The organism is Streptomyces sp. NPDC048337 (genome assembly GCF_043201175.1).
Classification (GTDB): domain Bacteria; phylum Actinomycetota; class Actinomycetes; order Streptomycetales; family Streptomycetaceae; genus Streptomyces.
In genome coordinates this window covers 1-85,993 of the sequence record NZ_JBICYR010000027.1, presented here as the reverse complement: position 1 = coordinate 85,993, position 85,993 = coordinate 1, and the positions used below count along the sequence as shown (strand labels likewise).

Sequence of the window (85,993 nt, the reverse complement as noted above, 5' to 3'; positions counted from 1 at the left end):
GAGCCCATATCTACACCCACTCCGCCGCGCGCTTTCCCTTACCCCAAAACACAACCCCCCCCCGCCCCCCCCGAACCCGGGCGGGGGGGGGTGGGGGGGGGGGGGGGGCCCGCCCCCCCCCCACCGCCGTCACCCGGGGATCACCCGGCCGTTTCGGCCTTCCTCGGCGGGATCTCCGGGACCGCCAGGAACGGCAGCCGCAGCGCGCCGAAGGCCTCCTTCGGGACGGCCGGACGGGCCGGTTCCACCGCCGCGACGCGTACGTAGGCCGCGCCCTGCTCCGGCCGCGGGTCCTGCTCGCCCCGGTTGGGCCAGTACGACATCGCCCGCTCCGCCTGCGCCGTGATCGTCAGCGACGGGTTGACCCCGAGGTTCGCGGAGACGGCCGCGCCGTCCACCACCGAGATGCCCGGGTACCCGTAGAGCCGGTGGTACGGGTCCACCACGCCCTCCTCGGGCGAGGCGCCGATCGGGCAGCCGCCGAGGAAGTGCGCCGTCAGCGGGGTGCCCATCAGCTCGCCGATGTTGCTGCCCGGGAAGCCGTTGATCTCCTCGGCCAGCAGGGTCGCGGCCTGCGTGGCCTCGGCGATCTGCACCGGATTGGGGGCGCCGTGGCCCTGCCGGGCGGTGAGCAGTCCCTTCCCGATGCCGCCGGGCTTGCGGTAGGTGGTCAGCGAGTTGTCCAGCGACTGCATGACCAGGCCGATGATGGTCCGCTCCGACCAGCGCCGGTTGGAGAGGGAGCGCAGCAGCTGGACCGGGTGCCTGGCGGTGCGGGCGAACCAGGCGCGGACCCGGTGCCTGTCGTAGGGCACCTGGAGGACGGTCATGAACCCCATGGCGTTGGAGCCCTTGCCGTAGCGGACCGGCTCTATGTGGGTGTCGGCGTTGGGGTGCACCGAGGAGGTGATCGCCACGCCCCGGGTGAAGTCCGCCCGCCGCTCCTTGCCGTGCCGCTTGCGGTAGCGGCGGTCGTCGGTCTGCGCGCCGACCAGGCCCTCCGAGTTGGTCCGGGTCAGGTCGCCGAGCCGGTCCGAAATGCGCGGGAGCTCGCCGCGGTCCTTCATCGTGTGCAGCAGGGTCTGGGTGCCGTACGTGCCCGCCGCGACGACCACGTACCGGGCGCGCAGCACCTTCGCCCGGCCCGTGCGCCGGCCGTCGGTGGGAACGGTGCGGACCCGGTAGCCGCCCTCGGGGTGCTCGGACAGGGCGGTGACCGTGGTCATGGGGTGGATGACGGCGCCCGCGCGCTCGGCGAGGTGCAGGTAGTTCTCGTTCAGGGTGTTCTTCGCGCCGTGCCGGCAGCCGGTCATGCACTCGCCGCATTCGGTGCAGGCCTTGCGGGCGGGGCCGGCGCCGCCGAAGTAGGGGTCGGCGACCTCGTCCCCGGGCCGGACCTTCGACTGTCCTTCGGCGTCGTCGCCGTCGCCGAAGAAGACGCCGACCGGGGCCATGTGGAAGGAGTCCCCGACGCCCATCTTCTCGGCGGCCGCCTTGAGGTGGACGTCGGAGGGGGTCATCGTCGGGTTCAGCCGCACCCCCAGCATCCGCTTGGCCTGGTCGTAGTACGGGGCGAGTTCGTCCCGCCAGTCGGTGATGGACGCCCACTGCCGGTCCTCGAAGAAGGCCGTGGGCGGCACGTAGAGGGTGTTGGCGTAGTTGAGCGAGCCTCCGCCCACGCCGGCGCCCGCGAGCACCATCACGTTGCCGAGCAGGTGGATCCGCTGGATCCCGTACAGCCCGAGGGCGGGCGCCCACAGGTAGTTGCGCAGGTCCCAGCTGTTCTTCGGCAGGTTCGCGCGGGTGAAGCGGCGCCCTGCCTCCAGGACGCCGACCCGGTAGCCCTTCTCGGTCAGCCGCAGCGCCGAGACCGACCCGCCGAAGCCCGATCCGATGACGAGGACGTCGTAGTCGTACGACTCAGACTCAGACACGGTGCTGCCCCTTAGCGGAGTCGGGTTTAGCGGAATCGGAGTGACTTCATGACCTTGAGGCTGCGGGTCATGAACGCCGCGTACTTCTCGTCGTCCATGCCCAGCGAGGGCGCCATCGGGAGCAGCCTCTGGTGGGCGACGGTCTGGGCCTCGGTGTACTTGAGGATGCCCTCGGAGCCGTGGCGCCGGCCGAGGCCGGAGTCCTTCATGCCGCCCATGGGGGCCTGGGCGCTGCCGTAGGCGGGGGCGTAGCCCTCGTTGATGTTGACGGTACCGGTGCGCAGGCGGGCGGCGACGGCGTGGCCGCGGCGGGAGTCCTTGGTCCAGACGCTGGAGTTCAGGCCGTAGGCGGTGGCGTTGGCCTCGGCGATGGCCTGGTCCTCGTCGGTGAAGCGGTAGACGGAGACGACCGGGCCGAAGGTCTCCTCGCCGCACACCGCCATGGGTGCCTCGACCCCGTCGAGGATGGTGGGCTCGTAGAAGAGCGGGCCGATGTCGGGGCGGGCGGTGCCGCCGGCGACGAGGGTGGCGCCCTTGGCGACGGCCTCGTCCACGTGCCGCTGTACGGTCTCCAGCTGGCGCTCACCGACGAGCGAGCCCATGTCGGCGCCATAGGCGAGGGAGGCGCCGAGCCGCATCGCCTTCGTGCGGGCGGCGAACCGCTCGACGAACGCGTCGGCGATCGAGGCGTGGACGTAGAGCCGCTCGATGGAGATGCACAGCTGGCCGGCGGAGGAGAAGCAGGCGCGGACGGCGCCCGCGGCGGCCTTCTCGATGTCGGCGTCGTGCAGGACGAGCATGGCGTTCTTGCCGCCGAGTTCGAGGGAGACGCCGACGAGGCGGTCGGCCGCGCCCCGTGCGACCTCGCGGCCGGTACGGGTGGAGCCGGTGAAGGAGACGTAGTCGGCGTGCCGGACCACCTCGGGGCCGACGACGGGGCCCTCGCCGAGGACGATCTGGAAGACCTCGGCGGGCAGCCCGGCCTCGATCAGCAGGTCGCGCGCCCACAGGGCGGTCAGCGCGGTCTCCGTGTCCGGCTTCATGACCAGCGCGTTGCCGGACACGAAGGCGGGCAGGGCGTCGCCGACCGACAGCTCCAGCGGGTAGTTCCAGGGGGCGATCTGGCCGACGACCCCGCGCGGCTGGCGCAGTTCGGTGACCTTGGTGAGGGTGGGCATGGCCCCCGTGTGGCCCTTGGGGCGCAGGTAGGAGGGGGCCTTGCGGCCGTAGTGGCGGGCGGCGACGGCGACCGCCTGGACCTCCTCGTGGGCGTGCAGGCGGGCCTTGCCGGTCTCCAGCTGGATCAGGTCGAGGACCTCGGCCTGCCGGGCCAGGACCAGGTCGTGGAAGCGCAGCAGCACCGCCGCCCGCTTGCGTACGGGGACGGCGGCCCAGGCGGGCTGCGCGGCGCGGGCCCGCTCGAAGGCGGTCGCCACGTCCTCGGGGGTGGCCTCGGGCAGGTCCGCCAGCTTGTCCCCGGTGAAGGGGGTGTGGTTGGCGGTGCGGCCGGAGCCGATCACGCCGCGGGTGAGTCGGGCGACCAGGTCGGGGGTCACGACGTCGGCGGCGGTCCGGGCGCCGGCCGGGGCCGGGGCGACCGGGTTGGTGGGCTGCGGTGCGGTCCGGGGGGCGGCGGGGGCCTGCGAGTCCGTCATGGCGGTGAGCGTATTGCGCCCGCGGGCCTTTGGGTACCCGTGGGTAACCGGATTTTGCCATTTCCGCCAGTGATTGCTGGCGGGATGACGGGATCAGGACTTCGGGGCGGGCGGCTCCCAGCCGCTGAGGACCGTGTCGAACTGCTGCTGGGTGGTGTGCCAGTCGGCGGCGGGGCTCGACATGTAGATCGCGTACTCGGTGCCGTCAGGGGCGATGTACATCTGCTCTCTCGCCCGGCGCGGCCCGGGGTGGTTCTGCTTCTCGGTCCACGTGAAATCCCACAGCGCGGCCCGGACGGTGTCCCGGAAGGTGTTCTGGTTCAGCAGCTGCTTCTTGTAGTCCGTCCGCTTCTGCACCTGCTTCTCCAGGTCGGTCAGGTGCGCGTACGGGGTGTCGTAGTCCGGCGTGGGGTCGACCGCGATCCGGATCAAGTGCTTTCCGTTGTCCGGGGTGTAGTCGATCTGGTCGCCGTTCATCTGGCGCGTCCAGCCGTCCGGGACGAACAGGGTGAAGCCGGTGGGGTCGGTGACCTCGGTCCAGCCCGCGGGCGCCGCGGACTCCCCGTCGTCCTCGCCGGACTTCGTGTCGGGGGCGCTCGTGTTCTTGTCGGAGCCGCCGCCCTCGCCTCCCTCGTCCGAGGTCAGCTTGATCACGCCGAAGACACCGCCGCCGCCGATCAGCGCCGCCACCAGGGCGATGACCGCGGCACGTCTGATCCAGCCGTTCGCCTTGGCGGGGGCCGGTAGCGGCACAACGGTCTCCGGGGACTCCGGCAGCGCGGCCGTCTGCGCGGTCTCCGTCGTCGGGGCCGGTTCCCCGGCGGCCTCCTGCGCCGAGTCGAGTTCCTCGGGGGTGACCGCGCGCGTCGGTACGTACGCCTGCGCCGCCTTCGGCTCCCGGCCCTCCATCGCCTCCAGCAGCATCCGCTCGGCCTCCTCGGCCGAGGGCCGCTCCGCCGGATCCTTGCGCAGCAGGGCGGTGATGACCGGCCCCAGCGCCCCGGACTGCTTCAGGGCCGGCGGCTCGTCGTTGACCACCGCCTGGAGGCTGGAGATCGGCGAGGTGCGGCGGAACGGCGAACGCGCCTCGACCGCCGTGTAGAGGGTGGCGCCCAGCGACCACAGGTCGGAGGCCGTGCCGGGGGTCCCGCCGGTGACCCGCTCCGGGGCCAGGTAGTCGATGGAGCCGACGATCTCGCCGGTGCGCGTGATGGACGAGTCGCCCTCGATCGCGGCGATCCCGAAGTCCGTCAGGAGCACCCGGCCGTCCTTGGCGAGCAGCACGTTGCCCGGCTTCACGTCCCGGTGCAGTACGCCGACCGCGTGCGCGGCGCGCAGCGCGCCCAGCACGTGCAGCCCGATCCTGGCCGCCTCACGGGGCTCGATCCGGCCGGCCGCCTTGGCCGCTTCCGCGAGGGACGGACCGTCGATGTACTCCATGACGATCCACGGCCGGTCGTCGTGCTCCAGCACGTCGTGGACGGTGACGACCGCCGGATGCTGGATCCGGGCCGCGGCCCGGGCCTCCTTCTGGGTCCGGGCGTGCATGACGTCCCGGTCGGCCTGGGCCACGTAGAGACCCGCCGTCAGTTCCTTGACGGCGACGGTCCTGTGGAGCAGCTCGTCATGCGCGCGCCACACCTTGCCCATGCCGCCCCGGCCGATCGGCTCGACGAGCCGGTACCGGCCCGCCAGCACGGCGCCCCCACCTGTCTGCTGTTCCACGAAACCCCGCCGCTCTCTGCACTTCAGGCCAGATTACGGAGCGCACGGGTGCTGTCGGAACCGCGCGGCCGCGAATGGCCCGCACTGTGACGCAATCGCCGTACTGATCAGTCGTCAGCCGCCCGACTTGTAACTGGCCGTGGCCTTCTCGAAGACCTCGGTGACCTTGCCCTGCTCATCCTCGGGCCCCGTCACCATGACGACGTGGTAGCTGCCCCCGAGCGCGACGACGAAGTTGCGGGCGAAGACGTTGCGGCCGGTGCCGTCGATCCACGTGTACCGGCCGGTGGCGCGCAGCTGCTGGCCCACCTTGGTGGTCTTGATGTCGCCGACCGTGGACCAGGTGGAAGTCCGGTACGGCGTCAGCTCCGGCTCCTTGTCCTTCTGGTAGGCCGCCGGGTCCGGGTTGCCCTGGACCTTGTCCCGGCCGGGGACGACGGTCAGGACGAACTGGCCGTCGGTGTAGCGGACCTGACCGGCCTCGTTGATCCCGCGGCGCTCCCAGCCGTCGGGCACGGCGATCTCGAAGTGCTCCGGGTCCTGCTGGGTGGTGTAACCGGGCGGGGCGGACGCGGCGGGGGCGGTCGTCTGCGGCGCCGGGTTGGACTCGGGGGTCCCGGTCCCGGACGGCGCCCGGGAGGGGCTCGGACCCGGCTTCGGCGACTGCGATTGCGACGGCGACTTGGCACTGCTGCCGGCGGGGGTGTTCTTCGACTCCGCCTCCGGGGTGCCGGAACGGGGCATGAACAGCAGCGCGTACGCCACCGCTCCGGAGAGCAGCACCAGGATGCCGACGAGCAGGGTCCGGCCGAGGGCGCGGGGCTTGCGGGGGGCGGCCGGGTTGCGGTGCCGCCCGTGCAGGTCGCCGCGCCGGCGCACGACGGGCAGCCGCGCGGGGTCGGGCTCCGGCAGCGGGGCCGCCTCCGGCTCGGGGGCGGACCGCACGAGCGAACGCAGCCAGCCGCGGAGCTCCTCGAAGTCGGGGCGCTCGGTCGGGTCCTGACGCAGCAGCGACTCCACGACGGGGCGCAGCGCACCGCACTCCTCCGCGAACGCGGGGGGTTCGGCGCACACCGTCTCGACGAGCTCGGCGACGCTGTCCTCGGGGTACGGGGCGTGCCCCTGCACGGCGCGGTACAGCAGCGCGCCGAGCGCCCAGAGGTCGGTGGCGGGCCCGATGGGAGCCGCCAGCTGCCAGGGCCCGGACAAGCTGCGGGCCTGCTCGGGAGCCCAGCGCTCGGTGACGGCCCCGACCACGGCCATCCGCGTCTGCCGCGCCCGCTCGGCCCCCAACCCGCTGGGCTGCACCGGCGCGTACCGTGCGGCCACGGCCGGCACCTCGTCGGCCTGCCGATACCCCTGCGGCAAGGCCAACTGCGCCGGCAGCGCAGGCCGCCCGCTGCCCTCCGCCGGCTGCCCCGGGCCTCCCGGCGTCAGTGCCGCCGGGGCCGGATGTGCGCCGGGGTGCCCCCGCAGGGCGCCGAACGCTGTTCCGCTCTCACTGTCCGCCCCCTGGCCACGTTCGGCGCCCGAGGAGGTACCCCGGCGCGCGCCCGGCCCCGGACTGCCCGCGGGCCGCGGCTCCAACTCGGGCCAAGGACCTGGCTGCGGCTGCGCCGTGGCCCCGGGCGGGTCCGCCGGGGCTGGCTGTTCCGGGTCGGAGAGGTCCGGGCGGCGCGGGGTGGCCCCGTGCCAGGGGACGGGGTCGCCGGTCTCCGGGTTGCCGTACGGGTACGAGTACCCCTGAGGCAGGGTCGACCCCGCGGGCCGCGGCGGCTCCGGCACCACGATGGGGTCGGACCCGGACTTGCGCTGCTCGGTGACCTTGGCGGCGGCCGCCCGGGCCCCGGCCCGGTACGCGGCGATGGCCCCGGCCCGCGCGGCCGCCTTGAGGTCGGGCCGCTCCTCCGGCCGCCCGGGGGTGATGTGGTCGTTGTACCGCGGCCCGGTGTCGTACCCCGGAGCCACCAACGGCGCGTAAGCGGGCCCGCCGTCATCCCCGGCGCGGGACCCGTCAGAGCCGAACACCCCCGAACCCGCCCCGGACGCGCCCGGATCCCCTCCGAGGGCACCGGCCTCCACAGGCGCAGCGGCCGCGCCGCTCCACTCCGCCGAACCCCGCGCAGGGGGAACGGCCGGGCCCGCCGCAGGCGAACCGGCAGGGGAGGAGCCCCAGCCCCCGTCCCCGCCGGAGGCGTCCCGCCCCGGCAGGGGGTCGTAGCCGCACAGGGCCTCCTCCGCCGCGCCGGCCGCGAGGCCGGTCAGCACGACGCGCCCGTCCTCGCACACCAGCACCGTCCGCACCGTGATGTTCCGGTGCGTCCACCCGTGCGCATGCAGCACCCGCAGCGCGGTCAGCACGTCCGAGGCCACTTCCGCAGCCCGGTACGGGCTCAACGGCTCATCCGCGATCAGCGCCGCCAGCGGCCTCGCCGGGACCAGTTCGCTCACTATCCACAGCGACCCGTCCTCGGCGAACACGTCGAAGACCTGGTCCAGCCGCGGATGGTCGGGGACGGCGGCCGCCGCCTGCGCCGCCTCGATGGCGCGCCGTACGGCCGGCAGGTCCGCCGGGTCGCGCCGCCCCGCCGACGGAACGGCCCGCGAGCCGTCGACCAGCTCCGCGTCCACGACCTCCGGCAACGGCACCTGCCGTACCAGGACTTCCTGCCCGCTCCGCGTGTCGAAGGCGCGGGTCTCGATCAGCTCGTACTCGTCCGTCGGCGGCAGCGGCAGGCGGTACCGGTGGGCCAGGATCCGGCCCGCGTACTCCTCCACATCGCCTCCCCCGAGTACTGGGGGCACCCCCGTGGCCCCGCTGACACGATACGTCGCCGGGGCCGCCCGCGTCCCGGGGTCAGCCGAGCGGCTGGAAGGTCTCGAAGGCGGTGTTACGCATCTGCGTGCACTCGGCGCCGTCCCACTGGTCGGCGGCGCAACTGATCATGATCGCGTAGCCGTGCGTCGCGTCCATCTTGAAGCCGCGGTTGAGCACCCGGACCCGGAGGCTGTCGTGGTCGCGCTCGAACTGCCAGTCGGCGACGGTGGGGTAGTTCCGGTAGCTCGCCAGCTCGATGCTGATCAGCTTGTAGTTCGTACTGCTGGCCGCCGTACCGGGGTGGGATTCGAGCCAGGCCTTGCGGGCGTCGTCCTTCGGGCTGTTGTTGTAGTCGACCTGTATTCGGGGGAAGCCGCCGTCGCGGCTGTATATGCCGCCCGAGTTCTTCCCGGCTATCCCCGTCTTGTGGAAGCCCTCGGGCATCGCCATCGAGAAGTGGAATCCAGGGTCCGTCACCAACGCGTATCCCGCGGGGAGTCCGCTGCCCGAGCCACCGGGCGCAGCGCCCTGCCCCTGGCTCGCGTTGCCGCCGCCACTGGCGTTGGACGGCGTCTGTCCCTGACCGCCGCCCGGCTCACTCGCCTTCGGGGAGGACTGCGGCGAGGCCGGCGCGTTGCCCGCCTGACCACCGCCCGGGGACTTGCTCGCGGAGACGCCCGGGGTGGGCTTGCCGCCGTTCTTGCCCTCGTTCTTGCGTCCGTTGGCGTCGTCGCCGCTGATGGCCCAGGCGATCAGCGAACCGACCGTCGCCAGCACGACGACCACGGCGGCTATCGCCAGCGCGATGGTGCGGCGCGGCATGACATCGGTGAGCGGCGCCGCCACCGGGGCCGACTTGGCCTTGGGCTCGGCGGCCGGCGCGGCCGGCGCCTCCGCCGCGGAGGCGGTCTGCGTGGCGGCGGCTCCCGCCGCCGCCTTGCGGGCCGACTTCAGTGCGGCGCGGGCGCGTTCGCGCTGCTCGCGCTCCCGCCGCTCGCGTTCCTTCTTCGCCGCCTTCTCGGCGGCCTTTTCCGCGGCGGCCTTCTCCGCGGCCGCCTTGGCGTCGGCGAGCGAGATCTGCCGGGTCTCCTCGGCGGCCGGGGCCGGCTCGGGCGCCGCGACGGGCTCGGGCGCGTTCAGGACGGCGGTGAGCATCGCCCGAGCCCGCTCGTCGTCGAGCCGGTGGGCCGGGTCCTTGGCGAGCAGGCCGTAGATGACCTCGGTCAGCGGACCGGCGTTCTTGGGCGGGTCCACCGGCTCGGTCATCACGGCGGTGAGGGTGGCGAGCGCGGAGCCCTTGTCGTACGGGGGCACGCCCTCGACGGCGGCGTAGAGCAGACCGCCGAGCGACCACATGTCGGCGGGCGGGCCGGGCTTGTAACCGCGGGCGCGCTCGGGCGAGATGTAGGAAGGCGCGCCGACGAGCATGCCGGTGGAGGTGACGGAGGGGTCGCCCTCGACCTGGGCGATGCCGAAGTCGGTGAGGACGACGCGGCCGCTGGCGGCGATGAGCACGTTGGACGGCTTGACGTCCCGGTGCAGGATGCCCTGGCCGTGCGCGGCGCGCAGCACGTCGAGCACCGCGAGGCCGACCTCGGCGGCGCGGTGCGGGGTGAGGGGGCCGTTCTCCCGTATGAACTCGGCGAGCGAGGGCCCCTCGATGAGCTCCATGACGATCCAAGGCCGGCCGTCCTCGTCGACCACGTCATAGACGGTGACGGCACCCCCGCTCCGGATCCGGGCAATGGCCTTGGCCTCGCGCAAGGTACGCGTAATGAGCCGCCGCTTCTCGTCCTCATCGACCCCGGTGCTGAACCGGAGCTCCTTGACGGCGACGGTCCGCCCCAGCGTCTCGTCCTGAGCCCGCCAGACGGTCCCCATCCCGCCCTTGCCGAGCACGGCCCCCAGCCGATACCGCCCGGCGAGCAACCGCCCCTGGTCCTTGGCCGGCTCGCCCTTGTCCGGCTTGGCAGCCGCAGCCTCAGCCCCAGCCGTGCCCTTGGCCGCCTTCGGCTTCTCGGCCGCGGCAGCGTCCGGCTCCGCATCCACGGGTTCGACCTTGCCCGACTCCGCGGACTCCGCCTCACCCTTGACCAGGCTCGGCTTGGTGGCAGCAGGCTCGGGCTCCGGCGCAGCCCCGGCCGCCTTCGCGGGCGCGGCACCACCCTTGACCGGATCCGGCTCAGCGGCCGCAAGCGCGGGCTCCGCGGGCGCAGCCGCGGGCTTGGCCGGCTCCGGCTGCTCGGCGGCAGCCCCCGCCTCGGCGGTATCCGGCTCCGCAGCCGCGGGCATGGGCACGGGCACGGGCTCCACACCGTCTTGCTGCGCCGCAGGCGTCTCCGGCTTAGACATGCGTCCCCTCTGCGATCGTGCCTCTGCTCCGCCCGCCCCAGCGGCCGAGCTGCCCGGCGGCCGAGCTGCCCGGCGGCCGGGGTCCGCGGTAACCCGCCCCGGCAGAACCTTCATTGTCCCTCACTCCGCAACGGACGGGCGCCCCGGGTCCGCGGTTCCCCCTTCCGCATCCCGGAGTTACAACGGAACGATGTCGGGCGCCCCCAGCCGCGCCGCGTCCGCCGTCTGGTCGTCCGGCTGACGCTGCGATTCCCGCTCCGCCTGCACCCGCTTCTCGTAGTGCTCCACCTCCTTCTCGATCTGCTGCTTGTCCCAGCCCAGCACCGGCGCCATCAACTCCGCGCACTCCCGCGCCGACCGCGTCCCCCGGTCGAAGGTCTCGATCGAGATCCGCGTCCGCCGCGTCAGCACGTCGTCCAGGTGCCGCGCCCCCTCGTGCGAGGCGGCGTACACGATCTCCGCCCGCAGATAGTCCTCCGCCCCCGCCACCGGCTCGCCCAGCCCCGGATCGGCGGCGACCAGGTCCAGCAGTTCCTCCGTCAGCGACCCGTACCGGTTCAACAGGTGCTCCACCCGCACCACATGAAGCCCCGTCCGGGCGGCGATCCGGGCCCGCCCGTTCCACAGCGCCCGGTACCCCTCGGCCCCCACCAGCGGCACGTCCTCCGTCACGCACTGCGCCACCCGCTGGTCCAGCCCGTGCACCGCCTCGTCGACCGCGTCCTTCGCCATGACCCGGTACGTCGTGTACTTGCCGCCCGCGACCACCACCAGCCCCGGCACCGGGTGCGCCACCGTGTGCTCGCGCGACAGCTTGCTCGTCGCGTCCGACTCCCCTGCCAGCAGCGGCCGCAGGCCCGCGTACACGCCCTGGACGTCGTCCCGCGTCAGCGGCACCGCCAGCACCGAGTTCACGTGCTCCAGCAGGTAGTCGATGTCCGCGCTCGACGCCGCCGGGTGCGCCTTGTCCAGGTCCCAGTCGGTGTCCGTGGTCCCCACGATCCAGTGCCGCCCCCACGGGATGACGAACAGCACCGACTTCTCGGTCCGCAGGATCAGCCCGGTGCTCGAATGGATCCGGTCCTTCGGCACGACCAGGTGGATGCCCTTGGACGCCCGTACGTGGAACTGCCCGCGCTCCCCGATCAGGGCCTGCGTGTCGTCCGTCCACACCCCCGTCGCGTTCACGACCTGCTTCGCGCGGATCTCGTACTCGCCGCCACCCTCGACGTCCTGCACCCGCGCGCCGACCACCCGTTCGCCCTCGCGCAGAAAGCCGACGACCCTCGCCCGGTTGGCGCAATGCGCCCCGTACGCCGCGGCCGTCCGCACCAGCGTGGCCACGTACCGCGCGTCGTCCATCTGGGCGTCGTAGTACTGCAGGGCTCCGACCAGCGCGTCCTTGCGCAGCGCCGGCGCCACCCGCAGCGCGCGCTTGCGCGACAGGTGCCGGTGCACCGGCAGGCCCCGCCCGTGCCCGCTGGAGACCGACATCGCGTCGTACAGCGCGACGCCCGAGCCCGCATACAGCCGCTCCCAGCCCTTGTGCTGCAAGGGGTACAGGAACGGCACCGGCTTCACCAGGTGCGGGGCGAGGCGCTCCAGGAGCAGCCCGCGCTCCTTCAGCGCCTCCCGTACGAGGGCGAAGTCGAGCATCTCCAGGTACCTGAGCCCGCCGTGGATGAGCTTGCTCGACCGGCTCGACGTGCCGGACGCCCAGTCGCGCGCCTCCACCAGTCCCGTCGACAGGCCTCTGGTCACCGCGTCGAGGGCGGTGCCCGCGCCGACCACGCCCGCGCCCACCACCAGCAGGTCCAATTCCCGCTCGGCCATCCGGGCGAGGGCCTCGGCGCGCTGCGCCGGCCCCAGTGTCGCTGTCCTCACGGCTGCCTCCCGTTGATGCGGGTGATCCCGCTCACATGCCCCGTTTTCATGATTCTGACCGCCCGCACCCTCATCAGCCACCGCCTGTGGACAACACACGGGTGGCCACCACTCCAGAATGCGACATATCTGTCATATATACGCCTAACCTGACATTGCGCCAGCTCCTGTCGGGCTCCCCTGTCCACAGGCCTTGCGCGCGCATCCCCCTCATGTCAGGGAAGGGACGGCACCCCCATGCCCGCAGACCTCGCCGTCATCGGACTCGGCCATCTCGGCCTCCCCCTCGCCCAGGCGGCCGTCGCCGCCGGGATCGAGACGGTCGGCTACGACAGCGGTCCGGTCACGGACTCCACCCTCACCGCCGCCGAGATCCGCCGCATGTCGGCGGCCGGCTTCCGGGTCACCACCAACCCCGCCGAGCTCGGCCGGGTCCGCACCGCCGTCATCTGCGCCCCCACCCAGCTCGGCGCCGATCGCGCGCTCGACCTCTCCGCCGTCGGCGGGGCCGGCCGCGCGCTCGCCGCCCGCCTGCGCCCCCACACCACGGTGATCCTCGAATCCGCCGCCCACCCGGGCGTCACCGAGGACTACCTCCGCCCGATCCTGGAAGAGGGCTCCGGACTCCGTGCGGGCCGGGACTTCCACCTGGCCTACTCCCCCAGCCGCCTCGACCCCGGCAACCGCACGCACGGCATCTCCAACACCCCCAAGGTGATCGGCGGCCTCACCCCCGCCTGCACGGAGTCCGCCCACGCCTTCTACGCCCGCCTCACCGAGAAGGTGGTCCGCGCCCGCGGCCTGCGCGAGGCCGAGACCGTCCAGCTCCTCGAAACGAACTACCGGCACGTCAACATCGCCCTCATGAACGAGATGGCGGTCCTCTGCCACGACCTCGGCGTCGACCTCTGGGACGTCATCCGCTGCGCCGAAACCAAGCCGTACGGGTTCCAGGCCTTCCGCCCCGGCCCGGGCGTCGGCGGCCACGGCGTCCCCCTCGACCCGAACTACCTCCCCCACACCACCCGCACCCCCGGCCACCCCCTGCGCATGGTGGGCCTCGCGCAGGAGATCAACAACCGGATGCCGCAGTACGTCATCCAGCGCTCCGCCACCCTCCTGAACGAGCACGGAAAGTCCGCCCGCGGCGCCCGCGTCCTGCTCCTGGGTGTCACCTACAAGCCCGACCTCGCCGACCAGGAGGGCTCCCCGGCCCGCGAGATCGCCAGCCGCCTCCTCGACCTGGGCGCACTGATCAGCTACCACGACCCGTACATCGCGGGCTGGCGCGTACGCGACCAACCGGTCCCCCGTGCCGAATCGTTGTACGAGGCCGCCGCCAACGCCGATCTGACGATCCTGCTCCAGCACCACCGCACGTACGACCTCCAAGGACTCGCGGTCAAGGCCCAGTTGCTCCTCGACACCCGCGGCGCCAGCCCGGCGGGCGCGGCCCACCGCCTCTGACGGCGCCCCTCACCCCGGCTCACCACCGAAAATTCCCCCTCACGGATGTCGTGGCCGACTGCTAGCCTGCGGCGTCACTTATCTCGCACTTATGACCTACGGGCAGACGTGCGCCCGAATCCCTGGGGGGGATTTCCCATGAGCCAGAGCCAGAACTTCCAGCCGCCCGCGCCCGACTCCTTCACCGAGGCCCCCGCCCCGGCCCCGGCCGCCTCCGGCAACATCGGCCTCGGCATCGTCGCGGCCGTCGTCGCCGCCCTGGTCATCGGCGCCATCTACGGCGCGATCATCGGCGCGACCAAGTACGAGATCGGCTACGCCGCCATCGCCGTGGGCGCCGTGATCGGCCTCGCCGCGGGCAAGATCGGCGGCCGCAACCCCCTCCTGCCGGTCATCAGCGTCCTGCTCGCCCTTGCCGCCGTCCTCGGCGGCCAGATGTTCGGCATGGCCATGATCACCGCCGACGAGGCCGGCGTCTCCACCACGGACGTGCTGAACCTCGGCATCTCCCTGCTGTTCGACGGCTGGAAGGAGAACGCCGACCCCATGACGTTCCTCTTCTTCGCGGTCGGCGGCTACGCGGCCTTCCAGACGGCCCGCAAGACCGCGGCCTGAGCGCGTTCTCGCCCGCTTCACACGCCGGAGGGCCGGCACCCCACTCGGGGTGCCGGCCCTCCGGCATACGTACGGAACGGATCAGCGGCTGTGCTGCGAGTCCGCGACCGTGACCTCGACCCGCTGGAACTCCTTGAGCTCGCTGTAGCCGGTCGTGGCCATCGAGCGGCGCAGCGCGCCGAAGAGGTTCATCGAGCCGTCCGGGGTGTGCGACGGGCCGGTCAGGATCTCCTCGGTCGTGCCGACCGTGCCGAGGTTGACCTTCTTGCCGCGCGGCACGTCCTCGTGGACGGCCTCCATGCCCCAGTGGTTGCCCTTGCCCGGCGCGTCGGTGGCGCGCGCCAGCGGGGAGCCCATCATCACGGCGTCGGCGCCGCAGGCCACGGCCTTCGGGATGTCGCCGGACCAGCCCACGCCGCCGTCGGCGATGACGTGCACGTAGCGGCCGCCGGACTCGTCCATGTAGTCGCGGCGGGCCGCGGCCACGTCCGCGACGGCGGTCGCCATCGGGACCTGGATGCCGAGCACGTTGCGGGTGGTGTGCGCGGCGCCGCCGCCGAAGCCGACCAGCACGCCCGCCGCGCCAGTGCGCATCAGGTGCAGGGCCGCCGTGTAGGTGGCGCAGCCGCCGACGATGACGGGGACGTCGAGCTCGTAGATGAACTGCTTCAGGTTCAGCGGCTCGGCGGCGCCGGAGACGTGCTCCGCCGACACCGTGGTGCCGCGGATGACGAAGATGTCCACGCCCGCCTCGACGACGGCCTTGGAGAACTCGGCGGTGCGCTGCGGGGAGAGCGCGGCGGCGGTGACGACGCCCGAGTCGCGCACCTCCTTGATCCGCTGCCGGATCAGGTCCGCCTGGATCGGCGCGGAGTAGATCTCCTGGAGGCGGCGGGTGGCCGCGGCCTCGTCCAGCTCCGTGATCTCGTCGAGCAGCGGCTGCGGGTCCTCGTAGCGGGTCCACAGGCCTTCGAGGTTCAGCACGCCGAGGCCGCCGAGCTCGCCGATGCGGATCGCGGTCTGCGGAGAGACGACCGAGTCCATGGGGGCGGCCAGGAAGGGGAGCTCGAAGCGGTACGCGTCGATCTGCCAGGCGATCGAGACCTCCTTCGGGTCCCGGGTACGCCGGCTCGGGACGATGGCGATGTCGTCGAACGCGTACGCCCTGCGGCCGCGCTTGCCGCGCCCGATCTCGATCTCAGTCACGTGTGGTGGCCTTTCCTCTGGGTCTGCCCGTCCAGTATCCCCGAACCCCGGGGGCCCGCGTTCCGGTGACCGCTGTACGGACGCACGCCCGGGCACGGCGAAGGGGCGGACCCGTTTCCCCCGGGTCCGCCCCTTCGGCCGGTCACTCCTGTACGAGCACCTGCGTGAAGTCGACGACGTGGACGACCAGCACGAGCAGCAGGCCGTCGCTGACGAGGTACTCGATGCCGATGTTCGGCGTCAGAGCCAGCGAGCGCGTCGCCTCGTCGCCCGAAATCGCTATCGAGATCTTCGGGCGGGGATCCTGCGCGAGCACGGCGAGGCCGCGCTCCAGCAGCGCACGGCGCTCGGGCGGCAGCCCGTCGCGGATGCGCGCCGCCTCTTCGCTGAACTTCACGGCGTAAAGCATCGGAACCCCCTCAGCCTGGTCGGCCGATCGTACCGTCAGCCCTTACGGGAGTAGTTCGGTGCTTCGACGGTCATCTGGATGTCGTGCGGGTGGCTCTCCTTGAGGCCCGCCGAGGTGATCCGGACGAAGCGGCCCCGCTCCTGCAGCTCGGGAACGGTGCGGCCGCCGACGTAGAACATCGACTGGCGCAGGCCCCCGACGAGCTGGTGCACGACCGCCGAGAGCGGGCCGCGGTACGGCACCTGGCCCTCGATGCCCTCGGGGATGAGCTTGTCGTCGCCGCCCACGCCCTCCTGGAAGTAGCGGTCCTTGGAGAAGGACTTGCGGTCGCCGCGGGACTGCATCGCGCCGAGCGAGCCCATGCCGCGGTACGACTTGAACTGCTTGCCGTTGATGAAGAGCAGCTCGCCCGGGGACTCCTCGCAGCCCGCGAGCAGCGAGCCGAGCATCACCGTGTCGGCGCCCGCGACCAGGGCCTTCGCGATGTCGCCGGAGTACTGCAGGCCGCCGTCGCCGATGACCGGGACGCCCGCGGCCTTGGCGGCGAGCGAGGCCTCGTAGATCGCGGTGACCTGCGGGACGCCGATGCCGGCGACGACGCGGGTGGTGCAGATGGAGCCGGGGCCGACGCCGACCTTGATGCCGTCGCAGCCGGCGTCGATCAGCGCCTGCGCGCCGTCGCGGGTCGCGACGTTGCCGCCGATGACGTCGACGGAGGAGTTCGACTTGATCTTGGCGACCATGTCGCCGACCAGACGGGAGTGGCCGTGGGCGGTGTCGACGACGATGAAGTCGGCGCCCGCCTCGATCAGGGCCTGGGCGCGCTCGTACGCGTCGCCGGCGACACCGACGGCCGCGCCGACGAGCAGCCGGCCGTCCTTGTCCTTGGCGGCGTTCGGGTACTTCTCGGCCTTGACGAAGTCCTTGACCGTGATGAGGCCCTTGAGGATGCCCGCGTCGTCGACCAGCGGGAGCTTCTCGATCTTGTGGCGGCGCAGCAGCTCCATGGCGTCCACGCCGGAGATGCCGACCTTGCCGGTGACCAGCGGCATCGGGGTCATGACCTCGCGCACCTGGCGGCTGCGGTCCGACTCGAAGGCCATGTCGCGGTTGGTGACGATGCCGAGCAGCTTGCCGGCCGGGTCGGTGACCGGGACGCCGGAGATGCGGAACTTGGCGCACAGCTCGTCGGCCTCGCGCAGCGTCGCGTCCGGGTGCACGGTGATCGGGTCGGTGACCATGCCGGATTCGGAGCGCTTGACCAGGTCGACCTGGTTGGCCTGGTCGACGATCGAGAGGTTGCGGTGCAGGACGCCGACGCCGCCCTGGCGGGCCATCGCGATGGCCATGCGGGCCTCGGTGACCTTGTCCATGGCCGCGGACAGCAGCGGGACGTTCACCCGCACATTGCGCGAGATGAGCGAAGAGGTGTCGATCTCGTCCGGAGCCATGTCCGACGCGCCCGGCAGCAGCAGCACGTCGTCGTAGGTCAGTCCGAGCGTGGCGAATTTGTCGGGCACTCCGTCGGCAGTCATGACACCTTCCAAATGGTCTTGCTCAGCGCGGATGTCCATGCTAACGGGATCCCGCCGCGTCTCATTCCACGATGAAGATCGACGACGATTTTCGTAGCTTGTTACAAGTTTCGCAGCGGGATTTACTGCTCCGCGAGCGCCCGCAGCCGGCTGAGCGCCCGGTGCTGGGCCACCCGCACCGCCCCGGGGGACATGCCGAGCATCTGCCCGGTCTCCTCGGCGGTCAGCCCGACGGCCACCCGCAGGACCAGGAGCTCGCGCTGGTTCTCCGGAAGGTTGGCCAGCAGCTTCTTGGCCCAGGCGGCGTCGCTGCTGAGCAGCGCCCGCTCCTCGGGACCGAGCGAGTCGTCGGGCCGCTCGGGCATCTCGTCGGAGGGCACGGCCGTACTGCCCGGGTGCCGCATGGCGGCCCGCTGGAGGTCGGCGACCTTGTGCGCGGCGATGGCGAAGACGAAGGCTTCGAAGGGCCGCCCGGTGTCCCGGTAGCGCGGCAGTGCCATCAGGACGGCGACGCAGACTTCCTGCGCCAGGTCCTCCACGAAGTGGCGGGCGTCACCCGGAAGCCGCGAGAGCCGGGTGCGGCAGTAGCGGATCGCGAGCGGGTGGACGAAAGCGAGCAGATCGTGCGTGGCCTGCTCGTCGCCCTCCACGGCCCGGCGCACGAGCGCACTGACGGCCCCGGCACTGCCGCCTTTGGCGGCGCCGGTGGGGCCTGTGGCCGCGGGGGACCCCAGGGCTTCGTCGTCGCGCATCAATCCATGGTGCCTTGGCGCCGGAGGTTCCGTGGCACCGTGGCCGTTTTCGTGCATCGAAGCGTTATGAGCGGGTGCGCCTGAAGTCATCGTTTGCGCCCTCCCCTCCCGCTCGGCCGAATAGTCCTCGAGGACTCCCACACTCCAAGAATGCGGCACACCCTCAAGGATGCGGCATCGCGCACGAAGCGACACGTCCCCCGGATTGTGCCCCGCCAATCCCCGGGTGCGCACCGGGTACGGCGGGGCCGAGGAATCAGCGGACCAGGCCCCAGCGGAAGCCGAGGGCGACGGCGTGCGCCCGGTCCGACGCGCCGAGCTTCTTGAACAGCCTGCGGGCGTGCGTCTTGACGGTGTCCTCGGAGAGGAAGAGCTCGCGCCCGATCTCCGCATTGGACCGGCCGTGGCTCATGCCCTCCAGCACCTGGATCTCGCGCGCGGTGAGCGTGGGCGCGGCGCCCATCTCGGCCGAGCGGAGCCGGCGCGGGGCCAGTCGCCAGGTCGGGTCGGCCAGGGCCTGGGTGACCGTGGCCCGCAGTTCGGCGCGCGAGGCGTCCTTGTGCAGGTATCCCCGGGCACCGGCGGCGACCGCGAGGGCCACGCCGTCCAGGTCCTCGGCGACCGTCAGCATGATGATGCGGGCGCCGGGATCGGCCGAGAGCAGCCGGCGGACCGTCTCCACACCGCCCAGCCCGGGCATCCGTACATCCATCAGAATCAGATCGGAGCGGTCGGCACCCCAGCGGCGGAGGACTTCCTCGCCGTTGGCAGCCGTCGTCACACGCTCGACGCCGGGCACGGTGGCAACCGCGCGACGGAGCGCCTCTCGGGCAAGCGGGGAGTCGTCGCAGACGAGGACGGATGTCATGACCGCCCTCCGCAGCTGCTGATGCGCGTCACCTTGAGCCTCCAGGCTGGTACGTATCGTCACCTGTGCGATCGATGCCCTCGGACACCTGTCCGGGAACTTCTTGGTTCAACCGCACTCGCTCTCTCAACGATGGTCACTCGAAAGAGTTACGGGTCGGACGGACACCTTCGGCACTCTACGTGAGGAAGCGAACACGACACGGGCGCCACAAGCCATCCGTCCTCCATCTGGAGCTATGCCCTATTTGGCGGCTTTCCTTCCGTTTGGCACATGTCTGAGGCTAGATTCCCAATGAGTCATATTTACATCTACTCCGACAGTAGGTGTGGAGACCCTTGGAGACATGGACCGTATCCGCCTCAGTACCGGCACCAAGAGGACTACCAATGGCAGATTTCTCCCGCCTCCCCGGACCGAACGCCGACCTCTGGGACTGGCAGCTGCTCGCCGCCTGCCGCGGGGTCGACAGCTCCCTCTTCTTCCACCCGGAAGGCGAGCGGGGCGCGGCCAGGAGCGCGCGCGAGGCCTCGGCTAAAGAGGTCTGCATGCGATGCCCGGTGCGTTCGGAATGCGCCGCGCACGCACTCGCCGTCCGCGAGCCCTACGGGGTGTGGGGTGGCCTCACCGAGGACGAGCGCGAGGAGCTGATGGGCCGCGCACGACACCGCCTGATCCCCGCGTCGAGTGCGATCGGGCCGATCGCGCCGCACTGACCGGAACACGACGAAACGTCTGAAGGAACGTTTCTTCGAATTTCGTTGGACCTCCTGCACTCCGGGCGTGTCGCCGTCGTGCCCGGAACCGCACCCGTTCGGCCGTACGGAAGGCCATCCGTCGCGGAAGCCATCCGTACGGTCAGCGCGTGGCGGCGCGCTCCAGCTCGGCCAGGGTCGCGGCCACCGCCGGGACCCTGGCCAGGTCGGGCAGGGTCAGCGCCACGACCTCCCGCTCGACGGCCGGCTCCACGATCAGCGTGCTCACGCCCTTGGCCCGTACGGACTCCACCGCGAGCTCCGGCAGCACCGCCACGCCCAGCCCGGCCCCCACCAGGCCGACCACGGCCGGGTAGTCGTCGGTGGCGAAGTCGATGCGCGGGGTGAAGCCCGCGCCCTCGCACACCTCCACCAGATGGCGGCGGCAGCGCGGACAGCCCGCGATCCAGGGCTCCTCGGCCAGCTCCGCCATGCCCACCCGATCGGCCCCGGCCAGCCGGTGCCCCTCGGGGACCAGCCCGACGAGCCGGTCGGTGAGCAGCGGCCGCACCACGAGGTCCTCCCACTCCGCGGCGGAACCGGAGGCGCCGCCGTAGCGGAAGGCCAGCGCCAGGTCGCAGTCGCCCTCGCGGAGCATCTCCACGGAGCGCGGCGGTTCGGCCTCGACCAGCGAGATACGGGTGCCCGGGTGCTCGGCGCGCATCGCGGCGAGGGCGGTGGGCACCAGGGTGGAGCTGCCGCTGGGGAAGGACACGAGCCGCACCCGGCCGGCGCGCAGCCCGGCGATGGCCGCGACCTCCTCCTCGGCGGCGGTCAGTCCGGCCAGGATGCCGGCGGCGTGCCGGACCAGCGCCTCGCCGGCCTGCGTCAACCGCATCTCGCGGCCGGTGCGGATGAGCAGCGGGGTGCCGGCCGACGTTTCGAGGGCCTTCATCTGCTGGGAGACGGCGGGCTGGGTGCAGCCGAGCTCGCGGGCGGCCGCGGAAAAGGAGCCGGTCCCGGCGACGGCGCGCAGAACCCGGAGATGGCGTGCTTCGATCACCCTTCGAGCATAAGCCCTTCTTTGATCGCTGCGCGAATAACCCCGTGACGCTTTGAGTTGCCTCGGTTAGCGTGGTGCCATGGGCCCCATGCATCTGATCTCCGTGAACCTCGGCCGCGCCACGGCCGTCGACTACACCGACGCGGAAGGCGGGGTGACCGGCCACGGCAAGAGCCCCGTCCCCGGTCCGGTCCGCGTCTCCGCCCCCGGCCCCAAGGCCACCGGCCTCGGCAGCGGCCTGGAGGGCGACGCCGTCTGCGACCGCCGCCACCACGGCGGCGACCACCAGGCCGTCTACGCGTACGCCCGCGAGGACCTGGACTGGTGGGCCGGCGAGCTGGGCCGCGAACTGCCCGGCGGGCTCTTCGGCGAGAACTTCACCACCTCCGGCATCGACCTGAACACCGCGCGCCTCGGCGACCGCTGGCGGGTCGGCGCGGACCTGGTCCTCGAAGTGGCCTCGGCCCGCATCCCCTGCCGGACCTTCCAGGGCGCCGTCGGGGAGCGCGCGTGGGTCAAGCGGTTCACCCAGGCGGGCCGGCCGGGCGCGTACCTGCGGGTGATCGAGGAGGGCCGGGTCTCCCCCGGCGACACCATCGAGATCATCCACCGCCCGGACCACGACGTGACGGTGGAACTGTGGTTCCGCGCTTTCACCACCGAGCGCTCCCTGCTGCCGCGCACCCTGGCGGCGGGCGACGCGATGGAGCCTCAGGCCCACGAGACGGTGCGCCGCCACCTGGAGAAGTACGGGGCCGGAGCAGGCGCGTAGGAGAACGGCCACCCGGGGCGGCTAGGTTGCGCCTATGACGACTGCGTTGATTACGGGATCCACGGCGGGCATCGGCGCCGCCTTCGCCCGGCGGCTCGCCGCCCAGGGCCACAACCTCGTGCTGGTGGCACGCGACACCAAGCGGCTCGGCGAACAGGCCACCGAACTGCACGACCGGCACGGCATCGAGGCCGAGGTCCTGGCCGCCGACCTCTCCACCGAGGAGGGCATCGCGGCGGTCGAGCAGCGCCTCGGCGACCGTACGCACCCGGTGGACCTGCTGGTCAACAACGCGGGCTTCGGCAACAAGGGCCGCTACCTCGAAGTGTCGATGGCCGACGAACTGACGATGCTGAAGGTGCACATCGAGGCGGTGCTGCGGCTCACCTCGGCCGCCACCGAGTCGATGCGCTCGCGCGGCCGCGGCGGCGTGATCAACGTGGCCTCGGTCGCCGCCTTCGTACCGCGCGGTACGTACGGGGCCAGCAAGGCCTGGGTCGTGCAGTTCACCCAGGGCGCGGCGAGAGACCTGTCGGGATCCGGGGTGCGGCTGATGGCGCTGTGCCCCGGCTTCGTCCGTACGGAGTTCCACCAGCGCGCCGGCATGGGCACCGACAACATCCCCGGCTGGATGTGGCTCGACGCGGACAAGCTGGTGGCGGCGGCCCTGGCCGACCTGGCGCGGGGCAAGACGGTGTCGATTCCGGACCCTCGGTACAAGGCGCTGATGGGCGTGGTGAAGCTGACGCCGCGCGGGCTGCTGGGCGGGGTGTCCTCGCGTACGGGCCGCAAGTACGGGCCCCGGTAACGCGCCGCTCGATCCGCCAAATGGGCGAAATCTCCCTAAAATGGACATGTCCCATCCAGCCCGGGAGACGCCATGACATTCGTACAGATAATCGATTACAAGACCAGTCGACAGGACGACCTCGACAAGCTGCTCGACCGGTACGTATCGCAGAGCCAGGGCAAGCGCACCGTCACCCACAGCATCGTGGGCCAGGACCGCGAGAACCCGAACCACTACGTGGACGTGGTCGAATTCCCCTCGTACGAAGAGGCCATGAAGAACTCTCATCTCCCGGAAACGGACAAGATGTTCCAGGAGATGGTGGCCCTCTGTGACGGCATGCCCAGCTTCACCAACCTGGACGTGGTCCGGGACGAGCACCTCAACACGATGGTCGTGAACCGGATGTACGACGAGATCGCGGTGAAGGGCGAGCTGTCCCTCATTCCGGAGATCTTCGCCGAGGACTACCGGGACCACGACATCAGCAACCCCGAGGTCAGGATCGGGCCCGCGGGCATCCGCGAGGGCATGGAGATGTGGCGGGGCGCCTTCGACTTCAGCTTCACGAAGGAAGCCCAGACGGCACAGGACGACTACGTCACCACCCTGTGGACCTGGACCGGCAAGCACAAGGGCGAGTTCATGGGCATCGCCCCGACCGGCAAGACCTGCACGATAACCGGCACGACGGTCTTCCGATGTCAGGACGGAATGCTCAAGGAAGGCTGGTGGCACTACGACGCCATGGGCCTGATGCGCCAACTGGGCGCCATGTAGCGCGCGTAGGGCGTACACACGGGAAGGCCCCGCTCCGCAGATGCGGAACGGGGCCTTCCCCGGCGCTTGGCGCGATCAGTGGCTGTGGCCGTGACCGTGGCTGTGACCGTGACCGCCCTCGGCCTCCTCCTCCGCCGGCTTCTCGACGACCAGGGTCTCGGTCGTGAGCAGCAGGGAGGCGATGGAAGCGGCGTTCTCCAGCGCGGAGCGGGTGACCTTCACCGGGTCGATGACGCCGGCCTTGACCAGGTCGCCGTACTCGCCGGTGGCGGCGTTGAAGCCCTGGCCCTTCTCGAGGTCGGCGACCTTCGAGGTGATGACGTAACCCTCGAGACCGGCGTTCTCCGCGATCCAGCGCAGCGGCTCGACGGCGGCGCGGCGCACGACCGCGACACCGGTGGCCTCGTCGCCGGCCAGGCCGAGGTTGCCCTCGAGGACCTTGACGGCGTGGACGAGCGCGGAGCCACCGCCGGAGACGATGCCCTCCTCGACCGCGGCGCGGGTCGCCGAGATGGCGTCCTCGAGGCGGTGCTTCTTCTCCTTCAGCTCCACCTCGGTGGCGGCGCCGACCTTGATGACGCAGACGCCGCCGGCGAGCTTCGCCAGGCGCTCCTGCAGCTTCTCGCGGTCCCAGTCGGAGTCCGTGGCCTCGATCTCGGCCTTGATCTGGTTGACGCGGCCGAGGACCTCCTCGTGGCTGCCGGAGCCGTCGACGATGGTGGTGTCGTCCTTGGAGATCGTGACGCGGCGGGCGGAGCCCAGGACGTCCAGACCGGCCTGGTCGAGCTTGAGGCCGACCTCCTCGGCGATGACGGTGGCACCGGTGAGGGTGGCCATGTCCTGCAGCATCGCCTTGCGACGGTCACCGAAGCCGGGGGCCTTGACGGCGACCGCGTTGAAGGTGCCGCGGATCTTGTTGACGACGAGGGTGGAGAGCGCCTCGCCCTCGACGTCCTCGGCGATGATCAGCAGCGGCTTGGAGCCACCCGCCTGGATGACCTTCTCCAGCAGCGGCAGGAGGTCCTGGATAGAGGAGATCTTGCCCTGGTTGATCAGGATGTAGGGGTCCTCCAGGACCGCCTCCATGCGCTCCTGGTCCGTGACGAAGTACGGCGACAGGTAGCCCTTGTCGAAGGCCATGCCCTCGGTGAACTCCAGCTCCAGGCCGAAGGCGTTGGACTCCTCGACGGTGATGACACCGTCCTTGCCGACCTTGTCCATCGCCTCGGCGATGAGCTCGCCGACCTGCTGGTCCTGCGCGGAGAGCGCGGCCACGGCGGCGATGTCGGACTTGTCCTCGATCGGACGGGCGGTCGCGAGGAGGTCCTCGGACACGGCCTTGACGGCGGCGTCGATGCCCTTCTTCAGGGCGGCCGGGGAGGCGCCGGCGGCGACGTTGCGCAGACCCTCGCGGACCAGCGCCTGCGCCAGCACGGTGGCGGTGGTGGTGCCGTCACCCGCGATGTCGTTGGTCTTGGTCGCCACCTCCTTCACGAGCTGGGCGCCCAGGTTCTCGTACGGGTCGTCCAGCTCGACCTCGCGGGCGATGGTGACACCGTCGTTGGTGATGGTGGGCGCACCGAACTTCTTGTCGATGACGACGTTGCGGCCCTTGGGGCCGATCGTCACCTTGACCGTGTCGGCAAGCTTGTTGACGCCGCGCTCGAGGGCGCGACGGGCGTCCTCGTCGAACTTCAGAATCTTCGGCATGGGAGCGGTTCAGTCCTCTCGTTGCGATCCTCGGCCGCTCACCGCGACCGCCACCGCCTAGAACGAACTACGCCCCCGGCCGCCCGGCATCAGCAGGGTGACCAGGGGCGCAGCTCACATCAAAACTGGAGAAGCGATTTACTTCTCGACGATCGCGAGCACGTCGCGAGCCGAGAGGACGAGGTACTCCTCGCCGCTGTACTTCACTTCGGTGCCGCCGTACTTGCTGTACAGCACGATGTCGCCGACGCTGACGTCCAGCGGGAGACGCTGGCCGTCCTCGAAGCGACCCGGGCCCACGGCGAGGACGACGCCCTCCTGGGGCTTCTCCTTCGCGGTGTCCGGGATGACCAGGCCGGAGGCCGTGGTCTGCTCGGCGTCGAGCGGCTGGACCACGATGCGGTCCTCAAGCGGCTTGATGGCAACCTTGGAGCTGGCGGTCGTCACGATCCGACCTCCCCCTTCGGAGATCCGGGGTTAACTGTCTGAGGTGGCGACCAGGTCGATCCGTCGTCGCGGGTGCCGGACCTGCCTGTCGCTGTGTTGGCACTCACCGGGGGCGAGTGCCAGGTGCGACACTATTCCGGTGATTAGCACTCGGTCAAGCGGAGTGCCAATTCTCGCCGAGGGTGGCGTCATCCGGCCCCGGGCGGGATCCGCCCGAACTCCCCTCCCCCGTCAGGCGGGACCGCGTTGCCCCTGGGCCGGGGGTGGGCCGGCCGCCGGGGCGCCTTCGCCCCGCGGCGACACCCCCGGAAGGGGAAACGGCCCGATATGTGACGCTGGAAGCAATGCGCATCCTCGTGGTCGAAGACGAAGAAGGCCTCGCCGACTCCCTGCGGCGCGGCCTGTCCGCGGACGGGCACGCCGTCGAGGTCGCCCACGACGGCCACCGCGGCCTGGACCTCGCCCTGGCCGGCGGCCCGTACGACGTCGTCCTGCTCGACCTGATGCTCCCGGGCATCAGCGGCTACGAGATCTGCACCCGGATGCGCGCCCACGGCGACACCACCCCCGTCCTGATGCTCACCGCCCGCGACGGCGAGCACGACGAGGCCGAGGGGCTGGACTCCGGCGCCGACGACTACCTCACCAAGCCGTTCTCCTTCGTGGTCCTGGCCGCCCGCCTCCGCGCGCTCGTCCGCCGCTCCGCCGCCCCCGATCGCGGGACACTCCAGGCCGGCGACCTCGTCCTCGACCCGTCCGGCCGCCGCTGCCGCCGCGGCGCCCACGACATCGAGCTGACCGCCCGCGAGCTCGGCGTGCTCGCCTGCCTGATGGAGCAGCCCGGCCGGGCCGTCGCCAAGCAGGACATCCTCGACGAGGTCTGGGACACCCCCCACGGCATCGACCCGAACATCGTCGAGGTGTACGTCTCCTCGCTGCGCAAGAAGATCGACGCCCCCTTCGGCCGCCGCTCGATCCGCACCGTGCACGGCACCGGCTACCGGATGGCCCCCGACGGTGGCTAGCACCGTCCGGGCGCGTACGGCGATGGCCGCCGCCCTCGCGATGGCCGCCGTCCTGGCCACCGGCGGGCTGTGGCTCTTCACCCTGCTGCGGGCCAATCTCCTGGACAACACCACCGGCCGCACCGAGCTCGCCGCCCGCAAGGTCGCCGCCCAGTTCGACGGCCGCACCCCACCGCCCGGCGGCCGGCTGCCCGCGCCCGAGAACGGCGTGGACCTGGTCCTCGTACGGGACGCGCAGGGGCGGACCCTGGCGAGCAGCCGGGACCCCGAGGACGCGCCGGACCTCGCCGGGCTGCGTCCCGGGCCCGACGGCGACGCCCGTTCGGCCGTGCTCCCGCCCGCGCGCCCCGGCGCGGAACGGCGCGTGGCGGTCGCGGTCGAGGTCCCCGGCCCGCCGGGGGCGCACGCCCCGCAGGCCACGCAGACCGTGTACGCCTTGACCGTGCTCGGCGACGTCGACGACGCGACCCGGGCGGTCGCGATCGGGCTGTCGGCCGGAGCGCCCCCGCTGATCGGCTTCGCCGCGGCCCTGGCCTGGTGGGTGACGGGACACGCGCTGCGGCCGGTGACCGCGATCCGGAACGGGCTGGCGGCCGTCACCGCGAGCGAGCTGGACCGGCGGGTCCCGGATCCGGGCGGCGCGGACGAGATCGCGCAGCTGGCCCGGACCGTCAACGACACCCTGGACCGGCTGGAGCGCTCCGACGCCCGGCAGCGGCAGTTCACCGCGGACGCCTCGCACGAGCTGCGCAACCCGCTGGCCGCCGTCCGCTCCCGGCTGGAGGTGGCGCTGGCCATGGACCGCCCCGACCGGGAGTCGGTCGAGGCCGCGCTGGCCGACACCGAACGGCTCCAGCGGATCGCGGCGGACCTGCTCCTGCTGGCCCGGCTGGACGGCGGGCCGGAGCCGCGGGCCGAGCCGGTGGACCTGGCCCTGCTGGCCGCGGAGGACGTGGCGCGCCGGGGCGGCTCCCGGGTCGCGCTACGGCTGGACGCGCGGGCGCCCGTACCGGCGGCCGGGGACCCGGCCCGGCTGGAGCGGGCGCTGGCCAACCTCGTGGACAACGCCCTGCGGTACGCCCGCGAGGAGGTCGTGGTGCGGGCCGGCGCGGCGGACGGCTGGGCGCTGCTGGAGGTCGCGGACGACGGCCCGGGCATCCCGGAAGCGGACCGGGACCGGGTCTTCGAGCGCTTCGTACGGCTGGACGCGGACCGGGGCCGGGCCAGCGGCGGGACGGGGCTGGGCCTGGCCATCACCCGGGAGATCGCGCGGGCGCACGGGGGCGACGTACGCGTGCTGCCGGCGCCCGGCGGGGGCGCGCGGCTGGTGCTGCGCATCCCGTCGCGGTGACCTCGGGGGCGCCCGTGGCGGTGACCTCGCGGGATCCCGTGGCGACGGCCTCCTCAGGATTCCTTCAGCGCGTCTCCCCCACCATCGACAGGCATGAGCACGCACCGGAGGAAGACGACGACCGCCCGGCGCCGCCGCCCGCGCCGGCTCGGCCGCACCCTGCTGGTCACGGGCTGCGCGCTGGCGGTCATGGCGGGCGGCGGCGCCTGGTACCTGTACCGGGACCTGGCCTCCAGCATCGGTAGCTCCAAGGCCCTGGAGGGCGCCGAGAAGTCGAAGTTCGGGGACGTGAACATCCTGCTCATGGGGCTGGACAGCCGTAAGGACCAGAACGGCGAGGACCTGCCCGACGACGTCCTGGACAAGCTGCACGCGGGCAGCTCGGACATCGGCGGCTACAACGCGAACACCCTGATCCTGCTGCACGTGCCCGGCGACGGCAGCCAGGCGAAGGCCTTCTCGGTGCCGCGCGACGACTTCGTCCAGATATTCCCCCAGCTACCGCTGGGGGGACCCCCAGGCGGCCGCGGCAAGGACAAGATCAAGAAGGCGTACGGGCTGGCGAAGGAGAAGAGGCAGGAACAGCTCGTCGCGCAAGGGGTCAAGGACCGCCGCCAGCTGGAGCGGGACGGCCGGGAGGCCGGGCGCAAGGCGCAGATCGATACGGTGCGGAACTTCCTGGGGGTCCCGATCGATCACTTCGCCGAGCTGAACCTGGCCGGTTTCTACCACCTCGCCGACGCGCTGGGCGGCGTACCGGTGTGCCTGAACCACGCGGTGAAGGACAAGTACTCGGGCGCCGACTTCCCGGCGGGCCCGCAGACCCTCAACGGGCAGCAGTCGCTCGCCTTCGTACGCCAGCGGCACGGCCTGGACATGGGGGACCTGGACCGGACGAAGCGGCAGCAGGCCTTCCTCGCGGGCGCCACGAAGAAGCTGAACTCTGCCGGGACCTTCACCGACCCGACGAAGCTGATCAAGCTGATCGACGCCGCGAAGCAGGACGTGGTGACGGACGAGGGATGGGACCTGCTGTCGTTCGTACGGCAGGCGAAAAACCTGTCCGGCGGCAAAGTGCACTTCACGACACTCCCCATCGAGGGGTTCGGAAGGAACCATGGGGAGGACATCAACGTCGTAGATGATATGAAGATAAAGCGCCTCATTGCCGAGCAGATCGGGCCCAAGGCCACCGAGAGCCCGAACGCACCGGGCGCCCCTTCCGCCTCACCGGGTACGCCAGGCTCTCCCGCCTCGCGCGAGGCCGCCCCACCTCCGTCGTCCTCATCCTCGTCCTCGCCCGCCCCCACGGACGGTGGCGGCATCCCGTGCGTGGACTGAAACCCCTGACGGCGGCCGGCGCCCGCCGCCGCACCGAGGCGCTGCTCCTCGTCTTCGTCGTCGCCATCGCCGTCTTCGGCCACACCTGCGCCGGCCTCGCCATGAACGGCGAGCTGCCGCCCAACCTCACCGGCTTCACGATCAGCCTGTCGCTGCTCTCGCTGGTGGGGCACCTGGGCATCCGTCGCTTCGCGGCCTACGCGGATCCGCTGATCTTCCCGCTCGCCATGCTGCTGACCGGGCTCGGACTGGTGCTGATCCACCGGCTCGACCAGGGGTACATCGAGCGGTACAACTCGGACGCGAACGCACCCGGCCAGCTGATGTGGACGGTGGTCGGGGTCGCCGCCTGCATCCTGGTGGTGGCACTGCTGCGCGACCACCGGCTGCTGCAACGCTTCATCTACATCACGATGGCCGTCGCGCTGGTGCTGCTGATCGCGCCGGCGTTCTTCGGCGCGGACACGTACGGCGCCAAGCGCTGGATCATCCTCTTCGGGTTCTCGCTGCAGCCCGGCGAGTTCGTGAAGATCATGATCGCGATCTTCTTCGCGGGGTACCTGGTCATCCACCGGGACTCACTGGCCCTGACGGGCCGCAAGTTCCTCGGCATGCGGCTGCCCCCGATGCGTCAGCTCGGTCCGATCATCACGGTGTGGATCGTCTCGATGCTGGTCCTGGTCTTCGAGCGCGACCTCGGCACCTCGCTGATCTTCTTCGGCGTCTTCGTGGTGATGCTCTACGTGGCCACCGAGCGCACCAGCTGGATCGTGTGCGGCCTGTTCATGGCGGCGGTGGGCGCCTTCGCGGTGGGCTCGACCGAACCGCACGTCAAGGCGCGCGTGGCGGCGTGGCTGGAGCCCCTGTCCTACTACTGGGAGAACCGGCCGGCGGGGGTCACGTCGGACCAGTCGGCGCAGGCCCTGTTCAGCTTCGGCACGGGCGGCATGTCCGGGACGGGGCTGGGGATGGGCCACCCCGAGCTGATCAAGTTCGCGGGCCGCAGCGACTTCATCCTCACGACGGTGGGCGAGGAACTGGGCCTGGCCGGGGTCATGGCCGTCCTCATCCTCTACGCACTCCTCGTGCAGCGGGGCCTGCGCATGGCACTCGGCGCCCGCGACCCCTTCGGCAAACTCCTGGCGGTCGGCCTGGCCTCGGCGCTGGCCCTCCAGGTCTTCGTGGTCGCGGGCGGCGTCACGGGCCTCATCCCCCTCACGGGCAAGGCCCTCCCCTTCCTGGCCAAGGGCGGCTCGTCCCTCCTGGCCAACTGGATCATGATCGCCCTCCTCCTCCGCATCAGCGACAGCGCGGAACGCCAACGCGAGGCGGACGCCCGGGGCCCGGCGGAAACGACGATCACGCCGGTGGTGGGGTAGGGGTAGGGGGCTTCGCCTTGCCTCCCGGAGTCCGTCCGTCTGCCTGCGTCGGATGTGCGTCATCGGTGAGTCGTGGCCGACTCTGCGGGCCAGAATGGGCTGCGAACTCTCATCGCACCCTGAGCGGCTTGCGCCCATCGTGGCTTCGTACCAACACTCCGCCCGGCAACTCCCATGCCCCGTTGTCCGCGCGACGGATCGCCGGCAATCGGCCGTCGTTACGCACCACCAGACCAGCCGCCGATACCTAGCTACGCCGCCTGGATGAGTCATCCCCTGCTTCTCAGCCGTGTCGGACCCTTTCGCGAACCCACGGGGCGTTGGCTAACGTGTCTACCACCCTAGGGAGAACTGGAGGTCGATCATGCCCGAGACGGCGCGACAGATCGCCGACGACTTGCGGGCACGGATCGACTCCGGCGAGTTCGGTCCCGGTGCCCGGCTGCCCGGCGAGCCCGCCTTGGTCAAGCAGTACGGGGTAGCCAAGATGACCGCGGCCAGTGCCTTGAAGCTCCTCATCGGCGAAGGTGCCGCGTACTCCCGCCCCGGCTCTGGGACGTACGTTCGTGACTTCAAGCCGATCCGTCGGGTGGCCACCAAGCGCCTGGCCCAGTCGCAGTGGTCGTCCGGGGACTCCATCTGGTCGGCCGACGTGAGCGGCCGACCCATGGACGTCGTGGACGTCGAGGTGTACGAGTCCGTCGCACCGCGCTGGGTGGCCCGCGCCCTCGTCCTGGACGAGGCCGCAGCTGTACTCGTTCGCAGCCGCCGTTACACCGTAGACGGCTCAACGGTGCAGAAGGCCACCTCTTACCTCCCCGCCGACCTGGTCCGGGACACCCCGATCACCGAGCCCAACCCAGGCCCCGGCGGGGTCTACGCCCGCCTCACCGAGATCGGGTGCGGACCCGTGGACTTCGTGGAGGAACTGCGCGCCCGAATGCCCAGCGTCGAGGAGTCCGAGACTCTCGACCTGCTGCCGGGAACTCCGGTCGTGGAGATCTACCGGAGGGCACTCACCGCAGACGGCAGGCCGGTGGAGGTCAACCACATGCTCCTGGACGCTGGTTCCTACGTGATGCAGTACAACTTCCCAAGCTAGGCAGCCCATCAGTACAAAGGCCCACTCCGGTGGGCCTTTTTCATTGCGCCGGAGCCGTCGACCAAGTGGTAGCAGACCAAAGGGCATTGACCTCCCTAGGGATGCACGCTTCAATCTTCCCTAGGGAGGTTGAAGCCTTCCTTGCCCCCCTCTTCGAGGAGAGATGCGCATGCGTCAGATTCCCGTCGACACGTCGGCCGCCCGCGAGGTCCTCAGCATCGACATCGCCGACACTCCCTCGGTGAGGGTGGCCGCTTTGGTCGAACCCAGCGCAGACCTGCTCGACCGCGCACACGTCGGATGGGAGCACTTCCTCAGCACCCAGGAGGAGTCCTCTGATGACTGACGCGTGCGAGTACGTCCCGCATCGCCTTCTGCGGCGATCCGTACGCGATCTCGCCTCCGGTCAGGAGGGGGTGCTAATGGCCGTCATCAAGGAGGACGTATCAGACAGCGCCGCCTACGAACGCTGGATGGAACTGGCCTACATCCGCGGCGGGAACGGCATCGAGTGGTCGACCGCCGTCAGCAACGTCGAGCCGACCGCCGACTAACTGGCACCGACGCGAAAACGGGCCGCGGACGCGTCCTCGGATAGGGCCCCACCGAGACTGGCGGGGCCGTGCGTCTTGATCTAGTCGCCGGTCGTGCCGTCGAGCATCTCGCGCAGGATGTCCAGATGGCCGTTGTGGCGGGCGGTCTCCTCGGTGAGGTGGAGGAGGATCCAGCGCAGGTCGACGTGGAGGCCGTTGCGGATGGGTCGCTGGGCCTGCTTGTCCAGGTCGTTCCCGGCGACCAGTTCTCGGTAGCGGGCGCTCTGTTCGGCGTATTCGTCGAGCAACTGCGTGAGCGGGAACTCGACGGCGATACGCATCTCGCGGTCCGGGTCCTCATCCGTCATGGGGGCCCGGTCTTCCTCGCCGAGGAAGACCACTTGGAACCAGTAGTACTCGACCCAGCGGAGGTGGTTGATCACTCCGCTCATGGTCATCAGCGGTGAGCCCGGCAGGAGCGCCTTGCGTGCGTTCTCCGCAGAGACGCCCTCGCACTTGGCGCGGGCGGTGTCACGTGCGTAGTCGAGAAACGTGGTGAGCTGGGTGCGCTCGTCCCACGCGGGCGGCGTGTCGTCGATTCTGGTCATCGTGCGAAGCGTCCCCGATCACCGCGACCGATGTCGAGGCATTTATCGACGGGTCCAACCTGCTCCACCCGGTCCCTCGTCCGGCGGGTCGCCACAGCGATTCAGCGCCGGTGGGCCGCCCGGCCGTGATCCGCCGGGCAGGCCCCAAGCCCCCGCCCTACAGATAGTCCTCCAGCCGCCCTATCCGGTAGCCCTGCTCCTGTATCCGCTGGAGCATGCGGGTCGTCATCTGGGTTTCCGTCGAGCCCTTGAGTTCGGAGGGGCCGCGGAAGTGGGCCAGGATGATGTCGCCCGGTTTGAGGGCGGAGCCCTCGGCGTACTGGAAGTTGTTGATCTGCATCGAGACCCGCCACAGGACCAGGGACGAGACCCCGCACTCCGAGGCGGCCCGGAGGGTGTCGTCGTTGTAGTTGCCGAAGGGCGGGCGGAAGAGGGGTGGGCGCTTGCCGAAGCGCTTCTCCAGGCGGTCCTGCTGGTCGCATATCTCCTTCTTCTGCGCCGTGAACGGCAGCGTCCGGAGGTTCGGGTGCGTCAGCGTGTGGTTGTTTATCGTGCTCGACGAGCCGTTGTCGCGGAGCTTCTCGAAGTGGCCGTAGTCCGACGAAGCCACGTTGTCCGTCAGGAACATGCTGATCGGCAGCTTCAGGTCGGCTGCCATCTTCAGGAACTCGGGGTCCTTCTCGGCGCCGTCGTCGAAGGTCAGGAAGACGACCTTCTCCCCGGCCGGGACTGGTATTCGGTCGATGACCGGGACCTTGCCCGGGCCGGCCTTCGGGATCTGCGGCTTCTGGGCGGGCTTCGGCGCGTACGCGACGGGGGCCGTCAGGCCCCACTTCTTGTACGCCTCGTCCGACGCGTTCCCCACTGAGGGAGAGGGAGAGGGAGTGGGCGACGGCTTCGCCGACCCCTCCTCGGTCCCGGCCCCCTGCGTCGTCTTGCGCCCCAGCCTCTCGATGGGGTCCACGCTGTCCCCACACCCCGTCAGGGACAGCGCGAGCGCGCCGGCCGCCAGCGTTCCGGCTACGAACCGGCGCGCGTGCTTCACAGATAGTCCTCCAAGCGAGCCACGGCATACCCCTTGTCCGTGACGGTCTTCATGACATGACGGATCATGTCAGGCATCGTGCCCTTCCAGTCTTCCTTGCCCCGGAAGTGCGTGAGGATGATGTCACCGGGGTGCAGATCGCGGTCCCATTCGCGGTAGTCCATCCGGTTTGTGAACGCCTCCGCGTTCCACAGCGGTACCGCCTTGATCCCGCAGGACTTCGCCGCCTTCAGGGTGTCCTGGTTGTAGTTGCCGTACGGCGGCCGGAAGAGGGTCGGGCGCTTGCCGAACTGCTTCTGGATCGTGTCCTGCTGACCGCAGATCTCCTCGCGCTGCTTCTCGTACGAGAGCGCCGGCATGTAGCGGTGGTTGAGCGTGTGGTTGTTCAGGGTGACGCCCGCGGCCTGCATCTCCTTGAAGTACGGGTAGTTGTCCCGCACCAGGTAGTCGCTGAGGAAGGCCGTGTACGGGATCTGCAGCTCCCGCATCATCTTCAGGAACTCGGGGTCCTTCTCCGCTCCGTCGTCGATCGTCAGGAAGACGACCTTCTCCTCCGTCGGGATGGTGGTGAAGACCGGCGGGTACTCCTCCTGGTCCTCGACCTCGAAGCCGTCCCGGGTGGTGATCTCGGGCTTCGCCTTCGGTGCGGCCGGGGCGGTCAGCGGCACCTTGCGCAGGCCCCACTTCTTCGCCGCGACGACGCGCGCCTGCTGGGCCGCCTTCGCCTTCTCGGCGGCGCTGAGGGCGCCCGCCGCGGCCGCCCCGGCGCCCTTGGCCGCCTTCTCCTTCTCGGCCTTGTCCGGTGCCCCGGACCCCGCGGAGCAGGCCGTGCCGAGGGCGGCTACCAGCAGGGCGGCCACGGCCACCCCGAACCGGCCGCGCGGACCCGCCGCGTACCGGTGACCCAGTTGCGTCTTATCTTCCTTTTGTCGTACTAGCTGCATAGCTGCGCATCCTGGCACCCGGCACACGGGCTTCCCGGAAGACACCGCGAGCGGAGTTCCACCTTCCTTCGACTGGCCCACAGCGATCGGCCTTCCGTTCCGTCGCCGACAATGGATCCGTGACCCCCGAAGACTTCGCCGCCCTCCTCACCCCCGAGGGGCACGCCCTCCTCGACTCGCTCCGCGACTACGACCCCGCCCAGGAGCTGGCCGTCGCCACCCGGCTGCGCCGCGAGCACCCCGCCGGGCTGGTCTCCGCCGCGCTCGGGCAGGCCCGGCTGCGGCAGCGCGCGGTGGCGAAGTTCGGGGCGGAGGACGCGTTCCGGATGTACTTCACGCCGGGCGGCGGGGAGATGGCCACGCGCGCGTCCGTGGCCTCGTACCGGGCCGGGCGCCTCGCCGACCTGGGCGTACGGTCGCTCGCGGACCTGTGCTGCGGCATCGGCGGGGACGCCATCGCGCTGGCGCGGCTCAGCATCCGGGTGCTCGCGGTCGACCACGACCCGCTGACCGTCGCCGTCGCGCGGGCCAACGCCGAGGCGCTGGGGCTGGCGGACCTGATCGAGGTGCGGGAGGCGGACGTGACGGAGGTGGACGTCTCCGGCTACGACGCCGTCTTCATCGACCCGGCCCGGCGCGGCGGGCGCGGCCGGATCTTCGACCCCGAGTCCTACTCGCCGCCGCTGTCGTGGGCCGTGGAGACGGCCCGTACGGCGAAGTACGCCGCCATCAAGATCGCGCCCGGGATCCCGCACGAGGCGGTGCCGGAAGAGGCCGAGGCCGAGTGGATCTCCGACCAGGGGGACGTGAAGGAGGCGGTGCTCTGGTTCGGGACCGCGCCCGGGACCGTGCGCGCCACGCTGCTGCCCGGGCCGCGGGCCCTGCACACGGCCGATCCGCTGCCCGATCCCGAGGCGGGGCCGGTCGGCCGCTGGCTGTATGAGCCCGACGGCGCCGTGATCCGGGCGCACCTCGTCGCGGAGGTCGCCGAAGGGCTGGACGGGCGGCTGATCGACCCGACGATCGCCTACATCACCGCTGATGAGCTGCGCGAGACGCCGTACGCGACGGCGTACGAGATCACCGATGTGCTGCCGTTCGGCCTGAAGAAGCTGAAGGCGCTGCTGCGGGAGCGGGGGGTGGGGGTGCTGACCGTGAAGAAGCGGGGGTCGGCGATCGAGCCGGAGGAACTCCGCAGGAAGGTGAAGCCGGTGGGGCTGAATTCGGCGACGGTGTTTCTGACGCGGGTGGCGGGGGCGCCGTCGATGTTGATCGGGGCGCCGGCCGTGCCGACCGCGGCTGCGCCGCGCTGATCCCGCCCTTCGCCTGCCGCGCCGCCGCGCAAGCGGCCCCGGGCTGCGCCCGGGCTCCCCTGGGCTCCACCCCAGACCCCGCGCCTCAAACGCCGGCGGGGCTGGATTTTGCCGCGCCCAGTACCCGGGTGCGGGTACAGGATTCGGGGCTCCGCCCCGCACCCCGCGCCTCAAACGCCCGCCGGGCTGGAATCTGCCGCGCCGCGCACGCGGGCGGGTACAGGGTTCGGCTCAGTGCCGTCGGGCCCCGCTGAAGGCTCGGAGGGCCCAGCGGTAGTGGGCGGTGGCTTTGGCTGCGCCCAGGAGGGCGGTGATCCAGAGGATCATGCCGATGCCCATGACGTACGTGATCAAGCCGTACGCACCCTTGCCCGGACGGACGGTCGCGGCGGTGCCGAAGGTGACCCACAGGCCGAGGGCGCCCAGGACGAAGGAGGACAGGAGCCAGGTCAGGCTTCGGCCCGGCGCGCGTAGCCGGGAGTCAGTCGCCGGATCCCGGTCCGCCTCCGCCCACGCGGACAGCAGTCGCCGCACCTCGCGGTCCCGCCGGGCGCCCCAGACGAACCAGAACCCGGTCGGGATCAGCACCCCCGCCCCGAGGACGGCGTAGACGGGGACGAAGACGGCGGAGAGGCCGTCGTCCGACTCGTGGGCCATCACGGCCATGCCGACGAAGGTCCAGCCGAGGGCGAAGACCGCCGAGACGGTCCAGAGGAGCAGCAGCCGTCCGAGGCCCAGGCTGCGCTTGACCAGGTCGCGCAGGAAGAGCGCGCGGTCGGCCCGCAGGACGGTCTCGTCCATCCAGGCGCGCATGTGCGCGGGGGGCGGCGGAGGGGGCAGGTCACGGTGGGACGCGGGCATGGGCATGACCATAACCGCATCCCCCGCCCGGTCAGGCCCCGGTGACCTCGACCGACTCGAACCGCCAGCGGTGCACCGCCCGGGTGATCAAGTCAGGGGCGGGCTCCGGCAGTTCGGGGAGGTCCGCCGAGATCCCCTCGGCCGTCTCCCACCACGTGATCACGAGCACCCGGTCCTGCGGGGCCCGGAGCACCTCGCGGCGCACCGGCTCCCGGGCGAGGATCTGGGCGCGCGCCCACTCCAGCAGTTCGTTGCCCCGGCCCGCGACGGCCCGGGCCTCCCACATGAGTGCGATCACGAGTAGAGGTTGTCCTTGCTCAGTTCGTGTACGTGATCGTGGGAGTGGGAGTGACCGTGAGCGTGGGACGTACCCGGAACGTGCGGGTCCGTCACCGGCAGCGAGGAGTCCGCCGAGAGGTCCCAGTCCGAGGCCGCCCGGTTCCGCTTGACCATCTCCGCGCCCAGCGCCGCCACCATCGCGCCGTTGTCGGTGCACAGCTTGGGCCGCGGCACGCGCAGGATGATCCCCGCGTCGTCGCACCGCTCCTGCGCCAGCGAGCGGAGCCGGGAATTGGCCGCCACACCGCCGCCGATCATCAGGTGGTCGACGCCCTCGTCCTTGCACGCCCGGATCGCCTTGCGGGTGAGGACGTCCACCACCGCCTCCTGGAAGGAGGCCGCCACGTCGCGTACCGGAACCTCCTCGCCCGCCTTCCGCTTCGCCTCGATCCAGCGGGCGACCGCCGTCTTGAGGCCGGAGAAGGAGAAGTCGTACGCCGCGTCGCGCGGCCCCGTCAGCCCGCGCGGGAAGTTGATCGCCTTCGGGTCGCCCTCGCGCGCGAGCCGGTCGATGACCGGGCCGCCGGGGAAGCCCAGTTGCAGCACGCGCGCGATCTTGTCGAAGGCCTCGCCCGCCGCGTCGTCGATGGTCGCGCCGAGCGGGCGGACGTCGCTGGTGATGTCCGGGGCGAGGAGCAGCGAGGAGTGGCCGCCGGAGACCAGCAGGGCCATCGTCGGCTCGGGCAGCGGGCCGTGTTCCAGCTGGTCCACGCAGATGTGCGAGGCCAGGTGGTTCACCCCGTACAGCGGCTTGCCGAGCGCGTACGCGTACGCCTTGGCGGCCGAGACGCCCACGAGCAGTGCCCCCGCCAGGCCGGGGCCGGCCGTGACCGCGATGCCGTCGAGGTCGCGGGCGCTGACGCCGGCCTCCTTCAGGGCGCGCTCGATGGTGGGGACCATCGCCTCCAGGTGGGCCCGCGAGGCGACCTCGGGCACGACCCCGCCGAAGCGGGCGTGCTCGTCGACGCTCGACGCGACCGCGTCCGCGAGGAGCGTGGTGCCCCGGACGATGCCGACGCCGGTCTCGTCGCAGGAGGTCTCGATGCCGAGGACGAGAGGTTCGTCAGCCATTGCTCTCACTGCTCTCACTGCTCTCAGGGTTATCGGTGTTCTCAGGGGTCATGGTCAGCCGCATCACGAGCGCGTCCACGTTGCCGGGCTGGTAGTAGCCCCGCCGGAAGCCGATGGGCTCGAAGCCGAAGCGCTCGTAGAGCTTCTGGGCGCGGGCGTTGTCCACCCGTACCTCCAGCAGCACCTCGGCGCACTCGAACGCGGTGGCGGCACGCAGCAGTTCGGTCAGGAGCCGGGCGCCGAGCCCGGTCCCCCACTGGTCGCGGGCCGCCGCGATGGTCTGTACGTCGGCCAGGTCCCCGGCGGCGGCGAGGCCGGCGTAGCCCACCAGTCGGCCGGTCCCCGGGGCCTCGGCGACGACGTACCGGCGCGTGGCCTGCGGGCCGCGGGCGTGGGCGAGCTCGGACCAGAACATGCCGGCGGACCAGGCGTCCTCGGGGAACAGCTCGTGCTCCAGTTCCAGCACGGGTGCGATATCCCACCAGCGCATCTCGCGCAGCACGACATCAGGGGCGGGCGTCACTGCGGGGTGACCACCTTGTAGTTCTTGGGCACCTGCGCGTCGGGGCGGCGCAGGTAGAGCGGGGTCGGAGGCAGGCCCCCGCTGTTTTCAAACGCCGCCCCGGCGGCCAGTCGTTCCGCGGCCAGGGAGGCCAGGGCCGCGGCGGACTGGTGCTCAGGGCCCCGCGCGTCCGGGAAGACCTCCGGGTACAGCAGCGCGCCCTGGCCCACCGCGGGGACTCCCGCGACCTGCTCGGCGATGTCGGCCGGGCGGTCCACGGCGGGCTCGCCGACGCGTGTGCGCGGGTCCTCGTAGCGCGCCCAGTAGACCTCCTTGCGCCGCGCGTCGGTGGCGACGGTGAAGGGGCCCTCGATCCCGGCGGCCCCGGCGGCGTAGGCGAGTCCGTCGAGGGTGCACAGGCCGTGCACGGGAACGCCCAGCACGGCGGCGAAGGTGGAGGCCGTGACGAGGCCGACGCGCAGCCCGGTGTAGGGGCCGGGGCCGACGCCGACGACGATGCCGGTGACGGCTTCGAGCTTCACCCCGGCCTCGGCGAGCACCTGGTCCACGGAGGGCAGGAGCAGCTCCCCGTGGCGGCGGGCGTCGACCTGGTTCGACTCGGCGAGGACGTTCTCGCCGTCGTGCAGGGCGACGGTGACGGCGGGCGTGGCGGTATCTACAGCGAGCAAGAGCACGCGAACAGCCTACGACTCCTTGAACCCGGGCCCTTGCGGCCGGGCACGGAGCGGGTCGGCTGCTACCTTTCGATCAGGTAATCCAGGCGGCGCGGAGAGGTGGAGCAAGGTGGCACGCAGCAGCTCGGGAATCGTGGCCGGGCTCACCGCCGCGGCGATCGCCGCCGTCGGCTTCCTCGGCTACCAGGCATCCGCGACGGCTCCCGCCCGCCCCCCGAAGGCGGCCCCGCAGGCCCCGGCCCCCGCTCCGAGCCAGTCCGCCGCCAAGCAGGACCCGTCGAAGCCGGTGCCCGTCCCGGAGGGCTCCGGCACCGGGGTGCGCGTCGTGTACTCGGTGGGCCAGAAGCGGGTCTGGCTGGTGGGCGACCCCGCGGCCGGCCAGCAGCCGAAGTCCTTCACGGTGATGCCGAGCACGGTGCACCCGCAGGCCGGCAGCTACGTGGTCGGCTCCCGCTCGGGTGCGGTCACCGGTTCGGACGGGGTGCCGATCGAGCACGTCGTACGGTTCGCCAACACGGACGGCGTGGCGATCGGCTTCAGCGCCCGCGCGGACGGCGCGACGCCGGAGCCCGACCCGAACAAGAAGACCGGCGGCATCCGCATGACGAAGGCCGACGGAGACGCGATGTGGGCCTTCGCGACGATCAACTCCAAGGTCGTCGTCGTTCCCTGACGCCAGTCGGAACTTTCACCCGTACGGGCTACTCAGGCCGCTTCGGAACCCGCTTCCGGAGCGGCCTCTTCGCCGACCGCGCCCGCGGCGCCCTCCGGCTCGCCGCCCTCCGGCGCGTCCGGTGCGTGGTGCCGCGCGGGCGGAGTCGATACGGCGGTGGCGGCCACGCCCGCGGCGAGCAGCGCCCGCATGGACACACCGGACGGACGGGGGTCGCGCGGTGCTCCCGCTGGTGCCGACATGGCTGCCTCCTGGGCCCCGGAACGCCGAACTTAGGCATACCTAAGAAACTCTCGGTACCATGGGACCACGCCCGCGACCACGGGCGCAATATCTTGCCGACGAGTTGTCGGTACGTTTACTCCGAGCGCGCGACCGCGAGCGCGTCCAGCCCGGCCCCGTCGGCCCAGCGCGCCCCGATCCCGCGGACCGAGACCTCCCGTACGTCGTCCAGGACCTCCTCGTGGCCGACCGCCCGCGCGATCACCACGTGCAGCCGGTCCTCGGAGAGCTCCTCCACCTTGCCGTCGCCCCACTCCACGACGACCACGGACTCGGGCAGCGAGACGTCGAGGTCCAGGTCCTCCATCTCGTCCAGCCCGCCGCCCAGCCGGTACGCGTCCACGTGCACCAGCGGCGGCCCGTCGCCCAGGGACGGGTGCACCCGGGCGATCACGAAGGTCGGCGAGGTCACGGCCCCGCGCACGTTCAGGCCCTCGCCGAGGCCGCGGGTCAGCGTGGTCTTGCCCGCGCCCAGCTCGCCGGTGAGCAGCACCAGGTCACCGGGGCGCAGCAGGCGGGCGATGCCGCGGCCCAGCTCCTGCATCGCGTCCGGGGAGTCGACGGTGACCCGGGTCTCGACCGCGCCCTCAGGCGCCGGTGCCGGTGTCGCGGCTGGCGCCGCCGCCTGCACTTCTGCCGGTTCCGGTGCCTGGCTGCGCTGCGCTTCGAGCGGTGCTTCTTCCATGTCCGCCAACGTTAGTCGGTGCGGCGCCCGGCACCGCCCCGGTGCGCGCCAGCAGCTCGGTCAGCAGCCCCGTCACGGTCTCCGGGCGTTCCAGCATCATCAGGTGCCCGGTGGACTCCAGGACCACCAGCTCGGCGCCCGGCAGCTCCTCCTTGATGGCCACGCTGTGCCCGGGCGGGGTGATCATGTCCTTGTCCCCGGCGATGACGGTGACGGGGATGTCCGCGAAGCGCTGGAGCGCGGCGGTCTTGTCGTGGGTCTGGAAGACCGGGTAGAACTCGGCGACCACGTCGATCGGGGTGGCCTCGATCAGCCGCTCGGCGAAGCGCGCGACGCCCGGGTCCACGTCCCGGGATCCGAACGAGTACATCTTGATCATGCCGGCGAAGAGGTCGGCGGTGGCCCTGCGGCCCTTCTCCACCAGCTCGACCTGGGACCCGAGCGCCTTCAGCACACCCGGCAGGAGCTTGCGCACGGCTCCCACCCCGACGGAGGGAAGTCCGTACGTCACCTCGTCGAGGCGGCCACTGGAGGTGCCGACCAGGGCGACGCCGACGACGCGGTCGCGCACGGTCTCGGGGAACTGCTCGGCGAATCCCATGATGGTCATTCCGCCCATCGAGTGACCCACGAGGACGATCGGGCCCTCGGGGGCGGTCGCGTCGATGACGGCCTTCAGGTCGCGGCCGAGCTGGTCGATGGTCACCGGCTCGCCGTCCGCCTGGGCCAGGCCGCGGCCACTGCGGCCGTGGCTGCGCTGGTCCCAGTAGACCGCGCGGACCATGCCGCGCAGGGCGGCGCGCTGGAAGTGCCAGGAGTCCTGGCTCAGGCAGTAGCCGTGGCAGAGGACGACGGTGGCCGGGGGTGCGGGCTTGCGGCGCATGCGGCGCCGTTTGCCCTCCTCCGGCAGCTCGTCGACCTCGTAGTGGAGCAGCGTGCCGTCCTCGGCCCGGCAGGTCCCCTCGGAGCCGCGCAGGGACCCGTAGTCCCCGGCCGCGTCGAGGGCCAGGCGCGCCTTCCTGCGCATGCCGCGTCCGACGGTGATCCGTTCGACCGCGACACCGGCCGCCGCACCAGCGGCCATCACGCCGATGGCGGCGCCCGCCCAGCCGGCCTTGCGCCAGTTCTCGCTCACGCCGCTCACGCCGCCGCCCTCGCTCCGTGTCAGGCGCCCAGGTACACCCGGGGCACGCGCCCTCCGATACGGGTGACGATCTCATACGCGATGGTGTGTGCCGCTTGAGCCCAGTCCTCGGCGGTGGGCTCGCCGCGCTCCGCGTCCCCGAAGATGACGGCCTCGTCGCCGACGCGGGCCTGGTCACCGCCCAGGTCCACGACGAACTGGTCCATGGCCACGCGGCCGGCGACGTGCCGGACCGTGCCGCCGACGAGGACGGGGCCGCGGCCGGAGGCCTGCCGCGGGATGCCGTCGGCGTAGCCCGCCGGGACCAGCGCGAGGGTGGTCTCGCTGTCCGTGACGTAGTGGTGCCCGTAGCTCACGCCGTGCCCGGCCGGGACGGTCTTGACCAGCGCGAGGGAGGCCTTGAGCGTCATGGCGGGGCGCAGGCCGAGCTGGGCGGGGGTGCCGAGCTCGGGCGCGGGCGAGACCCCGTAGACGGCCAGGCCGCAGCGGACCAGGTCGAAGTGGGACTCGGGGAGGGTGAGGGTGGCGGGCGAGTTGGCGATGTGCCGGACCTCGGGCTCGACGCCCTCCTTCTCGGCGTACGCGAGCATGTCGCGGAAGGCGGCGAGCTGGAGCTGGATGGAGGGGTGGCCGGGCTCGTCGGCGCAGGCGAAGTGCGACCAGACGCCGGTGACGTTGACGGTGCCCTCGGCCTGGGCGGCGACCGCGGCCCCGACGAGCTCGGCCCAGTCGGCGGGCTGGCAGCCGTTGCGGCCGAGGCCGGTGTCGGCCTTGAGTTGGATGCGGGCGGGGCGGCCGGTGGCGCGGGCGGCCTTCTTCACCTCGTCCAGGGCCCACATCCCGCTGACGGAGACGTCGAGGTCGGCCTCGACGGCCTCCCGCCAGGGCCCGCCGGGGGTCCACAGCCAGCACATGATCCGGCCCTCGACGCCGGCGGCGCGGAGCGCGAGAGCCTCGTCGGGCGTGGCGGTCCCGAGCCAGGTGGCACCGGCCTCCTGGGCGGCCTTGGCGCAGGCCAGGGCCCCGTGCCCGTAGGCGTCCGCCTTGACCACGGCCATCAACTCGGCGCGGGGGGCCCGCTCGCGCAACGCGCGCACGTTCGCCCGTACGGCGTCAAGATCGATCTCGGCGTACACGCGCGTCGGTGTCTCGTTCATTGCGCACAGTCTCTCAGAGTCCCCGGCGAACCCCCGGACGCAGCCCTTCCGCTGCGCGGGCCGCTCCCCGGTCCGGCGGTGCCCGTCCCCGCTGCGCGGAGCCCCTCCCCGCCCCGCCCTTCCTCCGTTCCCCGGGCTCCGCCCGGACCCGCGCCTCAAACTTCGGCGGGGCTGGAAGTGTCCCCGCGGCTCAGAGGTCCGCTGGGCGCACATCCAGGCCTACGCCGGCCAAATCCAGCCCCGCCGGCGTTTGAGGCGCGGGGTCTGGGGCGGAGCCCCAGCGGCGGCGCGGCACATGTCAGGCGTCGCGGGCGTCCCGCCAGGCGGATGGGAGGGCCTCGGCCACCTGGTGCGCCAGCAAAGGGCCTCCCACGCGGCGGGCCGCCAGGCCGTGGAGGTAGGCCGCCACCGCACCCGCGTCCGGGCCGGACAGGCCAGAGGCCAGGAGGGACCCGGCGAGGCCCGACAGGACGTCACCGCTGCCGGCCGTGGCCAGCCAGGGCGTCCCCGTCGGGTTCACCCGAACGGGACCCCCGCCGGAGGCGACCAGCGTCGTCGAGCCCTTCAGCAGCACCGACACCCCGTACCGCCGCGCGAGCGACCGCACCGCCGCCAGCCGCCCCGCCTCCACCGACTCCCGCGAGACCCCCCGCAGCGCCGCCGCCTCCCCCGCGTGCGGGGTCAGCAGGGTCGCGGCCGTCCGGGCCCGCAGCACCTCCGGGTCCAGCCCCCGCAGCCCGTCCGCGTCCACCAGTACCGGGACGTCCCGCGCGAGCAGCTCCGCGACCTCCCCGGCGCGCCCCTCCCCCAGCCCCGGCCCGACCACCCACGCCTGTACCCGCCCCGGCCCGATCAGCGTCTCCGGGTACCGGGCCAGCACCGCGTCCGCCGCCGGCCCCACGTACCGCACGGCGCCCGCCCCGCCCCGCAGCGCGCCGGCCACGGCCAGCACGGCCGCCCCCGGGTACTGCGCGGAGCCGGCGACGATCCCGACCACGCCCCGCCGGTACTTGTCGCTCGACGCCGTCGGCTCCGGCAGCAGCCCCGCCACATCGGCGTGCTGGAGCGCCTCCACCTCCGGCTCCGGGAGTTCGAGCCCGATGTCCACGAGCCGCACCACGCCCGCCCGCGAGGCCCCGGGGTCGATCAGCAGCCCGGGCTTGTACGCCCCGAAGGTCACCGTCACATCGGCCCGCACCGCCGGCCCCGCGACCTCGCCGCTGTCCGCGTCCACCCCGCTCGGCAGGTCCACCGCGACCACCGGCACCCCCGGCGGGATCCGCTCCACCAGCGCCGCGGCCGCCGGCCGCAGCCCGCCCCGGCCGCCGATCCCGAGCAGTCCGTCCAGTACGAGGTCCGCGCGCTGCGGGACGGCCTCCTCGACCCGTCCCCCGGCGGCCCGCAGCGCGGCGAGCCCGCCCGCGTGCATCCGCTCCGGATCCATCGGCACCGCCGTCACCCCGGCCCCGCGCCGCGCCAGCCGGGCGCCCGCGTACAGGGCGTCGCCGCCGTTGTCCCCGGGCCCCACGAGCAGCACGATCCGCGCCCCGTACACCCTCCGGAGCAGCCCCGCGCAGACGGCGGCCAGCCCGGCCGCGGCCCGCTGCATCAGGGCGCCCTCGGGCAGCCTCGCCATCAACTCCCGCTCGGCGGCCCGTACGGTCTCCACGCTGTAAGCAGTACGCATGCCACCACCCTGCCCCACGGCGGGCGTCATCCCTCGGCGATCACCACGGCGGACGCGACACCGGCGTCGTGGCTCAGCGAGATGTGCCAGGACTTCACGCCCAGCGCCAGGGCCCGCGCCTCGACCGTCCCCGACACCCGCAGCCGCGGCTGCCCGGAGTCCTCGACGTACACCTCGGCATCGGTCCACAGCAGCCCGCCGGGCGCGCCCAGCGCCTTGGCCAGGGCTTCCTTCGCCGCGAACCGGGCGGCGAGCGAGGCGGTTCCGCGCCGCTCGCCGCTCGGCAGGCTCAACTCGGCGTCGACGAACAGCCGCTGCGCCAGGTTCGGCGTGCGCTCCAGCGCGGCGCCGAACCGCTCGATCTCCGCGACGTCGATCCCCACGCCGATGATCACAACAACAACCCCAACTACTCCACGGTGACGGACTTTGCGAGGTTACGCGGCTGGTCCACCTCGTTCCCCCGCGCGGTCGCCAGTTCGCACGCGAACACCTGCAGCGGCACCGTCGCCACCAGCGGCTGGAGCAGCGTCGGCGTGGCCGGGATGCGGATCAGGTGGTCGGCGTACGGGACGACCGCCTCGTCGCCCTCCTCCGCGATCACGATGGTCCGCGCCCCGCGCGCCCGGATCTCCTGGATGTTCGACACGATCTTGTCGTGGAGCACCGAACGGCCGCGCGGCGACGGCACGACGACCACCACCGGCAGGTCCTCCTCGATCAGCGCGATCGGCCCGTGCTTGAGCTCGCCCGCCGCGAAACCCTCGGCGTGCATGTACGCCAGCTCCTTGAGCTTGAGCGCACCCTCCAGCGCCACCGGGTAGCCGACGTGCCGCCCAAGGAACAGCACGGTGTTCTTGTCGGCCAGCGACCGCGCCAGCGCCCGTACCGGCTCCATCGTCTCCAGTACGGTGTCCACCGCCGCGGCGATGTCCGACAACTCGCGGATCACCGCCTCGATCTCGTCGCCCCACTTGGTGCCCCGCACCTGCCCGAGGTACAGCGCGACCAGGTAGCAGGCCACCAGCTGCGTGAGGAAGGCCTTGGTCGAGGCGACGGCCACCTCCGGACCGGCGTGCGTGTACAGCACGGCATCCGATTCGCGCGGGATCGTCGACCCGTTCGTATTGCAGATGGCCAGTACCTTGGCGCCCTGCTCGCGCGCGTGCCGCAGCGCCATCAGGGTGTCCATGGTCTCGCCGGACTGCGAGATCGCGACCACCAGCGTCCGCTGGTCCAGGATCGGGTCGCGGTAGCGGAACTCGCTCGCCAGCTCCGTCTCGCACGGGATGCGGGTCCAGTGCTCGATGGCCAGCTTCGCGATCATGCCCGCGTGGTACGCCGTACCGCACGCCACGATCACGACCTTGTCGACCTCCCTGAGCACCGAGTCCGGGATGCGCACCTCGTCCAGGGTCAGCGAGCCGCTCGCGTCGATCCTGCCCAGGAGGGTGTCGGCGACAGCCTTCGGCTGCTCCGCGATCTCCTTGAGCATGAAGTAGTCGTATCCCCCCTTCTCGGCCGCCGAGGCGTCCCAGTCCACGTGGTACGCCCGCACGGACGCGGGCGTACCGTCGAAGTTGGTCACCGAGACCCCGTCGCGGCGGAGCTCGACGACCTGGTCCTGCCCCAGCTCGATCGCGGACCGGGTGTGGGCGATGAAGGCGGCCACGTCCGAGGCGAGGAAGTTCTCACCCTCTCCAACGCCCACCACCAGGGGCGAGTTCCGGCGCGCGCCGACCACCACGTCCGGCTCGTCGGCGTGCACCGCGACGAGGGTGAAGGCCCCCTCCAGGCGCCGGCACACCAGCCGCATCGACGCCGCGAGGTCCGCGGTCGCCGAGAACTCCTCGGCGAGCAGGTGGGCCACGACCTCGGTGTCCGTCTCGGACTCCAGCCGGTGTCCGCGCTCGGCCAGTTCGGCGCGCAGCACGGCGAAGTTCTCGATGATGCCGTTGTGGACGACGGCCACCCGGCCGGAGTTGTCCAGGTGGGGATGGGCGTTGGCGTCGGTGGGCCCGCCGTGGGTGGCCCACCGGGTGTGCCCGAGCCCGGTGGAACCGGCCGGCAGCGGGTTGCCGACCAGTTCCTTCTCCAGGTTGACCAGCTTCCCGGCCTTCTTGACGGCGGCCAGCCCCCCGTCGGCGAGCACGGCGATCCCCGCCGAGTCGTAGCCGCGGTACTCCAGCCGCTTGAGTCCGGCGATGACCACATCGAGCGCCGACTGCGCTCCCACGTAACCCACAATTCCGCACATAGGCCGCAGCGTACGCCGATGTCGGCCGTCTGCCCCGTACCTGAACGAGACGAAAAACCCGCCCCGGCGAATGCGCCGGAGCGGGTTTGACGTTCAGTCGGCCGCGGTTCAGCCGAGCTTCTTGACCTGCGCGTCGATGACGGCCTTCGGCTGCTCGGCGGTGCCGGTCAGGCTCAGCGCCGAGAAGGTCGCCACGGTGTTGCCCTTGCGCACGAACACCAGCTGGGTCGTGAACTTCTCGCCGTCCGCGTCACCCTCGACGGTGAGCGCCAGCGCCTCGTCGCCGGCGGTCAGGGCGGCGCCCGGGCCGACCTTGCTGACCTTGCCGCTGTCGCCGCCCTGGGTGACGCCGTAGCCGCCGGCGCACTTCTGGCCGGCGGTCTTCGCTGCGGTGAACGCCTCCTCGGCGCCCTTGGCCTCGTACGAGGCGAGGGTGACGGCCGTGGCCGTGGAGCCGATGGCGCCCATGATGGCCTTCAGCTTGTCCTGCTCCGAGGCGCCCTCGGCGGCGGGCTTCGGGGTGGCGACGGCCTTGGTGCGCGCCGTCCCGGCGGGCTTGCCGGCCGGGGTGAGGGCCTGGGCCTGGGCCAGCACCTTGCACTCGGGCTTGTCGCTGGTGGCGGCGGCGCCGGCGGTGACCTCGGCGGGGGTGGCCTCCTTGAAGGTGTGGTCCGCGAGGTCGGCCTGGGCCACCAGGAGCTTGGCCAGCTCCGCGTCCGTCTTGGCCTTGGCGGCCGGGGCCGCGGAGGTCGCGCCGGTGCTCGCCGCCGGCTTGGCGTCCGCCTTGGCGTCGCCCTTCTCGGAGCCGCAGGCGGTGCCCAGCAGGGCCAGCGACACCGCGGACGCGGTCAGGACGGTACGACGGACAAGAGCGGTACGCACGGAAGGACTCCCCCGACAAGACGAGAACAGGACCCGCAGGAACGGCGCCCCACCAGGGCGGGCGGGGCGGGCGCGCTTCAGGACTGCGGCACCCCGGCAATGTATCCGGCGAAACGATCATTCCCGCCGGGTTTTCCGCTCTCCTGGCCGATTGTGACCGGCACGAGACCGCAAGAGGCTCGAATCGGTACCACCCGCGTGCAACCGCCCGGCGGCCCGGCGCGGACCTGACGTACGTGACCGACCACACCACCCACAACGGCCCCCGAGCCCCGACAATGGCGGTGTGATCACTTCGCCGCCACGAAGCAGCACGCCGGACAGCGCGACGGAGCGCGCCGGCCGGGAGGGGACCCCCACGCGCCCCGCCCACCGCCGGGGCCCCGAGGCCTCGCCGTACGTCGACCTCACCCGCGCCGAGTGGAGCGCCCTGCGCGAGCGCACCCCGCTGCCGCTGACGGCCGACGAGGTCGAGCGGCTGCGCGGTCTCGGTGACGTCATCGACCTCGACGAGGTGCGCGACGTCTACCTCCCGCTCTCCCGCCTCCTGAACCTGTACGTCGGTGCCACCAGCAACCTCCGCGGCACCGTCAACACCTTCCTCGGCGACGCGGGCAACGGCCACGGCGCCCAGCAGGGCACGCCCTTCGTCATAGGGGTCGCCGGCTCGGTCGCCGTCGGCAAGTCCACCGTGGCCCGTCTGCTCCAGGCCCTCCTCGCGCGCTGGCCCGAGCACCCCCGCGTGGAGCTGGTCACCACCGACGGCTTCCTCTATCCGATGGCGGAGCTCCAGCGGCGCGGGCTCACCTCCCGCAAGGGCTTCCCGGAGTCCTACGACCGCCGCGCGCTCACCCGCTTCGTCGCCGACATCAAGGCCGGCAAGGAAGAGGTCCGGGCCCCGGTCTACTCGCACCTGATCTACGACATCGTCCCGGGCGAGGAGCTCGTCGTACGCCGCCCGGACATCCTCATCGTCGAGGGCCTCAACGTGCTGCAGCCGGCCCTCCCCGGCAAGGACGGCCGCACCCGCGTCGCCCTCGCCGACTACTTCGACTTCAGCGTGTACGTGGACGCGCGCCCCGAGGACATCGAGCGCTGGTACCTCAACCGCTTCCGGAAGCTCCGCGAGACCGCGTTCCAGAATCCTTTCTCCTACTTCCGCAAGTACACCCAGGTCTCCGAGGAGGAGGCCATGGAGTACGCCCAGACGATGTGGCGGACCATCAACAAGCCCAACCTGCTGGAGAACGTGGCCCCCACCCGCGGCCGGGCCACCCTGGTCGTCCGCAAGGGCCCTGACCACAAGGTGCAGAAGCTGAGCCTCCGCAAGCTCTAGGGTCCCCCTTGGCTAGGGTGCGGGCATGCTGCATCTGCGGATGATCACCCCGCACCACCTCACGGACGAGGTGGTGACACTGATCGACAAGACGGTCGGCACCACCCATCTGGTCGTACTGCCCGGCGCCGCCCGCAACCCCGAGGGCGATCTCGTGCTGTGCGACGTGGCCCGGGAGGCCGCGGACGAGCTGCTGCAGGAGATGCGGTCCCTCGGCATCGACAAGTCCGGGTCGATCGCGGTCGAGAACATCGACCTCTCCATCTCGAAACGCGCCGACGCCGCGGAGGAGGAGGCCCCGGGCGAGGCCGCCGACGCGGTCATCTGGGAGCAGCTCGCCGAGTCGACCCACGAGGAGTCGACCCTCACGATCACCTACAGCGCCTTCCTGATCATCGCGACGATGATCGCGGCCTGCGGTGTGGCCCTGGACAACGCGATCCTGATCGTGGGTGCCATGGCGGTGGGCCCGGAGTTCGGCCCGCTCGCCGGTATCTGCACGGGCCTGGTGCAGCGCGAGCCGAAGCTCGCCGCGCGCTCGCTGCTGGCCCTGCTGGTCGGTTTCGCCGCGGCGATCGTGGCGACGACCGTGTTCAGCCTGGTGATGGACTCGCTCGGCCAGTTCCACCAGGGGATGCTGGACCGGCCCCGCCCGAACACCAGCTTCATCTGGCAGCCGGACCCGTTCTCGTTCATCGTGGCGGTACTCGCCGGCATGGCCGGGATGCTGTCGCTGACGTCGGCGAAGTCCGGCGCGCTGGTCGGCGTGGCGATCTCCGTGACGACCGTCCCGGCGGCCGCGAACGCCGCCATCGCCCTCAGCTACGGCGAGCTCGGCCAGATGTCGGGCTCGGCGTTGCAGCTGCTGCTCAACCTGCTCGGCATCATCATCGCCGGAACGCTCACCCTCATCGCCTGGAAACTGCTGTGGCGCACCCAGCACGACCGGATGATCCGGCCACCGGGTGCGCCACGGGGCAACAACAGGTAGGCCTGCGCCTAGCCGAGCGCCGACTTCACGACGTCCGCCAGCCGGCCCGCGATCGCCCGGGCCTGCTCGATGTCGGCGGCCTCCACCATCACCCGAACGAGCGGCTCCGTACCGGACGGACGGAGCAGTACGCGCCCGGTGGTGCCCAGCTCGCGCTCGGCGTCGGCCACGGCCTGGGCCAGCTCGGCCGAGGTGGTGACCCGGGACTTGTCCACGTCGGGGACGTTGACCAGGACCTGCGGCAGCCGCGTCATCACGCCGGCCAACTCGGCCAGGGACGTGCCGGTGGCCGCGACCCGCGCCGCCAGCAGCAGGCCGGTCAGCGTGCCGTCACCGGTCGTCGCGTGGTCGAGGATGATCACGTGGCCGGACTGCTCGCCGCCCAGCGCGTAGCCGTGCTCCTTCATCGACTCCAGCACGTAGCGGTCGCCGACGCCGGTCTGCACGACCTGGATGCCCTCGGCCTCCATGGCGAGCTTGAAGCCCAGGTTGGACATCACGGTGCCGACGACGGTGTTCTCGCGCAGCTGCCCGGCCTCGCGCATGGCCAGCGCCAGCACCGCGAGGATCTGGTCGCCGTCGACCTCCGCGCCGGTGTGGTCCACGGCCAGGCAGCGGTCGGCGTCGCCGTCGTGGGCGATGCCGAAGTCGGCGCCGTGCTCGACGACGGCCGCCTTCAGCAGGTCGAGGTGGGTGGAGCCGCAGCCGTCGTTGATGTTCAGGCCGTCCGGCTCGGCACCGATGGTGACGATCTCCGCGCCGGCCCGCGCGAAGGCCTCGGGCGAGACGTAGGCGGCCGCGCCGTGGGCCTCGTCGAGGACGACCTTCAGGCCGTCGAGGCGGTTCGGGAGCACCCCGATGAGGTGGGCGACGTACTTGTCGAAGCCCTCGGTGTAGTCCGAGACCCGGCCGACGCCGGCGCCGGTGGGCCGGTCCCAGGGAGCGCCGGTGCGGTGCTCCTCGTAGACCGACTCGATGCGGTCCTCCAGCTCGTCGGCGAGCTTGTGCCCGCCGCGCGCGAAGAACTTGATGCCGTTGTCGGGCATGGCGTTGTGGCTGGCGGAGAGCATCACGCCGAGGTCGGCACCCAGCGCACCGGTGAGATACGCCACCGCCGGGGTGGGCAGCACACCGACGCGCAGGACGTCCACGCCCGCGCTCGCGAGGCCGGCCACGACCGCGGCCTCGAGGAATTCGCCGGAGGCCCGGGGGTCCCGGCCCACCACGGCCGTGGCCCGGTGGCCCGCGAAGGTGCCCGCCTCCGCCAGTACGTGGGCAGCCGCCACGGAGAGGCCGAGCGCGAGCTCCGCCGTCAGATCCGCGTTGGCAACGCCGCGTACACCGTCCGTCCCGAAGAGTCGTCCCACTGTTGTCCTCCCGAGTTTGCGCTTCGTCTGTGACCGCATGTGACAGGTATTTGCCGCTTGTGGCGGTAAACGAACCGCCCCGACAGCACGGAGAGTGCTGCCGGGGCGGTTTCGTTGCTGAACAGCAGGCGCAGATTAACGCTTGCTGTACTGCGGAGCCTTACGGGCCTTCTTGAGACCGGCCTTCTTGCGCTCGACCGCACGGTCGTCGCGGGAGAGGAAGCCGGCCTTCTTCAGCGCCGGGCGGTTGTTGTCCACGTCCGCCTCGTTCAGCGCGCGGGCCACACCGAGGCGCAGGGCGCCGGCCTGGCCGGAGACGCCGCCACCCGAGATGCGGGCGATGATGTCGTAGCGGTTGTCGAGCTCGAGCAGCTTGAACGGCTCGTTGACTTCCTGCTGGTGCACCTTGTTGGGGAAGTAGTCCTCAAGGGTGCGACCGTTGATCTTCCACTTGCCGGTGCCCGGAACGATCCGGACGCGGGCGATGGCGTTCTTGCGACGGCCCAGGCCGGCGGCCGGCTGGGGGTCGCCGAAGCGACCGGCAAGGGACTCGGAGGTGTAGTCGCCCTCGACGACGACCTCAGACTCGCTGGTGTACTCCTCGACGTTGCCCTCGAACTCGTCGACGGTCGTCTCGGCGGTGGTCTCGGCCACGATGCTCCTCAGAATTTTCTACGTCTTAGGGGGTGGCCGGAACTACTGCGCGACCTGGGTGATCTCGAACGGCACCGGCTGCTGGGCAGCGTGGGGGTGCCGGTCGCCCGAGTAGACCTTCAGCTTCGAGAGCATCTGACGGCCCAGGGTGTTCTTGGGGAGCATGCCCTTGATGGCCTTCTCGACGGCCTTCTCCGGGTTGTTCGCCAGGAGGTCGTCGTAGCGCACCGAGCGGAGACCACCCGGGTAGCCGGAGTGGCGGTAGGCCATCTTCTGGGACGCCTTGTTGCCGGACAGGTGAACCTTGTCGGCGTTGACGATGATGACGAAGTCGCCCATGTCCATGTGGGGGGCGTAGGTCGGCTTGTGCTTGCCCCGCAGGAGGGCAGCGGCCTGGGTCGCCAGACGGCCGAGGACAACGTCCTGGGCGTCGATGACGAGCCACTGGCGCGAGATGTCGCCGGGCTTGGGGCTGAACGTACGCACGCGTATGCCTTCGCTTCTTCAGTGGTGGTATCCCAAGGGCGCAAGCCCCACGGGAAGGTCCTGACAGGGTCACCACGGACGATCACGACAGCCCTCGTTCACATCGGGGACGCACCCGTGTGAACCGCTGGTCATCGGTCCGGTGGACCGGCGCAAGGCCCTTTCACGTGAGAATGAGAAAGCCAATACGCATAACAAACCAGCAGGATACCCAAGCAGACCCATACGGGTCAAAACGCGGTCCGCGATGCCGATTCAGCCGGCGTCGCGGCGCACTCCGGTTCGGTCCTGGGTGGGGACCCCGCAGTTGTTACGGGCTCCAGAGTAACCCGACGGGAGCGCAGCGCACGACCCGCCATCAGGATCGCGAGCCCGCACAGGGTCGCGCAGTCCTTGAAGGCGCGCCGCTTGTGGGCCAGCTCCGAGGGCCACGGGAGCAGGGCCACCTGCGGCGTCAGGGCCAGCCAGAACCAGGGCGAGCGGGGCATCGAGCCCGGCCGCATCACCGAGGCCAGCAGCAGCGGCAGCACCACCAGCAGGTAGTGGTCGAAGGAGGGCCGCGAGACCAGAAATGCGGCGAGCATCACCATGCAGGCCGTCTCCGCCAGCCGCAGCTGCCCCTCGTCGGGCTCCTCGGACCGCCGCCAGCGCCGCCACGCGCCCCACAGCCCGGCCCCGGCCCCCGCGAAGGCGACCAGCACGGCCACCGGCTCCGGCACCCCCAGCCGCGGCAGCACGGCGATCGGCGAGGCGTCCCAGGGCAGCGCGTAGGCGTCCTGCCCGCCCAGCAGGAACGGCAGGGTCTTGGTGAAGAACAGGGACGGGCTCGGCATCGCCAGCGCCCCGGCCAGCGAGAGCCCCAGCGGCACCAGCACCGCCGCGGCCAGCCCCCGCCACTGCCGGGCCAGCAGGAAGAGCAGCCCGATCGGCACCAGCATCGGCTTGCAGGCGATCGCCAGCCCGACCACCAGCCCGGCCGCCCCCCACGCCCTGCGGTGCGCGAGGAGCAGCGCGACCGGCAGCGCGGCCGCCGAGATGGCCGTCCAGTTCCCGATCAGCACGAGGTTCACGTACGGCTTGTAGGCGAGGGCCAGGGCGGCGAAGCCGACGACCGCCAGGCGCGAGCGCAGCGGCACCGAGAACAGCCGCAGCGCGGCCAGCCAGCCGAGACCCAGCAGCCCGGACATCCCGACCGGCAGCAGCCACCTCAGGGCCGTCTGCGGCAGCAGCGCCTCCGGAACGGCCATGAGCACCGCGCTCGGCAGGTACAGGAAGCGCTTGTCCTCGTACGGGGAGCCGCCGGCCAGCAGCGTCTGCGCGGCCTTGACCACGAAGGCGTTGTCGGAGCCCCAGTTCTCCCGCAGGCTCGTGGAGACGCAGATCCCCAGGACCACCGCGAGCGAGACGAGCCGCCAGGGCCGGGACGCGGGCCGCAGCAGCCATTCGACGAGCCGATCTCCGGAGCTGCGGTTCTCCCACTTCATGAGCCAGATGCCAGGCCGCAGCCCCACAACGCCTCCCTCTCGCTCCTGCCGCTTGCCGCTTACCGCTTGCGCTCGACTCTACGTTCGTCCCAGACGGGCTCCTGAGGCGCCCATCCCCACCGGACTCCGTCCGTCGATCGTCGGTGCCGCGCCCCTCAGCGCTTGCGCTCCACGCGTCGCTCATCCCAGACGGGCTCCTGAGTCTCCCGCACCACACCGTCCGAACCGAAGACCAGGTAGCGGTCGAATGTGCGCGCGAACCAGCGGTCGTGCGTGACGCACAGCACAGTGCCCTCGTACGCCTCCAGGCCGTCCTGGAGGGCCTCCGCGGACTCCAGGTCCAGGTTGTCCGTCGGCTCGTCCAGGAGCAGCGCCGTGGTGCCGGCCAGCTCCAGCAGCAGGATCTGGAAACGCGCCTGCTGGCCGCCCGAGAGCCTCTCGAACGGCTGCTCGGCCTGGCGCTCCAGCTCGTAGCGGCGCAGGGCGCCCATCGCCTGGCCCAGGGGCTTGGCGGCCTCCGTCCACAGGATGTCGACCAGCGTGCGCCCGAAGAGCTCCGGGTGCGCGTGCGTCTGCGCGAAGTGGCCGGGGACCACCCGCGCGCCCAGCTTCCAGGCACCCGTGTGCTTGACGTCCTCGCCCGCCAGCAGCCGCAGGAAGTGCGACTTCCCGGAGCCGTTCGAGCCCAGCACCGCGACCCGTTCCCCGTAGAAGACCTCCAGGGAGAACGGCTTCATCAGGCCGGTGAGCTCCAGGTCCTCCACGGTCAGGGCGCGCACGCCCGTACGGCCGCCCTTGAGCCGCATCCGGATCTCCTGCTCCCGCGGCGGCTCCGGCGGCGGACCGGCCTCCTCGAACTTCTGGAAGCGGGTCTGCATCGCCCGGTAGCGGGAGGCCATGTCGGGGCTGCTCGCGGCCTGGTTGCGCAGCCGCAGCACCAGGGCCTTCAGACGGGCGTGCTCCTCGTCCCAGCGCCGCTTGAGCTCCTCGAAGCGGGCGAAGCGCTCCTTGCGGGCCTCGTGATACGTGTCGAAGCCGGCGCCGTGCACCCACACGTCGGTGCCCATCGGGCTCGGCTCCAGGCTGATGATCTTCTGCGCCGCCCGGGACAGCAGCTCCCGGTCGTGGCTGACGAAGAGCACGGTCTTGCGGGTGGCCTTGAGCTGCTCCTCCAGCCACCGCTTGCCCGGGACGTCGAGGTAGTTGTCCGGCTCGTCGAGCAGCAGCACCTCGTCCGGCCCGCGCAGCAGCGCCTCCAGTACGAGCCGCTTCTGCTCACCGCCGGAGAGCGTGCGCACCTCGCGGAACTGCGCGGAGTCGTACGGGATGGCCAGCGCGGCCATGGTGCAGACGTCCCAGAGGGTCTCGGCCTCGTAGCCCTGGACGTCGGCCCAGTCGCTGAGCGCCTGCGCGTAGGCCATCTGCGCGGCCTCGTCGTCCACGGTCAGGATCAGCTGCTCGGCCCGGTCCACGGCCTTGGCGGCCTCCCGGATCCGCGGCTGGGACACCGAGACCAGCAGGTCCCGTACGGTCGTCTCGTCCCGTACGGAGCCCACGAACTGCGACATCACGCCGAGCCCGCCGGTGTGGGTGACCGCGCCGCCGTGCGGCTGGTACTCCCCGGAGATCAGCTTGAGCAGGGTGGACTTGCCGGCCCCGTTCGCCCCGACGAGGGCGACCACCGCCCCCTCCCCCACGCGGAAGGAGACGTCGGGGAGCAGTACCCGCCCGTCGGGAAGGTAGTACTCCAGGTGGCTGGCTTCGAGATGTCCCATGCCGCGCATTGTCCAGGCAGGGCCGCGCTCAGCCCAAACCGATTAGCAGCAGCCGGCACCCGGGAGGGTCCGCTTGTTCCGCGCCTCCTTGCTGCGGGCGGCCAGCAGCTCGTCCGCCGGGTAGCCGACCTCCTCCAGGGTGAGCCCGTGCGGCTTGACCACGTGCACCGAGGAGTCCCGTACGGCGGCTTCCAGCACCTTGCCGGGCCAGTCGGTCGGCCGGTGGCCGTCGCCGACGTGCAGCAGGGCGCCCACCAGCGAGCGGACCATGTTGTGGCAGAAGGCGTCGGCGCGGACGGTCGCGGTGACGATCCCGTCCTCTCCGCGCTCCCAGCTGAGCTGCTGGAGCGTACGGATCGTCGTGGCTCCCTCGCGCTTCCTGCAGTACGCGGCGAAGTCGTGCTCGCCGAGCAGCGCGGTGGCGGCCTCGTTCATGGCGTCCACGTCCAGGGGCCACTGGTGCCACAGCACGTGGCCGCGGCGCAGCGGGTCGACCCCGCCCTGGTGGTCGCCGACGCGGTAGGCGTAGCGGCGCCAGATGGCCGAGAACCGGGCGTTGAAGCCCTCGGGGGCCTCCGCGACCTTCCACACCCGTACGTCGTGCGGCAGCCGGCCGGCGAGGCGGCGCAGCAGCTTGTCGTGGTGCTCGGCCCACACCTCGTCGGCGATGTCGAACTGCGCGACCTGCCCGCGGGCGTGCACGCCCGCGTCCGTACGCCCGGCCACGGTCAGCTCGACCGGCTCCTTCAGCCGCATCACGGTCTGCAGGGCGCTCTCCAGCTCGCCCTGCACGGTCCGCAGCGTGCGCTGCTTCGCCCAGCCGGAGAAGTCCTTGCCGTCGTACGACAGGTCCAGCCGTACCCGGACGTGCCCGGGCTCCACCTCGTCACTCACGTGACCGATCCTCTCAGACGTGCAGACATGCAGAACGGGCCCGCCCCGGAAAGGGGGCGGGCCCGTTCAGAGCCATTCAGCGTGATCCCGAGAGGGATCAGGCCTCCTTGGTCTCCTCGGCGGCGGGAGCCTCGGCGGCCTCCGCCTCCTTCACGGCGCGCTTGGTGGCGGCCTCGGCCTCACCAGTGGCCTGCTGGGCGACCGTGAGGGCCTCGACCAGCTCGATCACGGCCATCGGGGCGTTGTCGCCACGACGGTTGCCGATCTTGGTGATGCGCGTGTAACCACCGGGGCGGTTCTCGTAGCGCGGGGCGATCTCGGTGAACAGCGTGTGCACGATGCTCTTGTCCGTGATCGTCTGCAGCACCAGGCGACGGTTGTGGATGTCGCCCTTCTTGGCCTTGGTGACCAGACGCTCGGCGTAGGGACGCAGGCGGCGGGCCTTGGCCTCGGTGGTGGTGATGCGGCCGTGCTCGAAGAGGGCCTTCGCGAGGTTCGCGAGGAGGTGCTTCTCGTGCGCGGCGGAGCCGCCCAGGCGGGCACCCTTTGCGGGACGCGGCATTGTTACTCCTTCATATCTGCACCGGCCGTGTCAGGTACCGGTGTCAGTTCCCCCGGGGCGGACGCCCCGGGGAAGTTCACATCAGTACTGCTCGGTCTCGACGAAACCGGCGTCCGCGTCGTCGTCGGCGCCGAAGGCGTCGGCGGCGGCGGTCGGGTCGAATCCGGGCGGGCTGTCCTTGAGGGCCAGGCCCATGCCGGCCAGCTTCGCCTTGACCTCGTCGATCGACTTCGCACCGAAGTTGCGGATGTCGAGCAGGTCGGCCTCGGAGCGGGCGACGAGCTCACCCACGGAGTGGATGCCCTCGCGCTTGAGGCAGTTGTACGACCGAACGGTGAGCTCCAGCTCCTCGATCGGCAGCGCCAGGTCGGCGGCCAGGGCGGCGTCCGTCGGGGACGGGCCCATGTCGATGCCCTCGGCGTCGATGTTGAGCTCGCGGGCCAGACCGAACAGCTCGACCAGGGTCTTGCCGGCGGACGCCATGGCGTCGCGCGGGCGCATGGCCTGCTTGGTCTCGACGTCGACGATCAGCTTGTCGAAGTCGGTGCGCTGCTCGACTCGGGTCGCCTCGACCTTGTAGGTGACCTTGAGGACCGGGCTGTAGATGGAGTCGACCGGGATACGGCCGATCTCCTGGCCCAGCTGCTTGTTCTGGACGGCGGAGACGTAGCCGCGACCGCGCTCGACGGTCAGCTCCATCTCCAGCTTGCCCTTGCCGTTGAGCGTGGCGAGGACGAGGTCCGGGTTGTGCACCTCGACACCGGCCGGGGGCGCGATGTCGGCAGCGGTGACCAGGCCGGGACCCTGCTTGCGCAGGTACATCACGACCGGCTCGTCGTGCTCCGAGGAGACGACCAGCTGCTTGATGTTGAGGATGATGTCGGTGACGTCTTCCTTGACACCCGGCACGGTGGTGAACTCGTGCAGGACGCCGTCCACGCGGATGCTGGTGACAGCGGCACCCGGGATCGAGGACAGGAGCGTACGGCGCAGGGAGTTGCCGAGGGTGTAGCCGAAGCCCGGCTCCAGCGGCTCGATCACGAACCGCGAGCGGTACTCGTCTACGACCTCTTCGGTCAGCGAAGGACGCTGAGCGATAAGCATGTCTGTGTTCCTTCATTCGTGGACGCCCACTATTTGACGCCCGACGGGTACTACCTAACGCAAGGGTACGGGCGGCACGGCCCCCGAAGGGGTCGTACCGCCCGGACACTCAAGAACGCACAGGTGCGTCCGCTGCGTCAGACGCGGCGGCGCTTCGGCGGGCGGCAGCCGTTGTGCGGGGTGGGGGTGACGTCCTGGATCGAGCCGACCTCGAGGCCGGTGGCCTGCAGGGAGCGGATCGCGGTCTCACGGCCGGAGCCGGGACCCTTGACGAAGACGTCGACCTTGCGCATGCCGTGCTCCTGCGCGCGGCGGGCGGCCGACTCGGCGGCCATCTGCGCGGCGAAGGGGGTGGACTTGCGCGAGCCCTTGAAGCCGACGTGGCCGGCGGAGGCCCAGGAGATCACGTTGCCCGAGGGGTCCGTGATCGAGACGATCGTGTTGTTGAACGTGCTCTTGATGTGGGCGTGCCCGTGAGCGACGTTCTTCTTTTCCTTGCGGCGCACCTTCTTGGCAGCGCCCTGACGACCCTTGGGGGGCATCTAAATCTCCTACGGGAGGTGGTCGGTCCTACAGCGCAAGACCGCTGAACAGGACTACTTCTTGCCCGGCTTCTTCTTACCGGCGATCGCGCGACGCGGGCCCTTGCGGGTACGCGCGTTCGTGCTGGTGCGCTGACCGTGCACCGGCAGGCCACGACGGTGGCGGATGCCCTGGTAGCACTGGATCTCGATCTTGCGGCGGATGTCGCCCTGGATCTCGCGGCGGAGGTCACCCTCGGTACGGAGGTTGGCGTCCACGTACTCGCGGATCTTGACGAGGTCCTCTTCGGCCAGGTCACGAACGCGGGTGTTCGGGTTCACGCCGGTGGAGGCGAGGATCTCCTTGGACCGGGTGCGCCCGATACCGAAGACGTAGGTGAGTGCGATCTCCACACGCTTTTCGCGCGGGATGTCAACACCGGAAACGCGTGCCATTCAATGGCTCCTGTGTGTTCGGGGGTCTTCCACAGAACCGTCCCCGACCGCCGATCACCCGAAGTGGGCGATGGTACGTCCGGGTCCCCGGCCCCCGCCGGAGGTACCGCCGGCCCCTCTCAGGGCTGGGCGGGTTCTGCGTATGTACGTTTTCTTACGTCGCGCGAAGAACTGCGGAAGGCAGGTCGGTCGGCGTGCGTCAGCCCTGGCGCTGCTTGTGGCGCAGGTTGTCGCAGATGACCATGACCCGACCGTGACGGCGGATCACCTTGCACTTGTCGCAGATCTTCTTGACGCTCGGCTTGACCTTCATGTTGGTGAGGTTCTCCGGGTCAGTGCCACCACCCGCGCCGGAGCGGGGTGCGGGGGCAAGATCTACTTGTATCGGTAGACGATCCGGCCACGCGTCAGGTCGTAGGGGGAAAGCTCCACCACAACCCGGTCATCAGGGAGGATGCGGATGTAGTGCATACGCATCTTGCCGCTGATGTGCGCGAGGACCTTGTGACCGTTCTGGAGTTCCACCTTGAACATGGCGTTCGGGAGGGACTCGATCACGGTGCCCTCGATTTCGATGGCACCTTGCTTCTTGGCCACGCTTCGCCTTTCGAATCGGCTACCTTGATCGGCTTCGTGCGCCATGCAGGCATGGAAGTGCACGAGAGCCGACGAGTCAGTCTACGTCAGGGCACCCAGAAAGACGAATCCGGAAAGTTTGCCCCAGAGTCTAGATCATTAACCGAGCGGGTCCGGGGCCGTGGTGACCCCGTACGTCGCCAGCTTCGCCTTGCCGCAGTCCGGGCTGGTCAGGACGATCGGGCCCTCCTCCGTCAGCGCGATGGAGTGCTCCCAGTGCGAGGACCAGGTCCCGTCCGTCGTGATGACCGTCCAGTCGTCGGCCAGGACCTCCGTCTGGGCCGTGCCCAGGGAGACCATCGGCTCGATCGCCAGGCAGACGCCGGGGACCAGCTTGATCCCCTTGCCCCGCTTGCGCGAGACGTAGTTCAGCAGGTGGGGGTCCATGTGCATCTCGGAACCGATGCCGTGGCCGCCGTAGTCCTCGATGATCCCGAACTTGCCGAGGCTGTGCTCGCCGGTCGAGGGGCGCGGCTGGCGCTTGATGTAGGTCTCGATCGCCTTCGAGATGTCCACGAGGCGGTTGCCGAGCTTCATGGCGGCGATACCGGCCCACATGGACTCCTCGGTCACCCGGGAGAGCTCCAGGAGCTCAGGCGCGTGCCCGGTGCCCACGAAGGCGGTGTAGGCGGCGTCGCCGTGCCAGCCGTCGACGATCGCGCCGGCGTCGATCGAGATGATGTCGCCGTCCTTGAGGACCGTCTTGTCGTCCGGGATGCCGTGGACGACGACCTCGTTCACCGAGGTGCAGATGGTCGCGGGGAAGCCGCCGTACCCGAGGAAGTTCGACTTGGCCCCGGCGTCGGCGATCACCTTGCGGGCCACCATGTCCAGATCCTGCGTCGTGGCGCCCGGAACGGCCGCCTCACGGGTCGCCGCGTGGATCGCCGCGACGACCAGCCCCGCCTCGCGCATCTTCGCGATCTGCTCGGGGGTCTTGATCTGCACCATGGGGGCGTGCCTTCCGTTTTTTGCGGCTAAACCGCCGCCGCTCTCGCGGACGTGGTCGATGTCCACTGTGGTTGCTCAATTATTGGCTGACGTCGCGCCTGGGCGCGTCATGCAGACGGCCGCGGCGCCCCGAGGGACACCGCGGCCGTACCTGCACAACAAAGGCTGACTACTTCTTGAGGGCGTCCATCGCGCGCCGCGTGATCTCCGCGACCTCACCGAGGGCGGGGATGGTCGACACGAGGCCCTGGGCCTTGTAGTAGTCGATGATCGGCTCGGTCTCCGCGTGGTAGACCGCCAGGCGGTTGCGGACCGTGGCCTCGGAGTCGTCGCCCCGCTGGTACAGCTCGCCACCGCAGGTGTCACAGACGCCCTCGGCCTTCGGCGCCGCGTACGTGACGTGGAAGACGTGCGAGGAGTCCTTGCGGCAGATCCGACGACCCGCGATGCGCTTGACGACCTCGTCCTCCTCGACCTCCAGGTCGAGGACGGCGTCCAGGCTCAGGCCTGCGGCCTTGAGGATCTCGTCGAGCGCCTCGGCCTGCGAGAGGTTGCGGGGGAAGCCGTCGAGCAGGAAGCCGTTCGCGGCGTCGGGCTGCTCCATCCGGTCCTTGGCCATGCCGATGGTGACCGAGTCCGGGACAAGCTCGCCGGCGTCCATGTACGACTTGGCGCTCTTGCCGAGCTCGGTGCCCTGGCTGATGTTGGCCCGGAACAGGTCGCCCGTGGAGATGTGCGGGATCGACAGGTTCTTGGCAAGGAACGCGGCCTGCGTTCCCTTGCCGGCACCGGGCGGTCCGACGAGGACGATTCGCATCAGCGGAGGAACCCTTCGTAATTGCGCTGCTGGAGCTGGCTCTCGATCTGCTTCACGGTTTCCAGACCCACACCCACGATGATGAGGATGCTCGTCCCGCCGAACGGGAAGTTCTGGTTCGCTCCGAAGCCGGCCAACGCCATCGTCGGCACAAGAGCGATGAGACCCAGGTACAGCGACCCCGGCCAGGTGATCCGGTTGAGCACGTAGCTCAGGTACTCAGCGGTGGGTCGACCGGCACGAATACCCGGGATGAACCCACCATACTTCTTCATGTTGTCTGCAACTTCCTCGGGGTTGAAGGAAATCGCCACGTAGAAGAACGCGAAGAAGACGATCAAGAGGAAGTACGCCGCGATGTAGTACGGGTGGTCGCCCTTGACGAAGTGCTTCTGGATCCAGGTGGCCCAGCCCGCGGTGGACCCGCTGAACTGGACGATCAGTGCCGGGATGTACAGCAGCGACGAGGCGAAGATGACCGGAATCACACCGGCCTGGTTCACCTTGAGCGGGATGTAGGTCGAGGTCCCGCCGTACGCGCGGCGACCGATCATGCGCTTCGCGTACTGGACGGGGATCCGCCGCTGCGCCTGCTCGACGAAGACCACCAGGGCGACCATCGCGAGGCCGACGAGGATGACCACACCGAACTCGACCCAGCCGTCGGCGATCTTGCCCTGGAGCTTGATCTGCCAGAGGGCGCCGATGAAGCCGGCGGCGATCGAGATGAACATGAGGATCGACATGCCGTTGCCGATGCCGCGGTCGGTGACGAGCTCACCGAGCCACATGACGACACAGGTCCCGGCGGTCATCGTGACCACCATGACGATCGTGGTGAAGATGGACCGGTCCGGGACGATCTGACTGGCGACCGGGCAGCCCGTGAAGAGGGCGCCAGTGCGGGCGGTGGCCACGAGGCCGGTGCCCTGCAGGATCGCGAGTGCGACCGTCAGATAGCGCGTGTACTGCGTGATCTTCGCGGTGCCGGACTGTCCCTCTTTCTTGAGGGTCTCCAGCTTCGGGATGACCACGGTCAGCAGCTGCAGGATGATGCTCGCCGTGATGTACGGCATGATGCCGAGCGCAAAGATCGTGATCTGCAGCAGCGCGCCGCCGCTGAACATGTTGACGAGACCGAACAGCCCGTTGCTGTTGCCTGCCTGGTCGACGCAGATCTGGACGTTCTTGTAGCTCACGCCGGGTACCGGGATGTGGGACCCGAGCCGGAACAGCACGATGATGCCGAGCGTGAAGAGCAGCTTCTTGCGCAGGTCGGGCGTCTTGAACGCCCGGGCGAACGCGGTGAGCACGGTGCCTCCTGCGACCCCCGCGCTACTGCGTCAGAGGTGACGGTCTGAGGGATCGACGAATACGTACAAGCAAAGGTGCAGGCCACCTTACCGGCGACTGAGCCCCCCGTGGAACGACCAACCGGGGATGCCCCATATGTGAGGCATCCCCGGTCGGGTTTCGAGCTATTTAGCCACTGACTTCGTCTTAGACGAGCTCGGTGACAGTGCCACCGGCGGCGGCAATCTTCTCCTTGGCGGAGCCGGAAACGGCGTCAACCGAAACCTGCAGCGCCACGGAGATCTCGCCCTGGCCGAGGACCTTGACGAGGCTGTTCTTGCGAACCGCGCCCTTGGCGACCAGGTCGGCCACCGTGACCTCTCCACCCTCGGGGTAGAGGGCGCCGAGCTTGTCCAGGTTGACAACCTGGAACTCGGTGCGGAACGGGTTCTTGAAGCCCTTGAGCTTCGGCAGACGCATGTGGAGGGGCATCTGCCCACCCTCGAAGCGCTGCGGGATCTGGTAACGGGCCTTCTGGCCCTTCGTACCACGACCGGCCGTCTTACCCTTCGACGCCTCACCACGACCGACACGGGTCTTCGCGGTCTTGGCACCGGGGGCGGGACGGAGGTTGTGGGCCTTCAGCGGGCTGTTCTCAGCCATGTTAGTCAACCTCCTCAACCGTCACGAGGTGGCGGACGGTCTGCACCATTCCGCGGAACTCGGGGCGGTCCTCCTTGACGACGACGTCGTTCAGGCGCTTGAGCCCGAGCGAACGCAGCGTGTCGCGGTGGTTCTGCTTGCTGCCGATGTACGACTTCGTCTGCGTGATCTTGAGGCGAGCCATTACGCACCCGCCCCAGCACGTGCACGAAGCAGGGCCGCGGGGGCGACGTCCTCAAGGGGCAGACCACGGCGAGCCGCGATCTCCTCGGGACGCTGCAGGCCCTGGAGGGCCGCCACGGTCGCGTGCACGATGTTGATCGCGTTGTCGGAGCCCAGGGACTTCGACAGGATGTCGTGAACGCCGGCGCACTCCAGAACGGCGCGCACCGGGCCACCGGCGATAACACCGGTACCGGGGGAAGCAGGCTTCAGCAGGACAACGCCGGCCGCCTTCTCGCCCTGGATCGGGTGCGGGATGGTGCCCTGGATGCGCGGAACCTTGAAGAAGTTCTTCTTGGCTTCCTCGACACCCTTGGCGATGGCCGCGGGAACTTCCTTGGCCTTGCCGTAACCGACACCTACAGTGCCGTCACCGTCGCCCACCACGACCAGCGCGGTGAAGCTGAAGCGGCGACCACCCTTGACAACCTTGGCGACGCGGTTGATCGCGACAACGCGCTCAACGTAAGCGGTCTTCTCGGCGGCAGGGCCACCGTCGCGACCCTTCCGGTCCCGCCGCTCGCCGCCACCGGCACCGCTTCCGCGGCGCTGGGGTCCAGCCATTGGATTACCTCTCTCTGTTACGTCCGTGAGTCCCGGAACCGGGGCTTAGAACTTCAGCCCGGCTTCGCGGGCGGCGTCAGCCAGAGCGGCAATGCGCCCGGCGTATCGGTTGCCACCGCGGTCGAACACGACGGTCTCGACACCCGCAGCCTTGGCACGCTCGGCGACGAGCGCGCCGACAGCCTGAGCCTGCGAGCTCTTGTCGCCTTCGCCACCGCGGATCGAAGCGTCCAGGGTCGACGCCGACGCCAGGGTGTGACCCTGGAGGTCGTCGATGACCTGAGCAACGATGTTGCGGTTGGAACGCGTCACGACGAGGCGCGGACGCTCCGCCGTACCCGAGACGTTCTTGCGGATGCGGATGTGGCGGCGAGCCTTGGCAGCGCGCTTGTACGCGTCGCCCTTGGCGATCTTCACACCGTATGCCATGGCTACTTACCAGCCTTTCCGACCTTGCGGCGGATGACTTCGCCGGCGTACTTGACACCCTTGGCCTTGTACGGGTCGGGCTTCCGCAGCTTGCGGATGTTGGCGGCGACCTCGCCGACCTTCTGCTTGTCGATGCCCTCGACCGAGAACTTGGTGGGCGACTCGACCTTGAAGGAGATGCCCTCGGGCGCCTCGATCAGGATCGGGTGGCTGTAGCCAAGCTGGAACTCCAGGCCGGAGCCCTTCGCGGCGACGCGGTAACCGACACCGCTGATTTCGAGAGCCTTGACGTATCCCGTGGTCACACCGGTGATCATGTTCGCCACCAGCGTGCGGGACAGGCCGTGCAGGGCCTTGTTCTGACGCTCGTCGTTCGGGCGGGTGACGTTCAGAACGCCGTCCTCACCCTTGACGATCTCGATCGGCGCCTTGACGGTGAGCGCGAGGGAACCCTTGGGGCCCTTCACAGCGACCGCCTGGCCGTCGATGGTGACGTCCACACCGGCGGGAACCTGGATGGGGAGCTTGCCGATTCGCGACATTGCTTTTCCTCCGTTCCCGACTACCAGACGTAGGCGAGGACTTCCCCACCTACGCCCTTCTTGCCTGCCTGCTGACCGGTCAGGAGACCGTGGGACGTGGAGATGATCGCCACGCCCAGGCCGCCGAGAACCTTCGGCAGGTTGGTGGACTTCGCGTACACGCGCAGACCGGGCTTCGAGATCCGCTTGATGCCCGCGATGGAGCGCTCACGGTTCGGCCCGAACTTCAGCTCGAGGACGAGGTTCTTGCCGACCTCGGCGTCCTCGACCTTCCAGCCGGTGATGAAACCCTCCTGCTTGAGGATCTCCGCGATGTGCGACTTGATCTTGCTGTGCGGCATCACGACGGTGTCGTGGTACGCCGAGTTAGCGTTACGCAGACGAGTAAGCATGTCTGCGATCGGGTCAGTCATGGTCATGAAGTGGCCTTCGGCCTCTCTCGCCGGGGTTTCCTGTATGCGCCATCCCTCTCCCCACTCAGTGGCGGGACGGGTGCGGTGCGGGGACCTACGGCGTAGTAAGTCGTTATGGGCGGCGGGCGCCCAACCACACAAGCCTAAGGCATGCGCGGCCGGGCATCCGCCGTCCAGATGCTTACCGAGAGTGCCTGGTACCGCTCAAGTCCTTGCGGACGAGAGGGAATTACCAGGAGCTCTTGGTCACGCCCGGCAGCTCGCCACGGTGAGCCATCTCACGAAGGCACACGCGGCACAGGCCGAACTTGCGGTACACGGAGTGGGGGCGACCGCAGCGCTGGCAGCGGGTGTACGCACGCACACCGAACTTGGGCTTGCGGGCAGCCTTCGCGATGAGAGCCTTCTTCGCCATCTCGCTTACGCCTCCTTGAAGGGGAAGCCGAGGTGACGAAGGAGCGCGCGGCCCTCAGCGTCGTTGGTCGCCGTGGTGACCACGGTGATGTCCATACCCCGGGTACGGTCGATCTTGTCCTGGTCGATCTCGTGGAACATGACCTGCTCCGTGAGACCGAAGGTGTAGTTGCCACGGCCGTCGAACTGCTTCGGCGACAGACCGCGGAAGTCACGGATACGCGGCAGCGCGAGCGACAGCGTACGGTCCAGGAACTCCCACATGCGGTCACCGCGGAGGGTGACGTGGCAGCCGATCGGCTGACCCTCGCGCAGCTTGAACTGCGCGATGGACTTGCGGGCCTTCGTGACGGCCGGCTTCTGACCGGTGATCGTCGTCAGGTCCCGGATGGCGCCGTCGATCAGCTTCGAGTCACGGGCGGCGTCGCCGACACCCATGTTCACGACGATCTTGACGAGACCGGGGATCTGCATGACGTTCTCGTAGGAGAACTCCTCACGCAGCTTGCCCGCGATGTCCTCGCGGTACTTCGTCTTGAGACGCGGAGTGGTAGCCATCAGATGTCCTCACCCGTCCGCTTGGCAACGCGGATCTTGTTGCCCTCGTCGTCGAAGCGGTAGCCGACGCGGGTGACGACCTTCTTGCCGTCCTTCTCCACAACCAGCTGAACGTTGCTGACGTGGACCGGGGCCTCGGTGATCACAATGCCACCGGCCTGGTTCTGCGCAGCCTTGGTGTGCTTCTTGACCCGGTTGACACCCTCGACGAGGACGCGGTTCTCAGCGGGGAAGGCAACGATGACCTTGCCCTGCTTGCCCTTGTCCTTACCGGTGATGACCTGTACCAGGTCGCCCTTCTTGATCTTCATGCTTACAGCACCTCCGGCGCGAGCGAGATGATCTTCATGAACTTCTTCTCGCGCAGCTCACGGCCCACCGGGCCGAAGATACGGGTGCCGCGAGGGTCGCCGTCGTTCTTGAGAATGACGGCGGCGTTCTCGTCAAAGCGGATGTACGAGCCGTCCTGGCGGCGACGCTCCTTGACGGTGCGAACGATGACCGCCTTGACGACGTCACCCTTCTTCACGTTGCCACCGGGGATCGCGTCCTTGACGGTGGCGACGATGACGTCACCGATGCCCGCGTAGCGGCGACCGGAACCACCGAGAACACGGATGCAAAGGATTTCCTTGGCACCAGTGTTGTCGGCGATACGCAGTCGCGACTCCTGCTGGATCACGTGTATCTCCTGTTTGTCTGCCGGTTCCCGGCGGGGGCTTCACGCTCCGAAGAGCGCTGGCCCCCACCGAGCCTGGCGGAACGAATCTGAGGGAAACCCCTCAGAAATGAATTACTTGGCCTTCTCAAGGATCTCGACGATGCGCCAGCGCTTGCTCGCCGACAGCGGACGCGTCTCCATGATGAGGACGCGGTCGCCGACGCCGGCAGCGTTCTGCTCGTCGTGAGCCTTGAGCTTGTTCGTACGGCGGATGACCTTGCCGTACAGGGCGTGCTTCACGCGGTCCTCGACGGCGACGACGACGGTCTTGTCCATCTTGTCGCTGACGACCAGACCCTCACGGGTCTTGCGGAAACCGCGCTCGGTCTTCTCAGTCACGTTGTTCTCGCTCATCAGGCGCTCTCCACCGTCTCGATACCGAGCTCACGCTCGTGCATCAGGGTGTAGATGCGAGCGATGTCCTTACGGACGGACTTGAGCCGGCCGTTGTTCTCCAGCTGACCCGTGGCCGCCTGGAAGCGGAGCTTGAACAGCTCCTCCTTGGCCTCGCGCAGCTTGCCAACGAGCTCCTCGTTGCCGAGCTCACGCAGCTCGGACGCCTTGGTTCCCGTCGCCATCACGACTCACCTGCCTCGCGCCGAACAATCCGGCACTTCATCGGAAGCTTGTGAGCAGCGCGGGTGAGCGCCTCACGAGCAATCTTCTCGTTCGGGTAGGACAGCTCGAACATGACCCGGCCCGGGTGCACGTTGGCGATCCACCACTCGGGAGAACCCTTACCGGAACCCATGCGGGTCTCGGCAGGCTTCTTCGTGAGCGGGCGGTCCGGGTAGATGTTGATCCAGACCTTGCCGCCACGCTTGATGTGGCGGGTCATCGCGATACGAGCCGCCTCGATCTGGCGGTTCGTCACGTAGGCGGGGGTGAGCGCCTGGATGCCGTACTCGCCGAACGAGACCTCAGTACCGCCCTTGGCCATACCGCGGCGCTTCGGGTGGTGCTGCTTGCGGTGCTTGACCCTACGAGGGATCAGCATGTCGGTCAGGCCTCCGTTCCGGTGCTCTCGGCCGGAGCGGCGGCGGGAGCCTCGGCCTTGGGGGCCTCGACACCAGCAGCCTGCTGCGGCTTGCGGCCACCACGGCCGCCGCGCTCGCCACCACGGCCACCACGGCCGGCGGGACGGTCGCCAGCGCCCTGAGCACCACGGGCCGGGCGGTTACCCGCACGGGCCGCAGCGTTCTCGGCGCGAACCTCGGCGATGTTCTTGACGTCGCCCTTGTAGATCCAGACCTTCACACCGATACGGCCGAAGGTGGTCTTGGCCTCGAAGAAGCCGTAGTCCACGTTCGCGCGCAGCGTGTGCAGCGGCACACGACCCTCGCGGTAGAACTCGGAGCGGGACATCTCGGCGCCGCCGAGACGGCCGCCACACTGGATCTTGATGCCCTTGGCGCCGGCCTTCATCGTGCCCTGCATGCTCTTGCGCATGGCACGACGGAAGGAGACGCGGGAGGAGAGCTGCTCGGCAACGGCCTGGGCAACCAGCTGGGCATCGAGCTCGGGGTTCTTGACCTCAAGGATGTTCAGCTGGACCTGCTTGCCCGTGAGCTTCTCAAGGTCACCGCGGATGCGGTCGGCCTCGGCGCCACGGCGACCGATGACGATGCCAGGACGGGCGGTGTGGATGTCCACACGCACGCGGTCACGGGTGCGCTCGATCTCAACCTTCGAGATGCCGGCGCGCTCCATGCCGGACGTCATCATCCTGCGGATGGCGACGTCTTCCTTGACGTAGTCCTTGTACAGCTTGTCGGCGTACCAACGCGACTTGAAGTCGGTGGTGATGCCGAGCCGGAACCCGTGCGGGTTTACCTTCTGGCCCATTACCGGGAACCTTCCTTGCTGCTGACGACCACGGTGATGTGGCTGGTCCGCTTGCGGATCCGGTAGGCACGGCCCTGCGCACGCGGACGGAACCGCTTCAGGGTCGGGCCCTCGTCCACGAACGCCTCGCTGATGACCAGCGTGGAGGCGTCCGGGTGGTTGTAGTTGTGTGCGGCGTTGGCAATGGCGCTGTCCAGCACCTTGCCAACCGGCACGCTCGCGGCCTGCGGGGCGAAACGCAGGACCGCCTGAGCCTCCGTGGCATCCATGCCACGGATAAGGTCCACCACTCGGCGGGCCTTCATGGGCGTGACGCGGATGTACCGCGCCTGGGCCCTGGCTTCCATGGTTGTCCCTTCGGTGTAAGTCATAGTCGTAACCACCCCGCCTTTAGCGGCGCTTCGACTTCCGGTCGTCCTTGACGTGGCCGCGGAAGGTGCGAGTCGGCGAGAACTCGCCGAGCTTGTGGCCGACCATCGACTCGGTGACGAACACCGGGACGTGGGTCTTGCCGTTGTGCACCGCGATGGTGTGACCCAGCATGCTGGGGATGATCATCGAGCGACGGGACCAGGTCTTGATGACGTTCTTGGTGCCGGCTTCGTTCTGGACGTCCACCTTCTTTACGAGGTGGTCGTCGACGAAGGGCCCCTTCTTGAGACTGCGCGGCATCTAAACCCGCTCCTAGCGCTTCTTGTTCGTCTTGCGGCGGCGGACGATGTACTTGCTCGAAGCCTTCTTCGGCGAGCGAGTACGACCCTCCTTCTGACCCCACGGGGAGACCGGGTGGCGACCACCACTGGTCTTGCCCTCACCACCACCGTGCGGGTGGTCAACCGGGTTCATCGCGACACCGCGGACGGACGGGCGAACGCCCTTCCAGCGCATGCGGCCGGCCTTGCCCCAGTTGATGTTCGACTGCTCGGCGTTGCCGACCTCACCGACGGTGGCGCGGCAGCGCGCGTCGACGAGACGGATCTCACCGGACGGCATACGAAGGTGGGCCATGGTGCCCTCCTTCGCCAGCAGCTGCACGGAGGCACCGGCGGACCGGGCGAACTTGGCGCCGCCACCGGGACGGAGCTCGATCGCGTGGATCGTGGTACCGACCGGGATGTTGCGGAGCGCCAGGTTGTTGCCGGGCTTGATGTCGGCCGTGGGGCCGTTCTCAATCCGGTCGCCCTGCTTCAGGCTCTTCGGCGCGATGATGTAGCGCTTCTCGCCGTCGGCGTAGTGCAGGAGCGCGATGCGCGCCGTGCGGTTGGGGTCGTACTCGATGTGCGCGACCTTGGCCGGCACGCCGTCCTTGTCGTGACGACGGAAGTCGATCACTCGGTAGGCGCGCTTGTGGCCGCCACCCTGGTGTCGAACCGTGATCCGACCGGTGTTGTTACGGCCGCCCTTGCTGTGCAGGGGGCGGACCAGCGACTTCTCCGGCGTGGACCGCGTGATCTCGACAAAGTCGGCGACGCTGGAGCCACGACGGCCCGGGGTCGTCGGCTTGTACTTGCGGATACCCATTTCTCAGTCCTCGTCCGATTCCGGACGACTAGACCTCCGTTAGGAGGCCTGGCCGCCGAAGATGTCGATTCGGTCGCCCTCAGCGAGGGTCACGATGGCGCGCTTGGTGTCAGCGCGCTTGCCGAAACCGGTCTTGGTGCGCTTGCGCTTACCCTGACGGTTGATCGTGTTGACCCCGGTGACCTTGACCCCGAAGACCGCCTCGACGGCCTGCTTGATCTGGGTCTTGTTGGAGCCGGGCGCGACGATGAACGTGTACTTGTTCTCGTCCAGCAGCGCGTAGCTCTTCTCCGAGACAACCGGCTTGATCAGCAGGTCGCGCGGGTCGGTGAAGGTCTTGCTGGTAACGGTCGCCTCAGACATCAGGCGTCGCTCCCTTCGGTCTCATCGGCCTTGGGGCCAGACACGAAGGACTCGAAAGCGGCCTGAGTGAAGACCACGTCGTCAGAGACGATCACGTCGTACGTGTTCAGCTGGCCCGGCTCCAGGATGTGAACCTGGGGCAGGTTGCGGGCGGACAGCCACGCGGCCTCTTCGCTGCGGTCGACGACCAGGAGCAGGTTCTTGCGCTCCGAGATCTTGCCGAACAGCGTCTTGGCGGCCTTCGTGGAGGCGGCACCCTCGACCACGCCGGTGACGACGTGGATGCGGGAGTGACGCGCACGGTCCGAGAGGGCACCGCGGAGGGCGGCGGCCTTCATCTTCTTCGGGGTCCGCTGGGAGTAGTCACGCGGCTGCGGGCCGTGGACGACGCCACCGCCGACGAACTGCGGAGCGCGGGTGGAACCCTGGCGAGCGCGGCCGGTGCCCTTCTGGCGGTACGGCTTGCGGCCACCACCACGGACTTCGCCGCGGCGCTTGGTCTTGTGCGTGCCCTGACGGGCAGCAGCCAGCTGGGCGACAACGACCTGGTGGATCAGCGGAACGCTGGTCTTCGCGTCGAAGATCTCCGCGGGGAGCTCGACGGTACCGGCCTTGTCGCCTGCCGGCGAAAGGATGTCAATGGTGCTCATTACCTCAAGCCCCCTTGGCCGCGGTACGGACCAGGACGAGGCCGCCGTTCGGACCGGGGACCGCACCCTTGATAAGGAGCAGACCCTTCTCCGCGTCAACCGCGTGGATGGTCAGGTTCTGGGTGGTGACGCGCTCGTTACCCATGCGACCGGCCATGCGCATGCCCTTGAAGACACGCCCAGGGGTGGCACAGCCACCGATCGAACCGGGGGAGCGGTGCTTGCGCTGCACACCGTGACCGGCGCCGAGGCCCCGGAAGTTGTGCCGCTTCATGACACCGGCGAAGCCCTTGCCCTTGCTGTTGCCCGTGACGTCAACCTTGACGCCGGACTCGAACACAGCGGCGGTGATCTCCTGGCCGAGCGTGTACTCGCTGGCGTCGGAGGTGCGCAGCTCCACCAGGTGGCGGCGCGGGGTCACGTCGGCCTTGGCGAAGTGGCCCTTGAGGGGCTTGTTCACCTTGCGCGGGTCGATCTCGCCGAAGGCGATCTGGACCGACTCGTAGCCGTCGATGTCGTTCGTACGGACCTGGGTAACGACGCAGGGCCCGGCCTTGACGACGGTCACCGGGACGACACGGTTGTTCTCGTCCCAGACCTGGGTCATGCCGAGCTTCTCGCCCAGGACGCCCTTGATCTGCTTTGCCATCTTCTCGACGCCTCTCAGAGCTTGATCTCGATGTCAACGCCGGCCGGAAGGTCCAGGCGCATCAGCGAGTCAACGGTCTTGGGCGTCGGGTCGAGGATGTCGATCAGGCGCTTGTGCGTGCGCATCTCGAAGTGCTCGCGCGAGTCCTTGTACTTGTGCGGCGACTTGATGACGCAGTACACGTTCTTCTCAGTGGGCAGCGGCACCGGGCCCGCGACCGACGCACCAGTGCGGGTCACCGTCTCGACGATCTTCTTCGCCGAGGAGTCGATGACCTCGTGGTCGTAGGCCTTGAGCCGGATGCGGATCTTCTGTCCCGCCATGGCTACTCCGTAGTCCTGTCTCTATGTGGAAACGCTCTGGCCCTCGGCCGGCTGCGGGACGGGGTCCCGCGGCTTCTCTCCGACCCACGCGGTCGGGCGTGTCGCACTCCCTCTACAGAAAATTTCCATACGGAAATTCCCTCATCCAAGGGGGTGCGGTCCCTGTGACCGCGTTTCGGGGGAGAAACACCCACCGAGCGCCTGGTGGGCACCGTGCTGACACTTCCCAGAAGATTCCCGTACGTCCGCCCCCATTGCTGCCCCGAAAGGCAGATTAAGGACGACGAGTACTGTGGGACTCGCTTCCGGTCCTCCCGGCGGGAGGCGCGCAGCATCGGCACTCAACCGAGCAACTTGAGTAGTCTGCCATACGAGGCACGTACCTGGCCAATCGGGCCGAAGAGAATACCCCGCCACGGTGAGTGGTCAAACCGCGCCACACCCTTCACCCCGGCGGGGTCTCCCCCGGTCAGGACCGGGACGCCGTCCCGCACTCCTTCGGTAGCTCCGCGAGCTCCTTGCTCCGGTCGTACGGGTCGGTGACCGGGCCGGTCGCGCCCGGCGCCGCCGCCGTGAGCTCACTGCGGAACTGGGGGTGCAGGTACCCCGTGCCGTCCCGGGTGCAGTCGTCGTTGCCCGCGCTCTCCGACCAGGACACGATCTGGAGCGTGCCCTTGGTCGCCTGCCACTTCTTCGGGTCGAGGAGGGCCGTCGTCAGCGTGCGCCGGACCACCGTCCGGGCCACCTCGTCGGAGCCGCCCTTCGCCGATACCACCGGGTACACGAAGGTGTAGTCGGCGTGCACCAGCACCTCGCCGTCCCGCCCCGCCTCGAAGGTCATCCGGCCGCGCGTCTTCACCACTCCGCCGTGGAACCGCACGTGCCCGGGGTCGAAGCGGCTGAACAGCCAGAGCGGGTCGGTCTCCGTGGAGGGCTTGGCCAGCGCCCGCTCCATGAGGCCCCGGCCGTCGGCCTGGAGCGGGTCGAGCAGCTTGAGCGCGGCCTCGGGCCGCTCCCCGCCCAGGACCGCCGGGTCCAGGTTCGAGGCGATCAGCAGATCCCGGGTGCGGCCCAGCGCGGTCGCCACCTGTTCCTGGGACATCCCCTGGACTGCGGTGGCCTCCGGGAGCTCGATGCCGGCGGCGCCGTCGGCTCACTGGGCTGCCGGGGAGCCGCGGAAAGGTTCCTGCAGGGTCGGCTGGTCGGGGAAGGCGGCCCCCGGCGGGGCGGTCGGGCGCGCCGTCTCCGAGCCCAGCGGGACCTTGGCGGCCTCGCGGGCGTCGGCCTTGCCCGTCAGGCGATCGATCACCAGTTCCGGCCGTACGGCGACCAGCGCGAGCCCGGCGATGAAGACGACGGCCAGGGTGGCCTTGATCCGCCGCTTGGCCTTGCCCCGGCCGCCCGGCATGTCCTGCCAGGCCGGCCCGGTGCGCCAGCCCGCCGGCTCCCGGCCCTGTTCGCGCCGTAGCCGCTCGGTCACCATCCGCGCCCGCGCGGACGGCTCCTTCGGCGCCTCCCCCGGCCCCGCGGCGGCCTGCTCCATGAACCGGGCCCACTCCTCGTCGGAGACACCCGGTCTGTCGTCGTTCTGTTGTGCCATGTCCTCGTCCCCCCTGTGGGCGCGGGCGCGCCCGGTCCGCCCTAGGACGGACCCTTGCGGCCGCAGACGACCGGCCACTTGTCGTACGGGATGTTGCCGCACCAGATCTTGCCGTCGTCGCGGTTCGGCTTCCAGTCCCACGTGCTGACGTCCGCGCACTGCTTGTACGGGGAGTATCGCGGGCACTTTCCGTTCGGCTTCTTCAGGCCGTGTGCCCGGTAGGCGTCGATGCCCATGGTGTTGGTGTCGGGGTTGGGCATGTACCGGTTGACGTTCCACGACGCGCCCATCGTCGCGAACAGCGCGATGACGCAGACCAGGCCCGCCGCGAGCTGCTGGACCGTACGCCGCGGGATGACCCGCGCCGCGGCCGGGCCGCTCGCCCGCAGCGAGCGCTCGGCCCAGCCGGAGCCGCGCTGCACCGCCGCCATCACGCCCAGCACGGCCAGGATCATCAGGCAGTACATGATCATCCAGGTGGTGCGCGGGAAGAGCTGCACCGCCTGCTCGTGCGCCATGTGCGAGGCGAACCAGAACCGGACCAGCCAGGCGCCGACGAGGACGGCCGCGGCCGTGCGGACCATGATGCTGCGCAGGCCCAGGCCCACACCGAGGCCCACACCGAGCAGCAGCAGCAGCGCGAAGCCGCTCTGGCCCGCCATCTCGCCCGGCACGGGCCAGTTCTGGTACGTCAGGGTGCCGGGCCGGTCGGAGGCCCAGCCCAGGACGTACGCCGGGTCCACGTAGACGGAGAGGTAGGCGTAGCGGTCCGGGTGCTGGGAGCCCAGCCGCAGCATCTGGTAGAGCAGCGGGGCGCCGATGACACCGGCCGTCAGCAGGGTGGTGCCGACGAAGACCAGGGCACGCTTGCGGGCCGCCGCGCCGCGCCGCCAGGGGAAGAGGAAGAGGGCCAGCAGGCCCACGCCGGGCGCGGACCACACGTACCAGCCGGAGTACCAGAGGAACAGCAGCCCGAAGACCAGGCCGAGGCCCGCGCCGCGCAGCACCGCCGACCGCATGAAGCGCTCGCCGGCCGAGCGCATCTCGCGCAGGCAGTACGCGAGCAGCGGCAGCAGCACGATCATGACGATGTGGCTGTACGGGCGGATCGGGTCGAGGAACAGCACGACCGACGGAACGGCGATGAGCAGCGCCCAGAAGGGGCGCAGCAGCAGGCGCCAGGCGAGATAGGCCATCGGGCCGGCCAGGGCGCTGAAGAAGATCTGGAGGTCGTGCAGCGAGTACCCGGCCCCGCCGATGCCGCCGTAGCGGATCTTCGCCCAGACGGCGATCAGGGCGGGGAAGCCGGGCGGGTAGATGCCGGACATCCCCTCGCCGTGCAGGAAGGAGTTGGCCATGGCGATCAGGACGCCCGGGTCGCCCTCCTGGCCGCCGAGCGCCGAGGGCGTACCGCGCAGGGCGACGACCACGCCGCCGGCGATCACGCCGGTCGCCAGACCCGCGAGGCCCGCGCAGACCAGGCGCTTGACCTTCTGGTGGCGCGCCAGCGTCCCGCGGTACGCGGTGTACAGGAGCAGCGCGAGCAGCGGCAGGCCGAGGACGGCCACGTACTGCTGGAGCTTGGCGAGTCCGCTGACCTGGCCGATGCGGTTGATCGGGTTCACGCTGATGTGCTTGCAGAGCAGCGTGTAGCCGAGCGCCGCCGCGATACTGACGACGACCTCGCCGAGGATGAGCGCCCAGCGCGTGGAGGTCCAGGCGGGCAGGCTCCGGCCCCGGCGTGGTGCCGACGCGCCGTCCGGGGCCTCGGTCCGGCTGCGCGCCGCACCGGCCTCTCCGGCCAGGTGGTCGGGGGCCAGGTTCGTCATCTCATCCACTTCCGTCGCGAGTGTCACCGCGTCGAGGACCCGAAGGCCTCGGGTCTGCGGCTGTGTCGGCACGCCGGGCAGCAAAGCGATCGGTGATCTCCGTGATGCGGTGCCCGCTGGTGAAAGCGCGCGATCCGTGTCACATGCGTGCCCGGCCGTCGCGTCCCCCGCAACGGCCAACGGTACCAAGCAGGCGGGAAGTCGGGCCTTGTGCGGTATGGCCACCGGCTCACATCCGGCAAGCGCCTGCCGGTAAAGTCAACAGTCATGATAGTTACCGCTCCCGCGCCGTCCCCGGTGGCCGAACGCCGGACCCCGCGCGGCCGCGGCGGCCGCCTCAGACGCGCCATCGCCCTCGTATCCGCCGAGGCCGCGGTCTCGGTCTTCGCCGCCTTTCTCCTCACCTACCTGGGCAAGCGTCTGCATGTGAACCCGATGCAGCGAATCGGGCAGGTCAGCGGCCTGGCGGCCATCCAACTCCGGTTGCTGCTGCTGCTCGCGGTGACCGTCCTCCTCTATCTCGCCCTGTCCCGGCGGTGGCCGGGCGCGGCCGTCAACATCGGCGCCGCGACGGTGGCCGGGCTCGCGACCGGTGTGACGGCGGCCGGCAACGTCGTCGCCCTGCGCGGCACGACCTGGCCGCTCAACGGGTACGGCGGTGACGTCGGCAACCTGCAGACCTGGGCCTACAACGTCATCGACGGGGTGCCGCTGCCGCCCGAATACCCGCCGGGCTTCCCGCACTTCCTCGCCTTCATCGCGGAGGTGTTCTTCGACGGCCGCGTGGAGTACGCCGCGAAGTGGGTGATGATCGGCTTCCTCGCGATCTCCGGCCCGGTCGCCTACCTGGCCTGGCGCATGCTGCTGCCCCCGCTGTGGGCGCTCGGCATCGGGCTGACCTCGGCGCTGCCGCTGTTCGACCTGTACAAGCCGTACTCCCCGCTCGTCCTGGTCGTCGTGATCCCGGTGTTCGCCAAGCTGGTGCAGGTCACCATGCGCTCGGACACGCTGAGCCGCGGCCAGGCCCTGGCCGTCGGCGGCGGGCTCGGTGCCCTGCTCGCCGGGCTGTTCCTGATGTACGCGGGCTGGTTCGTCTGGTCCGCGGTCGGCGTGGTCGTGCTCTTCGCGATCGTGCTGGGCGGGCTCGCGCGGTCCGGCGGGCTGCGGGCGCTGTGGCAGGGGCTGTTGCCGCTGCTGGCCGCCACGGCGGTCTTCCTCGTGCTGGCCGGCCGGTACATGGTCCGCCTGCTCGGCGCGAGCGGCTCGACCAAGGACACGTACTTCTACTTCGACACCTATACCGACCCGGCGTACTTCGCGATGTGGGGCGTCGACAGCCCGGGTCCGCAGCGGCTCGTCGGCTGGCCGCCGCTCGGTGAGCTCGGCGGCGTCGGGCTGTTCCCGATCCTGCTGGTGATCGGTCTGGCGGTGGCGCTCGGCCTTGCCCTGCGGCAGCCGATGGTGCTGACCCTGGCGGCGTGCACGGCGAGCGCGTTCCTGCTGCGCTACTGGTACGCCTCGCACATGGCGCGCGACCAGGCCGTCCAGCTCTACCCGCGGACCAGCATCCAGATCATGTACTGCCTGCTCGCGCTGACCGGTCTGGCCGTGTACTACTCCGTCCAGCGCATCCGGGACTGGTCCCGCAGCCACGAGACGCTGGTGCTGCCCCGCCGCAGCGGTCGGGGGCCCGCACGCCGGTCCGTCGTCATCGGCGCGCTGTGCGCTCTGGGCCTGCTCTACGGCATGGCCGGCTCGGCGACCGCCGACGCCTTCATGCCGAAGGACCCGTCCAAGAAATCGCTCGGCACGCTGGCCTGGTACTCCCACACGCTCCAGCAGCCGAACGGCAAGTGCCCGCACTACGCCCCCAAGGACGAATGCGGCGCGTTCAACCTGCCGGAACGCCCGGGCAAGAAGAAGCCCTGACACGACGAAAGCGGCCTGCCGCCGGTCCTGGGACCGGCGGCAGGCCGCTTTCTCGTTCCTACGGGCTCAGCTGCCCTGGCCCGAAGTGAAGGCGTGCTTGGCCAGGGTGCGGGCACCCTCGCGCTGCCCGCGGCGCAGCGCGCCCGGGAGCATCGTCAGCGCGTGCAGCCGCGAGGCGCTGTGGAAGCGGGCCGCGCGGGCCGCCTTGGGCCAGCCGCGGGCGTCCATGCGCGCGGCCACCGCGGCGAAGTACCGCTCGGCCTCGGTGAAGCGGGTGCCGGAGAAGGCCTGGACCGAGGACTCGCTGACGGCGTGCCGGCGGTACTGGAAGACGGTGGTCGCGTTGTCGATCACCATCTGCTCGCCGGCCTCCAGGAGGTCGACGACGAGCGCCAGGTCCTGGATCACCGAGTAGTCGTCCCGGAAGTTCACCTTGCGCAGCGCGTCGCCGCGCCAGGCGATCGAGGGGAAGTAGAGCCAGTTGCCGCGCAGCACGCTCGTGGCCAGTTCCTCGCCGGCCATCAGGCGGCGGCCCTCGACCTGCGGCGCGTACAGCCGCTTCTTGACGTTGTCCGCCAGGCCGCCCTGCATCACCACGCCGTTGCCGTCGATGACTTCGACGCCGGGCTGGACCATGCCGATGCCCTCGTTGGCGTCGACGATCCCGCGGACGGTCTCCAGGTAGTGCGGGTGCAGGAGGTCGTCGCAGCCCATGATGACCACGTAGTCGGCCTCGGAGAGGCGCACGCACTTCTGGAAGTTCTTGGTGATGCCGAGGTTCTGCTCGTTGCGGGTGTAGTGCACCCGCTCGTCACCGAGCTGCTCGAACCAGCCCGGCACGTCCGGCTCCTTGCCGTCGTCGATGACGACGAGCCGGAAGTCCCGGTCGGTCTGCGCCAGGACGCTGCGGACCGCGTCCTGCATCAGCCGCACGTCCCCGTAGTAGGGGAGCATGAAGTCGAAGGTCGCCATGGAGCGTCAGGCCTTCACGGAGTCGGAGTCGGCATCGGCGGTGGCAGCGGCGGCGGTGTCGGCGTCCGAGCCGAGGCGCTCGTCGTTGTGCCGGACGCCCTCGTTGATGGCCACCGTCCGCGCCAGGTCGGTGATCTTCTTCTCCAGCGACCGGAAGCGCAGGAAGGTGTTGAGCGTGAGGAAGCCCATCGCGAGGACCATCACGTACAGCACCAGGTCGGTGCCGCGGCCGACGCCGAGCTGCTGGGCGAGCCAGGTGACGTCGGTCGGGCGGAGCACCGCGTACACGTTGACGACGACGAAGACCGAGAACGCTATGCGCTTCCAGGCCCGGTTCTTCGCCTGGCCCCAGGTCCGGATGAACATCAGTGCCATGGACACCGAACCGACGATCAGCAGCAGCTGGATCCAGAAGTACTTCATCGACGCCCACGCTCCCGCAGCGAAATGTCAAAGAGGATGTTGACGCCGTTGATCAGGGACTGACCCTTGGCGCGCGAGTAGTCGGTGTAGAGGATGTCCACCGGTACCTCGGTGACCCGCAGGCCGGAGCCGGCGAGGAAGCCGACGAGTTCGGACGCGTGGGCCATGCCGTTCATGGTGATGTTCAGCTGCTCGGCGGCCTCGCGGCCCAGGACGCGCAGACCGTTGTGCGCGTCGGTGAGCTTGAGCTTGCGGGCGGTGGGGCTGACGGCGGCGGCCGTGCGCAGCACGACCTGCTTGATCCACGGCACCTGGCCGTTCTGCTCGATGAAGCGGGAGCCGAGTACGACGTCGGCCTCTCCGCTGCGCAGCACCGCGACCATCGTCTCGACGTCCTTGGTCTGGTGCTGACCGTCCGCGTCGAAGGTGGCGAAGTAGCGGGCGCCGGGCTGGGCGAGCGCGTACGTCAGACCGGTCTGGAGGGCCGCGCCCTGGCCGAGGTTGACCGGGTGGCGGACCAGGTGCGCGCCGGTCGTCGCTATGTGCTTGGCCGAGTCGTCCGTGGAGCCGTCATCGACGACGACGATGTTGGGGAACGTCTTGCGGGCCCCCTCGACCACGTCGGCGATCACCTGGCCCTCGTTATAGGCCGGTATGACCAGCCAGACATCGTCGTATTGGGACACGGTAGCTCCAGCGGAATGTGGCACAGGTGAGTGCACGGTGATCGGTGTGACGTCGTGGGCCGGCGTGGTCATTTCCCGACCGCGCCCACGCCCAGGCGGCCGGTCTCGGACCTCTGCCCCGGCCCTTCGGTGGCTGCCGCGGCCGCCCCGGGGAAGCTCAGCCTCAGAGCTGCCAGCATAGCGAGGACGGTGGCGACGGAGCCGAGAGCGTAGGCAACGATCACGCGCAGGGCCACCTCGCCCGGGATGAGGGTGATGCCCACCAGGACCGCGGTACCGAGGGCCCAGCAGAGCAGCTGAAGGTTGTGCCGCTTGAATACCATGAGCGCCTGTCCGAGGACCATCGCGAACATGTACGCCACGGTTCCGGCGGACAAGAGGAAGAAGTCGAAGGAGCCCAGGACCGGGTCCTTCGCGCCGAAGAGCACCTCGATCAGCCACGGGCCGAGCACGGTGGCGGGCACGCCGCCCAGCAGCCCGAGCAGGCCGACGACCATGGCGATCCGGCGGAGCATCGCCCAGAAGGCCACCCGGTCGCCGGCCGTGAAGGCGGCGGTGAGGCCGCTCAGCAGCGAGGCCTGCAGCGAGCCGAAGACGAAGAGCGGCACCCGCGCGAGGACCAGGGCGCTCATCAGGGAGGCGATCAGCGCGCTGTCGGAGGGGGCAAGCAGCTTGGTGCTCATCACCGCGGCGTTGACGACCAGCTGGGACAGCAGGGTCGCGCAGACGAGCAGGCCCAGCCCGTTGCACAGCTCGCGCCAGGCGATCGGCTCGCCGGGGCCGACCGCGCGCAGCAGCGCCGGCAGCGTGACGAGTGTCGCGGCGACGGGCGCGACGGCCAGGACGAGGCTGAAGGCGAGCGCCGAGTGCAGCCCGAGGACGGCGCAGCCGAAGGCGAGGACGATCCGCAGGCCGCCGTCGACGGCGAGCTGGGTGCCGTACGCGCCGAAGCGGCCGAGGCCGGCCAGCACACCCCGCGTGAGGTAGCAGGCGGCCATGCCGGTGAAGGCCCCGCCGAGGGCGGCCACCAGGGCGCGGTCGCCGTGGAACAGCAGGTCCGCGATCGGCCTGGCGCCGAGGCCCAGCACGAGCAGGGTCGCGCCGAGGATCCCCGCGGTGAGCACGGTGGCCCGGCGGAGCACCGGGGCGGTGCCCTGGCCGAGGACCACACGGGCGGAGACGATCCGGGTGAGCTCCTGCTCGATGGGGAAGAAGACGCCGATGCCGATGGACATCACGATCGTCCACAGCACCGAGACGTTGGCCATGGCGTCCGTGGACAGGCTGTGGCCCGCCACGCCCAGGTGGACGTAGGAGGCCGCGCCGAGCACGACGGTGCCGCCGGCCACCGCGACGGTGCCCGGCGGCAGCGCCGCGGTCAGCTTGTTCAGCAGGGTTCTCATCCCGCTCGGCGCTCCCGGGCCTGTCCGGCCAGTGCGGTGAAGCCCGGGGTGTCGAGCGCCTCGGCCAACTGCTCGCGCCAGTCGGCGAGCGGGGCGAGGCCCGCCTCGGCCCAGCGGTCGTGCGCGAGCACGCTGAACGCGGGGCGGACGGCGGGGCGGACGAAGGCCGTGGAATCGGTCGGCCGGATCCTCTCGGGGTCCAGGCCGCTCAGCCGGTAGGCCTCGCGGGCCAGCCCGAACCAGGTGGTCCGGCCGCTCGCGGTGCCGTGGTAGACCCCGGCCGGGGCGCGGCCGGCCAGCGCGGCCTGGCCGAGCTCGACGAGCCGGCGGGCCAGCGCGTAGGACCAAGTGGGCTGGCCGTGCTGGTCGTCGACCACGTCGAGGGTGTCCCGCTGGGCGGCCAGCTTGAGCATGGTGGCGACGAAGTTCGCGCCGTGCTCGCCGTACAGCCACGCGGTGCGGACCACGTAGCCGTCCTGCGGGAGCAGTTCGGCGACGGCCCGCTCGCCGACCAGCTTGGTGCGCCCGTAGGCGTTGACCGGGCCGGTCTCGGCGTCCTCGCGGTACGGCTCGGAGGCGTCCCCGGGCAGCACGTAGTCGGTGGAGACGTGCAGCAGGCGGGCGCCGGCCGCGGCGCAGGCCGCGGCGAGGACGCGTACGCCGGTGCCGTTGACGGCGGTGGCGGCGTCCTCGGCCGTCTCCGCGCCGTCCACGTCGGTCCACGCGGCACAGTTGACGACGACGGCAGCGCCCTCGACGGCGGCCCGGACCGCGGCCGGGTCGGTGATGTCGAGGTCGGCCCGGCGCAGCCCGACGGCCTCGATCCCGGCGTCCTTCAGAACGGCCAGGACGTCCTGGCCGAGCATCCCGGCGGCGCCGGTGACGAGCCAGCGCGTGGCCTTGGCGTCAGCGGTCACTTCTGCAGCGCTGCCTTCGCCTTGAGCGGCTCCCACCAGGTGCGGTTCTCGCGGTACCAGTCGATGGTGGCCTTGATGCCGTCCTCGAAGGTGACCTGCGGGGCGTAGCCCAGCTCGGCGCCGATCTTGCTGATGTCGATGGAGTAGCGCAGGTCGTGGCCCTTGCGGTCCTCGACGTGCTCGACCATGTCCCAGCCGAGGCCCGCGGCCTCCAGCAGGACGCCGGTGAGCTCCTTGTTGGTGAGCTCGGTGCCGCCGCCGATGTTGTAGACCTCGCCGGCGCGGCCCTTGCGCATGGCCAGGTCGATGCCGCGGCAGTGGTCGGAGACGTGCAGCCAGTCGCGCACGTTGCCGCCGTTGCCGTACAGCGGGACCTTCTTGCCGTCCATCAGGTTCGAGACGAACAGCGGGATGACCTTCTCCGGGAACTGGTAGTGCCCGTAGTTGTTGGAGCAGCGGGTGACCACCACGTCCATGCCGTGCGTGCGCGCGTAGGCCAGCGCCAGCAGGTCGGAGGAGGCCTTCGAGGCGGAGTACGGGGAGTTCGGCACCAGCGGCCACTCCTCCGTCCAGGAGCCCTCGGTGATGGAGCCGTAGACCTCGTCGGTGGAGATGTGGACGAAGCGGCCGACGCCGTGCTTGCGGGCGGCGTCCAGCAGGACCTGGGTGCCCACCACGTTGGTCATCACGAAGGGACCCGCGCCCGCGATCGAGCGGTCCACGTGTGACTCGGCGGCGAAGTGCACGACCACGTCGTGGCTGGCCATCACCTGGTCGACGGCCTCGGCGTCGCAGATGTCGCCCTTGACGAAGCGGTATCCGGGGTGGTCAGCGACCGGGGCGAGGTTGGCCTCGACACCCGAGTAGGTCAGCTTGTCGAAGACGGTGATCTGCGCCGTGGCGTCTGCACCGAGCTGCTGGCGAACGAATTCTGAACCGATGAAGCCGGCGCCGCCGGTCACGAGGATGCGCATAATACGAAGAGTCTAGCGGCCCCGCTGAACGTCACACTCCGCCCGCTCGGCTCCCCCCTGCCCTCTCGCATAGGGTTCTCCCCATGCGTGGAATCCTCTTGGCCGGTGGCACCGGATCTCGACTCTGGCCGCTGACACGGGCAGTTTCGAAGCAATTGCTGCCCGTCTTCGACAAGCCGATGATCTATTACCCCCTCTCCACCCTGGTGATGGCGGGTATCAGCGAAATTCTGATCATCACCACCCCGGAAGACCGCGACCAGTTCGAGCGTCTGCTCGGCGACGGTTCGCAGTTCGGCCTCCGCCTGGAATACGCCGTCCAGGAGCGCCCCGAGGGCATCGCCCAGGCCTTCGTGCTCGGCGCCGACTTCATCGGCGACGAGTCCGTCGCGCTGATCCTCGGCGACAACATCTTCCACGGCAGCGGCCTCGGCACGCGCCTCGCCGAGCACACCGACTCCAAGGGCGGCCGGGTCTTCGCGTACCCGGTGGCCGACCCGACCGCGTACGGCGTGGTCGAGTTCGACGAGAAGGGCCAGGCCATCTCCATCGAGGAGAAGCCGGCCAAGCCCAAGTCCCGCTACGCGGTGCCGGGCCTCTACTTCTACGACAACCAGGTCGTCGAGATCGCCCGCGGCCTGAAGCCCAGCGCCCGCGGCGAGCTGGAGATCACCGCCGTCAACGACGCGTACCTCCAGGCCGGCGAGCTCAACGTCACCATCCTCGACCGCGGTACCGCCTGGCTGGACACCGGCACCTTCGTCTCGATGGTCCAGGCCTCCGAGTTCGTCCGCGTCATCGAGGAGCGCCAGGGCTTCAAGATCGGCTGCATCGAGGAGGCGGCCTGGCGGGCCGGCCTGATCGACTCCGCTCAGCTGCGCGCGCTCGCCGAGCCCCTCACGAAGAGCGGTTACGGCACCTACCTGCTGGCGCTGCTCGACGAGGAGGACGCCCGATGAAGTTCCGCGAGCTCTCCATAGAGGGCGCCTTCGAGGTCACCCCGCAGCTGCACGGCGACCCGCGCGGCCTGTTCACCGAGTGGTACCGCTTCGACAAGCTGGCCGAGGTGGTCGGCCACCCGCTGAACCTGGCGCAGGCGAACCTCTCGGTCTCCTCCGCCGGTGTGGTCCGCGGCATCCACTTCGCCGACGTGCCGCGCGGCCAGGCCAAGTACGTGACCTGCGTACGCGGCGCCGTGCTCGACGTCATCGTGGACCTGCGGGTCGGCTCCCCCACGTTCGGCAAGTGGGAGGGCGTCCGCCTGGACGACGTGGACCGCCGCGCCGTGTACATCCCCGAGGGCCTGGGCCACGGCTTCTGCGCGCTGAGCGACGACGCCACGCTGTCCTACCTGTGTTCGGAGACGTACAACCCGACCGGCGAGCACTCGGTCCACCCGCTCGACGCCGACCTGGGCATCGAGTGGCCGGCCGAGGTCCCGCTGCTGTCCGCCCGCGACGAGGCCGCCCCGTCGCTGGCCGAGGCCATCGCGTCCGGGCTGCTGCCGGACTACGCCGTCTGCAAGGAGTTCACCGAGTCGCTCCGCGTGAGCTGACCGGCCTCTTCGCCGTACGAGAGAGGGGCGCCCCCCCCCGGGGGGGGGGGCCGCGCTCGTAACCCCCGGCGGACGCGCCGGCCGGGGACGCCGAAGGGCCCCGCCCCCCCCCCCGGGCGGGGGGGGGGGGGCCGTGCGGGCCAGAATG

The 85,993-nt window shown here is 70.4% G+C and carries 95 protein-coding genes and 1 pseudogene; 20 read left to right on the top strand and 76 right to left on the bottom strand.

The window, feature by feature from the left end:
- Window positions 1–140: 140 nt before the first annotated feature.
- The 6 genes from ACGFYU_RS32415 to ACGFYU_RS32390 form a co-directional block, all read right to left on the bottom strand.
- Window positions 141–1,934, bottom strand: a complete 1,794-nt coding sequence (locus ACGFYU_RS32415) for a GMC oxidoreductase (RefSeq protein WP_393830870.1) — start codon at window positions 1,932–1,934, stop codon at window positions 141–143.
- A 26-nt stretch (window positions 1,935–1,960) separates the two neighbouring features.
- On the bottom strand, window positions 1,961–3,589 hold the full coding sequence (locus ACGFYU_RS32410; RefSeq protein WP_393830869.1) for a succinic semialdehyde dehydrogenase: 1,629 nt from the start codon (window positions 3,587–3,589) through the stop codon (window positions 1,961–1,963).
- Between the two features lie 93 nt (window positions 3,590–3,682).
- Window positions 3,683–5,314, bottom strand: a complete 1,632-nt coding sequence (locus ACGFYU_RS32405) for a serine/threonine-protein kinase (protein WP_393830868.1) — start codon at window positions 5,312–5,314, stop codon at window positions 3,683–3,685.
- 114 nt (window positions 5,315–5,428) lie between these two features.
- Window positions 5,429–8,092, bottom strand: coding sequence for a protein kinase (locus ACGFYU_RS32400; RefSeq protein WP_393830867.1), 2,664 nt, complete (start codon window positions 8,090–8,092; stop codon window positions 5,429–5,431).
- A 79-nt stretch (window positions 8,093–8,171) separates the two neighbouring features.
- On the bottom strand, window positions 8,172–10,424 hold the full coding sequence (locus ACGFYU_RS32395; protein ID WP_393830876.1) for a serine/threonine-protein kinase: 2,253 nt from the start codon (window positions 10,422–10,424) through the stop codon (window positions 8,172–8,174).
- Between the two features lie 237 nt (window positions 10,425–10,661).
- Window positions 10,662–12,368 carry a glycerol-3-phosphate dehydrogenase/oxidase gene (locus tag ACGFYU_RS32390; protein ID WP_393830866.1) on the bottom strand — a complete coding sequence of 569 codons (1,707 nt, stop codon included), beginning with the start codon at window positions 12,366–12,368 and terminating at the stop codon, window positions 10,662–10,664.
- Window positions 12,369–12,605: 237 nt separating this feature from the next.
- Between ACGFYU_RS32390 and ACGFYU_RS32385 the strand changes: the two genes are divergently transcribed.
- Window positions 12,606–13,835, top strand: coding sequence for a nucleotide sugar dehydrogenase (locus ACGFYU_RS32385; RefSeq protein WP_393830865.1), 1,230 nt, complete (start codon window positions 12,606–12,608; stop codon window positions 13,833–13,835).
- Window positions 13,836–13,973: 138 nt separating this feature from the next.
- Window positions 13,974–14,450 carry a hypothetical protein gene (locus ACGFYU_RS32380; RefSeq protein ID WP_393830864.1) on the top strand — a complete coding sequence of 159 codons (477 nt, stop codon included), beginning with the start codon at window positions 13,974–13,976 and terminating at the stop codon, window positions 14,448–14,450.
- Window positions 14,451–14,531: 81 nt separating this feature from the next.
- Here the strand turns inward: ACGFYU_RS32380 and ACGFYU_RS32375 are convergent, their stop codons facing one another.
- The 5 genes from ACGFYU_RS32375 to ACGFYU_RS32355 form a co-directional block, all read right to left on the bottom strand.
- Entirely contained in the window at window positions 14,532–15,656 is a 1,125-nt protein-coding gene (locus ACGFYU_RS32375; RefSeq protein WP_393830863.1) for a GuaB3 family IMP dehydrogenase-related protein, read from the bottom strand.
- Between the two features lie 142 nt (window positions 15,657–15,798).
- On the bottom strand, window positions 15,799–16,065 hold the full coding sequence (locus ACGFYU_RS32370; RefSeq protein WP_393830862.1) for a hypothetical protein: 267 nt from the start codon (window positions 16,063–16,065) through the stop codon (window positions 15,799–15,801).
- 35 nt (window positions 16,066–16,100) lie between these two features.
- Window positions 16,101–17,600 (bottom strand): IMP dehydrogenase, encoded by a 1,500-nt coding sequence (guaB, locus tag ACGFYU_RS32365; protein WP_393830861.1) that lies wholly within the window; start codon window positions 17,598–17,600, stop codon window positions 16,101–16,103.
- Window positions 17,601–17,722: 122 nt separating this feature from the next.
- Window positions 17,723–18,352, bottom strand: a complete 630-nt coding sequence (locus ACGFYU_RS32360) for a sigma-70 family RNA polymerase sigma factor (RefSeq protein WP_266574431.1) — start codon at window positions 18,350–18,352, stop codon at window positions 17,723–17,725.
- Between the two features lie 256 nt (window positions 18,353–18,608).
- Window positions 18,609–19,220 (bottom strand): response regulator transcription factor, encoded by a 612-nt coding sequence (locus ACGFYU_RS32355; protein ID WP_003948568.1) that lies wholly within the window; start codon window positions 19,218–19,220, stop codon window positions 18,609–18,611.
- 389 nt (window positions 19,221–19,609) lie between these two features.
- Between ACGFYU_RS32355 and ACGFYU_RS32350 the strand changes: the two genes are divergently transcribed.
- On the top strand, window positions 19,610–19,936 hold the full coding sequence (locus ACGFYU_RS32350) for a WhiB family transcriptional regulator (protein ID WP_030027725.1): 327 nt from the start codon (window positions 19,610–19,612) through the stop codon (window positions 19,934–19,936).
- 142 nt (window positions 19,937–20,078) lie between these two features.
- Here the strand turns inward: ACGFYU_RS32350 and ACGFYU_RS32345 are convergent, their stop codons facing one another.
- Window positions 20,079–20,978 carry a LysR family transcriptional regulator gene (locus ACGFYU_RS32345; RefSeq protein ID WP_393830860.1) on the bottom strand — a complete coding sequence of 300 codons (900 nt, stop codon included), beginning with the start codon at window positions 20,976–20,978 and terminating at the stop codon, window positions 20,079–20,081.
- 88 nt (window positions 20,979–21,066) lie between these two features.
- Between ACGFYU_RS32345 and ACGFYU_RS32340 the strand changes: the two genes are divergently transcribed.
- The 3 genes from ACGFYU_RS32340 to ACGFYU_RS32330 all read left to right on the top strand — a co-directional run bounded on the left by ACGFYU_RS32340 (window position 21,067) and on the right by ACGFYU_RS32330 (window position 23,320).
- Window positions 21,067–21,750 carry an MOSC domain-containing protein gene (locus ACGFYU_RS32340; RefSeq protein ID WP_393830875.1) on the top strand — a complete coding sequence of 228 codons (684 nt, stop codon included), beginning with the start codon at window positions 21,067–21,069 and terminating at the stop codon, window positions 21,748–21,750.
- Between the two features lie 34 nt (window positions 21,751–21,784).
- A complete protein-coding gene (locus ACGFYU_RS32335; protein WP_393830859.1) occupies window positions 21,785–22,558 on the top strand; it encodes an SDR family NAD(P)-dependent oxidoreductase in 774 nt (257 codons plus the stop codon).
- 72 nt (window positions 22,559–22,630) lie between these two features.
- Window positions 22,631–23,320 (top strand): ester cyclase, encoded by a 690-nt coding sequence (locus ACGFYU_RS32330; RefSeq protein WP_393830858.1) that lies wholly within the window; start codon window positions 22,631–22,633, stop codon window positions 23,318–23,320.
- 75 nt (window positions 23,321–23,395) lie between these two features.
- Here ACGFYU_RS32330 and groL read toward each other — a convergent pair whose 3' ends face one another.
- Window positions 23,396–25,030 carry a chaperonin GroEL gene (groL, locus tag ACGFYU_RS32325; RefSeq protein ID WP_393830857.1) on the bottom strand — a complete coding sequence of 545 codons (1,635 nt, stop codon included), beginning with the start codon at window positions 25,028–25,030 and terminating at the stop codon, window positions 23,396–23,398.
- 138 nt (window positions 25,031–25,168) lie between these two features.
- On the bottom strand, window positions 25,169–25,477 hold the full coding sequence (groES, locus tag ACGFYU_RS32320; protein WP_030230757.1) for a co-chaperone GroES: 309 nt from the start codon (window positions 25,475–25,477) through the stop codon (window positions 25,169–25,171).
- Between the two features lie 344 nt (window positions 25,478–25,821).
- Here groES and ACGFYU_RS32315 point away from each other — a divergent pair, with 344 nt between their 5' ends.
- From ACGFYU_RS32315 to ACGFYU_RS32300, 4 genes are all read left to right on the top strand, one after another.
- Entirely contained in the window at window positions 25,822–26,502 is a 681-nt protein-coding gene (locus ACGFYU_RS32315; protein ID WP_393830856.1) for a response regulator transcription factor, read from the top strand.
- The gene (locus tag ACGFYU_RS32310; protein WP_393830855.1) at window positions 26,495–27,853 is read left to right on the top strand and encodes a sensor histidine kinase; all 1,359 of its coding nucleotides are present in this window, start codon (window positions 26,495–26,497) and stop codon (window positions 27,851–27,853) included. The genes ACGFYU_RS32315 and ACGFYU_RS32310 overlap by 8 nt, the downstream gene beginning before the upstream one ends.
- 93 nt (window positions 27,854–27,946) lie before the next feature.
- A complete protein-coding gene (locus ACGFYU_RS32305) occupies window positions 27,947–29,194 on the top strand; it encodes an LCP family protein (protein WP_393830854.1) in 1,248 nt (415 codons plus the stop codon).
- Window positions 29,182–30,573, top strand: a complete 1,392-nt coding sequence (locus ACGFYU_RS32300) for an FtsW/RodA/SpoVE family cell cycle protein (protein ID WP_393830853.1) — start codon at window positions 29,182–29,184, stop codon at window positions 30,571–30,573. The genes ACGFYU_RS32305 and ACGFYU_RS32300 overlap by 13 nt, the downstream gene beginning before the upstream one ends.
- A 151-nt stretch (window positions 30,574–30,724) precedes the next feature.
- Here ACGFYU_RS32300 and ACGFYU_RS32295 read toward each other — a convergent pair.
- Window positions 30,725–30,805 (bottom strand): annotated as a pseudogene (locus tag ACGFYU_RS32295) (NUDIX hydrolase); the annotation flags it as partial.
- 132 nt (window positions 30,806–30,937) lie between these two features.
- Here ACGFYU_RS32295 and ACGFYU_RS32290 point away from each other — a divergent pair.
- The 3 genes from ACGFYU_RS32290 to ACGFYU_RS32280 all read left to right on the top strand — a co-directional run bounded on the left by ACGFYU_RS32290 (window position 30,938) and on the right by ACGFYU_RS32280 (window position 32,229).
- Window positions 30,938–31,675, top strand: a complete 738-nt coding sequence (locus ACGFYU_RS32290; RefSeq protein WP_393830852.1) for a GntR family transcriptional regulator — start codon at window positions 30,938–30,940, stop codon at window positions 31,673–31,675.
- Window positions 31,676–31,844: 169 nt separating this feature from the next.
- The gene (locus ACGFYU_RS32285; protein ID WP_393830851.1) at window positions 31,845–32,021 is read left to right on the top strand and encodes a hypothetical protein; all 177 of its coding nucleotides are present in this window, start codon (window positions 31,845–31,847) and stop codon (window positions 32,019–32,021) included.
- Window positions 32,022–32,097: 76 nt separating this feature from the next.
- Window positions 32,098–32,229 (top strand): hypothetical protein, encoded by a 132-nt coding sequence (locus ACGFYU_RS32280; protein WP_393830850.1) that lies wholly within the window; start codon window positions 32,098–32,100, stop codon window positions 32,227–32,229.
- Window positions 32,230–32,309: 80 nt separating this feature from the next.
- Here ACGFYU_RS32280 and ACGFYU_RS32275 read toward each other — a convergent pair whose 3' ends face one another.
- From ACGFYU_RS32275 to ACGFYU_RS32265, 3 genes are all read right to left on the bottom strand, one after another.
- Window positions 32,310–32,816, bottom strand: a complete 507-nt coding sequence (locus tag ACGFYU_RS32275; protein WP_393830849.1) for a DinB family protein — start codon at window positions 32,814–32,816, stop codon at window positions 32,310–32,312.
- 157 nt (window positions 32,817–32,973) lie between these two features.
- Entirely contained in the window at window positions 32,974–33,861 is an 888-nt protein-coding gene (locus tag ACGFYU_RS32270) for a polysaccharide deacetylase family protein (protein ID WP_393830848.1), read from the bottom strand.
- Complete coding sequence (locus ACGFYU_RS32265; RefSeq protein WP_393830847.1) at window positions 33,858–34,805, bottom strand: polysaccharide deacetylase family protein; 948 nt, start codon at window positions 34,803–34,805, stop codon at window positions 33,858–33,860. Before ACGFYU_RS32265 ends, ACGFYU_RS32270 begins: the two co-directional genes overlap by 4 nt.
- Window positions 34,806–34,924: 119 nt before the next feature.
- Here ACGFYU_RS32265 and ACGFYU_RS32260 point away from each other — a divergent pair, with 119 nt between their 5' ends.
- Window positions 34,925–36,118 carry a methyltransferase domain-containing protein gene (locus ACGFYU_RS32260; RefSeq protein WP_393830846.1) on the top strand — a complete coding sequence of 398 codons (1,194 nt, stop codon included), beginning with the start codon at window positions 34,925–34,927 and terminating at the stop codon, window positions 36,116–36,118.
- 231 nt (window positions 36,119–36,349) lie between these two features.
- Here ACGFYU_RS32260 and ACGFYU_RS32255 read toward each other — a convergent pair whose 3' ends face one another.
- Genes ACGFYU_RS32255 through tsaB form a run of 5 tightly spaced genes read right to left on the bottom strand, consistent with a single transcriptional unit; the run spans window position 36,350 to window position 39,586 of the window.
- Complete coding sequence (locus tag ACGFYU_RS32255) at window positions 36,350–36,979, bottom strand: hypothetical protein (protein ID WP_393830845.1); 630 nt, start codon at window positions 36,977–36,979, stop codon at window positions 36,350–36,352.
- 31 nt (window positions 36,980–37,010) lie between these two features.
- On the bottom strand, window positions 37,011–37,265 hold the full coding sequence (locus tag ACGFYU_RS32250) for a hypothetical protein (RefSeq protein WP_393830874.1): 255 nt from the start codon (window positions 37,263–37,265) through the stop codon (window positions 37,011–37,013).
- Window positions 37,266–37,273: 8 nt separating this feature from the next.
- Window positions 37,274–38,389 carry a tRNA (adenosine(37)-N6)-threonylcarbamoyltransferase complex transferase subunit TsaD gene (tsaD, locus tag ACGFYU_RS32245; RefSeq protein ID WP_393830844.1) on the bottom strand — a complete coding sequence of 372 codons (1,116 nt, stop codon included), beginning with the start codon at window positions 38,387–38,389 and terminating at the stop codon, window positions 37,274–37,276.
- On the bottom strand, window positions 38,382–38,879 hold the full coding sequence (rimI, locus tag ACGFYU_RS32240) for a ribosomal protein S18-alanine N-acetyltransferase (protein WP_393830873.1): 498 nt from the start codon (window positions 38,877–38,879) through the stop codon (window positions 38,382–38,384). The genes tsaD and rimI overlap by 8 nt, the downstream gene beginning before the upstream one ends.
- A gap of 29 nt (window positions 38,880–38,908) precedes the next feature.
- Complete coding sequence (gene tsaB / locus ACGFYU_RS32235) at window positions 38,909–39,586, bottom strand: tRNA (adenosine(37)-N6)-threonylcarbamoyltransferase complex dimerization subunit type 1 TsaB (protein ID WP_393830843.1); 678 nt, start codon at window positions 39,584–39,586, stop codon at window positions 38,909–38,911.
- A gap of 109 nt (window positions 39,587–39,695) precedes the next feature.
- Between tsaB and ACGFYU_RS32230 the strand changes: the two genes are divergently transcribed.
- On the top strand, window positions 39,696–40,259 hold the full coding sequence (locus ACGFYU_RS32230; RefSeq protein ID WP_393830842.1) for a hypothetical protein: 564 nt from the start codon (window positions 39,696–39,698) through the stop codon (window positions 40,257–40,259).
- 32 nt (window positions 40,260–40,291) lie between these two features.
- Here ACGFYU_RS32230 and ACGFYU_RS32225 read toward each other — a convergent pair whose 3' ends face one another.
- The 8 genes from ACGFYU_RS32225 to ACGFYU_RS32190 all read right to left on the bottom strand — a co-directional run bounded on the left by ACGFYU_RS32225 (window position 40,292) and on the right by ACGFYU_RS32190 (window position 48,353).
- Window positions 40,292–40,501: a hypothetical protein gene (locus tag ACGFYU_RS32225; RefSeq protein WP_393830841.1), complete on the bottom strand. Its 210-nt coding sequence runs from the start codon at window positions 40,499–40,501 to the stop codon at window positions 40,292–40,294.
- Between the two features lie 116 nt (window positions 40,502–40,617).
- A complete protein-coding gene (gene tsaE / locus ACGFYU_RS32220) occupies window positions 40,618–41,226 on the bottom strand; it encodes a tRNA (adenosine(37)-N6)-threonylcarbamoyltransferase complex ATPase subunit type 1 TsaE (RefSeq protein WP_393830840.1) in 609 nt (202 codons plus the stop codon).
- A complete protein-coding gene (locus tag ACGFYU_RS32215) occupies window positions 41,129–42,310 on the bottom strand; it encodes an alpha/beta fold hydrolase (RefSeq protein ID WP_393830872.1) in 1,182 nt (393 codons plus the stop codon). Before ACGFYU_RS32215 ends, tsaE begins: the two co-directional genes overlap by 98 nt.
- Window positions 42,311–42,390: 80 nt before the next feature.
- On the bottom strand, window positions 42,391–43,527 hold the full coding sequence (alr, locus tag ACGFYU_RS32210) for an alanine racemase (protein ID WP_393830839.1): 1,137 nt from the start codon (window positions 43,525–43,527) through the stop codon (window positions 42,391–42,393).
- A gap of 298 nt (window positions 43,528–43,825) precedes the next feature.
- Window positions 43,826–45,214 (bottom strand): NAD(P)H-hydrate dehydratase, encoded by a 1,389-nt coding sequence (locus tag ACGFYU_RS32205; protein WP_393830838.1) that lies wholly within the window; start codon window positions 45,212–45,214, stop codon window positions 43,826–43,828.
- Window positions 45,215–45,240: 26 nt separating this feature from the next.
- Entirely contained in the window at window positions 45,241–45,609 is a 369-nt protein-coding gene (locus ACGFYU_RS32200) for a holo-ACP synthase (RefSeq protein WP_393830837.1), read from the bottom strand.
- Window positions 45,610–45,623: 14 nt separating this feature from the next.
- Window positions 45,624–47,471 carry a glutamine--fructose-6-phosphate transaminase (isomerizing) gene (gene glmS, locus ACGFYU_RS32195; RefSeq protein ID WP_393830836.1) on the bottom strand — a complete coding sequence of 616 codons (1,848 nt, stop codon included), beginning with the start codon at window positions 47,469–47,471 and terminating at the stop codon, window positions 45,624–45,626.
- Window positions 47,472–47,579: 108 nt separating this feature from the next.
- Window positions 47,580–48,353 (bottom strand): hypothetical protein, encoded by a 774-nt coding sequence (locus ACGFYU_RS32190; protein ID WP_393830835.1) that lies wholly within the window; start codon window positions 48,351–48,353, stop codon window positions 47,580–47,582.
- A 286-nt stretch (window positions 48,354–48,639) separates the two neighbouring features.
- On the opposite strand from ACGFYU_RS32190, the gene coaA reads away from it, so the two are divergent.
- Together coaA and ACGFYU_RS32180 are read left to right on the top strand one after the other, a co-directional pair.
- Entirely contained in the window at window positions 48,640–49,689 is a 1,050-nt protein-coding gene (gene coaA, locus ACGFYU_RS32185) for a type I pantothenate kinase (RefSeq protein ID WP_393830834.1), read from the top strand.
- 25 nt (window positions 49,690–49,714) lie between these two features.
- The gene (locus tag ACGFYU_RS32180) at window positions 49,715–50,680 is read left to right on the top strand and encodes a TIGR00341 family protein (protein ID WP_393830833.1); all 966 of its coding nucleotides are present in this window, start codon (window positions 49,715–49,717) and stop codon (window positions 50,678–50,680) included.
- A gap of 8 nt (window positions 50,681–50,688) precedes the next feature.
- On the opposite strand, the gene glmM is transcribed toward ACGFYU_RS32180, so the two are convergent.
- The 39 genes from glmM to ACGFYU_RS31985 form a co-directional block, all read right to left on the bottom strand.
- Window positions 50,689–52,047, bottom strand: coding sequence for a phosphoglucosamine mutase (gene glmM / locus ACGFYU_RS32175; protein ID WP_393830832.1), 1,359 nt, complete (start codon window positions 52,045–52,047; stop codon window positions 50,689–50,691).
- A gap of 135 nt (window positions 52,048–52,182) precedes the next feature.
- Window positions 52,183–52,701, bottom strand: a complete 519-nt coding sequence (gene rpsI / locus ACGFYU_RS32170) for a 30S ribosomal protein S9 (protein WP_393830831.1) — start codon at window positions 52,699–52,701, stop codon at window positions 52,183–52,185.
- A gap of 42 nt (window positions 52,702–52,743) precedes the next feature.
- Window positions 52,744–53,187 (bottom strand): 50S ribosomal protein L13, encoded by a 444-nt coding sequence (gene rplM, locus ACGFYU_RS32165; protein ID WP_365919416.1) that lies wholly within the window; start codon window positions 53,185–53,187, stop codon window positions 52,744–52,746.
- 230 nt (window positions 53,188–53,417) lie between these two features.
- A complete protein-coding gene (locus ACGFYU_RS32160; RefSeq protein ID WP_393830871.1) occupies window positions 53,418–54,692 on the bottom strand; it encodes a glycosyltransferase family 87 protein in 1,275 nt (424 codons plus the stop codon).
- 134 nt (window positions 54,693–54,826) lie between these two features.
- Window positions 54,827–56,455: an ABC-F family ATP-binding cassette domain-containing protein gene (locus ACGFYU_RS32155; protein ID WP_393830830.1), complete on the bottom strand. Its 1,629-nt coding sequence runs from the start codon at window positions 56,453–56,455 to the stop codon at window positions 54,827–54,829.
- 33 nt (window positions 56,456–56,488) lie between these two features.
- Window positions 56,489–57,340, bottom strand: coding sequence for a tRNA pseudouridine(38-40) synthase TruA (truA, locus tag ACGFYU_RS32150; RefSeq protein ID WP_393830829.1), 852 nt, complete (start codon window positions 57,338–57,340; stop codon window positions 56,489–56,491).
- A gap of 97 nt (window positions 57,341–57,437) precedes the next feature.
- Complete coding sequence (gene rplQ, locus ACGFYU_RS32145) at window positions 57,438–57,902, bottom strand: 50S ribosomal protein L17 (RefSeq protein WP_215023458.1); 465 nt, start codon at window positions 57,900–57,902, stop codon at window positions 57,438–57,440.
- An 81-nt stretch (window positions 57,903–57,983) separates the two neighbouring features.
- Window positions 57,984–59,006, bottom strand: coding sequence for a DNA-directed RNA polymerase subunit alpha (locus ACGFYU_RS32140; protein ID WP_007265920.1), 1,023 nt, complete (start codon window positions 59,004–59,006; stop codon window positions 57,984–57,986).
- A 137-nt stretch (window positions 59,007–59,143) separates the two neighbouring features.
- A complete protein-coding gene (gene rpsK / locus ACGFYU_RS32135) occupies window positions 59,144–59,548 on the bottom strand; it encodes a 30S ribosomal protein S11 (RefSeq protein ID WP_003956432.1) in 405 nt (134 codons plus the stop codon).
- A gap of 54 nt (window positions 59,549–59,602) precedes the next feature.
- On the bottom strand, window positions 59,603–59,983 hold the full coding sequence (gene rpsM / locus ACGFYU_RS32130) for a 30S ribosomal protein S13 (RefSeq protein WP_007265919.1): 381 nt from the start codon (window positions 59,981–59,983) through the stop codon (window positions 59,603–59,605).
- Window positions 59,984–60,182: 199 nt separating this feature from the next.
- Complete coding sequence (gene rpmJ / locus ACGFYU_RS32125) at window positions 60,183–60,296, bottom strand: 50S ribosomal protein L36 (protein ID WP_003956441.1); 114 nt, start codon at window positions 60,294–60,296, stop codon at window positions 60,183–60,185.
- Window positions 60,297–60,358: 62 nt separating this feature from the next.
- Window positions 60,359–60,580, bottom strand: coding sequence for a translation initiation factor IF-1 (gene infA, locus ACGFYU_RS32120; protein WP_003956442.1), 222 nt, complete (start codon window positions 60,578–60,580; stop codon window positions 60,359–60,361).
- Between the two features lie 138 nt (window positions 60,581–60,718).
- Window positions 60,719–61,570, bottom strand: coding sequence for a type I methionyl aminopeptidase (gene map / locus ACGFYU_RS32115; protein WP_393830828.1), 852 nt, complete (start codon window positions 61,568–61,570; stop codon window positions 60,719–60,721).
- Between the two features lie 169 nt (window positions 61,571–61,739).
- Window positions 61,740–62,387: an adenylate kinase gene (locus tag ACGFYU_RS32110; protein ID WP_393830827.1), complete on the bottom strand. Its 648-nt coding sequence runs from the start codon at window positions 62,385–62,387 to the stop codon at window positions 61,740–61,742.
- Window positions 62,387–63,700 carry a preprotein translocase subunit SecY gene (gene secY / locus ACGFYU_RS32105; RefSeq protein WP_382642249.1) on the bottom strand — a complete coding sequence of 438 codons (1,314 nt, stop codon included), beginning with the start codon at window positions 63,698–63,700 and terminating at the stop codon, window positions 62,387–62,389. Before secY ends, ACGFYU_RS32110 begins: the two co-directional genes overlap by 1 nt.
- A gap of 187 nt (window positions 63,701–63,887) precedes the next feature.
- On the bottom strand, window positions 63,888–64,343 hold the full coding sequence (gene rplO, locus ACGFYU_RS32100; protein WP_053682613.1) for a 50S ribosomal protein L15: 456 nt from the start codon (window positions 64,341–64,343) through the stop codon (window positions 63,888–63,890).
- A gap of 1 nt (window position 64,344) precedes the next feature.
- Window positions 64,345–64,527, bottom strand: coding sequence for a 50S ribosomal protein L30 (gene rpmD, locus ACGFYU_RS32095; protein WP_053682614.1), 183 nt, complete (start codon window positions 64,525–64,527; stop codon window positions 64,345–64,347).
- Window positions 64,527–65,129 (bottom strand): 30S ribosomal protein S5, encoded by a 603-nt coding sequence (rpsE, locus tag ACGFYU_RS32090; RefSeq protein ID WP_030388857.1) that lies wholly within the window; start codon window positions 65,127–65,129, stop codon window positions 64,527–64,529. Before rpsE ends, rpmD begins: the two co-directional genes overlap by 1 nt.
- Before the next feature lie 45 nt (window positions 65,130–65,174).
- Window positions 65,175–65,558: a 50S ribosomal protein L18 gene (gene rplR / locus ACGFYU_RS32085; RefSeq protein ID WP_030008471.1), complete on the bottom strand. Its 384-nt coding sequence runs from the start codon at window positions 65,556–65,558 to the stop codon at window positions 65,175–65,177.
- A 2-nt stretch (window positions 65,559–65,560) separates the two neighbouring features.
- The gene (gene rplF / locus ACGFYU_RS32080; RefSeq protein WP_393830826.1) at window positions 65,561–66,100 is read right to left on the bottom strand and encodes a 50S ribosomal protein L6; all 540 of its coding nucleotides are present in this window, start codon (window positions 66,098–66,100) and stop codon (window positions 65,561–65,563) included.
- Window positions 66,101–66,120: 20 nt separating this feature from the next.
- On the bottom strand, window positions 66,121–66,519 hold the full coding sequence (gene rpsH / locus ACGFYU_RS32075; RefSeq protein ID WP_007265911.1) for a 30S ribosomal protein S8: 399 nt from the start codon (window positions 66,517–66,519) through the stop codon (window positions 66,121–66,123).
- A gap of 223 nt (window positions 66,520–66,742) precedes the next feature.
- Complete coding sequence (locus ACGFYU_RS32070; protein WP_003956452.1) at window positions 66,743–66,928, bottom strand: type Z 30S ribosomal protein S14; 186 nt, start codon at window positions 66,926–66,928, stop codon at window positions 66,743–66,745.
- Window positions 66,929–66,933: 5 nt separating this feature from the next.
- Window positions 66,934–67,485 (bottom strand): 50S ribosomal protein L5, encoded by a 552-nt coding sequence (rplE, locus tag ACGFYU_RS32065; RefSeq protein ID WP_030154702.1) that lies wholly within the window; start codon window positions 67,483–67,485, stop codon window positions 66,934–66,936.
- Window positions 67,485–67,796, bottom strand: a complete 312-nt coding sequence (rplX, locus tag ACGFYU_RS32060) for a 50S ribosomal protein L24 (RefSeq protein ID WP_150258782.1) — start codon at window positions 67,794–67,796, stop codon at window positions 67,485–67,487. The genes rplE and rplX overlap by 1 nt, the downstream gene beginning before the upstream one ends.
- Window positions 67,797–67,798: 2 nt before the next feature.
- Window positions 67,799–68,167 carry a 50S ribosomal protein L14 gene (gene rplN / locus ACGFYU_RS32055; protein WP_008739701.1) on the bottom strand — a complete coding sequence of 123 codons (369 nt, stop codon included), beginning with the start codon at window positions 68,165–68,167 and terminating at the stop codon, window positions 67,799–67,801.
- Between the two features lie 111 nt (window positions 68,168–68,278).
- On the bottom strand, window positions 68,279–68,560 hold the full coding sequence (gene rpsQ / locus ACGFYU_RS32050) for a 30S ribosomal protein S17 (protein ID WP_030008467.1): 282 nt from the start codon (window positions 68,558–68,560) through the stop codon (window positions 68,279–68,281).
- The gene (rpmC, locus tag ACGFYU_RS32045; RefSeq protein WP_008739703.1) at window positions 68,560–68,784 is read right to left on the bottom strand and encodes a 50S ribosomal protein L29; all 225 of its coding nucleotides are present in this window, start codon (window positions 68,782–68,784) and stop codon (window positions 68,560–68,562) included. The genes rpsQ and rpmC overlap by 1 nt, the downstream gene beginning before the upstream one ends.
- Window positions 68,784–69,203 (bottom strand): 50S ribosomal protein L16, encoded by a 420-nt coding sequence (rplP, locus tag ACGFYU_RS32040; RefSeq protein ID WP_030026326.1) that lies wholly within the window; start codon window positions 69,201–69,203, stop codon window positions 68,784–68,786. The genes rpmC and rplP overlap by 1 nt, the downstream gene beginning before the upstream one ends.
- A 5-nt stretch (window positions 69,204–69,208) precedes the next feature.
- Window positions 69,209–70,051, bottom strand: a complete 843-nt coding sequence (rpsC, locus tag ACGFYU_RS32035) for a 30S ribosomal protein S3 (protein WP_393830825.1) — start codon at window positions 70,049–70,051, stop codon at window positions 69,209–69,211.
- On the bottom strand, window positions 70,051–70,398 hold the full coding sequence (gene rplV, locus ACGFYU_RS32030; protein WP_037792011.1) for a 50S ribosomal protein L22: 348 nt from the start codon (window positions 70,396–70,398) through the stop codon (window positions 70,051–70,053). The genes rpsC and rplV overlap by 1 nt, the downstream gene beginning before the upstream one ends.
- Before the next feature lie 43 nt (window positions 70,399–70,441).
- Window positions 70,442–70,723, bottom strand: coding sequence for a 30S ribosomal protein S19 (gene rpsS, locus ACGFYU_RS32025; RefSeq protein ID WP_008739713.1), 282 nt, complete (start codon window positions 70,721–70,723; stop codon window positions 70,442–70,444).
- Window positions 70,724–70,735: 12 nt separating this feature from the next.
- On the bottom strand, window positions 70,736–71,572 hold the full coding sequence (gene rplB, locus ACGFYU_RS32020) for a 50S ribosomal protein L2 (protein WP_069921522.1): 837 nt from the start codon (window positions 71,570–71,572) through the stop codon (window positions 70,736–70,738).
- A 39-nt stretch (window positions 71,573–71,611) separates the two neighbouring features.
- Window positions 71,612–71,935, bottom strand: coding sequence for a 50S ribosomal protein L23 (gene rplW / locus ACGFYU_RS32015; protein ID WP_030154694.1), 324 nt, complete (start codon window positions 71,933–71,935; stop codon window positions 71,612–71,614).
- Entirely contained in the window at window positions 71,935–72,585 is a 651-nt protein-coding gene (gene rplD / locus ACGFYU_RS32010; RefSeq protein WP_267033229.1) for a 50S ribosomal protein L4, read from the bottom strand. The genes rplW and rplD overlap by 1 nt, the downstream gene beginning before the upstream one ends.
- A 4-nt stretch (window positions 72,586–72,589) precedes the next feature.
- Window positions 72,590–73,234 carry a 50S ribosomal protein L3 gene (rplC, locus tag ACGFYU_RS32005; protein ID WP_045945285.1) on the bottom strand — a complete coding sequence of 215 codons (645 nt, stop codon included), beginning with the start codon at window positions 73,232–73,234 and terminating at the stop codon, window positions 72,590–72,592.
- A 14-nt stretch (window positions 73,235–73,248) separates the two neighbouring features.
- The gene (gene rpsJ / locus ACGFYU_RS32000) at window positions 73,249–73,557 is read right to left on the bottom strand and encodes a 30S ribosomal protein S10 (protein WP_003948644.1); all 309 of its coding nucleotides are present in this window, start codon (window positions 73,555–73,557) and stop codon (window positions 73,249–73,251) included.
- Window positions 73,558–74,026: 469 nt separating this feature from the next.
- Window positions 74,027–74,659 (bottom strand): hypothetical protein, encoded by a 633-nt coding sequence (locus ACGFYU_RS31995; RefSeq protein ID WP_393830824.1) that lies wholly within the window; start codon window positions 74,657–74,659, stop codon window positions 74,027–74,029.
- A gap of 51 nt (window positions 74,660–74,710) precedes the next feature.
- Entirely contained in the window at window positions 74,711–75,157 is a 447-nt protein-coding gene (locus ACGFYU_RS31990) for a hypothetical protein (RefSeq protein ID WP_393830823.1), read from the bottom strand.
- Window positions 75,158–75,198: 41 nt separating this feature from the next.
- Complete coding sequence (locus ACGFYU_RS31985) at window positions 75,199–76,986, bottom strand: hypothetical protein (protein ID WP_393830822.1); 1,788 nt, start codon at window positions 76,984–76,986, stop codon at window positions 75,199–75,201.
- A 267-nt stretch (window positions 76,987–77,253) separates the two neighbouring features.
- Between ACGFYU_RS31985 and ACGFYU_RS31980 the strand changes: the two genes are divergently transcribed.
- Window positions 77,254–78,915 (top strand): hypothetical protein, encoded by a 1,662-nt coding sequence (locus ACGFYU_RS31980; RefSeq protein ID WP_393830821.1) that lies wholly within the window; start codon window positions 77,254–77,256, stop codon window positions 78,913–78,915.
- Between the two features lie 66 nt (window positions 78,916–78,981).
- Here ACGFYU_RS31980 and ACGFYU_RS31975 read toward each other — a convergent pair whose 3' ends face one another.
- The 6 genes from ACGFYU_RS31975 to rfbB all read right to left on the bottom strand — a co-directional run bounded on the left by ACGFYU_RS31975 (window position 78,982) and on the right by rfbB (window position 84,290).
- On the bottom strand, window positions 78,982–79,887 hold the full coding sequence (locus ACGFYU_RS31975) for a glycosyltransferase family 2 protein (RefSeq protein WP_393830820.1): 906 nt from the start codon (window positions 79,885–79,887) through the stop codon (window positions 78,982–78,984).
- Between the two features lie 6 nt (window positions 79,888–79,893).
- Window positions 79,894–80,310: a DUF2304 domain-containing protein gene (locus ACGFYU_RS31970; protein ID WP_393830819.1), complete on the bottom strand. Its 417-nt coding sequence runs from the start codon at window positions 80,308–80,310 to the stop codon at window positions 79,894–79,896.
- Window positions 80,307–80,996 (bottom strand): glycosyltransferase family 2 protein, encoded by a 690-nt coding sequence (locus tag ACGFYU_RS31965; RefSeq protein ID WP_393830818.1) that lies wholly within the window; start codon window positions 80,994–80,996, stop codon window positions 80,307–80,309. The genes ACGFYU_RS31970 and ACGFYU_RS31965 overlap by 4 nt, the downstream gene beginning before the upstream one ends.
- 68 nt (window positions 80,997–81,064) lie before the next feature.
- On the bottom strand, window positions 81,065–82,399 hold the full coding sequence (locus ACGFYU_RS31960; protein ID WP_393830817.1) for a hypothetical protein: 1,335 nt from the start codon (window positions 82,397–82,399) through the stop codon (window positions 81,065–81,067).
- Complete coding sequence (gene rfbD, locus ACGFYU_RS31955) at window positions 82,396–83,316, bottom strand: dTDP-4-dehydrorhamnose reductase (RefSeq protein ID WP_393830816.1); 921 nt, start codon at window positions 83,314–83,316, stop codon at window positions 82,396–82,398. Before rfbD ends, ACGFYU_RS31960 begins: the two co-directional genes overlap by 4 nt.
- Complete coding sequence (rfbB, locus tag ACGFYU_RS31950) at window positions 83,313–84,290, bottom strand: dTDP-glucose 4,6-dehydratase (RefSeq protein WP_393830815.1); 978 nt, start codon at window positions 84,288–84,290, stop codon at window positions 83,313–83,315. Before rfbB ends, rfbD begins: the two co-directional genes overlap by 4 nt.
- 83 nt (window positions 84,291–84,373) lie before the next feature.
- Between rfbB and rfbA the strand changes: the two genes are divergently transcribed.
- Together rfbA and rfbC are read left to right on the top strand one after the other, a co-directional pair.
- Window positions 84,374–85,249: a glucose-1-phosphate thymidylyltransferase RfbA gene (gene rfbA / locus ACGFYU_RS31945; RefSeq protein ID WP_393830814.1), complete on the top strand. Its 876-nt coding sequence runs from the start codon at window positions 84,374–84,376 to the stop codon at window positions 85,247–85,249.
- Window positions 85,246–85,845, top strand: a complete 600-nt coding sequence (rfbC, locus tag ACGFYU_RS31940; RefSeq protein WP_393830813.1) for a dTDP-4-dehydrorhamnose 3,5-epimerase — start codon at window positions 85,246–85,248, stop codon at window positions 85,843–85,845. The genes rfbA and rfbC overlap by 4 nt, the downstream gene beginning before the upstream one ends.
- Window positions 85,846–85,993: the final 148 nt, after the last annotated feature.

Coding starts and splice junctions, on each gene's coding strand:
- ACGFYU_RS32410 (WP_393830869.1), bottom strand. CDS start 3,589: ATGACGGACTCGCAGGCCCCCGCCGCCCCCCGGACCGCACCGCAGCCC.
- ACGFYU_RS32395 (WP_393830876.1), bottom strand. CDS start 10,424: ATGCCCGCGGCTGCGGAGCCGGATACCGCCGAGGCGGGGGCTGCCGCC.
- ACGFYU_RS32385 (WP_393830865.1), top strand. CDS start 12,606: ATGCCCGCAGACCTCGCCGTCATCGGACTCGGCCATCTCGGCCTCCCC.
- ACGFYU_RS32380 (WP_393830864.1), top strand. CDS start 13,974: ATGAGCCAGAGCCAGAACTTCCAGCCGCCCGCGCCCGACTCCTTCACC.
- ACGFYU_RS32370 (WP_393830862.1), bottom strand. CDS start 16,065: ATGCTTTACGCCGTGAAGTTCAGCGAAGAGGCGGCGCGCATCCGCGAC.
- guaB (WP_393830861.1), bottom strand. CDS start 17,600: ATGACTGCCGACGGAGTGCCCGACAAATTCGCCACGCTCGGACTGACC.
- ACGFYU_RS32360 (WP_266574431.1), bottom strand. CDS start 18,352: ATGCGCGACGACGAAGCCCTGGGGTCCCCCGCGGCCACAGGCCCCACC.
- ACGFYU_RS32355 (WP_003948568.1), bottom strand. CDS start 19,220: ATGACATCCGTCCTCGTCTGCGACGACTCCCCGCTTGCCCGAGAGGCG.
- ACGFYU_RS32350 (WP_030027725.1), top strand. CDS start 19,610: ATGGCAGATTTCTCCCGCCTCCCCGGACCGAACGCCGACCTCTGGGAC.
- ACGFYU_RS32340 (WP_393830875.1), top strand. CDS start 21,067: ATGCATCTGATCTCCGTGAACCTCGGCCGCGCCACGGCCGTCGACTAC.
- ACGFYU_RS32335 (WP_393830859.1), top strand. CDS start 21,785: ATGACGACTGCGTTGATTACGGGATCCACGGCGGGCATCGGCGCCGCC.
- ACGFYU_RS32330 (WP_393830858.1), top strand. CDS start 22,631: ATGACATTCGTACAGATAATCGATTACAAGACCAGTCGACAGGACGAC.
- groL (WP_393830857.1), bottom strand. CDS start 25,030: ATGCCGAAGATTCTGAAGTTCGACGAGGACGCCCGTCGCGCCCTCGAG.
- ACGFYU_RS32315 (WP_393830856.1), top strand. CDS start 25,822: ATGCGCATCCTCGTGGTCGAAGACGAAGAAGGCCTCGCCGACTCCCTG.
- ACGFYU_RS32305 (WP_393830854.1), top strand. CDS start 27,947: ATGAGCACGCACCGGAGGAAGACGACGACCGCCCGGCGCCGCCGCCCG.
- ACGFYU_RS32290 (WP_393830852.1), top strand. CDS start 30,938: ATGCCCGAGACGGCGCGACAGATCGCCGACGACTTGCGGGCACGGATC.
- ACGFYU_RS32285 (WP_393830851.1), top strand. CDS start 31,845: ATGCGTCAGATTCCCGTCGACACGTCGGCCGCCCGCGAGGTCCTCAGC.
- ACGFYU_RS32280 (WP_393830850.1), top strand. CDS start 32,098: ATGGCCGTCATCAAGGAGGACGTATCAGACAGCGCCGCCTACGAACGC.
- ACGFYU_RS32275 (WP_393830849.1), bottom strand. CDS start 32,816: ATGACCAGAATCGACGACACGCCGCCCGCGTGGGACGAGCGCACCCAG.
- ACGFYU_RS32265 (WP_393830847.1), bottom strand. CDS start 34,805: ATGCAGCTAGTACGACAAAAGGAAGATAAGACGCAACTGGGTCACCGG.
- ACGFYU_RS32255 (WP_393830845.1), bottom strand. CDS start 36,979: ATGCCCGCGTCCCACCGTGACCTGCCCCCTCCGCCGCCCCCCGCGCAC.
- ACGFYU_RS32250 (WP_393830874.1), bottom strand. CDS start 37,265: ATGTGGGAGGCCCGGGCCGTCGCGGGCCGGGGCAACGAACTGCTGGAG.
- tsaD (WP_393830844.1), bottom strand. CDS start 38,389: ATGGCTGACGAACCTCTCGTCCTCGGCATCGAGACCTCCTGCGACGAG.
- rimI (WP_393830873.1), bottom strand. CDS start 38,879: ATGCGCTGGTGGGATATCGCACCCGTGCTGGAACTGGAGCACGAGCTG.
- ACGFYU_RS32225 (WP_393830841.1), bottom strand. CDS start 40,501: ATGTCGGCACCAGCGGGAGCACCGCGCGACCCCCGTCCGTCCGGTGTG.
- tsaE (WP_393830840.1), bottom strand. CDS start 41,226: ATGGAAGAAGCACCGCTCGAAGCGCAGCGCAGCCAGGCACCGGAACCG.
- ACGFYU_RS32215 (WP_393830872.1), bottom strand. CDS start 42,310: ATGGCCGCTGGTGCGGCGGCCGGTGTCGCGGTCGAACGGATCACCGTC.
- alr (WP_393830839.1), bottom strand. CDS start 43,527: ATGAACGAGACACCGACGCGCGTGTACGCCGAGATCGATCTTGACGCC.
- ACGFYU_RS32205 (WP_393830838.1), bottom strand. CDS start 45,214: ATGCGTACTGCTTACAGCGTGGAGACCGTACGGGCCGCCGAGCGGGAG.
- glmS (WP_393830836.1), bottom strand. CDS start 47,471: ATGTGCGGAATTGTGGGTTACGTGGGAGCGCAGTCGGCGCTCGATGTG.
- ACGFYU_RS32180 (WP_393830833.1), top strand. CDS start 49,715: ATGCTGCATCTGCGGATGATCACCCCGCACCACCTCACGGACGAGGTG.
- ACGFYU_RS32155 (WP_393830830.1), bottom strand. CDS start 56,455: ATGCGCGGCATGGGACATCTCGAAGCCAGCCACCTGGAGTACTACCTT.
- rplQ (WP_215023458.1), bottom strand. CDS start 57,902: ATGCCGCGTCCCGCAAAGGGTGCCCGCCTGGGCGGCTCCGCCGCGCAC.
- ACGFYU_RS32140 (WP_007265920.1), bottom strand. CDS start 59,006: ATGCTTATCGCTCAGCGTCCTTCGCTGACCGAAGAGGTCGTAGACGAG.
- rpsK (WP_003956432.1), bottom strand. CDS start 59,548: ATGCCCCCCAAGGGTCGTCAGGGCGCTGCCAAGAAGGTGCGCCGCAAG.
- rpsM (WP_007265919.1), bottom strand. CDS start 59,983: ATGGCACGCGTTTCCGGTGTTGACATCCCGCGCGAAAAGCGTGTGGAG.
- rpmJ (WP_003956441.1), bottom strand. CDS start 60,296: ATGAAGGTCAAGCCGAGCGTCAAGAAGATCTGCGACAAGTGCAAGGTG.
- map (WP_393830828.1), bottom strand. CDS start 61,570: ATGGTGCAGATCAAGACCCCCGAGCAGATCGCGAAGATGCGCGAGGCG.
- ACGFYU_RS32110 (WP_393830827.1), bottom strand. CDS start 62,387: ATGCGAATCGTCCTCGTCGGACCGCCCGGTGCCGGCAAGGGAACGCAG.
- rplO (WP_053682613.1), bottom strand. CDS start 64,343: ATGGCTGAGAACAGCCCGCTGAAGGCCCACAACCTCCGTCCCGCCCCC.
- rpmD (WP_053682614.1), bottom strand. CDS start 64,527: ATGGCTCGCCTCAAGATCACGCAGACGAAGTCGTACATCGGCAGCAAG.
- rpsE (WP_030388857.1), bottom strand. CDS start 65,129: ATGGCTGGACCCCAGCGCCGCGGAAGCGGTGCCGGTGGCGGCGAGCGG.
- rplR (WP_030008471.1), bottom strand. CDS start 65,558: ATGGCATACGGTGTGAAGATCGCCAAGGGCGACGCGTACAAGCGCGCT.
- rplF (WP_393830826.1), bottom strand. CDS start 66,100: ATGTCGCGAATCGGCAAGCTCCCCATCCAGGTTCCCGCCGGTGTGGAC.
- rpsH (WP_007265911.1), bottom strand. CDS start 66,519: ATGACCATGACTGACCCGATCGCAGACATGCTTACTCGTCTGCGTAAC.
- ACGFYU_RS32070 (WP_003956452.1), bottom strand. CDS start 66,928: ATGGCGAAGAAGGCTCTCATCGCGAAGGCTGCCCGCAAGCCCAAGTTC.
- rplE (WP_030154702.1), bottom strand. CDS start 67,485: ATGGCTACCACTCCGCGTCTCAAGACGAAGTACCGCGAGGACATCGCG.
- rplX (WP_150258782.1), bottom strand. CDS start 67,796: ATGAAGATCAAGAAGGGCGACCTGGTACAGGTCATCACCGGTAAGGAC.
- rpsQ (WP_030008467.1), bottom strand. CDS start 68,560: ATGAGCGAGAACAACGTGACTGAGAAGACCGAGCGCGGTTTCCGCAAG.
- rpmC (WP_008739703.1), bottom strand. CDS start 68,784: ATGGCGACGGGAACCAAGGCGTCCGAGCTGCGTGAGCTCGGCAACGAG.
- rplP (WP_030026326.1), bottom strand. CDS start 69,203: ATGCTGATCCCTCGTAGGGTCAAGCACCGCAAGCAGCACCACCCGAAG.
- rpsC (WP_393830825.1), bottom strand. CDS start 70,051: ATGGGCCAGAAGGTAAACCCGCACGGGTTCCGGCTCGGCATCACCACC.
- rplV (WP_037792011.1), bottom strand. CDS start 70,398: ATGGAAGCCAGGGCCCAGGCGCGGTACATCCGCGTCACGCCCATGAAG.
- rpsS (WP_008739713.1), bottom strand. CDS start 70,723: ATGCCGCGCAGTCTCAAGAAGGGGCCCTTCGTCGACGACCACCTCGTA.
- rplB (WP_069921522.1), bottom strand. CDS start 71,572: ATGGGTATCCGCAAGTACAAGCCGACGACCCCGGGCCGTCGTGGCTCC.
- rplW (WP_030154694.1), bottom strand. CDS start 71,935: ATGTCTGAGGCGACCGTTACCAGCAAGACCTTCACCGACCCGCGCGAC.
- rplD (WP_267033229.1), bottom strand. CDS start 72,585: ATGAGCACCATTGACATCCTTTCGCCGGCAGGCGACAAGGCCGGTACC.
- rplC (WP_045945285.1), bottom strand. CDS start 73,234: ATGGCAAAGCAGATCAAGGGCGTCCTGGGCGAGAAGCTCGGCATGACC.
- rpsJ (WP_003948644.1), bottom strand. CDS start 73,557: ATGGCGGGACAGAAGATCCGCATCCGGCTCAAGGCCTACGACCACGAG.
- ACGFYU_RS31995 (WP_393830824.1), bottom strand. CDS start 74,659: ATGTCCCAGGAACAGGTGGCGACCGCGCTGGGCCGCACCCGGGATCTG.
- ACGFYU_RS31990 (WP_393830823.1), bottom strand. CDS start 75,157: ATGGCACAACAGAACGACGACAGACCGGGTGTCTCCGACGAGGAGTGG.
- ACGFYU_RS31985 (WP_393830822.1), bottom strand. CDS start 76,986: ATGACGAACCTGGCCCCCGACCACCTGGCCGGAGAGGCCGGTGCGGCG.
- ACGFYU_RS31980 (WP_393830821.1), top strand. CDS start 77,254: ATGATAGTTACCGCTCCCGCGCCGTCCCCGGTGGCCGAACGCCGGACC.
- ACGFYU_RS31975 (WP_393830820.1), bottom strand. CDS start 79,887: ATGGCGACCTTCGACTTCATGCTCCCCTACTACGGGGACGTGCGGCTG.
- ACGFYU_RS31970 (WP_393830819.1), bottom strand. CDS start 80,310: ATGAAGTACTTCTGGATCCAGCTGCTGCTGATCGTCGGTTCGGTGTCC.
- ACGFYU_RS31960 (WP_393830817.1), bottom strand. CDS start 82,399: ATGAGAACCCTGCTGAACAAGCTGACCGCGGCGCTGCCGCCGGGCACC.
- rfbB (WP_393830815.1), bottom strand. CDS start 84,290: ATGCGCATCCTCGTGACCGGCGGCGCCGGCTTCATCGGTTCAGAATTC.
- rfbA (WP_393830814.1), top strand. CDS start 84,374: ATGCGTGGAATCCTCTTGGCCGGTGGCACCGGATCTCGACTCTGGCCG.
- rfbC (WP_393830813.1), top strand. CDS start 85,246: ATGAAGTTCCGCGAGCTCTCCATAGAGGGCGCCTTCGAGGTCACCCCG.